The organism is Vibrio sp. VB16, assembly GCF_015594925.2.
GTDB lineage: Bacteria > Pseudomonadota > Gammaproteobacteria > Enterobacterales > Vibrionaceae > Vibrio.
This window is the reverse complement of sequence record NZ_CP087591.1, coordinates 403701-519043: the sequence shown is the minus strand read 5'-3', so window position 1 is coordinate 519043 and position 115343 is coordinate 403701. Positions and strand designations below refer to the sequence as shown.

88 protein-coding genes, 1 tRNA gene and 1 riboswitch (2 of these 90 cut by a window edge) are annotated in these 115343 nt (G+C 41.6%); of the genes, 64 read left to right on the top strand and 25 right to left on the bottom strand.

The genetic code is table 11. The annotated features are described in order from the left end of the window. On the top strand, positions 1-370 hold the 3' end of the coding sequence (locus IUZ65_RS18850) for an alanine/glycine:cation symporter family protein (RefSeq protein WP_195705567.1). The gene continues 989 nt to the left of window position 1, outside the view; the window shows 370 of its 1359 coding nt (coding positions 990-1359); the start codon falls outside the window, past its left edge; it ends in the stop codon at positions 368-370. A 50-nt stretch (positions 371-420) separates the two neighbouring features. On the opposite strand, the gene IUZ65_RS18845 is transcribed toward IUZ65_RS18850, so the two are convergent. Beyond that, complete coding sequence (locus tag IUZ65_RS18845; protein WP_195705566.1) at positions 421-1575, bottom strand: benzoate/H(+) symporter BenE family transporter; 1155 nt, start codon at positions 1573-1575, stop codon at positions 421-423. A 100-nt stretch (positions 1576-1675) separates the two neighbouring features. Between IUZ65_RS18845 and IUZ65_RS18840 the strand changes: the two genes are divergently transcribed. Genes IUZ65_RS18840 through IUZ65_RS18830 form a run of 3 tightly spaced genes read left to right on the top strand, consistent with a single transcriptional unit; the run spans position 1676 to position 3447 of the window. After that, positions 1676-2212 (top strand): helix-turn-helix domain-containing protein, encoded by a 537-nt coding sequence (locus IUZ65_RS18840; protein WP_195705565.1) that lies wholly within the window; start codon positions 1676-1678, stop codon positions 2210-2212. A gap of 1 nt (position 2213) precedes the next feature. Continuing rightward, the gene (locus tag IUZ65_RS18835; RefSeq protein WP_229638247.1) at positions 2214-3182 is read left to right on the top strand and encodes a hypothetical protein; all 969 of its coding nucleotides are present in this window, start codon (positions 2214-2216) and stop codon (positions 3180-3182) included. A gap of 37 nt (positions 3183-3219) precedes the next feature. Continuing rightward, positions 3220-3447, top strand: coding sequence for a DUF3820 family protein (locus tag IUZ65_RS18830; RefSeq protein ID WP_195705564.1), 228 nt, complete (start codon positions 3220-3222; stop codon positions 3445-3447). 35 nt (positions 3448-3482) lie between these two features. Here the strand turns inward: IUZ65_RS18830 and IUZ65_RS18825 are convergent, their stop codons facing one another. Beyond that, positions 3483-3842, bottom strand: a complete 360-nt coding sequence (locus IUZ65_RS18825; RefSeq protein ID WP_443083756.1) for a rhodanese-like domain-containing protein — start codon at positions 3840-3842, stop codon at positions 3483-3485. 102 nt (positions 3843-3944) lie between these two features. Continuing rightward, on the bottom strand, positions 3945-6002 hold the full coding sequence (locus IUZ65_RS18820) for an alpha-amylase (protein ID WP_195705562.1): 2058 nt from the start codon (positions 6000-6002) through the stop codon (positions 3945-3947). 428 nt (positions 6003-6430) lie between these two features. Here IUZ65_RS18820 and IUZ65_RS18815 point away from each other — a divergent pair, with 428 nt between their 5' ends. Further along, the gene (locus IUZ65_RS18815; RefSeq protein WP_195705561.1) at positions 6431-7264 is read left to right on the top strand and encodes a winged helix-turn-helix domain-containing protein; all 834 of its coding nucleotides are present in this window, start codon (positions 6431-6433) and stop codon (positions 7262-7264) included. Next, positions 7254-7781 (top strand): regulatory protein ToxS, encoded by a 528-nt coding sequence (locus IUZ65_RS18810; protein WP_195705560.1) that lies wholly within the window; start codon positions 7254-7256, stop codon positions 7779-7781. Before IUZ65_RS18815 ends, IUZ65_RS18810 begins: the two co-directional genes overlap by 11 nt. A 521-nt stretch (positions 7782-8302) precedes the next feature. Here IUZ65_RS18810 and IUZ65_RS18805 read toward each other — a convergent pair. After that, entirely contained in the window at positions 8303-9295 is a 993-nt protein-coding gene (locus IUZ65_RS18805) for a porin (RefSeq protein ID WP_195705559.1), read from the bottom strand. Between the two features lie 443 nt (positions 9296-9738). Here IUZ65_RS18805 and IUZ65_RS18800 point away from each other — a divergent pair, with 443 nt between their 5' ends. After that, positions 9739-10311 carry a hypothetical protein gene (locus tag IUZ65_RS18800; protein ID WP_195705558.1) on the top strand — a complete coding sequence of 191 codons (573 nt, stop codon included), beginning with the start codon at positions 9739-9741 and terminating at the stop codon, positions 10309-10311. A 1-nt stretch (position 10312) separates the two neighbouring features. On the opposite strand, the gene IUZ65_RS18795 is transcribed toward IUZ65_RS18800, so the two are convergent. Next, positions 10313-10699 carry an XRE family transcriptional regulator gene (locus IUZ65_RS18795; protein WP_195706436.1) on the bottom strand — a complete coding sequence of 129 codons (387 nt, stop codon included), beginning with the start codon at positions 10697-10699 and terminating at the stop codon, positions 10313-10315. Positions 10700-10800: 101 nt separating this feature from the next. Here IUZ65_RS18795 and IUZ65_RS18790 point away from each other — a divergent pair, with 101 nt between their 5' ends. The 3 genes from IUZ65_RS18790 (at position 10801) to IUZ65_RS18780 (ending at position 16281) form a co-directional block, all read left to right on the top strand. Further along, complete coding sequence (locus tag IUZ65_RS18790) at positions 10801-11709, top strand: aldo/keto reductase (protein ID WP_195705557.1); 909 nt, start codon at positions 10801-10803, stop codon at positions 11707-11709. A gap of 277 nt (positions 11710-11986) precedes the next feature. Then, positions 11987-13129 (top strand): efflux RND transporter periplasmic adaptor subunit, encoded by a 1143-nt coding sequence (locus IUZ65_RS18785; RefSeq protein ID WP_195705556.1) that lies wholly within the window; start codon positions 11987-11989, stop codon positions 13127-13129. Positions 13130-13131: 2 nt separating this feature from the next. Beyond that, positions 13132-16281 (top strand): efflux RND transporter permease subunit, encoded by a 3150-nt coding sequence (locus IUZ65_RS18780; protein ID WP_195705555.1) that lies wholly within the window; start codon positions 13132-13134, stop codon positions 16279-16281. A gap of 114 nt (positions 16282-16395) precedes the next feature. Here IUZ65_RS18780 and IUZ65_RS18775 read toward each other — a convergent pair whose 3' ends face one another. Next, positions 16396-17304 carry a chemotaxis protein gene (locus IUZ65_RS18775; protein WP_195705554.1) on the bottom strand — a complete coding sequence of 303 codons (909 nt, stop codon included), beginning with the start codon at positions 17302-17304 and terminating at the stop codon, positions 16396-16398. Between the two features lie 161 nt (positions 17305-17465). Between IUZ65_RS18775 and ppiC the strand changes: the two genes are divergently transcribed. Next, positions 17466-17744 (top strand): peptidylprolyl isomerase PpiC, encoded by a 279-nt coding sequence (gene ppiC / locus IUZ65_RS18770; protein WP_195705553.1) that lies wholly within the window; start codon positions 17466-17468, stop codon positions 17742-17744. Between the two features lies 1 nt (position 17745). Here ppiC and IUZ65_RS18765 read toward each other — a convergent pair whose 3' ends face one another. The 4 genes from IUZ65_RS18765 to IUZ65_RS18750 all read right to left on the bottom strand — a co-directional run bounded on the left by IUZ65_RS18765 (position 17746) and on the right by IUZ65_RS18750 (position 19633). Continuing rightward, a complete protein-coding gene (locus IUZ65_RS18765; protein ID WP_195705552.1) occupies positions 17746-18309 on the bottom strand; it encodes a hypothetical protein in 564 nt (187 codons plus the stop codon). A 6-nt stretch (positions 18310-18315) separates the two neighbouring features. Continuing rightward, entirely contained in the window at positions 18316-18849 is a 534-nt protein-coding gene (locus tag IUZ65_RS18760; protein ID WP_195705551.1) for a YaeQ family protein, read from the bottom strand. 32 nt (positions 18850-18881) lie between these two features. Continuing rightward, the gene (locus tag IUZ65_RS18755; RefSeq protein ID WP_195705550.1) at positions 18882-19337 is read right to left on the bottom strand and encodes a YccF domain-containing protein; all 456 of its coding nucleotides are present in this window, start codon (positions 19335-19337) and stop codon (positions 18882-18884) included. A gap of 86 nt (positions 19338-19423) precedes the next feature. Continuing rightward, the gene (locus IUZ65_RS18750) at positions 19424-19633 is read right to left on the bottom strand and encodes a cold-shock protein (RefSeq protein ID WP_195705549.1); all 210 of its coding nucleotides are present in this window, start codon (positions 19631-19633) and stop codon (positions 19424-19426) included. A 495-nt stretch (positions 19634-20128) separates the two neighbouring features. On the opposite strand from IUZ65_RS18750, the gene IUZ65_RS18745 reads away from it, so the two are divergent. The 9 genes from IUZ65_RS18745 to IUZ65_RS18705 all read left to right on the top strand — a co-directional run bounded on the left by IUZ65_RS18745 (position 20129) and on the right by IUZ65_RS18705 (position 39519). Further along, positions 20129-21799 carry a transporter substrate-binding domain-containing protein gene (locus IUZ65_RS18745; RefSeq protein WP_229638246.1) on the top strand — a complete coding sequence of 557 codons (1671 nt, stop codon included), beginning with the start codon at positions 20129-20131 and terminating at the stop codon, positions 21797-21799. A gap of 5 nt (positions 21800-21804) precedes the next feature. Then, positions 21805-23214: a sigma-54-dependent transcriptional regulator gene (locus IUZ65_RS18740; RefSeq protein WP_195705548.1), complete on the top strand. Its 1410-nt coding sequence runs from the start codon at positions 21805-21807 to the stop codon at positions 23212-23214. Positions 23215-23492: 278 nt separating this feature from the next. After that, entirely contained in the window at positions 23493-24782 is a 1290-nt protein-coding gene (locus IUZ65_RS18735) for a dicarboxylate/amino acid:cation symporter (protein ID WP_229638245.1), read from the top strand. A gap of 250 nt (positions 24783-25032) precedes the next feature. Continuing rightward, the gene (locus IUZ65_RS18730) at positions 25033-34026 is read left to right on the top strand and encodes a CHAT domain-containing protein (protein ID WP_195705547.1); all 8994 of its coding nucleotides are present in this window, start codon (positions 25033-25035) and stop codon (positions 34024-34026) included. Positions 34027-34211: 185 nt separating this feature from the next. Further along, positions 34212-34286 (top strand) — tRNA-Gly (locus tag IUZ65_RS18725). Between the two features lie 280 nt (positions 34287-34566). Then, positions 34567-35664, top strand: a complete 1098-nt coding sequence (locus tag IUZ65_RS18720; protein ID WP_195705546.1) for a Fic family protein — start codon at positions 34567-34569, stop codon at positions 35662-35664. A gap of 105 nt (positions 35665-35769) precedes the next feature. Next, positions 35770-35985 (top strand): hypothetical protein, encoded by a 216-nt coding sequence (locus tag IUZ65_RS18715; protein ID WP_195705545.1) that lies wholly within the window; start codon positions 35770-35772, stop codon positions 35983-35985. After that, entirely contained in the window at positions 35978-37741 is a 1764-nt protein-coding gene (locus tag IUZ65_RS18710; protein WP_195705544.1) for an ABC transporter ATP-binding protein, read from the top strand. The genes IUZ65_RS18715 and IUZ65_RS18710 overlap by 8 nt, the downstream gene beginning before the upstream one ends. Further along, positions 37735-39519 carry an ABC transporter ATP-binding protein gene (locus IUZ65_RS18705; RefSeq protein WP_195705543.1) on the top strand — a complete coding sequence of 595 codons (1785 nt, stop codon included), beginning with the start codon at positions 37735-37737 and terminating at the stop codon, positions 39517-39519. The genes IUZ65_RS18710 and IUZ65_RS18705 overlap by 7 nt, the downstream gene beginning before the upstream one ends. Positions 39520-39968: 449 nt before the next feature. Here IUZ65_RS18705 and IUZ65_RS18700 read toward each other — a convergent pair whose 3' ends face one another. Further along, the gene (locus IUZ65_RS18700) at positions 39969-41522 is read right to left on the bottom strand and encodes an arylsulfatase (protein ID WP_195705542.1); all 1554 of its coding nucleotides are present in this window, start codon (positions 41520-41522) and stop codon (positions 39969-39971) included. A 346-nt stretch (positions 41523-41868) separates the two neighbouring features. Between IUZ65_RS18700 and IUZ65_RS18695 the strand changes: the two genes are divergently transcribed. The 9 genes from IUZ65_RS18695 (at position 41869) to IUZ65_RS18655 (ending at position 53785) form a co-directional block, all read left to right on the top strand. Further along, a complete protein-coding gene (locus tag IUZ65_RS18695) occupies positions 41869-43416 on the top strand; it encodes an arylsulfatase (protein ID WP_195705541.1) in 1548 nt (515 codons plus the stop codon). A gap of 193 nt (positions 43417-43609) precedes the next feature. Then, positions 43610-45928 carry a multiheme c-type cytochrome gene (locus IUZ65_RS18690; protein WP_195705540.1) on the top strand — a complete coding sequence of 773 codons (2319 nt, stop codon included), beginning with the start codon at positions 43610-43612 and terminating at the stop codon, positions 45926-45928. A gap of 95 nt (positions 45929-46023) precedes the next feature. Then, the gene (locus IUZ65_RS18685; protein WP_195705539.1) at positions 46024-47007 is read left to right on the top strand and encodes an AAA family ATPase; all 984 of its coding nucleotides are present in this window, start codon (positions 46024-46026) and stop codon (positions 47005-47007) included. Between the two features lie 11 nt (positions 47008-47018). Further along, on the top strand, positions 47019-47981 hold the full coding sequence (locus tag IUZ65_RS18680; RefSeq protein WP_195705538.1) for a DUF58 domain-containing protein: 963 nt from the start codon (positions 47019-47021) through the stop codon (positions 47979-47981). Beyond that, positions 47982-48572 carry a DUF4381 domain-containing protein gene (locus IUZ65_RS18675; RefSeq protein WP_195705537.1) on the top strand — a complete coding sequence of 197 codons (591 nt, stop codon included), beginning with the start codon at positions 47982-47984 and terminating at the stop codon, positions 48570-48572. Then, a complete protein-coding gene (locus IUZ65_RS18670; RefSeq protein WP_195705536.1) occupies positions 48565-49650 on the top strand; it encodes a vWA domain-containing protein in 1086 nt (361 codons plus the stop codon). The genes IUZ65_RS18675 and IUZ65_RS18670 overlap by 8 nt, the downstream gene beginning before the upstream one ends. Then, the gene (locus tag IUZ65_RS18665; protein WP_195705535.1) at positions 49643-51337 is read left to right on the top strand and encodes a VWA domain-containing protein; all 1695 of its coding nucleotides are present in this window, start codon (positions 49643-49645) and stop codon (positions 51335-51337) included. The genes IUZ65_RS18670 and IUZ65_RS18665 overlap by 8 nt, the downstream gene beginning before the upstream one ends. A gap of 32 nt (positions 51338-51369) precedes the next feature. Further along, the gene (locus IUZ65_RS18660) at positions 51370-52731 is read left to right on the top strand and encodes a BatD family protein (protein ID WP_195706433.1); all 1362 of its coding nucleotides are present in this window, start codon (positions 51370-51372) and stop codon (positions 52729-52731) included. A 148-nt stretch (positions 52732-52879) separates the two neighbouring features. After that, positions 52880-53785, top strand: coding sequence for a LysR family transcriptional regulator (locus tag IUZ65_RS18655; protein ID WP_195705534.1), 906 nt, complete (start codon positions 52880-52882; stop codon positions 53783-53785). Positions 53786-53877: 92 nt separating this feature from the next. Here the strand turns inward: IUZ65_RS18655 and IUZ65_RS18650 are convergent, their stop codons facing one another. Together IUZ65_RS18650 and IUZ65_RS18645 are read right to left on the bottom strand one after the other, a co-directional pair. Further along, the gene (locus IUZ65_RS18650) at positions 53878-55563 is read right to left on the bottom strand and encodes an alkaline phosphatase family protein (protein ID WP_195705533.1); all 1686 of its coding nucleotides are present in this window, start codon (positions 55561-55563) and stop codon (positions 53878-53880) included. A 62-nt stretch (positions 55564-55625) separates the two neighbouring features. Next, positions 55626-56414 carry a formylglycine-generating enzyme family protein gene (locus tag IUZ65_RS18645; protein WP_195705532.1) on the bottom strand — a complete coding sequence of 263 codons (789 nt, stop codon included), beginning with the start codon at positions 56412-56414 and terminating at the stop codon, positions 55626-55628. A gap of 137 nt (positions 56415-56551) precedes the next feature. Here IUZ65_RS18645 and IUZ65_RS18640 point away from each other — a divergent pair, with 137 nt between their 5' ends. The 3 genes from IUZ65_RS18640 to IUZ65_RS18630 all read left to right on the top strand — a co-directional run bounded on the left by IUZ65_RS18640 (position 56552) and on the right by IUZ65_RS18630 (position 61241). Further along, positions 56552-57886, top strand: a complete 1335-nt coding sequence (locus tag IUZ65_RS18640) for an anaerobic sulfatase maturase (RefSeq protein WP_195705531.1) — start codon at positions 56552-56554, stop codon at positions 57884-57886. A gap of 9 nt (positions 57887-57895) precedes the next feature. Beyond that, positions 57896-58963, top strand: coding sequence for a tetratricopeptide repeat protein (locus IUZ65_RS18635; protein ID WP_195705530.1), 1068 nt, complete (start codon positions 57896-57898; stop codon positions 58961-58963). Positions 58964-59498: 535 nt separating this feature from the next. Next, entirely contained in the window at positions 59499-61241 is a 1743-nt protein-coding gene (locus IUZ65_RS18630; RefSeq protein ID WP_229638244.1) for a methyl-accepting chemotaxis protein, read from the top strand. A gap of 560 nt (positions 61242-61801) precedes the next feature. Here IUZ65_RS18630 and IUZ65_RS18625 read toward each other — a convergent pair. After that, positions 61802-62837 (bottom strand): IS630 family transposase gene (locus IUZ65_RS18625; protein ID WP_195705529.1). Its coding sequence is split into 2 segments (ribosomal slippage): positions 61802-62377 and positions 62379-62837, totalling 1035 coding nucleotides; the frame shifts between segments, so codons are not numbered across the junction. A 277-nt stretch (positions 62838-63114) separates the two neighbouring features. On the opposite strand from IUZ65_RS18625, the gene IUZ65_RS18620 reads away from it, so the two are divergent. Next, complete coding sequence (locus tag IUZ65_RS18620) at positions 63115-65037, top strand: hypothetical protein (RefSeq protein WP_195705528.1); 1923 nt, start codon at positions 63115-63117, stop codon at positions 65035-65037. Between the two features lie 463 nt (positions 65038-65500). Here IUZ65_RS18620 and IUZ65_RS18615 read toward each other — a convergent pair whose 3' ends face one another. Next, positions 65501-67387, bottom strand: a complete 1887-nt coding sequence (locus tag IUZ65_RS18615) for a methyl-accepting chemotaxis protein (protein WP_195705527.1) — start codon at positions 67385-67387, stop codon at positions 65501-65503. Between the two features lie 547 nt (positions 67388-67934). Between IUZ65_RS18615 and IUZ65_RS18610 the strand changes: the two genes are divergently transcribed. After that, positions 67935-68864 (top strand): alpha/beta fold hydrolase, encoded by a 930-nt coding sequence (locus IUZ65_RS18610; RefSeq protein WP_195705526.1) that lies wholly within the window; start codon positions 67935-67937, stop codon positions 68862-68864. Here the strand turns inward: IUZ65_RS18610 and IUZ65_RS18605 are convergent. Beyond that, positions 68847-69902 carry an AraC family transcriptional regulator gene (locus tag IUZ65_RS18605; RefSeq protein WP_195705525.1) on the bottom strand — a complete coding sequence of 352 codons (1056 nt, stop codon included), beginning with the start codon at positions 69900-69902 and terminating at the stop codon, positions 68847-68849. The two genes, IUZ65_RS18610 and IUZ65_RS18605, sit on opposite strands and share 18 nt — an antisense overlap. Positions 69903-70189: 287 nt before the next feature. Here IUZ65_RS18605 and IUZ65_RS18600 point away from each other — a divergent pair, with 287 nt between their 5' ends. Both IUZ65_RS18600 and IUZ65_RS18595 read left to right on the top strand, forming a co-directional pair. Beyond that, positions 70190-73072, top strand: coding sequence for an ABC transporter substrate binding protein (locus IUZ65_RS18600; RefSeq protein WP_195705524.1), 2883 nt, complete (start codon positions 70190-70192; stop codon positions 73070-73072). Positions 73073-73165: 93 nt separating this feature from the next. After that, complete coding sequence (locus IUZ65_RS18595; RefSeq protein ID WP_195705523.1) at positions 73166-74692, top strand: diguanylate cyclase domain-containing protein; 1527 nt, start codon at positions 73166-73168, stop codon at positions 74690-74692. A gap of 111 nt (positions 74693-74803) precedes the next feature. On the opposite strand, the gene IUZ65_RS18590 is transcribed toward IUZ65_RS18595, so the two are convergent. Next, complete coding sequence (locus IUZ65_RS18590) at positions 74804-75841, bottom strand: AraC family transcriptional regulator (protein WP_195705522.1); 1038 nt, start codon at positions 75839-75841, stop codon at positions 74804-74806. 109 nt (positions 75842-75950) lie between these two features. Then, positions 75951-76808: an AraC family transcriptional regulator gene (locus IUZ65_RS18585; protein WP_195705521.1), complete on the bottom strand. Its 858-nt coding sequence runs from the start codon at positions 76806-76808 to the stop codon at positions 75951-75953. 374 nt (positions 76809-77182) lie between these two features. Between IUZ65_RS18585 and IUZ65_RS18580 the strand changes: the two genes are divergently transcribed. Both IUZ65_RS18580 and IUZ65_RS23525 read left to right on the top strand, forming a co-directional pair. Next, positions 77183-77497 carry a DUF1330 domain-containing protein gene (locus IUZ65_RS18580; protein ID WP_195705520.1) on the top strand — a complete coding sequence of 105 codons (315 nt, stop codon included), beginning with the start codon at positions 77183-77185 and terminating at the stop codon, positions 77495-77497. Positions 77498-77921: 424 nt separating this feature from the next. Beyond that, the gene (locus tag IUZ65_RS23525; protein ID WP_443083755.1) at positions 77922-78053 is read left to right on the top strand and encodes a zinc-binding dehydrogenase; all 132 of its coding nucleotides are present in this window, start codon (positions 77922-77924) and stop codon (positions 78051-78053) included. 11 nt (positions 78054-78064) lie between these two features. On the opposite strand, the gene IUZ65_RS18575 is transcribed toward IUZ65_RS23525, so the two are convergent. The 4 genes from IUZ65_RS18575 to IUZ65_RS18560 all read right to left on the bottom strand — a co-directional run bounded on the left by IUZ65_RS18575 (position 78065) and on the right by IUZ65_RS18560 (position 82508). Then, the gene (locus IUZ65_RS18575; RefSeq protein WP_195705518.1) at positions 78065-79234 is read right to left on the bottom strand and encodes a threonine/serine exporter family protein; all 1170 of its coding nucleotides are present in this window, start codon (positions 79232-79234) and stop codon (positions 78065-78067) included. 374 nt (positions 79235-79608) lie between these two features. Then, the gene (locus IUZ65_RS18570; RefSeq protein WP_195705517.1) at positions 79609-79947 is read right to left on the bottom strand and encodes a cupin domain-containing protein; all 339 of its coding nucleotides are present in this window, start codon (positions 79945-79947) and stop codon (positions 79609-79611) included. Between the two features lie 10 nt (positions 79948-79957). Beyond that, positions 79958-81541 (bottom strand): autoinducer-2 kinase, encoded by a 1584-nt coding sequence (gene lsrK, locus IUZ65_RS18565; RefSeq protein ID WP_229638243.1) that lies wholly within the window; start codon positions 81539-81541, stop codon positions 79958-79960. 13 nt (positions 81542-81554) lie between these two features. Next, a complete protein-coding gene (locus tag IUZ65_RS18560) occupies positions 81555-82508 on the bottom strand; it encodes a sugar-binding domain-containing protein (RefSeq protein WP_229638242.1) in 954 nt (317 codons plus the stop codon). A gap of 332 nt (positions 82509-82840) precedes the next feature. Between IUZ65_RS18560 and lsrA the strand changes: the two genes are divergently transcribed. The 22 genes from lsrA to IUZ65_RS18450 all read left to right on the top strand — a co-directional run bounded on the left by lsrA (position 82841) and on the right by IUZ65_RS18450 (position 109140). Beyond that, positions 82841-84379, top strand: coding sequence for an autoinducer 2 ABC transporter ATP-binding protein LsrA (gene lsrA / locus IUZ65_RS18555; RefSeq protein WP_195705516.1), 1539 nt, complete (start codon positions 82841-82843; stop codon positions 84377-84379). Continuing rightward, on the top strand, positions 84372-85424 hold the full coding sequence (gene lsrC / locus IUZ65_RS18550) for an autoinducer 2 ABC transporter permease LsrC (RefSeq protein WP_195705515.1): 1053 nt from the start codon (positions 84372-84374) through the stop codon (positions 85422-85424). The genes lsrA and lsrC overlap by 8 nt, the downstream gene beginning before the upstream one ends. Next, complete coding sequence (gene lsrD / locus IUZ65_RS18545) at positions 85421-86434, top strand: autoinducer 2 ABC transporter permease LsrD (RefSeq protein ID WP_195705514.1); 1014 nt, start codon at positions 85421-85423, stop codon at positions 86432-86434. Before lsrC ends, lsrD begins: the two co-directional genes overlap by 4 nt. 44 nt (positions 86435-86478) lie before the next feature. Then, on the top strand, positions 86479-87495 hold the full coding sequence (gene lsrB / locus IUZ65_RS18540; RefSeq protein ID WP_195705513.1) for an autoinducer 2 ABC transporter substrate-binding protein LsrB: 1017 nt from the start codon (positions 86479-86481) through the stop codon (positions 87493-87495). A 61-nt stretch (positions 87496-87556) separates the two neighbouring features. After that, positions 87557-88435, top strand: coding sequence for a 3-hydroxy-5-phosphonooxypentane-2,4-dione thiolase (gene lsrF / locus IUZ65_RS18535; RefSeq protein WP_195705512.1), 879 nt, complete (start codon positions 87557-87559; stop codon positions 88433-88435). 12 nt (positions 88436-88447) lie between these two features. Then, positions 88448-88744, top strand: a complete 297-nt coding sequence (lsrG, locus tag IUZ65_RS18530; RefSeq protein ID WP_195705511.1) for a (4S)-4-hydroxy-5-phosphonooxypentane-2,3-dione isomerase — start codon at positions 88448-88450, stop codon at positions 88742-88744. A gap of 8 nt (positions 88745-88752) precedes the next feature. Continuing rightward, entirely contained in the window at positions 88753-89460 is a 708-nt protein-coding gene (locus tag IUZ65_RS18525) for an epimerase (protein WP_195705510.1), read from the top strand. A gap of 771 nt (positions 89461-90231) precedes the next feature. After that, positions 90232-90321, top strand: a riboswitch (Fluoride riboswitch). 108 nt (positions 90322-90429) lie between these two features. Further along, positions 90430-91122, top strand: a complete 693-nt coding sequence (locus tag IUZ65_RS18520) for an iron-sulfur cluster assembly scaffold protein (RefSeq protein ID WP_195705509.1) — start codon at positions 90430-90432, stop codon at positions 91120-91122. A gap of 24 nt (positions 91123-91146) precedes the next feature. After that, positions 91147-92145, top strand: a complete 999-nt coding sequence (locus tag IUZ65_RS18515; protein ID WP_195705508.1) for a GGGtGRT protein — start codon at positions 91147-91149, stop codon at positions 92143-92145. A gap of 67 nt (positions 92146-92212) precedes the next feature. Further along, positions 92213-92551, top strand: a complete 339-nt coding sequence (locus tag IUZ65_RS18510; RefSeq protein ID WP_195705507.1) for a hypothetical protein — start codon at positions 92213-92215, stop codon at positions 92549-92551. 290 nt (positions 92552-92841) lie between these two features. After that, positions 92842-95691 (top strand): transporter substrate-binding domain-containing protein, encoded by a 2850-nt coding sequence (locus IUZ65_RS18505; RefSeq protein WP_195705506.1) that lies wholly within the window; start codon positions 92842-92844, stop codon positions 95689-95691. Further along, on the top strand, positions 95684-96454 hold the full coding sequence (locus IUZ65_RS18500; RefSeq protein WP_195705505.1) for a response regulator: 771 nt from the start codon (positions 95684-95686) through the stop codon (positions 96452-96454). The genes IUZ65_RS18505 and IUZ65_RS18500 overlap by 8 nt, the downstream gene beginning before the upstream one ends. Positions 96455-96966: 512 nt before the next feature. After that, a complete protein-coding gene (locus IUZ65_RS18495; RefSeq protein WP_229638241.1) occupies positions 96967-99015 on the top strand; it encodes a putative bifunctional diguanylate cyclase/phosphodiesterase in 2049 nt (682 codons plus the stop codon). Positions 99016-99032: 17 nt separating this feature from the next. Then, entirely contained in the window at positions 99033-100238 is a 1206-nt protein-coding gene (locus IUZ65_RS23440; RefSeq protein WP_195705504.1) for a methyl-accepting chemotaxis protein, read from the top strand. A gap of 191 nt (positions 100239-100429) precedes the next feature. Then, a complete protein-coding gene (locus tag IUZ65_RS18485) occupies positions 100430-100813 on the top strand; it encodes a response regulator (RefSeq protein WP_195705503.1) in 384 nt (127 codons plus the stop codon). Positions 100814-100829: 16 nt separating this feature from the next. Beyond that, positions 100830-101156 (top strand): STAS domain-containing protein, encoded by a 327-nt coding sequence (locus IUZ65_RS18480; RefSeq protein ID WP_195705502.1) that lies wholly within the window; start codon positions 100830-100832, stop codon positions 101154-101156. A gap of 2 nt (positions 101157-101158) precedes the next feature. Further along, positions 101159-103294, top strand: a complete 2136-nt coding sequence (locus tag IUZ65_RS18475; protein ID WP_195705501.1) for a chemotaxis protein CheA — start codon at positions 101159-101161, stop codon at positions 103292-103294. A gap of 39 nt (positions 103295-103333) precedes the next feature. Further along, the gene (locus IUZ65_RS18470; protein WP_195705500.1) at positions 103334-106087 is read left to right on the top strand and encodes a methyl-accepting chemotaxis protein; all 2754 of its coding nucleotides are present in this window, start codon (positions 103334-103336) and stop codon (positions 106085-106087) included. A 17-nt stretch (positions 106088-106104) separates the two neighbouring features. Further along, positions 106105-106656, top strand: a complete 552-nt coding sequence (locus IUZ65_RS18465; protein WP_195705499.1) for a chemotaxis protein CheW — start codon at positions 106105-106107, stop codon at positions 106654-106656. Between the two features lie 25 nt (positions 106657-106681). Continuing rightward, positions 106682-107467 (top strand): CheR family methyltransferase, encoded by a 786-nt coding sequence (locus tag IUZ65_RS18460; RefSeq protein WP_231363625.1) that lies wholly within the window; start codon positions 106682-106684, stop codon positions 107465-107467. A gap of 143 nt (positions 107468-107610) precedes the next feature. Then, positions 107611-108078: a chemotaxis protein CheD gene (locus IUZ65_RS18455; RefSeq protein WP_229638240.1), complete on the top strand. Its 468-nt coding sequence runs from the start codon at positions 107611-107613 to the stop codon at positions 108076-108078. A gap of 18 nt (positions 108079-108096) precedes the next feature. Continuing rightward, complete coding sequence (locus IUZ65_RS18450) at positions 108097-109140, top strand: protein-glutamate methylesterase/protein-glutamine glutaminase (protein ID WP_195705497.1); 1044 nt, start codon at positions 108097-108099, stop codon at positions 109138-109140. Positions 109141-109255: 115 nt separating this feature from the next. On the opposite strand, the gene IUZ65_RS18445 is transcribed toward IUZ65_RS18450, so the two are convergent. From IUZ65_RS18445 to IUZ65_RS18435, 3 genes are read right to left on the bottom strand one after another with little or no spacing between them, the layout of a single operon-like run. Further along, complete coding sequence (locus tag IUZ65_RS18445) at positions 109256-110107, bottom strand: PhzF family phenazine biosynthesis protein (protein ID WP_195705496.1); 852 nt, start codon at positions 110105-110107, stop codon at positions 109256-109258. Between the two features lie 59 nt (positions 110108-110166). Next, positions 110167-110655, bottom strand: a complete 489-nt coding sequence (locus IUZ65_RS18440) for an anthrone oxygenase family protein (protein ID WP_195705495.1) — start codon at positions 110653-110655, stop codon at positions 110167-110169. 15 nt (positions 110656-110670) lie between these two features. Continuing rightward, positions 110671-111495, bottom strand: a complete 825-nt coding sequence (locus tag IUZ65_RS18435; protein WP_195705494.1) for an NAD(P)H-binding protein — start codon at positions 111493-111495, stop codon at positions 110671-110673. A 111-nt stretch (positions 111496-111606) separates the two neighbouring features. Here IUZ65_RS18435 and IUZ65_RS18430 point away from each other — a divergent pair, with 111 nt between their 5' ends. The 4 genes from IUZ65_RS18430 to IUZ65_RS18415 all read left to right on the top strand — a co-directional run. Further along, entirely contained in the window at positions 111607-112602 is a 996-nt protein-coding gene (locus IUZ65_RS18430; RefSeq protein ID WP_195705493.1) for an AraC family transcriptional regulator, read from the top strand. 354 nt (positions 112603-112956) lie between these two features. Beyond that, positions 112957-113211 (top strand): OadG family protein, encoded by a 255-nt coding sequence (locus IUZ65_RS18425; RefSeq protein ID WP_195705492.1) that lies wholly within the window; start codon positions 112957-112959, stop codon positions 113209-113211. Between the two features lie 18 nt (positions 113212-113229). After that, on the top strand, positions 113230-115026 hold the full coding sequence (gene oadA / locus IUZ65_RS18420; RefSeq protein WP_195705491.1) for a sodium-extruding oxaloacetate decarboxylase subunit alpha: 1797 nt from the start codon (positions 113230-113232) through the stop codon (positions 115024-115026). A gap of 9 nt (positions 115027-115035) precedes the next feature. Continuing rightward, a protein-coding gene (locus IUZ65_RS18415; protein WP_195705490.1) for a sodium ion-translocating decarboxylase subunit beta crosses the window boundary here: on the top strand, positions 115036-115343 show its start. The gene runs 997 nt beyond the window's last position; 308 of the gene's 1305 nt are visible here — the first part of the coding sequence; the start codon lies at positions 115036-115038; its stop codon lies off the right edge, out of view.

Here is a 115343-nt window from a genome sequence, read left to right as displayed (position 1 = left end):
CGGTATCTCTGGTGCGGCTCTGACATCTGCTGCCTTTGGTCAGGTTATTCCTGGTGGTAGTTATTTGGTTGCGGTTAGCTTAGCGATTTTTGCCTTTACGACGATTGTTGGATGGTCTGTGTATGGTGAGCGTTGTGCTGAATATCTGTTTGGTCCTAAGGCCGTATTGCCATTCCGTATCATCTTTATTCTTGCTCTACCAGTTGGGGCGATGATGGAGCTGGACTTTGTGTGGCTACTTGGTGACACGTTAAACGCAATGATGGCGATACCAAACCTAATAGCACTAGCGGTATTAAGTCCGGTTGTCTTTACCCTTACTAAAAGTTATTTCAGTAAGAAAGATTCAACGGTTGCTGACTCGAAATAATACGTTGATCGCTATCTTCTTATGAGCTTCTGCTTATACAGAGGATAGCGCTACGTCTTTTGTTGGTATTTGAAGAGTGCAATACCAACCAACAGCCCCAAAATAGGTGCGTTTATACCAAACAACGTGACGCCCGAAAGTGATATCAAGAAAGTAAGTAAGGCAGGCTCCGTCGCTTTATCTTTACTAAATGACGTTTTTAGACACATGAGTAGTGTGCCGAGTAGTGCGAAACCAGCCAACATCTGCACAATGTCAGTTGGTAAAATCAGAAAAAGAGACACAACAGCACTTGCCCAACATCCCGCCAATAAATAGAAAATACCTGCCCAAATAGTTGCCTGGTATCGCTGGTTTGCGTCTAAATCTACGTCTTTATTCATGCATATTGCTGCGGATATTGCCGCGAGGTTGATGCTGAATCCACCGAAAGGTGCTGACATCATATTCGCTAATCCGGTACCAAGAAAAAGTGATTTTGTCTGAATCTTATAGCCGTAGCTATTAAGCATTGCTACACCAGGTAGGTTTTGGGATAACATCGTAATAATATAAAGCGGCAGAGCGATATTGACAGCACTGCTGTTACTAAATGTTGGTGTGACCCAAGTAGGCTTGGTTACAGTAAAGTTGATGGTGTGAAAGCTAAAGCTATAGAAATACAAAGCATTGGCGATACTTACCAATAGCAATATGAGCATCGTGTACCTAGGTACAACAGTTTTGCTTATTAGGTAGGCGATAAACATGGAAAAAAATAGGATTGGTGAATGTTCCAGTGGTGCGAAAGCTTTTAGGCAAAAAGGAAGTAAAATTGCCGCAAGCATTGCCGTGGCAACCTGAGTAGGTATGCGGTCAATTAGTTGATTAATGGGTTTGACTAATCCTGTTAATAACACAAAAAAGCCTGACAGGATAAATGCGCCAATACATTCCTGTAACGAGTAATCGGGAGCAACCGTTATTAACATAGCAGCACCTGGTGTAGACCATGCCGTCAATACAGGTACTTTGTAATACCAAGAATAGCCAATAGTCGTTACGCCTAATACAACCCCAAGGGTGAGTAGCCAACTGGCGATATGATCGGGTGTCGCGCCAGAGGAAGTGGCTGCTTGTATGACCAATATTACTGAGCTTGTATACCCAACGAGTACAGCAGTAAACCCGGCGGTTAGATGACTAAGTTGAAACGAACTAGGCATGGTAATACTCTCATTTGGGTGCTAATCTTTGTGCGTGATAACGCATACGGAAGAATAAATATAGCAGTGTGCGTAATAACGCACAATAGGATTTTTATTAATGAGTGAGAACCAATTTCGTTCACATATAGCAGAACACCTAAAATTGTTGCGGAAAAATCGAGCGTTGAGCTTGGATGCAACGGCGAAATTGACCGGGGTTTCTAAAGCGATGTTAGGTCAGATAGAAAGACAGGAGTCGAGCCCGACAATCTCTAAACTGTGGCAAATTGCGAGTGGTTTGGATACCTCTTTTTCTGCTTTTTTTGCGACGGAGCCAGAAATGCTCTTGAGTGTTAACATCTTTCCAAATGATAAAAACATGCATGTTAAAACCGTGTTTCCTTACCAATCAGACACGAAAATAGAGGTGTTCGAAATAGAACTCGTTGATCACCATCAACAGATGTCAGACGCTCATGCGGTAGGCGTAGTAGAGCATATATGCGTTCTTAGCGGCGAGTTAGAGTTATATGTCGATGCTAAGTGGAAGAAAATCAATGCAGGTGAAAGTTGCCGCTTTCACGCGGATCAAATTCATGGTTATAGGGCCAGTACGGAACGTACTGTTTTCCAAAATATAGTGTGTTATACCTGATATGAAATATTTTAAATTATGGATAATCTTACTGCTTGTTCCGTCTTCATTCGCTATGGCACAAGAAGAAGAGAGTATCGTTCAGAGTGATGACGCTGTGACCTTCAAGAGTGCTGAAGAGCACTGTTATAGTGACAATAGAGAAGTTGGTTCACTCGATAAAACCTATCATTATCTGAATACAAAATTTTGCCAACCAGCAATTTGGTTTGATAGCTTCTTTGTGGACGAACGGATTACAGACGACGCTAGAGCAGGAACGATGGTGCGGTGGTATAACGATTTTTCTTGGTCTGAATCGGATGGTTTTAAGTTTAGAACTTCATTGAAAGCGAAACTGCATTTACCAAGAGCGACCAAAAAGCTTAAGATCGTAATTGAATCGGATGCCGACGATGATTTACAAGATATATTTCCGTCGAACAGCGACGAATTGGAAAACTCGGTAGGGCTTCGATACGACTGGTACGCAAGGGAAAAAAGCAGTTTCAATATTAAGGTGACACTGAGACCAAGTATCGAAGCTCGATATCGCTATAGCTATCCTTTGTCGCAAGATACCTTGCTTAACTTTACACAACGAGTATATAGCCGCAAAAGTGTTTTGGGTGAAAGAACTCAAATCGATGTAGACCATACGCTGAATGAGCAGTTCTTAGTTCGTTGGACCAATTATGCAAAGTATGAGGATGACATCAATAGCTTCGAATTAGCCAGTGCGTTAACGTTGTATCAATCGGTCTCTGCTAAACAGGCCGTAAGCTATAACGCCAGCATAACGGGGTATGATAAACCGGATGCTTACATCAGTAATACAAATGTATCTATAACTTACAGGCACAATATCTATCGAGATTGGTTATTCTATGAAATCACGCCTGAGTACAATTGGGACAACAAAATAGAAGAAGATAAAATAGATGAAGCGACGATTACGTTTCGTTTAGAGTTTCTGTTTAACAATGTATAGTGGCAATTTTGGATTTAAAGTTAGTTGAGATGTATAAGTGCTAGAGAAAGAGAATTTGATAAAATTAGCGAGAATCAAGATGCCGTTTGGTAAATACGCGGGGCGTATCTTGATCGATCTTCCGGAAGAATATTTGCTCTGGTTTGCTCGTAAGGAATCTTTTCCTGAGGGAGAATTAGGTGATCTGATGCAACTCTGCTTAGCGCTAAAAATTGAAGGGTTAGATACGGTCGTTAAACCGCTAAAGTACCCAGAGTCGCGCTAAACGTAGAGTTGATCTCTTATGGCTGAATAAGCTGACTACTTAGAGGCAAGCATCTCGTTAAGGCCGCCACCATTGTGAACGTTAGTGAATCCATTCTTTTTTAAATAGCGTTCAGCTTGCCCTGAACGATTGCCACTGCGGCAATAAACAACAATCTGTTGATCTTTATCTACGTTATTAAACGCGACATTCACCGTCTCTAACGGGAAATTTACGGCAGACTTGATATGTTGGGTTTCAAATTCTTGTGGTGTTCTAACGTCAACGATTAGTGCGCCTTGTTCTATTTTTTGCCATGCTAATTCAGCACGGTTTTCTGCAAAGCTTGAAAAAGCGATGAGAGCCAGAGCAAGGGCGACAATTTTTTTTAAGATCACGGTTATTTCCTTTTTAATGAGCCTATATGAGAGGCGATTATATAGGCTCATTATTTCTTTTGTGAAGCGTTTGATCAATATAGACGGTAATATCTGCTCTACAAAATGTTAGGTCAGGGTTTACTTACCCACAAAAGCGACGACCACTTTGTCATCCCCAAGAACTCGAGAAAAAGCATAACCTTGCTTTTGTTTAAGCTCTTTGTGTTGCCCCGCACCAATAGAAGGATGTGATTTTCGAAACTGGCCAATCGTTTTCCAGTGTTCGAGTAGTTTTTTTCTGTTGTCATCTAATTGCCAGACCATATCGGAGCGCGTGCCTTGATGAAAGTCATCCGCATATGGGCCAATCGCCCTAGCAACTTCGTCCCCGTAATAGACTTGAATAGCCCCAGGGCTAAGCAGCAGAGCACTTGCGGCGTCTCTTTGCATATCGAATGATTTATAGCGACTAAAGAACAATTCTGTATCGTGAGATGACATGTAGCTTACCGGGTTAAAATCTTTTTCGGAGGCGATCGTGTCGGCATAAGATTGATAGGTATCGGCCATATAGCTGAAACAAGCGGCACCTTTGTCCATTTTTTTCTGCATGTCGAAGTTTATCAAGGCATCAAAACCGTCATCAAAATATGGACTTCTGTACGCTGAGTGACCCCATACTTCGCCCATCATCCAGAATGGCTGGCCCGATTGTCCGTTTTTCTTACGCCATGCCTCTAGGTTCTCGCCTGATTGTTTTTTTAGTTGTTTCCAAACATCACTTTCAACGTGCTTTACGGTATCGACGCGAAAGCCATCAATTCCAAATCGTTTAACCCAATCGGACTGCCATTCGATTAGATAATCGGAGACAGTAAAATTCTGTTTATGTTCTACACGAGTGCCTGGGTTATTGAGCAGCCAATTTGGTGGTGTAACGGCTTTTTCTGATTCGGTGATAAAGTCTGGAAGTCCCGCCAAAGACATCGTAATGTCACTATTCCCTGGTTTTTTATGACCAGGAAAACCAGCACGGATCCAATCTGGTCCCCACCAATCCTTCCATTCGTTACTTGTATAATCAATACTGTCATTGTAACTGTGCCAGTCTTCATTTTTTTCCGGTACCCAATCAGACCATTTATCCGGCCAACTTCTTTTAGGTAAGACGACATTGATGTCGTCAAATTGTAGATCGGATAGAGCAGCGTAGCCTGAATGATTCACGACCGCGTCTAACAGGATTTTTATACCCCGTTTGTGCGCTTCCGCGACGAGTCGTGTCAAATCCTCATCTTTACCGAAATTTTCGTCAATTTTGGTAAAATCTCGGGTCCAATAACCGTGATAAGCATAAAATGGGAAGGACCCTTTTTCTCCTCCCCCAACAAAGCCATGTATCTGCTCTACTATAGGGGAAAGCCATATCGCATCAGTTCCTAAACTCTGGATGTAATCTAGTTTTTTAATAATGCCTTTTAAATCACCACCATGGAAAGTCCCCACTTCATCCTTGCCATCTTTTTGTCGGCCATAACTCGTATCATTATTCAGGTCGCCATTGCTAAATCTATCAACCATGACAAAGTAGATGTTCGCGTTGCACCAGTCGAGAGGGGGAGAAAGGTGGGAACTTGGTTGCAATGCTGGTTCTAGTAAAACCATACCACCGCTATTTAGGGATGGGGTTAATGTTACGTGATGGTCAATTACCTCAGTAACTTGTCCCGTGAATCTGTCTTTCAGTTTGGTACCATCTGCGAATGTGTCGGCAACGTTTAACGTAACCTCTCCACTAATATGGGTATCGCAAGTGAGGTTGGGAACGGCTCTTTTGAATTCCTTTTTTACGGTTTTATTTTTCTGCTTTGTGAGTGTTATCGATGGCGTGGTTTTATCGAATGTAAATAGGTAGTCGCCACTAAGGCGAATCTTTAGTTCGAAAAGGGTTGGTTCTTGGCAGCTTAGTTGCGTTGGTGTATTGAATTTGAGTTTTTTAACGACATCAACAAGACATGTTCCGCCAATATCGGTCACTTTGATTGAATAATTATCTTTTTTAAGCGGAACATTCACTGGATGATCCGCGGTAAAAGAATAGTTTCGGCTGTTAGTGGACGTCGATATCGTTAGGTTAGCAGCCGACAGAGGTGTTGATGCCAAGATCAATGCAGATACTATCGTATTAAGTTTCATTGTAGGGCCATTAAAGTTCTTATTAAATTCATCTAGCTAAATGATAAATGCAAAACGACGCTTAGACATCATTCGGTTGGCTACGCCTCAAAAGTGTTAACTAGATCATGGCAGGGAGTAGAAAGATGTAAGGGTAAATATCTATATATTTGTCGCAGTAGAAAATAATTATTCACGGCCTATAGATACGATTAATTTTTCACACATAGGGTGCCTTTTTTGTGAATTTTGGCTTGATATTTATGTGGTTTTGTATGAATTTTTCTATTTAAACAAAGAGATAAGTTCTTTACAAAAATTTACTTTACGAGCGTACAATAAATGGTTGAAATGAAGGTGAATGAGGATATACTATCGTAATATATTCAGATAAAGTTTTATAAAAATGGTAGCTTTAAATGAATATTTGTGTACCTAAGGAGGTGTTTATGATAGTGGAGAATAAGTACTTTCTTAACGACAAGTATATTTTCAATGTCAACAAAAAATCATTAGCTGATCCAGATAATAGTGAAGACATAATCTGGTTAGGTAGTAATGAAAGTAATATTTTATTGGCATTTATTGAAAGGCCGAATCAGGTCTTGAGTCGAGATGAAATACACGAACTCGTGTGGACGAGCAATGGGTTTCATGTGGATGAGTCCAGTGTTATCCAAGCGATATCAACCGTTAGAAAAATACTTAAAGATTCAGCAAAAGAGCCTAAATTTATTAAGACTATCCCAAAGCATGGCTATCAGTTTATTGGTAGCAGCAAAAAGATAGAAGAAAATGCAGAAAAAAATGCAGAACAAAGCATAAGCGATGAACCACAAAGCAATGAGAAAGAAGCAACTGGTATTGAAAGTGGACGTTTTCCCATAAACAAACTGCTAGGTAAGAAATTAATTTCTTTTTCTATGGTGATGTTAATTTCTTTATTAATGTTCCAATTTATATGGCCACTAAATCTATTTTCTCCTAAGTATTCTGAGCTTAAAGAAGTAGACCGGGTAGATGGCATAGGAATCTATTTGTTAAATAAAGATACTAACGGCGCTAGCCATGCGGTAGATATCAAGTATTGTACGGATAAGTTGTTGGCCTACCACCCCAACACCGAAAATATCGATAAGATCATTGTGTCCTATACGTTCAGAAATGAGCTTATTATTAACGTAGTAGATAAATATTTAACTGAAAGCGTGAGTTATAATCTGATGCCAAAGCATATGGATATGATGTCTTTTTGTAAGATGAGGTTTGATAGTGATAAGTAAAAACTTATTGATTACATTAACTATATTGTCTATGCCACTGATGTATTTGATTGTTCATGATTCTACTTCAATTGAAAAATCAAGCTTTACCTCTAAAGCATGGCATTCCGAAATGAGGGTTCTTCTTCCAAAGAAAAATGAGAACGAAGGGAAGCTTGATATAGACAAAATGTATTCAGCCACGATAAAAAGTGACATTAAATATATGAATGACAATACATATGTTCAAAACTCTATCGTGAATTGTTTTGATGGAAATGACGACACAATATCCACTCTTGAATTATCTAATGTAGGTCAGTGGAAATACGAGCAAGGGTATATTTTCTTAGAAGCAGGTGAAATTAGAGACGTTTCTTCTGTTAGGATGAATCATATCGATGATGGAAGTTTGGAAAAAATAAAAGAAATGTTCATCATTAATATGCTACGAGTGACTGAAGTAAATCAGATCGATGAGAAAACCATGCTGATGACATCTATAGATAACTCATCTAGGTTGTGGGTGGCCAATTAATATATAAATCGTCGAATGGATTTTGTTTTTAAGGGCCTTTTGCTATTAGCAGAGGGCCTTTAATTTTTAGATCAAGTTAAATTGGTGTGGATTGTTTTTTGGGCTTTCATGCCGATTTTTAATAAGCAGTATGAATAGGTCAATGATTTAATTGGCTTATATTTGCGCATCACACTTTTAGGTTTTTACGTGGTGAGATTTCATCTGAACAGAGATGCAGCTAAACAATTATTTTCTACGATTTTTAATGTATGAATCAGGGGTGAATATCAATTTAGTCATAAGATGATGTGCTTGATTGATAGGGTTTGTAATTAATTTTTTTGGTAGTAAGTATAATATTAATAATATTGTGAAGGATATATGTTGTCTCCTTATTTGTTCAAATATATTTATTCAGATATATTTATTTCCGGGCGTTAGCGTTTATATGTTTTACTCGAGAATAATGATTAGGTTAATTATTGAGGAAAAAAGCCTACAATTAAGTAGGCATTGAAATTATCTAAACGTTACTATTCTTAGAAAGTATAGTAAACACCAGCCACCATTAGAGACAAGTCAGCGTCTTTTTCATAACCTGAGTTGTCTGCAGCGGAGTATTCAGCAAAACCTGTTAGGTTGCTTGAGAATGTGTAATCAGCACCAAATGTATAGGTTGTTACTTCATCACTATTAGCGACGTCTTGCTCTTCAGCAATGTATGTTGAAGCATATACTCGTACTGCGTTAATTGTATAGTCCGCAGCAAGGCCGATGACTTCGTACTCTTGGCTGTTGACTTGCTCAACTACGTAGTGTGATGCGATAGAGAAAACATCATTGTCATAGCCTAGTTTAAAGCCGTAAACGTCATTGTCGCCGTTATTTGTGACGGCGTAAGCGCCGCGGTTGCCACGATCTTGATAAGACGCACCGATATTAAAGTCGGCGATATCAAAAGCAGCTGAAAGACCGTATACCGAATCTTGATCTGAATCTTCGGCTAAATAGGTGTCTGCAATCAACGTCAACGTTTCTGTATTGTATCTTAGCGCAATGCCGTGACCTTTTGACTCAAATCGGTCTGCAACGTCATCAACATAACCTACGCCTTCATTGGTGTTATCTATGATAATTGCGTTCAAAGAGTCTCCGAAATCACCAACTTCACCAACGGCGAAAGCGAAATTTTCGCCAAATTTTGCACCGAAGTATTCGTCATCAGTTTCAACTTCTTTGGAATCATTGCTACCAGGGCCAAAGCCTACGCCGTTTTGTATTTCAAATGAACCAAATACGCCAACCGTGTCACTCAGTTTATGGGTAGCATCGATCTGAATCTTTGCCCATACATCAACATCTGGGTCACTTTTATAATCGTCTGCAGCGGTGCCCTTGAGTTCAGAGGTACTTAGATAAACGTCAATTTCACCTTTCAAGTTGAGAGACGTTTGGTCGTCGCTATATATGCTCGCTGCGTTTGCACCAGTAGTAACAGCGGCCACTGCTAAAGCAATAAGTTTCTTATTCATTTTTACTAATCCTATGTAATACGTGTTTTAGTTATATTGAGGTGATGTCAAAAACGAATATCTGCAACAAACGCGTCTTAATTTTCTATACAACGAAGATTGATAGATTTAGCGCTCAAATGTAGATGTCGCAATACATTGACTCACCTCATCGATTTAACGCCGATGAGGTTTTTCAGGCTAGTAAAACGAAATAAATTCGATAATAAATGTAATTTATCTTACTTTTATGTAAGTTAAGTATCTGTAAATTAAGGTTAATATTGAAAGTGTTAAATATTTTAGAAGGGTAAAAATAAAAGGTAGCACGATGGGTTATTTAGCGATTTTTTATATAAAAATGAGATGTAAATCAGGTTTTTTTAGATCTATTCTCGATTTTATTGAGTAGCGTTATTATTAATGCCTGTACAATACCTGCTGTTTGTTACGGGTTGAAAGACATGAAGAAACGATTTTATTTGTCAATGGCATTAGCGCTGTTTACCAATCAAGCCAGTGCTTTTTCTCTGGTATGGTTGCAACCAATGATTGAGCCAAACACCGCTCCTTGGCAGTTAGAACAGTTGCAAGACTCAATGGAACTCTATGATTGTGGGCTAGAAAGGGAGAATCAGGCGTTCTGTTCCGATGTAATTAAATACTATAATGTTGATGTAGAAAGTCGTCTATTGGTACAGAGTAATGTGGTGCAGCATATAGAAATCACGGCACCTTATTCGTCGATTGCCTATTCAGAGCTTCAACTTAACCTTAGAAAGGACGGTTATGTGCTCGCCAAAGCCGTCATCAACGGCCGTGAATATGATGCAATTAAGGCGCTGAAATCAAAACCCATTAAATTGGTAAATAGAGAGATGGTCATGTTTATTAATGATGGTCCTATCTCATCTTCTAGAGAGCTGACTTGGTACCCCAATTCAGAATATTATGCAGAACAGCCTAGTAGAGAGGCTACTTTTTCTAGTGATAAACAAGGCATAAAATTGACCTTCAAAATGATCAACAGACCCTAGTTTAACTTCCTCTATTTAAAAAGGCTTTCATACCTGTTTTGTCGAGATAATCGTCCGCTTTTTTGTGGGCTCGTAGATATTGATAGCCTGCAATAATACGGCGATGGATACTGCTCTCGACTAACTGGCGATCAGTGACAAATTCGTAGGCAATTTTGTAGGCCTCCATATCGACAATTTCCGCCTGGCGGTACAAATACCCACATCCAGTCGCTAGCCATTCTAAAGAACAGTTTGCTTTCATCGCAATCTGATTTGCTTTGGATAAACTTGGTTCACTGCCTTTAAGGTATTTTCTAATTAGGGCCTCGTTTAACTCGACTCGTCTAGCAAATCCACTGACACTCTCTTCGCCTATTAATTCTTGTAATCGCTCTGAAAAACTCATGATTTCGTACTCTGGTTCGAATATTCGGTGTTTTACCATTGAGTGAGTTCTTAAACAAGCCTAGGATTCGCTTATATCCAGTTAATTAAGGAGACAACCTAATGGTTGCTAAAGTTGGTATGGCGCCTCAAGGCCCAAATTTGTCTGAATTGGTTCAAGGCTATTGGCGCATGACAGAGTGGGGAATGACTCCTCAAGAAAGGCTGAGTTTTCTAAAGCAACACGTTGAACTAGGAGTGACGACGGTCGATCATGCAGATATTTATGGAAACTATCAGTGTGAGAAGCTCTTTGGTGAAGCGTTGGCGTTAGACAAATCGATGCGTGATCAGATAGAGGTTGTAACCAAGTGCGATATCCATCTGTGTGGAGACCATACACCCGAAAGAAAAATCAACCACTACGATACAAGTAAGCAACACATTTTGGCGTCAGTGAATAATTCATTGTCACATCTAAAGGTAGAAAACATTGATGTCCTGCTTATCCATAGGCCAGATGCATTAATGAATGCTGATGAAGTAGCTGAGACAATGTTGGAATTGAAAAAGGCCGGTAAGGTGTCGCATTTTGGAGTGTCAAATCACTCTCCTTTGCAGTTCGAACTGTTGCAGTCTAGACTCAACATCCCTTTAGTGACCAATCAAGTTGAAATTAATCCATTGAACTTCGAAGCCGTTGATGACGGGACTCTCGACCAGATGCAGATTAAACGCACTCGACCAATGGCTTGGTCTTGTCTTGCTGGCGGCCGCCTTTTCTTTGGGAATTCAGAGAAGGAAATCAGAGTTAGAAATGAGCTTGAAGTTATCAGGCAAGAAGTAGGGGCAGAGAGTATCGATCAGGTTATCTATGCATGGGTTCGTCGCTTACCTTCGCAACCATTACCTATTATCGGCTCTGGTAAAATAGAGCGTGTGCATGCGGCAATTGACGCACTAAGAATCGAGTTAACTCGTGAACAATGGTATCGAGTTTGGGTGGCATCAAAAGGACACGGTGTGCCATAACCAATTCTTAACGTAGCTAGTCATCATTGAAATTAATAAGAAAAGTCGTTTATATACAGCGGCTTTTTATTTATAAGTCACTGAAATATTTTCACACATATTCGACTTTAATTCTGATAAAACCCTGACATTACTCGGTTTTGTATAATCTATGTTATTGGCCTATAAGCAATTAACCTCACCTTCAAATGGGTAGTACGTAGACATAATTTATGTTTATTAACGTATTTTCCGTGAACTCAGGTTACTTACAATCCCCACAATTATTGGTCAATTAATGCGTAAAATTACACTTCTTATTCCTGTTGCTAGTGCAGTAATTCTAGTCGGCTGCGGTCAAGAACCTTCTCTATCACAAGCATCGGCACCTCTTGTAACGACAGAAAAAGTTGAGGTGATGAGTTACCACCGAAACCAAGACTATGTCGGTCGAGTAAATGCGGTGGAAGACGTTGCCATCACGGCTCAAATTTCAGGCTATTTAAAGTCCCGTCATTATACTGAAGGAGAGACAGTCGAGAAGGGACAGCTTTTATTCCAAATTGAATCTTCTTCTTATCAGGCTCAGGTAGCCAGTGCAAAAGCCGACATTGCTCAAGCCGATGCGAATGTACAAAAAGCAACGTTAGACTTTGAGCGTGGCAAAGGCTTATTGCCTAAAGGAAATATCTCTCGTTCGGAATATGATGCATTGACCAGTATTAAGTTGGGGGCAGAAGCACAACGAGAAGCGGCGAAAGCTCAATTAAATGTGGCTAACGTCAATCTCTCGTATACCAGTATTGAAGCACCAATATCGGGTCGTATTAGTGAAAGTAACGTCAGTATTGGTGACCTTGTTTCTCCTTCTTCGGGGACATTAACCAACATTGTAAGTCTGGACCCTATTCATGCAAGCTTTACGGTGAGTGAAAGAGAACGTTTGAATATGGGTATGGAAGGCGTTGATGGCGACGGTAAAGGGGCGATCGACAAGGTTGAAGTGCATGTTGTTTTAGAAAATGAAGAGATGTACAACCAGAGCGGGTATATCGATTTCATTGATAATCGTATTGATGTGACAACGGGTACCCTAGCGATGCGTGCGAGTTTTGCTAATCCAAACCAAATATTGCTGCCAGGCCAACACATAAAAGTAAACATTCAAGAAAAGAAGCCTGTTGAGGTTATTACTATTGCTCGTCGTGCCGTTCAAAGTGACTTAGAAGGTGATTTCGTGATGGTACTTAGCGAGGGGAATATTGCTGAACGACATAACGTATCTTTGGGAAAACAAGTGGAATCCGGCGTTATTATTATGAATGGATTATCCAAAGACGATACGATTATTACCAAGGGACTACAACGAGTACGTAACGGTATTGTGGTGAGAGTCGAGGACACCTTAACCGCAGAGAAAGTTCACGGAGAGGGTTCGTAACTATGCTGAGTCGTTTCTTTATTCAACGTCCTAAATTTGCGTTGGTTATTTCTATTATTCTGACATTAGCAGGCGCTATTTCTTTAACTCAACTGCCAGTGGCTGAATATCCAAAGATAAGCCCGCCTTCCGTTAGTGTAACGGCGTATTACACCGGAGCAAGCGCAGAGACAGTGGAACAAGCCATAGCGGATCCAATAGAAACCTCGGTTAATGGCGTTGAGAACATGATCTACATGTCTTCAAAAAGTGCCAACGATGGGTCGTACAATCTGAACGTTACCTTTGATGTTGGTACTGACCCTGATATGGCACAAGTTAACGTGCAGAATCGAGTGACTCAAATCGAGTCAAAACTTCCTCAAGAAGTGCGCATGGTTGGTGTGACGGTGAAAAAGAGGTCACCGGACCTGCTAATGGTTTTGAACTTTTACGCTCCAGATGGCAAATACGATGATCAGTTTCTGGTGAACTACGTAAATCTAAACGTTAAAGATCAACTCGCGCGCGTCAAGGGCATCAGTGAAGTCGGGGTGATAGGTGGTGGAGAGTTCTCAATGCGTGTCTGGTTGGACCCCGATAAGATGGCGAATCTCGGGTTAACCACCACTGATGTATATGCGGCGCTCGCAGAACAGAATGTTCAAGTAGCGGCAGGTAAAGTCGGTGCACCACCTTATGATAATGCGCAAGAGGTTCAATTTAACCTTGTCACAAAGGGCAGACTAGAGACAGTAGAAGAGTTTGAACATGTTGTGCTAAGAGCCAATAATGATGGTTCAACCATATATTTACAAGACGTTGCCAGACTAGAACTGGGTAAAAAATTCTACGATGGTAACGGAAAGTTTCGAGGGCAAGATGCCGCAATTATTACGCTGTCACTACAATCCGATGCTAACGCTTTAGAAAGCGGCGAAGCGGTGATGTCACTACTGGACAGCATGAGTGTTAATTTCCCTGAGGGTATGGCGTATGAAACAAGCTATGACACGACAGTTTTTGTTGCCGAGTCGATTAAGGGCGTCGTTAAAACACTCATCGAAGCCATACTGTTGGTCATTGCGGTTACCTACATGTTTTTGGGGAGTGCACGAGCCACATTGATACCAGTGGTTGCGATTCCGGTTTCATTAATAGGTACCTTTGCGGTGATGCTCATCACGGGCTTCACTATAAATACGGTGACGCTTTTTGGCCTAATACTCGCCATTGGTATCGTTGTAGATGATGCAATTTTGGTCATTGAAAACGTCGATACGACAATGAAAAAAGATCCTAGCTTAACGCCGGCGAAGGCGACATTGATAGCGATGAAAGAGGTAACAGGTCCCATTGTTACGTCGACGCTTGTGTTATTGGCGGTATTCTTACCCGTTGCTATGCTGCCGGGTATTACTGGCATCATGTATCGGCAGTTTGCTTTAACAATCTGTATTTCAGTTGTTATTTCCTCTATCAATGCATTGACCTTATCGCCGGCACTCTGTTCATTGGTGCTTAAGCAGGGCGGAGGTAACACCTCGAACTGGTTCAAGGCATTCAACAGGGGGTTGGAAAAAGTGACGCGGGGCTATGGTAATGTCGCTGGTTTTTTGGTGAGAAAGACAATATTACTTGGCGCATTTTTCTTAATTGCGGTCGCCGCCGTCACCTTTTTCACTAAAACAACGTCAACAGCATTTGTTCCTCAAGAAGACAAAGGCATCTTACTGGTTAATGTTCAACTACCAGATTCTGCGTCACTATCCAGAACCGAAGATACGACGGTGAAGTTGATGGAGATTGTTGAACAAGAACCGGGAATTGATGGCGTTACGGTTGCGAATGGTTATGCATTATTAACGGGTGCAGCGGCTTCTAATGGCGCGACTTTATTCGTCAAGCTTAAAGATTGGGAAGTGCGAAACAGCCTTGAGGGGGACCATTCCTCATTTGCTATTGCACAACGACTTAATATCGCCGCAGCTCAATTGCTACCTGAAGCCGTGGTGTTTTCTTTGGGTCCGCCAGCGGTTCCCGGTATGGGGTCTGCGTCTGGTTTCGAATTTGTTCTAGAGGATACGTTAGGACGAAATAGAACCGATCTTGCACAAGTAATGAATGAGGTTATTCAAGCGGCAAATCAACAGCCAGAGATACAACATACATTTAGTACGTTTAGAGCGAATGTGCCACATTTCCATGTTGATATTGACCGGGAAAAGGCGAAACAATTAGGCATTTTTTTAGGCGACATATTCCAGACATTACAAGGAAACCTAGGGTCACTTTATGTGAATGACTTTACGATGTTTGGTAAAAACTTCAGGGTCACCATGCAAGCGGATAGCGAACACAGAAGCAGCATGAACAACCTAAATCGATTCCATGTTCGTTCTTCTGAAGGCAAGATGATTCCGTTGAGCACATTGGTTTCCTATGAACAAGTATTTGAACCTGACGTGGCGTGGCGTTACAACATGTATCGTTCGGCGGTAATCCAAGGTCAGCCAGCACAGGGGTATTCAAGTGGTGATGCTATTGCTGCGATGGAACGAGTTGCCGCGGAAGTGCTGCCACATGGTTATCAGCATGAATGGACAGGGATGGCCTATCAAGAAGTGAAAGCTGGAAACCAAGCGATTTTCGCATTCGCGTTGGCACTTATCTTTATCTATCTCTTCATGGTGGCGCAATATGAGAGTTGGAGTATACCAATCGCCATTATTCTTGTTGTTCCTGTCGCCACATTGGGTTCCTTCTTGGCGATAAACTTGGCGGGATTACCACTCAATCTTTATGCTCAGATAGGCTTGGTATTATTGATCGCTTTAGCGGCCAAAAATGCCATTCTTATTGTGGAGTTTGCTAAACAAGAGCGGGAGGAAAAAGAAGTACCTATTGACGATGCGGCAGTACACGGCGGTAAATTGCGTTTTAGAGCGGTAAACATGACATCGTGGTCGTTTATTTTAGGTATCACACCCTTGATATTTGCCTCTGGAGCGGGGCATATAAGCCAAAACTCATTGGGTGTTTCTTTGGTAGGTGGGTTACTTTGCGTATTACTCGCGGGTACGTTTTTGATACCCGGTTTTTATGCTGTTATCCAACGACGAAGAGAAAAAATTCATGGTGGAAATACAAAGGTCGTTGATATTGAAGAGTAATGCTATGAAATTCAGAGACGAATCTGTATTGAATGGCTTTAGTTAATAAAAAACCGCTAGCAACAAGTTGCTAGCGGTTTTCATGTATTTATGCTCAACAATGGCTGTGGAGCCTTAACTACTCATCGCCAAGCGTTCTATTCGCTCTGCGCCACGCAACATGGCCTGTACTAACTCAGTGGCATCAAACTTACATAAGGCTTCGTGCGCACCAACTTGGTGGGCTCTATCGGCGCTCATTTCACTAGACAATGACGTGTGTAGAATACGATAAGCTTTGCTAATGTTGGGGTTATTTTGCACTTCAAATGCGAGTTCGTAGCCATCAAGGCCTGGCATTTCGATGTCACTGACGAGAAGGTCGATGGGCTTTCCTTCGTTGGCATGGCTTTTCATTAATTCAAGCGCATCTATGCCGTTTTTACAGACAAAATATGAAATGTTAATGCTGTCTAATGCGTCAGAAAGCTGCTTGCGAGCAATGCGTGAATCATCGACCAATAATATATTAAGCGGTTTTAGGCGTTCGCGTTCGACGTCGGTTAAAATCGGTATCCTCGCAGATGCATCCTGCGGATATATCTTAGACAGAAGCAGTTCTACATCGAGCATCTGGACTATCTTGTCTTCGTAGCGAGTGATGCCAGTAACAAATACGTTAGACCCTGCCGTTTCTGGTGAAGGTTCGATGGCATGCCAGTCACAATCGATGATTTTTTCTATCGTCCTAACCATAAATGCAACGATAGTTCGTAAGCAATCGGTCACAATGAGGTAGCACTCATTATATTCTTCTTTTGCTATCGGTCTAAAACCAATCGCGGCCGCCATGTCGATGACAGGGACGGTAAGACCTCGGATATTTACCGTTCCAATAACATGATGATGCGAGAAAGGGATCTGTGTCGTTGGTGAGTAAGGAACAATCTCGCGTACCTTTAATGTACCTATGGCAAAGCTCTGTTGCAGTAGAGAGAGTTTAAACAATAGCATCCCTTGGGACTGGCTCGCTTTGCTTTTCATGTTTTTATCCTACACATACGACTTATTGACAGGCTCTATAGTAACTAACTCTTAGCCACTACTCAGTATATATTTTAATAAATATGACATTATAGCGGCCTAAACATGTACATCTTGAGTGATTTAGTTAAAATCGCCTTTTATTTTCTTTGGAGCTCATCATGGCTAGAACCGCGGCAGCATTGCATATATTAGTAAAACACGAATCTTTAGCTAAAGAACTGCTAGCAGAACTTAAGAAAGGAGCCAAATTTCAAGTGTTGGCGAAAAAGCATTCGACCTGTCCATCGGCAAAGAAAGGTGGGGACCTCGGTGAATTTCGTCAAGGCGCCATGGTGCCACAATTCGATAAAGCCGTATTCAAAAATGAAGTGCTGACACCATTTATCGTCAAAACCAAGTTTGGATGGCACGTGGTTAAGGTGCTCTACAAAACATAAATTAGCTAGAGCGAGTAAACCACTTGACGATTTTATCTGACCAGAGGATAGAGGGAACGTCGACTTTTCGTTTTTCTTTACCATGGTAATAGCTGGCGAGAAGCTCGGTGCGAATTTCATCTACGCTATGAGAGTGAAGAGCCTTTGCTAGCAGCTCAGATGCATTATGTGCGTAATCATTGGCTAAACTGAAATCCATATTCAGGTAGCCTTGAACCATGAGCCATAGTTTAGTGACGAGTGATAGTTCTATAACGGAATCGGCACTAAATTTGTCAGCCTGAGATTGACCGAGAGTATCCGAAAAAATATTCTGCATCATGCCTATTTTATCGGCTTGGGTTTCTAACCTTGCTGTGGCTTCGATTTGCAGTTTGGTTAATAACCCAAGAAGAAGAAGTTTGGGGTCTTTCCCTGGGCTTTTAGAGCAGATATTTTCGTAGACAGCGGCTTTTTCCTCCACTGCACGAGCAAACAGCGACGCTTCTTTATCCGAAAGATGAAGCGTATCTATGCCAGCGACTTCCAGCTGTTGTTTAAGTTTGCTTATGATTGAGTCTGTCATAAATTGTTAAGCCTTCAGTTCTCGCCACTCTATCTCGCAATCACCATTTTCTGTTGAAACAAAAACAGTATTGCCAGAAAGCATGATAGAAAAATCCATCGTTCTTTTTACATAGGTTGCTAGGGTTTCGATCCCTTCAGCGTCAAACTTATAGACCTCTGCCTTTAACAAGTTTAGTTTATTTGCGTTTTGTTTCCACCAAACATCAGATTTTGTATTAAAACTATACACACGAACTTTACGCGCTAATCGCGTTGATTTTTTCACACGCTCAGGATCGGGTTCACCAACGTCTATCCACAATGAAATTTGGTCATCCAATGTTTTATGCCAGATATCGGGCTCTTCTATGTTTGAAAGCCCTTTAGTAAAAGAGAGGTCGGGCTGCGCATTCATAGAAAATGCGACTACACGTGCCATCATCCTTTGTAAGCTTTCCGAAGGGTGCTGCGCAATAGTTAAACTAAGCGAATCATAGTAATCGTTATTAATATCGGTTAATGCCACACGGAATTTATATATTGTCGGTTTTAAAGCCACTTTTAATTTCTCTTTGATTCGTTTTAGAAGGTCTATTTTCGGTTTTTCCGGATATAGTCTTGTGCGTTCGCCTCTCTAGCGGCGGAAGCTATCTCTTTTTCGACAACGGTTTTACCAATCGGAAATAGAGCAATAGCGGCAAGTTTGAGATGCTGAATGCTAAAGGGTATGCCGATGATGGTAATGAAACAAGCAATGGCAGAAGTAATATGACCTATCGCAAGCCAGATACCAGCAAAGAAAAACCAAAGGATGTTGCCGATAATACCAAAAGTACCAGTGCCTATGTCCCTATTATTTGTTAACTCTTCCCGATCAATCGCTTCTTTACCAAATGGGAAAAATGAGAAAGTACCCATGACAAAACAAGCGCGGCCCCATGGAATGCCAATGATACTGATGAAAGCGAGTATACCAAAAAGCCACCAAGCTAGGCCCATGATGATACCACCGAACAAGAACCAGATTATATTTCCTAATGTGCGCATGCTTTCTATCCTTATCTAGAAAAAAGACAAAAAAATAGCCAGTCGTTAGACTGGCTACAGAAATTTTAGCGATTTAACAAACCATATTAAACAGGTTTGATGTTCTCAGCTTGAGGGCCTTTTTGGCCTTGAGTTACAGTGAACTCAACTTTTTGACCTTCACCAAGAGTACGGAAACCGTCAGATTGAATAGCACTGAAATGTGCAAAAACGTCTGGGCCATTTTCTTGTTGAATGAAACCGAAACCTTTAGTTTCGTTAAACCATTTAACTGTACCAGTCACTGTGTTAGACATAGTCTTAATTCCTATAAAAATTGTGTAGGTCCCACTGGGGACATATATAGATAGCGTGGAAAAAATAGATTGCTATTTAGATACACACGGCGGGAAGTTTTGAACTAACCAACGACTTGTAAATCTTAAACAAAAGCTTTTCTTTCTAGCCGGGACAAAGCTTAAATCAACTACGTAGGAAGTCAATGAATATTACGTTAACTTTTTGGAATAACTTCAATAATTTGTGAAGAGGCACATTTTTATGTACAAAACTAACCATCATTACCAAAATTTCGTGTTACAGGTTGGCTGTATTTCCATATAACTGACTAATTTAACGATATTATTTGATTTTAATCCGTGTCAACGTTTCTGATTGATGAACCGAGTAAAAACCGCTGAAATTTAGAGCTAGAGTGGCTCTTATTACCCCTTTTCAGGTTTTACATCATAGCGATTAATGTATACTTTTCGCAAGGATGAAACGCTAACAGTAAGGAATGAAAACCAACTATGAAAGAAGTGAAATATCTGCTTATAACATTGTTTTTTTGCTGTATTGCATTCATGACTAATGCCCTAGCGAATGACAAGATTATTGTTGTCGGTGGAGACCATAATTATCCCCCCTACGAATTTATCAATAATAATGGTGAACCTGACGGATATAACACCGAGCTTACCTATGCTATTGCGCAGGTTATGGGGTTAGATGTTAACGTTGCACTATCAAGTTGGGATGAAATGAAGTGGGATCTTGAAAGTGGCAATATCGATCTACTTCAAGGGATCTCTTATTCAGAGGAAAGGGCGGAACTTCTCGATTTTTCTCCACCTCACTCCCTTATCCATCAATCTGTTTTTGCACGTGTGGGTTCTCCGTCTATCTCACAATTATCTGAGCTTGCTGGAAAGTCCGTTATTGTTCAAAGCGGCGGCATAATGGCAGAGAAAATGGAGAGCTCTGGAATTGATGTCCGACTTATTTATGTGGATACCCATGCAGCAGCGCTACGGATGCTTTCTGCAGGTAAGTATGATTATGCTTTTGTTGCCAATTTGCCCGGGCTTTATTTAGGTAAAGAATTGTCATTGTCAAATGTAGAACCTGTAGGCAAACCATTGAGCTCTCAACGCTATGGTTATGCGGTCTTAAAAGGTAATGCCGACCTACTCGCCAAATTTAATGAAGGTCTAGCGATACTAAAGAATACGGGTAAGCAGCAGGAGATCTACAATAAATGGTTTGGTTCGTATACAGAAAGTGGACTAAATTGGCAGAAAATCAGTCTGTTTATCGTAATTGCGTCTGTGTTATTTACCTCTATTTTTATTGTCGTTATTGTATGGAACAGAAGTTTGGCAAAGCAAGTCGCCAGGCGAACCAAAAAACTGGAACAGCAGCATCAACAGTTAATTCAAGCCGATAAGATGGCGTCTCTCGGTATACTTGTCTCCGGTGTTGCACATGAAATTAATAATCCAACCAGTTTGTTGTTGCTTAACCTTCCGGTTTTGAAAGAGTCGTTTGAGGATATTGAGGAAATACTTGAAGAGCACTATGAAAATCATGGTGATTTCGAGATTGCTGGCCTCAATTATACTCGCATTAGTAAAGAGATCCCTTTAATGCTTGGGGAGATGCTAGAGGGATCGAACCATATTCGTAGGATTGTGAGCGACTTGCGAGATTTTGCAAGGCAAGAACCGCAAGCTCTTTCCGATAATGTTGATTTAAACCAAGTGGTTGCCGCTGCGATTCGATTGACAGATAGGGCAATTAAATCCGCGACAGATAATTTCTCTGTGTCGTACAGCGAATCGCTGCCTTTATTCAAAGGAAATAGCCAAAGATTACAGCAGGTCGTTATCAACCTTATTGTTAACGCCTGTCAGGCATTAGATAGTACTCACCAAGTTATATCTATAAAAACAGAATACCAGATGGCTACCCGCAGAATTGAGCTGACGATAAGTGATGAAGGAAAGGGGATAGAATCTCAACACCTCTCTCGACTTACCGACCCTTTTTTCACAACGAAGCGTAAAGAAGGTGGAACAGGATTGGGCTTGTCGATATCTTCAAATATTATTGAAGAACATGGTGGCAAGCTACTATTTAAGTCTGTAGTGAGAAAAGGAACTCAAATTCTTCTCACTATTCCGTTAACTAAGGAAAACTAATTTACATGAAAGATACGCTTTACCCGAGTTTCGGTGTCTTGTTAGTTGATGATGAATCAGCATTTATACGCAGTTTGTCTCTCGTTCTTGAAAGGCGAGGGGGGATAAATCACCTGTATCAAACGAGTGATAGTCGTGAGGTGATGACATTAATCGAACAACATCCGATTGAGTTGGTGTTACTCGATCTAAACATGCCTCATTTAACGGGGGATGTACTTCTAAAGCAGATTGTGGAAAAACATCCTCAAGTTGGCGTTATTATCATTAGTGGTATGAACCAGATAGAAACAGCGGTAGATTGCATTCGTCTTGGTGCGTATGACTATTTTGTAAAAACGACAGAAGAAAGCCGCCTGTTAGAAGGGATTAAGCGCGCCGTATCGATGCAGGAAATGCGTCGAGAAAATGAAGCAATGCGCAGACGTTTTCTTTCCGATACATTAGAAGAACCAGAAGTATTTGAACAGATAATCACTCAGGATAAAAAACTGCGCTCGATATTTCAGTATTTAGAGTCGGTTTCGTCTAGTCGACAATCAGTGATGATCTGTGGTGAGAGTGGTGTAGGTAAAGAGCAGATTGCAAAAGCGGTTCATAAGTTGAGTCGCCGTCCAGGCAAGATGGTCAGTGTCAATGTTGCGGGTATTGATGATAACGTTTTTGCTGATACGTTGTTTGGCCATAGCAGAGGCGCCTTTACCGGGGCGGATAAAAAGCGAATAGGTATGGTTGAGGCTGCCGCAGATGGCACACTATTCTTAGATGAAATTGGTGATCTTAGTCATACATCGCAAACCAAATTGCTCCGGCTTCTACAAGAAGGAGAATACTACTCGTTGGGTAGTGATCGCCCTAAACGCAGCAAAGCACGTATTGTTGCTGCGACTCATCAGGATCTTAAATCTAAAGTAGAGGAAGGCAGTTTCAGAAAGGATCTCTACTTTAGACTCTGCACTCACCTTGTTGAGGTGCCCGCGTTAAGAGAACGAAAAGATGATATTCCTTTGCTTTTCAAGCATTTTTTGACGCAAGCGTCCGATGAGATGCATAAAATCGTTCCCGCTTACCCTAAAGAATTGCCAGTGCTGTTGTCTACCTACCATTTTCCGGGCAATGTACGTGAATTGCAGGCTCTGATCTATGATGCTGTCAGCCAGCATAAGAGCCACACATTGTCTATGGAGGTATTTCGAAGAGTGATAGACCACTCTTATCATGATCTTGATTCGATTGAGTTTGATAGTGGTTTATTTGAACCAACGAAACCTTTACCGACGCTGCAAGAGTTAAGTGAGATACTCATCATCGCGGCGATGGAACGCTCTAATGGGAATCAATCACTCGCCTCTCGTATGCTTGGGATTTCTCAACCTGCTTTGAGTAAACGCCTTAAAAAAGGCCAAGAAAAGTAGCCAACCAAACCCTTATAACAAAAGTTATATTATGTCTTTTGTTATAAGGGGCCATCTATTTGTTATTTTTATGATTTTTATTGAAGTTATGTTTTTTTATAACTTAAGTTATACCCTTTCCATAATTTACCTTTCTATTAATTATTTAATTATCAATAGGTTATTGTTTTAGTTAACTCTGGCATTGCGATTGCAAGCTAATGATTGGGTTACTGTATCTATTGAGATATAGAGTGCGCAGTAAACATATTTAATTAGGACAATTAAGGGAAATAATTATGGAAAGAAAGGACGCAACACCACAGGCAAGTGGTGGCTTTTGGAGTAAAATGGAACTATGGAAAAAGATCGTAATAGGCATGATTGCAGGTGTGATTGTCGGTGCGATAATGGGACCAGATGCTGAGGTATTAAAACCCATCGGGACGCTATTTATCAATGCAATCAAAATGCTGATTGTACCGTTGATTTTTTGTTCTTTGATCGTCGGTGTTACCTCAATGCAAGACTCCCGTAAAATGGGGCGAATTGGCGCTAAGGCGATTATTCTCTATTTAGGCACAACAGCAATTGCTATCACTATTGGTCTTGGACTCGCTGCAATTTTGACTCCGGGTGAAGGGCTAAATATGGTGGCACAAGATTCAACAACGATGGGCAAAGATGCGCCCCCTCTGGTACAAACTTTATTAAACATTATCCCTAAAAATCCAGTGGGAGCTTTGGCCGCCGGCAACATCCTTCAAATCATTGTATTTGCACTCGGTTTAGGCATTTCGTTAACACTCATTGGCGAAAAAGCGAAACCCGCTATCGCTGTTTTCGAAAGCTTAGCAGAAGCCATGTACAAACTGACTGAACTTGTTATGAAGCTTGCACCATATGGTGTCTTTGGCTTAATGGCTTGGGTTGCGGGTAAATATGGTATTGATATCTTGTTACCGCTTATCAAGGTTATCGCTGTCGCGTACCTAGGTAGTCTTATACACGTATTAGTGTTCTACACTGGCATAATTAGCTTTGTTGGTCGACTAAGCCCTATTCGTTACGTCAAGGCCTTGACCAATCCGGCCGCTGTTGCATTTACGACAACAAGTAGTTCAGGCACACTTCCAGCTACACTGAAAGCAAGTCGTGAAGAGCTTGGTGTTTCTAAAGGTGTTGCAAGTTTTGTATTGCCACTTGGTGCCACTATCAACATGGATGGTACGGCGCTTTATCAAGGTGTTTGTGCTCTGTTTATTGCCCAAGCATTTGGTATTGACCTTGAAATGTCTGACTACGTGTTGATTATCATGACCTCGACATTGGCCTCAATTGGTACAGCAGGTGTTCCTGGTGCCGGTCTTATCATGTTATCGCTTGTTCTAACTACCGTTGGTCTTCCTATTGAAGGATTGGCAATTGTTGCTGGTATCGACCGTATCCTAGATATGGCACGTACCACTGTGAACGTTTGTGGCGATATGATGGTATCTGTCTTGATCGCGAAAAGTGAAGGCGAGTTAGACGAATCTATCTATAATGCTGAAACGAGCAGCGTAGGCTCAGAAACAGAAACCGTGTAAACCTTTACCTATAATAGAAAGCAGATTGGTGCAGACCAATCTGCTTTTTTACGTTATACCCTCCGCCAAATCGATCTTCCAATCCAGTTTATCTTCGTGTCACTTGCGCATTTGTAATTAATTTGTATCTAAGTTGTTAATTTTGTAATGTATACTATCAGTTAGGACGACTATGGAGAGTTCGACCTATCTATTCTAGTGTTATGAATGTGATGCACTGCCAGCCTGTTTTATATGACAAGGAAAAGTTATGTCCAAACGCTTCGTTTTTCTACTGCTGCTTCTCCCGTATTTATGCCTTTCTATAGCCAATGCGAACTGGCTTGAAGATTTATATGATGGAGGTGTTTTATCTGCAGAGAAAGCCATAAAAAATGGTGCTGACGTAAACGAGTACAATGAAGAGTTTGGCGCCTATCCAATCCATGTTGCACTGTACTCTGAAAGCCTCGATGCCTTAGAGATGGTTGCGAATTATGGTGCAGATCTTGAAGCAGAGAATGAAGATGGTCAAACCGTTATGATGCTTGCGCTTGAGTTTGGTGATCTACATATCGTCAAGTTGCTGCAGAGTCTGGGGGCGAAGCTTGATGTCGATTCGGCGAGTGGTGTATCGCCACTTTATTATGCTGTGCTTTCAGGTAATGCCGAATTGGTCTCCTGGCTAATTCACCAAGGATATGATGTTAATAAAACCAGTGCATTGAACTGGAATGTATTGGATAGCCTAACCGCAATAGAAGACGAATTTCCCGATCCGCTATTGGCGGAAACATTAGTAACTGCAGGGCTGGATTCAAAACTACGTTCAAATGAGGGGTATTCACTGCTGCATTGGGCGGTTCTTTATGGACAAAATAATCTTGTTGAACAGTTGGTCGAGCAAGGCTATGACCCGTTAGAATTGACCCATGAGGATGAAACTGCCTATGAGTTTGCGCTTTACAGTGACAGCGATGAAATCAGTCTTATCCTGTATCAGGATATTCAAGCGCGTTTAAATAATGCAGAGAGCAACCTAACTCAAGATCAGATACGCACATTAAAGAACGAACGATTGAGACTTGCGATCAGCATCAACGAAGAAGAGGCATTTAGACACTATTTCACTAAAAAAGATCTTGAATATAGAAGTGCCGACAATTCAAGCCTACTTCATTATGCCGTGATTTTTCACCGTGTTGAAATTACCCAATTTTTACTTGAACAAGGGGCCGATTTACAGGCAACGAACCATTACGATGATAGCCCTTATGCCGCCTCAAGATACGATGAAGATAACCCTGTCGTGTCTGTCATAGTGAAGGCTATCGGTGAAAATGGCCCTCAAAAGCTAAGAGTACAGCTCGCGGAAGAGTATTTATACGATGGACAGGTTGAACGATTTTTAGTCTTAAGGCCGTATCTTACACCGGATGAAATGAGTCTATTGGGCTTTGAAATACTGCTCAGTGACACAGAAGAGGGCCTCAGTGTTTGGTTAGAATATGCGGTCAAAGAAGATGACGTGATGCTCTCAAAACTATACTCGCTTGTGCCAGCGACTTATCAAGATGATGAATTCCTTTCTTATCTATCTATTATCCAAGCCAACAATAAGCCTATTCCTAGCGACACTCAAATACCGATGTTGACTCGATTGCTTGAGGTGGATACAGAGCTAAATCTTGAACAGACGGCGATATATAATGCCACATTGGCAGAAGTTACAGAAAACACCCAACAACTTATTGACGATGGACATGCAGACGAAATAGTCAGTGTTTATATTCGCTATCAAGACTATAAACCCGCGTTACAATTGCTAGATCGTTTTACCTCTGTATCCCCACAGCAGCATATAGAGAGTGTATTTGATGATTTTCCAGAAGAAACAGGTGCGTTAGTCGAAGATTTGGTCTTGAAGTTGATGGGGCTTGGCGCTGATCCGACATTCAAAAATAGCCTAGGAGACCCGCTATTTTTAGATTCTGTCGGGGTTATCTCACAGCCATTATTTGATCAAATTATAAAAGGTAAAGATCTCAATGAAATAGGGTCTAATGCTGGAGTAATGCTACTCACTGCCATGATAAATAGTGCGCCTAAACGGGCTGAAGCTTTGTTAAAAAAAGGTCGGTTTCGCTACCAAAAGGAATGGAACGGATTACTTAGATTAGCCTATAACCAAGGTGACCTAGCGCTTTGTTATGCGTTGTGGTCGAAAGGGGCTTATACACAATCAATGGATAGTGAAGGGCATTTTCTTATCACTAATGTTTATCAGAGTTGGTATCAAGAACCTTATAAACAGGCCATACCATTTACGGATTGGCTATCAACGAGCCGTGAATCCATCGATGTTTTAGTCAGCCAAAAAGATATGTCTGGGAACCGCTTTCTGGATTATTTAATCGCAGAAAATGATAAAGAAAATATCTGGTGGCTGTTTGAGCATGGTTTAGCGGTTAATGACGCGACACTTTCTTCTTTCGCACTGTCGAAAAATATCGAATTAGTTGCTTCAATAACAGAAAAACTTGACGATGAGAAACAGACCTCGCTGTTTCATTTGGCGATACAGTACCGCAACGAACCTTTGACCGCTTACCTTCTAAATGCAGGATTCGACCCACTCAAGAAAAACCAAAAGAAACAAACGGGTTTTGAGGTTGCAATGTACGCGGCTGATCAACCGATTTTAGATCTCATGATGGATCACTACGCCGAGCCATCAATTAACTATTCCCTTGGCGATTCTTACTTTGACAGTGATTTAATACGGTACTGGTCATGGCTCTCAAATACGGGTCAAACGAGTACGCTACAGAGTCATCTAGAAAAGCACCTACTTAATGGTCAGCCACACCCGTTTGCCAGACACATATGGTTAACGGTTGCCACGCGCCAAAACACGCTAGATAAGGAAGGATTCACAATCTCTAACCCTCTGAAAGCCGCCATGGGTAAAGGGTTTGAAGCGGAACGCCTAGCAAATTTAGGTGAACGTGATGAGGCGATTGAACAGTATCTTTTGGTAGAACCAACGGAACAAGATCTGTGGCTTGTCCATGAAATTGCCGATCTTTATATTAACGCGGACGAGCAAAAAAAATCGTGGGATGTATTAGAAACGGGTATAAAGCTTTCACCAAATTTTTGGCAATTCAGTTGGCGTTATTTCAGTAGCAGTTGGCTCAATAATGAAACCTTTAGAGATCGAGCACAGAAATTAGTGGATAGTCCGCAGTTGAAAGGCACGCTATTTAGTCAATATGGGCAAGCTGTACTGTCTGCGAGATCGATTAATCCAATTGACCTACAAGAGCTTAAAGATAAATGGTATCAGAAAACGCACGACGCTAGGCTCCTTACTTCTATGGGGTATTTATATACTACTGGTGGTTATTTAGTGGAGGCGAAAGCGGCATTTGAACAGGCCGTGATGAGTTACCCTTTTTACAGCAACTGGGGTAAGTATGTCGAAATTATCGCAAAAACCGGGGATCACGCCTTAGTTGAAAACCAAAATGCATTGAAGGCAAATTGGTATGACGAAGAGCAAGAGAGCCGATTGGTTAGACAGCAACGCTATAATGGACAGGCCTTTTTGAACGCTGGAGATAAAGGCAAAGCGCATCAAGTTTATAATGCCTTAGTTGATGAAGATTCACTTTTTTTGGGCTATTACCTTGCCGAACTTGAACGCTCTGATGATAGACATCTTCAAGCAATTAAAGCACTAGAGCCTCTTATCGGTAATGATGATTTTGATGCAAGCGACTGGAAGAACATCGTCAAAAGTTACAGTGAAATAGGGGAAACTGCTCGTGCGATTGAACGGTTTGAACAAGCATTAGTAACAGTCCCATACCCGACTATCGCCTTATATTTAGAAGGTCTAGAACTATACAAATCCGCTCAAATGACGGCAAAGTATGATCGACTGCTCAACCAATCGCTTGAGATCTATCCTCGTTCTATTGGATTACATAAAGAAACCATTCTGGCCTTTTTAAATAAGAAGCAATATATAGAAGCGGTCTCGCAAGGTCTGAACCTGATAAATCAGTGGCCTGAAAATAGCAGTGTTATGAAGGTGTTTTATCAAGCGTTGGTGTCAGCCCATGATGCGGAAACGGCGCAGCAGCGTTTTCTTTATAGGGCGAAGGAGCAGCCATGGAACCACGCTTTGTGGCGCTTTGTCGCATCTAAGTCCGACAAACCCGATTTGGTTTGGCAACAATTACAAACAAACCCAGCTTACGCCACATCAGCCCTGCGTAAGAGGATGGATATTGCGACAGGCAATAAAGACTATGAGTTAGCTAGCCAACTTCTTGCTCAGATACCCGATGTTGAAGGGACATTGAATGAGTCGTTAGAACTGCAACTGTCTAAGATTTGGTTGGTTGCACAAAAGAGCCGAGAGACCAGATTGTCCAACGATGAACTAAATCGTTACTTGTCAGAATGGGACCAATACCGCGATAATTTTGCAAGCCTCAGTAATTACTACTATTACAAACGCGATTTACTGTATTCAATGGGCCGAATTCAAGAAGCCGCAGATGTTATGAAGCAGTACAGTGAACTGAATAAAGATAGCACCAAGATATATCATCAGCTGGTGGCTAGATATTCTGACCCACTTACCTCACAAGATGTATACGGTTATGGTTATCGTATGATCCAGCGAAACCCCTATAGTGCGTCACATATTTCATCGTTTGTTAATCGTGCGCTTTATTGGGGACAGGGTTCCGCGGTTATTGCATTGCAGGTTATTGAAGATGCGAAACAACGAGGTGTTTTTCTTAATAAAAAATGGGAAGAAAAAGCACTCAGTGATCTGGGAGATAACTTAGCTGGGTTCCTTGGTTATCGACACGACACCGCTATTTCAAATTCATTGCGCTATATTGGCTGGTTTGAAACGGCGAGGGAATCGGCATTAGAAGAAGAAGGAAATCAGGTCCGATATCTATTTGAAGGAGACCAACCGGAAGTCGAGATCATATTACCTAGTGGTGAAGTGCTTGTTCGTCGAGACGATGCAACAAAAGGCAAGATGGTTTTTCTTGGACGTGGGGCAACGTTCATCAAGGCGGAATACAACAAAAATGGTAGCCTAACCCAAGTTGAAGATTCATCTGGTGAGGCGGTAAGCCTTCATTATGATGTTCATGAAAACATAATCAAAATGATATCATCTGTTGCCTCGTTGCAGCTTCAATACAATCAACAAGGGAAGCCAATTGAAATTGAGCTATTAGGGTCAGGAAAACTGACCATTACCTATGACGATAATAATGAAATCCTGAATGTAAACAGTGTAGGTGAAGGTAATAATTTAGCCTTGAATATTACTCAATCGTTTCAAAAACTCACTTCATTAACAAAATCGCTAGGTGATGCCGCGAACAATTTTGAACTGCCTGACATTAGTGTTCAGGACGAAATGCAAGAGCAGTTGTATAACCGATACCAAGAAACGCCGAGTGATTCTGAGCAAGAAAGAAAAGCCGCACTCGACTATGCGTTGTATCTATTTGAACACAGCGATTTAAACCAAGATAATGTTGATGAAATAACGAGTTTAATGGAAGGTATCTTTCAAGCCTCCGTCGATACTGGGAATACAAACGTGGATACTGGTGAAGCGATTGTTTTATGGCATAAACTCAAGAATAAAATCCGACCATACGGTGTCCCCAAGAGTGATTATCAATTAAGTCAGCAGATGAAGCTTTGGATGCTGGCAAACCATGGCAAAGAAAGTGAGTTGGGTGGCCTTAATGAAACGCTGAGTAATATCAAGGTTACTGAACTAAAAACACAAAATTGGATGGAAGAAAACGCGCTGAGTAATTCAGGATATTGGTATCGAGAAACATTACCTAAGTTATTGAATGTACCTTCCGATGCCTCTGATATTTCCAGTATGGTTTCTCTAGAAAATGGTGACGTTCTGCTAGGCACATCTCAAGGTTTGCTGCTTCGTAGACATCATTATTGGAGTTGGTTTGTCTATGATGGCATAGCCCAAAAATTTATTCGAACAGGAGAGCAACCAGATGCCTCTCCTCGTACCCACATTAATGACCTTAAAGTGTCGGCAGATGGCGTAATTTGGGTTGCGACAAATGGCGGCTTATTTGCCGTTGAAAAAGAGGACGCGGTAAGGCGTTGGAGTGGGGTAAATGATGGTATGCCTGACGCTTCTGTCGCTCATATCCAAACAAGTGCCAATACCATTTGGGTTGCGATTAAAAATCAGATCTTCAGTATTGAACGCACCGATCACATGGCCGTTTTTGAGGCGGAATATTCATCCCAGATAGACGAATTTCAAAGGCTACCGGATGGAAACTGGTTGGTTCACTCCGCAGGCTCCCTTGCCTTGTTGCAGGGCAACAACAGTCAACCCGGAGAAGAGAAAGCAGAAAAGATGCTGGCGAATGGTGTGGAGCATTTTCTTTGGCAGCAAAATAAAGGCCAACTATGGTGGTGGAATGGCTCGGTTTTAACTCAGGCGCGATACAAACGAGGCCAGTTTGAAGAGGCGTCGATCATCGCTGACAAATCGCTACTACCAATGAGCAAAAAGATTCATGGCTTACAATGGCTTGAGATCCCAACTCTGGGTAGAAAGCCTGTGGTGTTGACCGATCAAGGAATGGCGATCTGGCATCAAGATAGTTTCAACATGTTGTCATTACCCTACGAAGAATTAAGAGGCGGATTAGATATTGGCCCATTGGCTGTGGTTTCTTCGCAGCAAGATTGGACGCTCGTTACAGAGGAAGCGGTTTATCAATTTACGCCGTCGAGAAGCCAACGATTTAACAACGTGGGAAAGGTGCGTGACTTACTCTATATTCCCGAAATGGGCAGGACTTTTGCGGCCAACGGGCGCGACATCATGGCCTTCTATGAAGGTGACGATAGTCAGCTCGAATACGACTATTTTGCCAGTTTAAATGCTCGGATTTTAAGGCGTGATAGCGCTGGCAACATGATTACTCACTCAGGAAGTAGGGTAATAAGAGTGAATAGTCTTACGGAAGAATACGAGGAGCTATTCACTGCATCAAGCGATGATGAGTCTGGTCGTATCGCCGATATTTATGTGGACAAGGACGATTCGATTTGGGTTGCGGCTGGCGCGGACCTTTTCCACTGGCAAGACGGTACATTGGCGCGATTCAATTACTATGTCGACCCTGTTGCATTCCCAGCTCGGAGCAATATGTTGGCGCGTGTATTCAGGGATGTTCGAGGTACACTTTATGTGGTCGCTTCCGATGAAGGGCATTTGAATTATAAAGGCGTTAGCTTAGCGGGTGGGCTTTTAGAGTTAACCGAATCCGGCTTTACGCGAGTGAGTCTAAAAGAGAAACCAACGTGGTTTGCAACCGCCTATACGCCGATCAGCGATAATACGGCCATCATCTCTACAACAGGCAGTTTTGCTCTGGATAGAGAAGGAGATTGGTCTTCTTACAGAAGCGCAGGTGACGTTAGCTATAAAGAAATGTCGGAACAGATCAAAATGCTCTACTTGGGCGGAGCGGGCGCCAAATTACCTAACGATAAAGCGTGGTTATTTCCTTCGGCTGCTGGTGTCGTCATTTACTATCAAGGCCAATGGCTATATCCAGATAGATTGAACCAATTGCTGCCGGATGACCAAAAATTGGGTCAGTACGGCGCACGGGTGATCCACGCCATCTCTATTGATGACAAAGGGAGAGTTTTTGTTGGAACGGACAGAGGCGTGTTGCTATACAAAGCGGGTAACTTAGCCTCGCTTCTTAGCGACCATAACCGTGGACAACAGGCTTTTGTTAGTCAAAATAATGAGATACAAGGCGAGCTGAATCACCTCTTTCTCGATAACATTCCAGAAGGCAGTGAGCAGGGCGAGTTGATTGCCGATTATCAGAAATTACAAGCTCGTCTCGAACAATTAGAGAATCAGCTAGAAGAAGATACATTGAGGGCAGAACCGACCACAACAGAGACCAAAACCGCGGACAGTGAATTTACCTCTGTTGATAAGAAAAAACTGCAAAAAAGCATCAAAAAAGAGCAACGAAAAAGGCAACGATTACTCGCAAACTTAGAGCGAGATCATCCAGCGCTTTTCCAAATGCTTCGGCTTGATCCTCGTGAAATTGGTTCAATGCATGAGCGTTTGGATGAAAACCAAGTGCTGCTTCAGTTTATACCGTCGCCGGATAAGTTGCTGACGCAAGTGGTTACACAAGAGGGTGTTCGTATCATCGAAATTGATGTGTCGGACCAAGAACTAAACCGCCATGTAGATAATGCCATTATCGGTTTGCGTCAGGGAGCCTTTACGCTTGATACGACAAATGTGGCGACCAATATTGAGGTTCTTGTTAAGCAAAGAGGCTTTATAAAATCCGCACTGAAAACGAGTACGGATGTAAATCAGAGTTTGGCTTGGCTTTACGACAAACTGTTAAGACCGGTAGAAGCCGACATGAAAGGCAAGGACCAAGTCTACGTCACGCCAGTTGGTAAGCTAAATTATCTGCCTTTTGGTTCCCTAATTAAAACTCAGGAACCTACCCTAGAGTATGCAATAGAGAAATACAATATCGGAGTACTGCCGTCACTTTATCATTTCAATCTGGTCATGAATGACGAAGCGTCGTTGAGCGATACGGCGTTATTTATTGCTGACCCAGATGGGTCTCTCCCGGGAGCGAAACAAGAGGTAGAGAACATAGCGTCACTCTACAAAGATAATGCGGTGGTGTTGCAAGGAGATGGAGCAAGCTTAGAGGGTTTAGAAGAGATATCCATGGACAGCAGAGTGATTCATTTTGCTACTCATGGGATACTGGACTCTGAAAGCGCAGCTGACAGCTACCTTATTATGGCGAATGACGAACAACTGGGTGTTATCGATATTTCTGTAATGGATTTGTCTGAAACTGACATCGTTGTATTGTCTGCATGCGAATCGGGTATTGGTACCAAAGGGCTTGAGTACGCTTCCTTGGCAAGGGCTTTTGCCCATGCCAAAGTGCCTTCTATTGTGGCGAGCTACTGGCAAGTGAACGATGAGGCAACGTCAGAATTGATGCAGATCTTCTACAAAGAAATTCAAGACCCAGAGATCAACCTGTTTGCGGCTATGGCAAATGCACAACGAGCAATGATTAGCCGTGGTGGCGCTTTAGCCAATCCGTCTGCGTGGGCAAGCTTTAGCGTGTTTGGTAAGCCTTGATACTCGAGAAAGAGACAGCCTGACGGAATGTACTACCCCAATACCAGTTGATATCATGCCCTTACATGATGCCAAATCAATCGCTTTGTTTAAAATTAAAGCAACCGATTGAGTTTTATTGAATTTATCGTGGTTTGGGCTTCCATTTTCTGTTCGCTGTGGCATTATAACCCCCTCAACGATGTGCGTGCATCGTATAATGGCTATTACCTCAGCCTTCCAAGCTGATGATGTGGGTTCGATTCCCACTGCACGCTCCAAGTTATCCCTTCTGTTATACCAATCCCAACCCTTTGAAAATTAACCACTTTGTTGTGGGTTTTTGTGTGTCTGGAAGTTAACTAATGGTCCTCCGAGAGGTACATTCAAGTTAACCAATGCTATGGCAGTATTTCTAGATGGGTCCCTTCTATAACACTTGAATTAGGGCTTTGTGATTCGAATTGAGGTCTTTTTAGATCATGTTGTGATTTGAATTACTGTTAAATACGCATCATAATGTGATTCGTATTGTGCATATTTTCAAATCAAGGAACTAACATGTGGATCTGGCAGCAGGAAAGTTGGCCCAACTTTAACTGGGATAATTCTCTCGTAGAGCCAGTGATTAGAAAGACTCGATTAAACCAAGGCATCTTATTAGGAAAAATGTCCGTTCATTCTCAAGATGAAAAAACGAGTATGCTAGACACCCTGCTGGCAAATATTGTTCACTCGAGTGCAATTGAAGGTGAAAAGCTGAATGCGTTCTCGGTACGCTCCTCATTAGCTAATAAGCTAGGGATGTCGGAAGAGCATCCTTTCACGACTACTGAGCAAACAGATGGGCTGGCTGAAATTATGCTCGATGCTGTTGAGAATTTAGACACAGATTTAAAACTTGAAAGGATTTTGCATTGGCACGATAGGCTATTTCCTGAAGGGTACACAATGTTCAACCCTGTAATTGGTGGACAACTACGGGGGGATGCACCAATGCAAGTCGTATCTGGTCGAATTGACAGGCCAATTGTTCACTTTGAGGCCCCTGGCCGTGACATACTTGATACAGAGTTGGCGTACTTTATTCAGTGGTTTAATGAATCAAAAGGTGACACGTCATTAGATCCACTGCTAAGAGCGGCAATCACCCATCTATGGTTCGTCACGCTACATCCGTTAGATGATGGAAATGGGCGTATCACTCGTTTATTGACCGATTTGGCCTTGGCGCAAGCAGAGCAGCAATCAGTACGATTCTACGCTATGTCTGTGTGTATCTTAGCGAATCGAAAGAGCTACTATGAAATACTTGAGAAAACCCAGACAGGTGATGTTGATATTACTGCTTGGCTAGTTTGGTTTTTCGAAATACTAAATAAAACATTCGATGGAGTGTTAAAGGAGATTGATCAAACAGTTTTTAAAAGTAATTTTTGGCGTAATATTGACCAAACTAAATTGGTTCAAGCGCAAGTCAAAGTGCTCAATCGAATGCTGGATGGAGATTTTGCTGACGGAATTAGCACATCCCAATACCACAAAGTTACAAAGGTGAGTAAGCCAACAGCTACACGTCATTTGACAGCACTGGTTGAGTATAACTGCCTGGTCAAATTAGGTGTGGGGCGCAGCACCCGGTATCTGCTATCGAAGTAGTGAACTAGAGTAATTTTAGAATCACTGGGGTACTGTCAAGTTAACCGATGCTATTTTATTTTGATAGGTGTACACTTATCAAAATGCAACGAATCTGGATTTAGCTTGAAAAATAACTCTGAAAAGTATCATTGCAGTAATCGAGGTGGTTTTAGGCCGGGCTGTGGTCGTAAACCAGGTGTGAAAACGCGGCCAGTGCGCCTACCTGAGTGGTTATTGGATGCATTAGAAGATATAGACGAACCTCGTCATTGTATTGTCAAAGCTTGCATCGAACAGTACGGCATTGAACCTCCCCAAAAGAAAGAGTCACATGACTAAAAAACAGTTTATCGCGCATTTCCTGCGTATGAATCGTACGTCGTATATGATTGCAATCGTATTGATTTTTCTCGTCAATTGGCTCCAAGTAGAAATTCCTCGTTATATTCAATTGGCGATTGATCTGATTGACAGTGCATCTCCGGCTGACCATCAAGAGCTTCAAACCTATGTGGGTATTGTTGTTGTGATGGCTGTGTCTATGACCGTAGTTCGAATTTTTTCACGTATCTATGCGTTAAATCCTGGTCGTATAACTGAGGCCGCACTAAAAAATATTCTGTTGAAAAAACTGAATCGTCTGCCAAATAGTTTTCATCAAAAATTTGCATCAGGCAGACTTATCTCAATCATCAACAATGACCTTAGCGGTGTTCGTCTACTGTTTGGGCTCGGTTTTCTGCAGTTTTTTAATGCTTTGCTTGCGCTTTCGTTAACACCGTTATGGATGTGGCGTATCTCACCAGAGTTAACGCTCTATTCGATTATCCCTATTGTTATTGCGTTCGTGATTTTTCGTATTGGCTTTAAACGCATGAAAGATCTTCATATGGAACATATGCGTCGCTTGCAAAATCTTTCCGCACAATTAATGAGTTATTTAACGGGTATTGATTTAATTAAGAGCGAGAAAATGTCTCCTTGGGTGAAGGATGAAATTGAAAACCTTAACCAGAATTTACTTCGCTGCCGGATTCAGATCACACGCGTTCAGGTGTTTTTTATGCCAGTGTTGGATTACGCCAATGACTTTATGAAAATTATGATTCTTGGCATTGGTGGCTATATGTTGATGAATCAGCAGCTTACTCTTGGTGAAATTACCGCTTTTCTTACCTATTCAGTGTTACTCGCTATGCCGTTAATGCAATTAGGTCGTATAGCCACTATTTATCAGCGAGGTATGGTTGCCATTCACAGTGTACAGACAATTCTAAATGCTGAAGTTCCACAAAAAGATTTGGTAGAGCTACCACTAGCGGAAGTTGAAAAATTGAAGGCTAAAACACTCTCGATTAGAAATTTGAGCTTCAGTTATCAGGGGGAGACGCGACTAATTTTAGATAACATCAGCTTCGATATTCCAGTCGGTAAAAAAATAGGCGTACTGGGCAGTATCGGGTCAGGTAAAACAACATTGGTGAACTGTCTGAACCACCATCTTGATGTGCCTGAGGGCACAGTGTTTCTTGCCGATAAGGACGTGACAACATTTTCCCGTAGCGATTTACGTCGTTATATTAAAACGGTGACCCAAGACCCATATTTATTTTCCGCAACTGTAGAAGAGAATATTCGCTTTGGTAGTCGTGATGCAGATATAGCGAAAGCTCAGGTTGATGAAGTCCTAGAACTGAGTCAGTTGGCTAATGATGTTTACCGTTTTGAAAAAGGCGACCAAACTCTGGTTGGTGAGAAGGGGATTATGCTGTCTGGCGGTCAAAAGCAACGCTTGAGTATTGCTCGTGCTCTGCTTGAACCTTGTGATGTGATTATCATGGACAATGTATTGTCTGCTGTGGATTACGAAACTGAACGAAAAATTCTAGAAGGGTTGTTTGAACGGTTGGATAACCAGTCTGTACTTGTTGTCTCTCACCGTGTTAACGCACTCGAATATATGGATGAAATTATCGTGCTCAATGAGGGTAAGATTATCGCCAAAGGTAATCACGCCGCTCTGATCCAGACTTGTCCTTATTACTTTGAAACTTGGAATCTGCAACAGAATGAAACGGAGGCGGCAGTATGTTAAAGAGCATCGATGTTCAATATTTAAAGCACTTTTTTACTTTTGCTAAAAAATATAAACGCTCCATATTGCTTGGCATTACCATGCTCCCTCTTTCTGTTATCACCAGTCTATTGTTTCCCTGGCTCATTATCCAAGTCATTGATGTTCATCTATCTCAGAGAAATATCGATGGACTGTTGTTACATACTGTTTATTTGCTTTTGGTACTAATTGCTAGCTATGTTGTTGATACAACGTATTCATACAACTTGCGTAAAGCGGGACAGTACACCATTACAGATATGCGTTCGGTGCTTGTTGATCGCGTACTTAAGTTGCCACGCCGCTATTTTGATAATACACCGATCGGAGTAACCCTCTCTCGCTTAACGAGTGATTTGGAAACTATCGGCGAGACTTTTATTCAATCCATTGTTGGGCTGGTGAAAGACACCATCAATACCATCGCTCTATTGGTGATGATGCTACTTATTGATTGGCAGTTGACACTGATTGTATTGGTCATTATGCCTCCTGTAATGTATCTAACTTTCTATGTTCGCAACCGGCTTCGAGCGCTTTATCAAGTTACACGTTCAACGTTGGCACGTAGTATCGGTTTTTTACAGGAAGTTTTACTCGGTGTGAAAACCATTCAGTTATATCGCGCCGAAGAAGAGGTAGAGGACAGGTACAAAGGTTATACCGATGAGTTGTTAAAAGCTCAAAAGAAGGTTAATAAATATGATGCTATTTTGTTTGCCTTTATTTCCGGCGTTACCTCTATCACCATAGCGCTGATGATCTGGTATGGTTCAGGGCAGGTCATTCAAGAAGCGCTCACATTGGGTGTATTGATTGCATTTATTAACACACTAGAAAAAGTATTTGTTCCAATCAGGGATTTTACATCACAAATTGCGTCTATTCAGAGCTCATTTGCCGCTTTTGACCACATTGAAGAGCTCTTTGTCGAAGCGACGGAAGAAGAAGGGCGTGATTTGCAACCGACACATAAGGTTGAAAAACAATTAACTAATTTTGTCAGTCTTGAGTTCAAAAATGTCAGTTTTCGTTACAACGACAAATTACCTTATGTGTTAAAAAATGTGTCCTTTTTATTGGAAAAGGGGCATCAGATAGCATTAGTTGGTTCAACCGGTTCAGGTAAGTCGACCATTCTACGGTTGATATCAAAAACATATCAAGATTATGACGGCAGTATTCTGTTAAATGGTATCGAGTTTTCTCAAATTTCGATTGAAGATTCTACGCATCTATTCTCGATGATGATGCAGGATGTTCACCTGTTTGAAGAGAGTGTGCATTTCAATATTGCTTTGGGGAAAAAAGAAATACAACGTGAACAAGTAGAGCAGGCGTCACGTTATGTTTATGCGGACAAATTTATTGATGAATTGCCTAACGGCTATGATTTCTGTTTGGACAAAAATGCTTCAAATCTCTCAGTCGGACAGACTCAGTTGATTTCTTTTGCTCGTTCTATTGCACAAAGTGGGCAAGTAATGATGTTGGACGAAGCGACGAGTTCTATTGATTCCATAACGGAAGATTTGATCCAGAAAGCAATGCAGCGTCTGTTTAAAGAAAAAACGGTGATCGCTATTGCGCACCGTTTAAGCACAGTGCGTCACTCCGATATGATATTAGTGCTAGAACAAGGTGAAATCGTTGAAAGGGGTAAACATCAGGAACTGGTTGCTCACAACGGTATTTACGCTGGTTTGTTAAACAAATCTATCTTGCAAGCGCCAGTGCTGAAGGTGGCCGAAAATTAATTGAATCGCAATCTAATTAATGTAGTGGCCGTTACTATAAATTTATCAATAATGTACATCCCAACGCTTTGAAAGTTAACCGATGTTGTGGCTGTATTTCCATATGAGCATATACAAAAGATATAGATTCCGCTCTGATATCATCCAATACTCTATGTGGTTGTATTAACGTTTTGGCCTGAGTTTTTGGGATGTAGAAGATCTCCTTTCGGCACGGTCAACTTAGCGCCAGTTTTATCAATTATGCAATAATCTATTGATAACCAATTGTCATATTTAAGTAAGTTATAACTCTGACTACTTCGCTCTTCTCCCCATTTACTACCGGGCAATATCACGTTTGGCGGTTATAAAAGATTCTGTCTTTACGAAAAAACCGTGAGGTTTATTTAGTACTCACGGTTTTACTATCAGTTTAGTCTTTTAGTTAACTTCATATATGAATTAGTTTACTGAGTCGCGGCTTCAAGTTGTTTAATTTTGCCTTGTAGCATGTACGAGTTCTGGTTGAAGTTACCTGGATTCAATACTTGGCTGTTTTGCATTGGGTAGTCAGGTAGGGTATTCATGAACTCTTGAACTTTACTGCCTACTGGTACGAATAACCACATGTTGTCTGCCATCCAACGTAGGTACATGCCAGATTCGTGTGGTGCTTTTTCGAACGGGTCTGCACGTAGATGAACAACTTGAGGCCAGTTTGGCTGGAAGCGAACTGCATCAACTATGTTACCATCCATTACTGCGAATGAAATCTTGAAGTCATTCCAACGAACTGCATTTAGCTCAGCATTTGCAGAGAAGTAAAGCATGCTGTCACGAGGGCTTTTTTCCTCTTTACCTTGTAAGAAAGGTAGGAAGTTATGACCATCTAGATGAACACGCCAGTTTTTCCCGTTGTAAGTTGCCCCTTTATCTGAAGCCAGTTTTTCCACGACTTTATCGTCACCAGCGGCTGCTAATAGCGTAGGGACCCAATCTTGGTGACTCATGATGTCGTTGATTTTGGTTCCTGGTTTGATAGTACCGGGCCAACGAACTAGCTGAGGAACACGCATACCACCTTCGTAAGTCGTACCTTTCTCACCATGGAAGTAAGTTGCACCACCATCAGGCCAGGATACGGTCTCTGCACCGTTATCGGTTGAGTAGATCACGATTGTGTTGTCAGAAATGCCTAAGTCATCAAGCTTGTCTAAAAGCACACCTACATGGTCGTCATGCTCTAACATGCCGTCAGCGTAGATGCTGATACCTGATTTACCTTGGTATTTTTCTTGTAACCGAGTCCAAACGTGCATACGAGTTGTGTTATGCCAGATGAAAAAAGGCTTGTCAGCTTTAACGGCTTTTTCCATGAAAGCTAGAGACTCTTCTAAGAACTCCTCATCAGCATGTTCCATACGCTTACGCGTCATAGGGCCCGTGTCTTCAATCTTGCCATCGGCAGTCGATTTGATTACACCACGAGGGCCAAAGTTCTTACGGAATTCTGGATCTTTAGGATAATAGTATGTCTCTGGTTCTTCTTCTGCATTGAGGTGGTACAGGTTACCGAAGAACTGATCAAAACCGTGGTTTGTAGGAAGGTGCTTGTCTTGATCTCCCATGTGGTTTTTACCGAATTGAGCGGTCATGTAGCCCTGCTCCTTAAGAAGATCCGCAATGGTTGGAGCCCAATCAGGGATACCGTGGTCTGAACCCGGCATGCCAATTGTCAGTAGACCTGTTCGGAATGGCTCTTGACCTGTTAGGAATGCAGCACGACCAGCAGTACACGATTGTTGACCGTAATGGTCAGTAAATAATGCCCCTTCCTTAGCGATACGGTCTATGTTTGGTGTCTGATATCCCATCATTCCGTTGTTGTATGCACTGATGTTGAATACACCTATGTCATCACCCCAGATCGCAAGAATGTTTGGTTTCTCAGCCGCGGTCACTGCCGAAGAAGCGGCTAATAAGCCAACACCTAATGCTAGTTTATTAATTTTAGTACCCATAAAGGACTCCGATTTGCTTTTAAGATTAATGTGTTAGAACAACACATCGATAAGTAAATGTTATTCTCAAATTTCGGTTACGTCCTTTTATAGTGTATATAACCAATTGTTATGAAGTTAAGTTAACGTATTGATTAAACTGAAGTTAAATTTTTCATGGAATGAAGATTTGAATAGTATGCGTGATCTTTATCATATTTTCTGTCGTAAAAATTGTTGATAAGTTCAATCTTTATACCCTGATGAAAATGACAAAAAGGTTAATAGGTTAGTGAATGTCGCGATTGTGTAAAAAATGAACTATATGTTGTAGGGCAGGATGCAAATAACTTACGGAGAGGTTTTTATGACAGCGAAATATGGTGTAAAACGTCGATTAGCGATTTTGGGTACAGCAATGATGGCTGCTTCCAGCGCTAGCCTTGCAGCAGAAAAGCCGAATATATTGGTCATTTGGGGTGATGATATTGGTCAATCCAATGTGAGTGCATACACCTTTGGTTTGATGGGTTATCGAACCCCGAATATCGATAGCATTGCGAAAGAAGGGATGATGTTTACCGATTATTACGCAGAGCAATCATGTACCGCGGGTCGCTCTACTTTTATTACGGGTCAAAGTGTATTAAGAACAGGTTTAAGTAAAGTAGGTTTGCCAGGTGCTGATATTGGCTTGCAAGCAGAAGACGCCACGATAGCAGAGATGCTAAAACCTATGGGGTATATGACAGGACAGTTTGGTAAGAACCATCTAGGTGATAAAGATGAGTTTCTACCGACGGCACACGGTTTTGACGAATTTTTTGGTAACCTTTACCACCTAAATGCAGAAGAAGAGCCTGAAAACATCGACTATCCAAAAGATCCAGAGTTTCGTAAGAAATTCGGTCCTCGTGGTGTGATTAAGTCTTTTGCTGACGGTAAGATAGAAGATACCGGTCCATTGACTCGTAAGCGTATGGAAACCGTCGATGAAGAGACACTCGATGCGGCACTTGATTTTATGGATCGCGCGGTAAAAGTCGACAAACCATTCTTCGTATGGTGGAACGCGACTCGTATGCATTTCAGAACACACGTAAAAGAAGATAATCTGGGCACAACCGGCATCAGTTATTACGCTGATGCAATGGTAGAACATGATAACCATGTTGGTGAGTTATTGAAAAAAGTCGATGACCTTGGCATTAAAGACAACACCATTGTTTTCTATTCAACGGATAACGGCCCACATATGAACTCGTGGCCAGATGCGGGTACTACACCATTTCGTGGTGAGAAGAACACAAACTGGGAAGGGGCCTATCGTGTACCAGCAATGGTTCGTTGGCCAGGGAAAATTGAAGCGGGAGCGATTTCAAATGAAATCATGCACCACATGGACTGGATGCCAACATTCGTAGCGGCAGCCGGTGATGACCAAATTAAAGAGAAACTACTTAAAGGGCATCAAGCAGGGGATACAACGTTCAAGGTACACCTAGATGGCTACAACTTCTTACCTTACCTAACGGGTGAAGAAGAGAAAGGTCGTCGCGCAGAGATCTTTTACTTTACCGATGATGGTGACTTGGCGGCTCTTCGATATAACCATTGGAAAGCCGTGTTCATGGAGCAACGTGCAACAGGGACCATGAAGATCTGGTCTGAACCGTTTGTAACTTTACGTTTACCTAAGTTATTTAACCTACGCATGGACCCATACGAGACGGCGGATATCACGTCGAACACTTATTATGATTGGCTACTCGATCATGCGTATATGTTTGTGCCAGCGCAGGCTTATGTCGGACAATTCTTAGAAACCTTTGCTGAATATCCACCCCGCCAAAAAGCAGCAAGCTTTAGCTTGGATCAGGTAATGGAGAAACTTCAGGAATCTCATAACAAATAACCGATGTAATAAATGAACGGACGTTATAAGCACTACTATGATGAACAGAGCTCTTCGGAGCTCTTTTTTTTATGAGTATATGACCGCCCTGAATATAGCTCACAAGTTCGAATGTCTGTAACTAAATAATTGTATTTTAGTTGTTTTTACGTCTACCTTATTAAGCATAAGGATGTATAAAACAAGGGATTTTATGTCTGCATTGTTGGTCTCACTGGTGAGAAAATTAAAACGGCAGAGAGTGGCAGTATTATGCGGTTTATTTTGGGGGCTGTGCTTCCACGTTCAAGCAAACGAACAAGTTTCGGATGTTGAAATCGATGCTTTTTACGTTGGATCTGAAGCGTGTATAGATTGTCACAAAGAAGAGTTCGAGGCTTGGAAAGGGTCCCATCATGATATGGCGATGAAACACGCGTCAGATGAATCTGTTTTGGGTGATTTTAATGACCAAACCGTGGGTCATAATGGGAAGCTAAACCGTTTTTTTAAGCAAGGTGATCAGTTCTGGGTCAACATTGAAGGGCCGGATGGCCAGTTTAAAGATTATAAAATCAGTTATACCTTTGCCTTTGAGCCACTCCAACAATACATGGTCGAGTTTGAAGATGGTCGTGTTCAATTGATTCCTTTTGCGTGGGACTCACGTTTAAAATCAGAAGGAGGACAACGTTGGTTCAACCTTTATCCTGACACGACTAGTTCTGACGAATTTTACTGGACAAATAGCGGTCAAAACTGGAACTTCATGTGTGCCGACTGTCATTCGACAAATCTTGAAAAAAACTATGACAGTGTTAATAACGTTTACGACACTCAATGGTCGGAGATAAACGTGGGCTGTGAAGCCTGTCATGGCCCGGCAAGTGAGCACGTTAAAATGGCAGAAAATACCAAACAAGATGCTAAAACAGTGTCTCATTTTGGTTTTGAGCGAGACCTTTCCCAATCGGTTAAAGAGTGGGTCTATCAAGAAGGGAATTCGACTCTACAACCTAAAGATATTGTTCATACGAATCAAGTTCAAACCTGTGCTCAGTGCCATAGCCGTCGAACCCAATTAAATGAAACTGGTGATCATGTGAACGGTTCGTTTTTGGATCGTTACCGATTAAGCCTCATTACACCTGAACTTTATTATCACGATGGTCAGATTTACGATGAGGACTATGTGTATGGTTCGTTTTTGCAATCAGTGATGGCAGAGAAAGGCGTCACTTGTACCAATTGTCATGATCCCCATACGGCAGAACTTAACATTGCAGAAGAGGCCGTGTGTAGCCAATGTCACAGTGGGGCCGAATACACATCTGAAAAGCATACTTTTCATGAGGCGAATACTGAGGCATCTCAGTGTACAACTTGTCACATGCCAGAAACGACTTACATGGAAGTGGATCCAAGGCGTGATCATAGTTGGCATGTGCCACGTCCGGACATCAGCCAGCACACTAAGACTCCAAATGTGTGTACCGGTTGTCATGAAGATAAAACTGACCAATGGGCCGATAAGCAAATTGGAGAGTGGTTCCCGGATTCAAAACACAGAAATCAACAGCATTTCTCGGTCGCTTTTTACGCTGATTCCATTGGGCATCGAGGTGCAGAAGATGCATTGGCCTATTCAGCGCAGGACTCAAGTTTAAGCGACATTATCCGCGCTTCTAGCCTTGAGCGATTAAGCGGTCGCTCGGGTAAGAACACCCTTATCTCACTGGCGAGAGCGGTTAAGCATGAGAACGAAATGATTCGACTTGGCGTGGTTGCGGGTTCATTCGGTTTGTCGTTCAGCGACCGTTGGCAGATACTTGAACCGTTGCTTTCAGATCCGGTGCTATCGATTCGTTCTGAAGCGGCCGGCGCTTTAGTTCGTTACTGGGGAGAAATGAACCCATTGCAAAAGGAACAAATTGAGCTGGCGTTAGAAGAATATATCGATATACAGCGCTTCAATGCTGATCGCGGCTTTGGCCGTACGAATCTAGGTAATGTGTATCGAGATCTCGGCCAACACCAGAAAGCGATTGAGTTTTATTTGGGGGCTATCGACATCGAGCCTTATTTTGAAAACAGCTATGCCAACCTAGCCGATCTATACCGCAGATTGGGCGATGAGCCAGCTGCATTTTCTACACTTCAACAGGGCATCAAAGCTCAGCCAAAATCGAGTGTTCTGTTATACAGCGCGGGTTTATCACTGCTCAGAATCAAAGACTATGAACAAGCAGGAAAGTACCTAAAGCAAGCGGCTGAAACGGCGGAAAGCAACCCTCAGTATTGGTATGTCTATGGTTTGTCCTTGGAAAAAACCGATGTCATTGCGGCGAGTCAATCGCTAAACAAAGCTTATCGTTTGAGTCGTAATCCACAACACCTGTATGCGCAGTGTGAAGTATTGGCGCGAAATCATACTCAACCGGGCGCATCCAAAGCGTTTGACCAGTGTTTTTTAAAGTTGAACAAAGTTGCCCCACCTGAGGCCGTTAACCAATTGAAAGCTTTACTTAAATAAACCAATAGAACTGATTAGGCTATGGTGTTTATAACTAATAGTTATGGGGCTTATGAGTAGGATGTACATAGCTAGATTTAATTAAGGGAAGGTCTATGAACCATGCGCAACAAGCAATTAATCAACTAATAGAACACACAGAGAAAAGTGTTATTGGCCAGAGTCACGTCGTTCGGGCTCTGGTGATAGGGTTGTTGACGAATGGGCACGTATTATTAGAAGGGCTTCCTGGTACGGCGAAAACGCGTTCAGTTAAATCGTTGGCTAATTTGCTCAATACAAGTTTCGGTCGAATCCAATTTACGCCAGACTTATTACCTTCCGACGTAACGGGAACTGAAGTGTATCAAGAGCTTGATGGCAAGCCTCAGTTACACTTTCAACCAGGACCTATTTTCAACAGTATCGTCCTTGCGGATGAAGTAAACCGTGCTCCGGCGAAGGTTCAGGCCGCTCTGCTTGAAGCGATGGGGGAAGGTACCATCACAGTTGGTGGTAAAACCCATATTCTTCCCGAATTGTTCATGGTTCTCGCGACACAAAACCCTGTGGAGCAAGAAGGAACTTACCCGTTACCAGAAGCTCAGATGGACCGTTTTATTATGAAAGTGACGGTCGACTACCCTGAAGATGAAGCGGAGCGTGACATTATTCGTTTGGTGCGCAGCGAAGAGTTAGGCAATGAAACGCGTTCTGCGCTAGTGACACCACAACATATTGAACCAGAACTTGTACTCGAAGCACGGCGCCAACTCCCCGACATCGCAGTTTCAGACCTTGTCGAAAGCTATATTGTCGCTTTGGTTATAGCGACTCGTAAGCCTGAACGTTATCCAGAATCTAGCCTGTCTAAATGGATCGAAATTGGCTCAAGCCCTCGTGCATCGATCGCGTTGGATAAGTGTGCGCGCGCTTATGCATGGTTGCAAGGACGTGACTATGTCACGTTGGATGATGTACGCGCAATGCTTCCAACTGTTTTAGGGCACCGCTTCTCTCTTTCTTATGATGCACTGGCTGACGGTATCAGTCATCAACGGGTGGTTGAAGAACTACTTGATAGTGTTGAAATAGGGTAGCAGGGGGCGCTATGGCTAAGCCAATACAGGCTCCCAAGTCACAAGGTCTCGATTCTCGTCTCTACTGTGACTACGCAGGGTTGGTGAGACTCCAGTCTCAAGCAGAATCCTTTTCTCTGCTTCCACATTTGAACGCAGGCAGCGTACTTTCGGGCAGACACAACGCCTTATTCCGTGGACGTGGTCTGAATTTCGAAGAGCTACGTCACTACCAACCCGGTGATGATATTCGTAACCTTGATTGGAAAGTGACGATGCGAACGGGCAAGCCTCATGTTCGGAGCTATACGGAAGAAAAAGATCGAAATGTTATTATATGCGTCGACCAACGTAGCTCAATGTTTTTTGCCTCTCAAACTACGATGAAATCTGTCGTGGCCGCAGAAGTGGCTGCCGTGTGCGGGTGGCGAGGGCTTAAAGACGGCGACCGGGTTGGCTTCGTGTTAGCGGCGCACCAGAAATTGTTCCACACCAAAGCTCAACGCTCTCAGTCAGATTTACTGTCGCAACTTAAGCGTTTAGCACAAGCGAATCAAAGCTTAGACGTTAATGTGATTGACAGTGAGGATGTCGGTTTCGACCAATGGATTGAGCGGATTAAGCGAATGAGGATGAAGCAATCAACACTGATTTTTATTAGTGATTGGCGCGATTGCCAAGAGCAACACCTAGACAAATTGAAACAACTTCAACAACATAACGACATTCTTGCGATTATGGTGACCGATCCTTTAGAGCAATCTTTGCCCAGAGACCTTGCTAGCGCCAACTGGGTGGTAGGGGACGGACGTTTTCAGATCAACCTTGATAGCTTAACAAAAGTGAAGATAGCGAGCGAAAGCCTTGCCCAGAAAGCAACACACCAAAAACAATCTCTTGTTAAATTGATGGCAGTGAAACATTTGCCTTATATCGAACTAGATACGTCAGGTGATCATATCGCTCAGTTACAAAAGTTAATAGGAGGACGCTAAATGTCGATTGAACATACGCCTCCTAGTACGTATATCCTACGCGAATTACACGACGTCGCTATTCCAGATAGCGTTAGCTGGATGCCTCAAACCATTGGGTGGAAGATCGTAGGCATGGCACTAGCGCTGATAGGCTTATATGTCGGTTATCGCTTAGCGCTCAGTTGGTGGCATAACCGTTATCGTAAAGAGGCTCTGAGAGCGCTGATGTTATTGGATGCGCGAGATAAAAACTCAGCAGAGCAAGCGTTTAAAATAATTAAGGTTGTGATTCGTTATTTGGACAGTCGTAATGCCAACCTATTTGGGCAAGCCTATTTAGAACGATTGAACAGTTACTGCCCAAATAGTCCAAAAACCGCAAAATTATTCAATGATGATTTAGCGAGTTTGTGGATGCAAAGTTTGATTAACCCGAGGTTGACATTGACCTTGGACCAGCGTCTGGAAGTCATTCAAAAATCGATATCGTGGTTAAAGCGGCACAAGCGACCCGCACTGGCCAATGAAGTGCAGAGCATCGAAGTGAAAACCAAAGCAATGCAGTTCAAAGTTGTGAATACGAAGCGTGGGGAGTCTAACGATGTTTGATAGCTTGTCTGTGAGCTTTGAATTTGTTCAACCGTTATGGTTTATCGCGTTACCCCTGCCTGCATTGGTTTACTTCGCAGTGCCGGCTTATCGCACCAAGCAAATGGCAATCAAGGTACCTTTCTTCCGAGATCTCGTTGAAGCGCTTGGTGAGGCGCCTTCAGAAGGTGCGAGTCAGTTGACGCCAAGTTGGTGGCAAAGAACCACGCTAATCATCACCTGGGTGATGGTGGTTTGTGCGTTGGCGAAACCGACGATATTAGGAGAACCTCAAGTTCGTGAACAATTTGGACGTGATGTGATGGTCGTTGTCGACCTGTCAGGTTCAATGGCGGAACAAGATTTTATTTCTAATCAAGGGAAAAAAATCTCACGTTTGGATGCGACCAAAGAGGTGCTCGCTGACTTTGTTAAAACCAGAAAAGGCGACCGTTTAGGGTTGATTCTGTTTGGTGATGCTGCGTTTGTTCAAACTCCTTTTACAGCCGACCAAGATGTATGGCTTGAGCTATTAAATCAAACGGATGTCGCAATGGCGGGGCAAAGCACGCATTTAGGTGATGCAATGGGTTTAGCGATAAAAGTATTCGAACAAAGCGCCAAACAAACCTTATCATCACAAAATACAGAAAATGGTTTGGGTGCGACTGAGAGAGAAAAAGTCGTAATCGTGTTGACCGATGGTAATGACACTGGGAGCTTCGTAGAGCCCGTTGATGCAGCCAAAGTGGCTAAAGCGAAAGGTGTGCGAATCCATATGATAGCGATGGGAGACCCGCAAACCATCGGCGAAGTCGCGCTTGATATAGCGACCATCAATCGAATTGCGAAGGAATCCGGTGGCGAAGCTTTTGAAGCGCTCAATCGTGACGAGTTAAATAAGGCGTATGTTCAAATTGGCAAGTTGGAACCTCAATTATATGAAAGTACCACGTATCGACCTAAACAAGGTTTACATCACTACCTGATGGCGATTGTCGTTGTGATGTATTTAACCGCTTTCAGTTTGGCGACGTTGCGCCGACGATTGTTTCTAGTGTCTTCAACTAAAAATTTGAAAGGAGAGAACGATGTTTGATTCTCTCGTATTGCAGCAGTTTGTTACTCAATTTCATTTTATTCGCCCGTTATGGTTGCTGGCATTTGTCCCAATGTATCTACTGTTATGGATTCGTTGGAGAGAAGAGACTAAACCATCATGGAAAGACATCCTTCCCGCACACTTGCGTGATGCGTTAACTATTGGGGAAACTGGTTGGAAAAAGCAATTACCGCTTAAGCTTCTGATGGTAATTGTAACCATCGCTATCATTATTTGTTCTGGGCCAACATGGCTGCGTGAAGCATCTCCATTTGGTGAGGATAAAGCCTCAATGCTGGTCGTGTTAGACAATAGTGAATCGATGCTTGAAAAGGATTTACCACCAAGCCGATTAGAACGTTCCAAGCAAAAAATTAGAGACTTATTAGCGGCTCGAAAAGGTGGGAATACGGGTTTAGTTGTGTATGCAGGAAGTGCTCATGTCGCGATGCCCTTGACTCAAGACAGTAAAGTATTCGAACCGTTCCTTGCTGCGATAACGCCAGACATTATGCCTGTATCGGGAAAAGCGGCGGAAGCGGCGTTGCCTTTGGTTAATCAACAGTTATCGGGCGAGTTAGGTTCGACGGTTTTGCTCGTCTCTGATGGGGTTAATCCAACCACGATAAAAGTGTTTGAAACCTTCTTCACCGAGAGCCCATACCAGCTGCTTATTTTGGCCGCTGGTAACAGTGATGTAGTAAGTGATAACCCAATAGACCTTAACTCTCTTCGTAGTTTAGCAAGCAAAACAGGCGGGCGTTTAATTGAAGTGACCGTCGATAGCACAGACATTCAACAGTTGAATAAATCGATTGAGAGAAATATGCAGCTCAACGGTGAATCTTCGATGCCATGGAAAGACATGGGATACAGCCTCTTACTGCCAATGGCATTCATCATGTTGTTGTGGTTCCGAAAGGGTTGGTTAGTGCAATGGTGTGTGGTCGGTATTTTGGTCACGGGCACCATGTATTCTCCAAGTACTTTGGCAAAAACGGTCAGCTTAACCGCTGAGAAGCCAGTGGTAGTAGAATCCATCACAATGTTGGATAAAACCGCTCAATGGTGGTGGGACTTGTGGTTAACGCCAGATCAGCAAGGGCAACGTTTACTCAACCAACAAGAGTATCTTGAAGCCGCCAAGCATTTTAATGATCCAATGAGAAGAGGCGCTGCTTATTATTATGCTCGTAACTTTAAGCTGGCTCACAGTGCGTTTCTACAAGCAGAATCTAACTTAGGGCTGTACAACGCAGCGAGTGCATTGGCGAGGCAGCGAGAGTATCTTGCGGCTCGAGATTTATTGGTAGGACTCAGTGAAAAGCCCGATATCTCTGCAGAACTAAGATCCGATATTGAGCACAATCTATTGGTGATTAACGGTATTGTTGAAGAAGTGAATAGAACCAGCGAGAGTCAATCTGGAACGACAGATGGCCCTGAAGAGTCGATCGAATTGGATTCAGATAAACCACAAAAGGGTGATGGCGCAGAAGAAAAAACGGTGGCGGAATTGATGTTAAAAGAGACCTTGAACGCCAACGAGATATTGGGCAGTCAAGAGCTTGCTGATAAATGGTTGAAACGAGTTGAGGCCGATCCTAAGCACTTCTTGAAGGCAAAATTTCAGATCCAATTAAGAAACCCTGTTTCTGCGGTCAAGGAAGAGGAATTACAATGATTTTATATCGTGAAGTGTTAAATTTACTACGAATGAAATGGGTTGTATCGAACGCATATAAGCAGCCAACGCATTGGTTGTTTAAGGCATTGTTATTGATAACCTGTACGTTTCCATCAATGACTTTTGCTACCGATATTTATGAACTTCGGAATAATAGAGACGTTGAAATCCTAGCATGGGTAGGGGAGAAACCTAAAGCAGGAGCCAAGGTTGAGCCGGAAAAAGTCAGTGTTAATGAACAGGTGATATTCACCATTGAAGTTGCCACTCCTCGCTGGCTCACTGGTGGTACTCGAATTGGAAGTATCGACATCCCCAATGTGATTGCAAAACAGCGTAATCAATTAGCCACTAATTACACAGAACGAGTGGGTGGAACAACCTGGTCTCGTCAACGTTGGGAAGTGACGCTCTACCCACAAACGGCAGGTAAATTTGTTATCCCTAGAATTCCAGTTGGAGTGCAAGTCTCAGCACCAGATGGCTCAAACGTAGCGGGAACCTTGTATACCCAATCTCTTCAATTCGAAGCCTTTTTACCTTCTGGGTTACTCAGTGACAAGTCACCTTGGTTTTCAGCATCGTACATTAGTATTGAACAGCAATGGCAACGATCGAATGAAGAGCTGAAGGTAGGAGATGCGATTACTCGTACCGTTATAATTAGAGCGAAAGACAGTTTGTCGGTGTTGCTACCAAATGTATTGACGAATGAATCCACTCAGCAGTACCAAGTGTACCCGCAGCCGAATCGTTTAGATGATACACAAGATCGTGGGGATTATCGTTCGAGCCGAGTGGAAGAGTCGGTGTATGTTATCCAACAAGGCGGCGAATTTGCCTTACCTGAATTTTCGTTCCAGTGGTGGAATAGTAAGAACCAACGTCTTGAAAGCATCGTCGTTGAAGGTCAGGCTTTTAAGGCAAGACACACGCTAAAATCCTTCTTAAAGGCCTACATGCATGTATTTATTTTTTCTGTTATTGGTTTAGTGATATTTATCAGTTCACTTTTCGCGATTAAGCACTACTACCGAAATCGTCCAACGCCTAGCTGGCTTGTGCTCCGTCGATTATTAAAAGCGGGTAACTGGCCTCAGCTTCGAACATTCATTTATAAGCAGCTTCGAGTAGCGACTTCTGAACTCGAGCTGAGTAAGGTAAAATCAAAACCGAACTGGCAAGACGATGCTCAGAAATTCCAAAGTGGGACTGAAGATAACGTGTTAGCGATGAAAGTGTCACGTGGTATTCGGGCGTATGCGGAATCAAAAGCTTTAGATGCTAATTTGTATTATCGCACCGCATTGCATCGGCCTTGGAACCTAAAATACCTGCGTCGATGGAGATTTCCTAAAGCGTTAGCAGGCTTGAAAGATAAATCGAAGTAAAAATGGTTGGTCGTCCGTTTTGCACTGATAAGTAGCAACTCATACTTGGATTTGACGCACCATTACGCACAACTTTTTGGTAAATCATATTGAACTTAACCAGCTAGTTATCTACCACGAAGAACCGGCTTCTTTATTTTGGAAATATATGAAAAGTACTGAACTTAATTTAATTCCTATTTTTGTCGCGATCTATGAAGAACAAAATCTATCTCGCGCCGCGATTCGCATGAATATAAGTCAGCCTGCAGTCAGTAAGGCGTTAGCGAGGCTTAGAGACGTTTACAATGAGCCTTTGTTCCACAGAACAACATCCGGCGTAGAACCGACGACATTTGCCTCAGATATTTATCCTGCAATGGCCGCGGCACTGAAGAACTTTACTTCGACATTATCGGCGTCTCGAGATTTCGATCCTAAAATATCGAGCAGAGTGTTCTCGATTGCCTGTGTTTCTACAGCAAGTTATGAATTAATGCCGAGAGCAATGAAGTTGATCAGTAAAAGTGCGCCTGGGATTGCTTTGGAAGTTCCACCGTTATTCACAGAAGATTACGAGTCAGATCTGCGCTTGCAGCGTCATGATGTCATTATCGACATGACGCCAAGAGGCCGAACCATGCTTAAGCATGAGGTTATCTCGTCAGAAGAGTTGGTGGTTGTGTGTCGTGCTGATCACCCTACCATCCATGACTCAATAGACATGATGCAATTTCTTGAGCAGGAACACGTTGTTGTGTCGCGTTGGCATGCTCGTAAAAGCTTATTAAGCTCAGAGCACTTTAGTGATTTAGAGAAGCGTAGAATCGTTTACAGAGCCGCAGGGGCGGTTGAGATGTTGCCTGTAATTGAAGGCTCTGATTACATTGGGGTGTTGCCGATTTCATCGGTTCGTTGTTTTTCTTCAAAATACAATGTGAAAACACTACCACTACCGTTCCAACTGGATAACCTAAACTTGTGTATGATCTGGCACCCAAGTAGAACGAATGAACAGAGCCACAAATGGCTGAGATCTAAGATTATAGCAGCGGCTAAAGGCTTAAGCCGTTAATGCGCTTAACTGTTTTGACTGAGTCAGTCAGAACAGATAAGCGGCTCTTTCTGTTTTTCTAATTAGTTAGCCTTCCAACTCGTTAGCTATAGCTATTCGGTAATTTCCTTAAGCACTTCACCAATGGAGCCACTTGGTTGGGTAATTCCCAACTTATTCGATAACGTTGGAGCGATATCATAAGGGGTGATTGCTCGGGTGACTTTCTGCGCATCTACATCATAACCTGCGAAAATGACCGGAACATGAGTGTCGTAACGCCATGGTGAACCATGAGTAGACGCAATCTGTAGACCGTCCATATCGTTGATGTAGCTCCGAGGCGCAAACACTACATACACGTCACCAGAACGAGCAGGGTGGTAGTTATTGGTAATCAACCGCATAACATGAGTGTTGGGGACACGGTTGGTCGCTATATCGCTACTTGATACCGCGAAAGCGACTCCTTTCACCTTAGCGATTTCCTCTGCAATGGCATTTTGGACCTTGGCTAGGTCGAGCTTCTTCTTAGCGATGACGTCATGGTTTAAATAGATATACGGTTGTGCATACAAGCGTATCGCATCTTTACTCAAGCCGAACTCATTCTTTAATCGTTGTTCTACACCTTGAGATAGAAGGGTATCTTTATTGAAGTACCGTGCTTTTTGGAAACCTAAAGCGTTTACAGCAGGTGATGACTCAGGAACCCCGTGGTCAGCAGAAAGGACAATCAATGTATTTTTTAAGCCGACTTGGTTATCGACTGTTTTCAAAAGCTTCGCAAGTGTTTTGTCGAGTCGGATCAAGTTGTCTTCTGTTTCTAGACTTTCTGGCCCGTACAGGTGAACTACATAGTCGTTAGATGAAAAGCTCACGGAAAGGTAATCAGTTACGTCGCCTTGGCCAAGCTTCTCCTGCATTAGCAATGTGCTAGCAAAATTTTCTGTGATCTCATCTCCGGCAGGGCTCACGGTCAATGTTGTACTGTAATATTTGTAACTTGAAGGTCCATAAGGATGAGGGAAGGTCCGCCGAAAACTTCCAAGCTCGACTTTATGATCGGTGTTGTACTCCTCTAACGTGTATTTATCACGTGGCAGGGATAGCGCCCATTTTTTCTTAGAGTATTGGCGAGCAATCTCTTTTTCATTCCAACGTGTAACCCAATCAGGGTACTCGTCGTAGTAATAATTACTGGTTACGAACTCCGATTGAGCTTTAGAGAACCAAAAAGCTTTGCCACTGTGACCCGCGAGCGAGATGGCACCACGGTCTTTTACTGATACACCGAATACTTTTGACTGTCCACTATTTGAGATAATCAGCTCGTCACCAAAGGTGGTCGATAGGATAGGCTCAGGAGAGCGGCCGTCTCTAAGTGCTGTCTTTTGGGTTGGATCGATCTCTGTGGATTTATCAACACCGGCTCCGGAGGTCAATATTTCATAGTTGGCATCTTCTACGTTATACACCAAACGCTCTTCGCTACGGTCGTACCAAACGTTACCTACCATTCCGTGCACACTCGGTGGCGCGCCGGTCGCAAGAGACACGTGACCGACAATAGTTTCCGTGTTGCCGTGTTGGTAATTGGCATTGGTATAGTACGTGCCATCATCCATTAAATAGCGAAAACCACCTTCACCAAAATTATGCTTATATCTTTCAATTAGATCGGCCCGTAGCCCATCTACTGTAATCTGTAGGACTAAATCTGGCTTCCCTTCGGCTGCAGAAGCAGGAAAAGCACAGAGTAACAGGAGGGTCATTCCTGAAAGCTTGGTGTATTGCATAGAGTGTCCTTATTCAATATTGCGTTAGCGTTTAGTTGGCATGTTTCCGGAATCTGTAATAATTAGTTTGCCTCTTTAACTAAGCGTAAGCCCATGTCCGACATGGTGATAGATTGGCTGGCAAAATCGCGTCGGTAGTTCTCTGACTCATCAAAATCATATGCAAAACTTCCGCCTCGAACTGACTTGTGAGAGAGGTTGATGTCGCTGTGCTTTGCGTTATTTGGATTATCAATTGGACCAAATCGATAGTAAGTGTCATCGAATGCATCGATCACAAACTCACCAACGTTTCCGGTCATGTCATATAAGCCTAGTTCATTTGGTTTCTTTAACCCGACTGGATGGGCGCTATTTTTTGAATTTGCCGAGTACCACGCAACATCGTCTATGTTGTTAGAACCACTATAGGTAAAGTTTTGGCTTTTATTGCCACCTTTGGCTGCAAATTCCCACTCAGATTCGGTTGGTAATCGGTATTCTTCGCCAGTTAGTTCATTCAATTGCTCAACAAAGTAATTGGCTTGCTGCCAACTCAGGTTGTTGACGGGGACTTGCGGGTTTTTGAAGTAGCTGAGAGATGAGCCCATCACAGATTCGAACAGCGCTTGAGTCACTTCGAATTTAGCGATGTAAAAACTGTCTACGGTCACATCGCGAGCTGGTTTCTCTGCTTTTTTGGCTAGTGGGCTGTTTGAACCCATGGTGAAAGTTCCGCCTTCGACAAACACCATATCTTGATCAATTTGCTGAGTTATGGGGTGGGTAGGCACGCTAGCACAGCCGCTGAGAGCAATCGCCATCGTTGCGCTGCTGATCGTGGCTAAATATTTGTAATTCATGAATTTCATTGCGTGCCTCAAATAGACGAAAGAGATCACAATTCTAACGTTTAAGGTCATTCCAATTGGTTATAAAGGGTATAACGAGCAGCGGATATCGATCAGATTTACTATGATAGTAAGACACTAATATAGGTACATAAATCATGCATATTACTCAAGGTCCGCAATATAACGGCAAGGCTTCGAAACGATTACATGTGATGGCTAAACCCATTGGAGCGGCGTGTAATATTGATTGCACCTACTGTTATTATCTAAGTAAGCAAGATTTATTGGAGTACAAGAAAGGTTGTACTCCAAAGATGGATGATGAAACGTTAGAAACCTACGTTCGTCAGTATATTAAAGGGCAAAACACCCCGGAGATTATATTTTCTTGGCAGGGTGGTGAGCCAACCATACTTGGTTTGGAATATTTCCAGAAAATCGTGGACTTGCAAAAAAAATATCAGCCGAGTGGTGTGATGATTTCAAACGATTTACAGACCAACGGGACATTACTCAATGACGAGTGGTGTGAATTTTTAGCAACGAATAACTTTCTTATTGGCTTGAGTATTGATGGCCCTGAATTGCTTCACAATGCCTACCGCACTAACCGAGCAGGTCGTGGAACCTTTAATCAAGTGATGGAAGCCGTTGAGCTACTGCATAAACACAAAATTAAGTTTGCTACCTTAACGTGTGTGAACAACTTAACTAGCCAGAATCCATTGGAAGTGTATCGTTTTCTACGTGATGTCGTTAAATCCCCACAAATGCAATTCATCCCAATTGTTGAGCAAAAGACATTCCGTACCGTTGCGCCACAAACCACTCAACTGAGTGAACAGTTGACACAAGGCAGCAAGAGTCTCATTCCGGGTAACAAAGATTCTATTATGGAGCCGTGGTGTGTTTCTGATCTTGCATGGGGCAACTTCTTAATAACAGTATTTGACGAATGGGCGAAAAACGACATTGGTCAGGTATTCGTTCAATATTTTGAGGCCAGTATTGAAACGTGGATGGGGCGTCCGAACCCGCTTTGTACCTTGAATCAAATCTGTGGCAAAGGTTTAGCTATGGAGCCAAATGGCGACGTATTTGCTTGTGACCATTATGTTTACCCTGAGTACAAAATAGGGAATATTCACCTTCAAAAACTCGATGACATGGCTTACAGCGCACCACAACAAGAGTTTGGTTTTGCTAAATCGCGCACATTAACAAGCCAATGCCAGCAGTGTGATTACAAGTTTGCTTGTTACGGTGAGTGCCCTAAGAATCGATTCATCAAAACTCGTTCCGGAGAGCCAGGTTTAAACTATTTGTGTGCAGGTTGGTATAAGTTCTTTTTACACGTTGATAAGTCAATGGCTTACCTATTGCGAGCAATGGGTCACCCTGTCGCACACGGTAAATTTAGCGATTCAGTAATGTTGGCACGTCGTACACAACAAACGACCTTTGAAATGTCATCGTATGAAGAGAGTTAATACAGCCATATGAAGAAAAATTTAACGGCCGCTGTTGTTGCTGTACTGATTTCAACGTCTGCAATGTCCGCCGATCCTGCTCAAGTAACACCCGCGGCGGCGCCTCATAATGTTAGCCAAGTACTGAAGACACAAGACGCCCAAACCCGTATCCAGCAGCTGTCTTATATGGCACAAGATCAGAATCAATCGATTGAAAACCGTACAGGGGCACTACAGGAACTAACCAATTACCCCAGCCAGAATGCACTAGTTGCAGTAGCTAGAGGGCTTAAAGATCGAAATCCAAATATAAGAGAAGCGGCAATCATTGGTTCGGCACCCTATCAGTTAGAGCACCGTTGGACCTTGGTTTCCCCATTGCTAAAAGATAATGACACGATGGTTCGTCATCACTCGGCTTCGAGTTTAGTACGTGATTACAATGCGCTAAACGACGTACAGAAAGTGGTTATTGAACCGGCAGTAGTGGCTCTTATTACGTATCTAGAAACTCAACAGTCTAAAAAGTACCAGTTGTTATTGGCAGACGTTTTACGTTGGCATAATGAATGGAGCAAGGCTGATACGATTTACGTCGAGTTAGCGCAATCTCATGTGGATGACGCACATGTATGGTTGAGCTACGCGGATAATTTTCGATCTCAGAACAAAGATAATGATGCGCTTACTGTGTTAGATCGTGGTATCGAACAAATCCCAAGTAATGCTGCGTTGCATTACTCCAAGTCATTGACCTTAGTTCGTTTAGAGCAGAAAAAGAGCGCAGCTCACGAAATAGAGTTAGCGGCGCGACTAGCAAAAGATAACAGTTACTACTGGTATTTGAATGGCGTTCTTCAAGAAGAATGGGACGTCGACAAATCAACGAAATCGTTTGAAAAAGCATACCTAATCACAGGCTCACCAGAACAATTATACGCTGTGTGTGATATCTACGTTCGATACGGTCATGATAAAACCGATGAGTGCTTAGGTGAGCTTGGGGAAGTGGCACCAGAGTATGTGATTGAACAGCTTAAAGAAAAGCGAGTGAACGATAATACCAAGTTAAACAATGTTGAATTTTCAAGTTAACCATCGGTATGACAGTATTTCCGAATGGGCATCTATAAACGTCATCTCCTTGTTATTCATGCATCAGTAAACATGTCATTCAAGACAAACCCCACTGCACGCTCCAAAGTTCTCCCTTCCATATCAACCATCCCAATTATTGAAAATGAAACGCTTTGGTGTGTGTTTTTATGTATATGAAATTCAATTGAAACCTCAACATAAGTATTCTTATTTTGAGGTTTATAGGAGGCAGTTTTGATTGATAAACCTAACCTTTTTGATGCTAAAGGACAGTCCTTCGATACTTTAGGACATTAACTCTTTCATTTTGAAAGGTTATTATATTGTTAACCTTTTAGTGCTCACCTAGATCCTATTGACAGAAAAAGTGTGACGATAGAAATTTCAGATCAAACGGGTATAACGTTGTAAGAACGATGGTACGTATTATTTCATTCCGCGAATTCGAATTAAAAATATCAACTTTTCTATATTAATTGCACTAAAACTCTCTATAGAGTTTTAGTCGGCTAAGAAGACGAAACTATACATTATGAAAAAAATTCCCTTTAGAGTAAAAGTACTTGCGCTACTAATATCTATTATTGCTGTGTCAGTTCTCACTTCTTTCTTAAGTGCAAATTACTATATTAGTCAGTATATTTCGTTGTCTGATACTAAGAATATTCAGAACCAGTTAACCTTGGTAAAAGATAAATTGGTGGGAGATATAGGCAATGATGTTCGACTAGCCAAGAGTTCTAATTTCAGCGTTACAGAAATTGAATCGACATTAAATACCACTGGATTTGAAGACATCATCAAACTCTCTTATGATCTTTTATTTAATAAAGACGGCAGTATTGATGACACCAATGAAATTGAGAAACATAAGTCAAAAATAATAACTGAAGGTACTGAAGCTGCTATTAGTGACATCTATTTTGAAAATGATGTCCCATATCTCACCATTGCGATGCCACGTGGTAACGCGGGAGGAGATCTGTTCATCATCAATTTAACCGAAATACAAGCACTTCTGGAATCTTCAGCAGTAGAAGGTAGCTATGTAGAATTAAAAGATTCCGCTGGGACTGTTATATTCTCGAACAAAGTAGATGGAGATTTAATCCCAGTAGTAAATACCTTCAATGTTGGCAGCAAGCAGTGGACCCTCACAGGATTCATTGACAAAAGCTTTATACAAAAGAATACAGACAGTTTAAATGGGTCTATTACTATCGCACTGCTTATCGCTGCTGCGATTATTGTTCCTTTAAGTATCGTGGCACTAAATATAGCCTTTAAGCCAATTGTGGGATTGAGAAACATCATTACCGACCTTGCTAATGGCAGTGGTGATTTAACCCATCGATTAAAAGTCGACACTCAAGATGAGTTAGGTGAAATGGCCGAGGGTATTAATCAGTTTATTGAAAACCTGCAAAATATGATGCGGGATGTTTCCTATTCAAGTGGAAATATCAATAATGAAATTTCATTGCTGAAAAGCCAAGCTGATTCCAGCCAGAATCTACTTAAAGGACATGCCGCTGAAATGGAAATGGCAGTAACGTCCATTAATGAAATGAATTCGACGGCCGATGCCGTAGCGAAAAACGCTTCAACGGCGGCAAGACAAACGCAAATCACTAATGAAGAGGCAGAACAATCTAAGATTATTGTTCAACAGGCTGTTGACAGAGTTACCGCATTAGTTGATGAAGTTGAACATACCTCTCAATCCATTATTTCGATGAGTGGCGATACAGCACAAATTGGCAAAGTATTGAATGTAATTGGTGATATAGCTGAACAAACTAACCTGTTAGCATTAAATGCTGCTATTGAAGCGGCACGAGCAGGAGAACATGGCCGTGGTTTCGCGGTGGTCGCCGATGAAGTTCGTGCGCTAGCTGAACGAACCAGGCAAAGCACGACAGAGATTAATGAAATGCTTGATAAACTTAGCTCTGGTTCTGACGCCGTTGTTGCCAGTATGAAATCAACGAAAGAAAGCTGCCAGCAAACCGTTGATACGACGTCACAGGTAATGGACTCACTTCACTCAATGACAGATTCTGTTGTCGAAATAAACGATGTCATGGCGCAGATTGCTACATCTGCCGAAGAACAGAGTTCTGTAACAGAAGAGATAAATAGAAATATGGTTGCTGTTCAGGAGATGGTAGAAATCCTGAATAATAATGGTGATGAAACAGCAAGCAGCACACATCAACTTAACAGTTCGAATCAACAATTGGTCAGCATTGTTAGCAAATTTAGACTTAACTAATCCATGATTTTTATAGAATGATGCTCTTTGAGTTAAAAAAAAGGCGTTGCATTAGACATTACCTTAAATCACTTAGTTCTATTTAGCCATCGAGTTGGTTACGCTAGGACACAAATATTCTTGACTGAGATTTGATGCATGCGACTCCAAGAATTATGTGGTAGCGGGTGTGAGTGAATGGTGAGCCATTCGAGTTAGGTAATGATAACAAACACCATAGGTTTGCCGTATTACTTTAATTTAATTTTTGATATCAGTATGGGGATACTCTCTATCAAAAAAAATAGGGTAATACGGCACATTACAACAGCACGATAATTTTTTCATATGAAAATGGCATTCGAATACTTCAACACTTAACTTTTATAAAAAAGCGCTAGCCAAACAGTACTTTACTAACTGGCATTATAACAAAATCATATTGCAACGAGCCTTTGATAAAATAAATAAACCCGCCAGGAATTCTATAAATATTACGGTGACTCTTCCTACGGAGTGAGTCAATATGACGTGTTTTAGTTACGAAGGGACATCAACAAAGTTAACACCAATCTGGAAAATTAACTGATCAGGTCTACCCAAGCCCTTGAACACATTCTTGTTACCCTTTTTCTGCTCTCTAGGAAACTATTCCATGCGGAACAAATTTGGGAAACGATATCTTCGTAATCTTCAAAACTTTGGTTTGCTAGATAACGTTGTCGTAACCAACTCCACACTTGCTCAATCGGATTGAGCTCTGGTGAATAGGGAGGTAGTTTGATGATACTCACGTTATCAAATTCGTTAGCGATGTCATCTGTATGCCAGCCAGCGCCGTCCATAACCACGACAGCATGTCTCCCTTTTTCTGTCATATCGGCTATTTGCTTTAAGTGCTCAGTCATAATGTCTTTGTTGACCCAAGGCACGACCATAGCTTCTCCAATTCCTCTGCTAGGACAAACAGAACCGAACAGATAAGCGTACTCAAATTGTTGTTGTTTTATCGCTCTTGGGCGTGTTCCTGTTTCAGCCCACAAACGAGTTGTGGTGTTCTGTTGTCCGAATCTAGCTTCGTCCTGAAACCAGATATCAACGTGCTCAAGCCCAATGTGACCGGGGATTTTAAGGATCGTTTCTATTTTGAATTTTTTTAAAATCCTCTTGGATTTCATCTGACTGTTTAGGGTGTTTCGAACGAGATGTTATCCACGAAAATCCCATATGATTTAGTAAATAATAGATAGAGTCAGGGTGGTAGTGTTGACCAAATTCCTGAACAATATATGTATGAATGTCATGGCCGACCAGTCGACCTCCAGACGGGTTTTCAGCCTCATTCTTAATGAATTGGCTTAATTGTTCTTTTTGCTTAGTAGTTAAAAATGCAGGTCTACCAGTTCGAGGTTTTTCTTGTAAACCTTCCAGTCCTTCATCGAGAAAAACTTGAACCCATTTGTTCACACTGGTTCTGCTTACTTTGAGAAACTTAGCTATCTGAGTTCTTGAGTGTCCATCTTTGAAGTGAGAAAGAGCCAATAATCGCATCTTCATTTGGATGGATTTTTGTTGGCTGGCCAGTTTTTTGAAGTCGATATTATTGAAGTTATCCATTGCGATAATAGGTTGATTTGGGAAGCCTCAATTAGATCATATTTTTACTTAGATTGGTATAACACGATCTGATACTTTTATTTTCATTCCATTCCATTCCAATCTAAGAGCTTAGCAATAGCCGCTTCTCATCAACCCAGTGTTAATTGGTTTTAGCATCCCATTTGGACATACAATCCGTGTAAATGGTGCATTAAGTCAAGTAGTCCCGATAGAAAGTAGTGGTTATTTGCGGTGAAAATATTAGGTTATATACATTGTTCCGTTGAGGCGTAAAATGCAAAAAACACCCCCTGTTCGTTGGTTTAAATTCTCTTTTCTTACGCCTTTGGCGTTTGGTTTTTTGGTAGGGTGTGGTGGTGGTGGTGAAAACGCGGCCACTTCTTCGATCTCTTCTTTTAATCTTTTAACGTTAAGTGCTTCTGACTCAAATATTAAGCAGATGATGCTGAACTGGACTTCTGCTTCAGATGATACTGGTGTGACCTACAGTGTGTGTGAAAAAAATACATCTAAGAATAACGAATGCAACGTGTTGACGACAGTGACAGATTCACTAAACGCGACAATAAGTGTGTCAAGTTTAGTGGACGCGCTTACTACTGATTATTTCGTTATGGCGTCAAATGGCTCGGGGGAAGTGGTACTGTCAAACGAAGAGAGCCTGACCGCTTCTACCGCAGTTCAAATGGTTGGTTACTTTAAGGCATCGAACACGGGAGAGGATGACGGTTTTGGCCACAGTATCGCACTTAGTGGCGATGGGTCTACCCTCGCAGTAGGGGCTAGAGATGACGACAATGGAGCCGTTGGGGTTCTCACCGATGGCTCTGAAACAACAGATGTTGCGGTAGCATCAAATGCGGGGGCCGTATATCTCTTCAGTAATATGTCGGGAAGCTGGACGCAAGTTGCTTACCTAAAAGCTTCTAATGCGGACAGTCAAGATCATTTTGGCTACAGCTTGGCACTCAATGGAGATGGCAGTACTTTAGCGGTTGGAGCCCCTACAGAAGATAATAGCGCCATTGGGGTTATCGCTGACGGCTCAGAAACGACTGATACTGGGTCAGCACCCGATTCCGGAGCGGTTTATCTTTTTGGCAATAGCGTAGGTAACTGGGTGCAAACCGCCTACGTTAAAGCGTCTAATGTTGGATCGTACGACCAGTTTGGGTTTGGTGTCGCATTAAGTAACGATGGGGCCACATTAGTAGTTGCGGCGCCAAGTGAAGACAATAGTGCGACAGGGGTCATCACTGATGGGTCAGAAACTTCGGATACGGGGACGGCAGCACACTCTGGAGCTCTCTATCTTTTCAGTAAGAGTTTGGGGAGCTGGGCACAAACGGCTTACCTGAAAGCCTCAAATACCAGCAGTGGTGATGGCTTTGGTACTAGCGTCGCGCTTAATGGTGATGGCGGTTTAATAGCGGTAGGCGCAGCGGCTGAAGACAACGCCGCGAAAGGGGTTATTGTGGATGGCTCAGAAACAGTAGATTTAGGGGTGGCGACGCAATCTGGAGCTGTCTATCTTTTTAGTAACGGTTCAGGAAACTGGTCGCAGATCGCTTACGTCAAAGCTTCTAATACGGAAAGTTTAGATGAGTTTGGCAATAGTGTGGCCTTCAGTGGAGATGGTTCAACTTTAGCCGTTGGTGCAACAAACGAAGACAATGGCGTCAGTGGGGTCATCACAGACGGTTCGGAAGTCACAGATACAGGGCTGCTACCAGATTCCGGAGCGGTTTATCTGTTTCGAAATAGCACAGGTAGTTGGGTGCAGACGGCTTACTTCAAAGCCTCTAATACTGGAAGTAGTGACTATTTTGGTAGCAGTGTATCACTAAGTGAAAATGGGTCCATTTTAGCGGTAGGTGCATACGGTGAGGACAATGGCGCTATTGGGATACTTGCTGATAGTTCCGAAACTATCGAAACTGAGTCAATAACTAATACTGGTGCGGCTTATCTGTTTAGCAACCACGAAGGTAGTTGGGAACAAACGGCTTACGTGAAAGCCTCGAATGCTGGGATAGGTGATTTTTTCGGTACCAGTGTAGGGCTCAGCAGCGATGCCAGTACTTTGGTGGTGGGTGCTAATAATGAAGACAATGGGGCTACAGGCGTTATTGTCGATAGCTCGGAAACATCTGATATTGGGTCGGCATCCAATTCAGGTGCGGTATATCTATACTAAAGGTGTAATTTTTAGAACTACATTGTTAGTCAAACAAAGTGAAAATCAGCGTTCTGTAGCGTTGATTTTTTCTCTTTAACCAAAACCAAATAATAAAAATTAAATCAGTTTACAAAGAGAAACTCGCTTATTCTAATACGGAGCGGATCTTACCTATATTCGATGAGTCTACTGCTATTATGTATGATTTAACTGAAGGTATATCGGTATACAAAAGAGAATTATTACTTATCAGTAGTGAGTGCAGCTACTTTTTTGTACGAATCTCAGCAAGACTATCGTGATCCCAAGCTCCCTGTTTGTCTTGCTTTCATCGTCGAAATATTATTCAAAATGCTCAACCGTAGTGGGCTTTATATATTGACAGCTATAAGCCCACTACTTTCTATTCTGCTTTACCATGTCAACTGCACATCAATTCAAAATTGCTGAGAAACGATGATACTAAGGTGAATGATGTTGCTCAGAGTTTAAACTCTGAAACTGCAGAGCTCAGTTTGTCGGCAGTCATAGATAATTCTGTGGCCTGTTGTGAGTTACTCATTGAATTGTCGTACGTATTTTTTGCTAAGTCATTGATATCGACGATACTAGCATTGATCTCCGCCGCCACGACAGTCTGTTCTTCAGCGGCAGTAGCAATTTGGTTATTCATATTTTCTATATGAGATACGGCCGTTTGTATTGTTAGCAAAGCCGTACTGGTTTTTTGGGCAAGTTGTATTGTATCTTTTGCTGCGTTTGCATTTTTACTCATTAAATCTACTGAAGTTTTCGATTCTTGTTGTAGCTTGACAATTAATGATTGAATTTCATCTGTGCTAGCTTGTGTGCGGTTAGCCAGATTGCGAACCTCATCAGCAACGACAGCAAACCCTCTACCTTGTTCTCCAGCGCGTGCGGCTTCTATTGCTGCGTTGAGTGCGAGTAAATTGGTCTGATCCGCAATGTCTCTAATTACATCGAGTATTTGGCCGACACTTTTAGTCTCAAGTTCTAACCTATTAACAACACTTTGCACATGGAGTATATCGGTAGAGAGGTTTTCGATACTTCGGTTCATCTCTTTAACGGTCTGAATTCCATTATCTGACTGTTGGTGTGCTTCTAATGCAGCCTCTGACGCTCCCACTGCGTTGCGTGCAACTTCATCAACGGTGACTGTCATCTCGTTCATTGCTGTAGAGGTTAGCTCTATTTGTTTCATTTGGGATTCTGAACTGAGACTAACTGACGCCGCTGATTCAGCAATTTTAGTCGATGACTCATTAAGTGATACCGTTGTGTCATTGATTTCGGTGACAGTGCCTTTAAGGTTATCTGCCATAGAGAGAATAGCGGCATATATGCCTGTTTGAACGCTGGTGCTTGTCGCCGATGAAGTAAGGTCGCCTTTAGCAATTTGTAGAACAACAGCTTCAATGATATCAGGCTCACCTCCAATTGGCCGATACATCAATCTGATCACGATTGCGTAGGTAATCGATGCTGAAAGAAAAATGAATATTGCCGCTACAATCAAATTTTGTATAAGGTTAGCATTGGAAGCCGCATTGATGTCCTCCCAGCCATTCCATGCCCACACCGTCCATCCAAGATTGGGTAGTTTTGAAGAAAGGACGAAATATGACTGGCCATCAAATGTGTAAGAATGTTGACTATTCTCATTGTTAGCATATTCACTGTAGCTTGGGCGTAATTCGAATAAGTTTTTGCCAATATATTCTGGGTATTTTGCAGCAAGAATATAGCCATCTTTTCGGCTTACAAATAGCTGATTGCTTTTAGATAAATTCTCGATGAAATGCGTGATCACATCTACTCGAATGTTCGTGCACAGTACCGCAACAACAACACCGTTCCGCTTTACTGGAACAGCAATCGACATGACAGCATCTCCCTCAGCGCTCGTATATGGGGTCGTAACGATGTTGGTATCTCCGTTGAACGCTCGTACAAACCATTCGCGTTGTTTCTGTTTAGCGTTAAACCCAGCAACTAAACCGTTACTCGACGTTGAATATGTATCCCCATTAGCAGTAGCTACATATGCGTTGAGTACATCTAACGACGTGCTAATATTCTTTAAATTAGCAATCAATTCTTGCTCATTGACATCACCACTAGAATCGATTGCCAATTGTTGCGACATGGTATTCAATACATCAAAATTTCGATTCAGTCGCTGTTCGATGCTATTGGCTATTAGAAACGCTTCTTTTTCCAAAGATTCGGTGAAATTATTTACCGATGCACCTTTAAAATTTTGGTATCCCATACCTGATAATAAGGTGATGATAGTAGATAAGACGAGTACAATAACGCCAGTTATCTTTATTTTTGCAGTCATAGATGTATTCTCTTTAATAAAATCAAAGTATTAACAATTCATTATCTAGTTTTCTATTTTTAAGTTTTTCAGATGCTGACCATGATTTGTTGTGTTGTTTGCAATGGAAATTAGGTGAAGATATTTATTTTAAAATGTCAAAATTAGAGCTGGTTATACAGAGACTATTAAATATGGTTGCTTTATATTCCTAACTTATAGATTAAATAAAAACGGAACAAAGACTAAGTTCTAATCAATAATGAAGAAAAGTAAGTTATTATTTTTGTCAAGAATAAATAAAATCCCATCGATGTGAATTGAGTTCGTTTAATTGTTCTTACATCGATTTAATACCGAAAGTAACTGAAATATGAGCATGTCTAGTCGCTAATTATAAATCTAACATTAACTGATAATCATGAAAAATTTCAATAATGTAAAGTTAAACAAATGGTTTGATAGAATATTAGGTCATCAGGACATTAATTTGTTACGAAAAGACAGAGTCACAAGGTGAATCTCATCGCTAGACTCAATCTATGACTCATATTTTAGGTAGGCGAAAATGATTAGGTGGAAGTCCATTCTATTACTTTTTATTACAGTGGCATTAATTTGTGGCGAGAATGACGATAACTCAGACTGGATTGAAAAAAAATATTCAAATGAAGCATCAGAGTTCGTATGGATTAACCGATCAAAAGTGCATTATCGAGATGAAGGTAACGGAGAGACAGTAATTTTGATTCATGGCACCTCATCTTCACTTCATGCATGGGATAAGTGGACGGAGAAGTTGAAGCAAGAATTTCGGGTTGTTCGGATGGATTTACCCGGTTCTGGATTAACTGGACATGAGACATTCAATCAGTATGAGGTGCGACACGATGTCGTTTTTTTAAATACTTTTTATAAAAAGCTTGGTATAGAGAGTGCGCATGTGGTTGGTAGTTCTCTGGGTGGAAAAATTGCATGGGAATATAGTTTACAGTACCCAGATAAAGTCAAAAGTTTAACGTTAATTAATGCACTAGGTTACCCTCAACATGAGTGGCCAATGCCAATTGAGTTAGCTCAGTTGCCTGTTCTAGACAAAATCATCGAAAATTTTGTACCTAAATTTATTGTCAAACAGAGTTTGAAAGACGTGTATTTTGATCAACGATTGATTACAGAAGAGTTAGTCAATCGTTATTATGACATGTCCTTGTTTAAAAGGAATCGAGAGGCGTTCACTCAACGAGTAAAAGCGTCATTAGATACAGGTTCAAATAGAATAACAAAAATATCAGTACCTACACTAATACTTTGGGGAAAAGAAGATATCTATTTCCCTGTGAAGAATGCTTTTCGTTTTGATAGTGATATTGCAATCTCTAAAGCCGTCATCTACGAAAATGTGGGTCACCTACCAATGGAAGAAGTACCAGAGAAATCGCTCGCAGACTTTAAACAGTTTGTAGAAGATGTACCTAAATTAGCCTATATCGATTGAATCTTGGCTTGAATACTGTTTATTACGAGAGAGGTACTCTTTCGGCGTCGTATTAAACCAACGTTTGAAAGCTTTGTAAAAGCTACTTGTGTCCTTAAAGCCTAGGTTGTAGCTTAATTCGGTAATGCTGGGTGGTTTGCTTTTACTTAAACTGGCAATGACTTGTTGTTTACGAACATCTTCAACGATAGCTTTATAGGTTGTGTTTTCTTTTTCTAATTTTCGATAAAGTGTTTGTCTGCTGATATGCAACTTACTAGCAACGATATCTATCCCAATCAAATTACTCTTGGATACACTCTCAATTATAATCTCGGTGACTAGTGTTTTGATATCACGTGTATTGTTAAGTATCTTTAATGCTTTTTCTGCGGTTTCTGCCATCACTTCTTTGACATATTGATTACTTGAAACAATTGGAAGTTTAAGAAAATCAGTTTTAAATGTCAGTCGATTTTCTTCTGATTCAAAAGTTAACTCTGACCCAAATACTGCATCGTAATGGTCTCTATATTTTGGCTGGCTAAAGGTAAATTCTGCACTTTTGATAGGAAAAGAGTGGGCGCTAAGCATTCGTGCCCATGTAACCATTGCGCTCATACTGCGCTCAATAGCAAGTATCGGATAATTTTTTTTGGGATCAACAGTTAACGTCAATGTGCAGTAGATACCGTCGTCTGAAATCGTCCAACGCTCAGACGGATTCATCAGGATGATATTTTTTTGAAAAGTATTTAATGCTTCCCCTATGGTATCCGATTGACTTACCCAACTTGCTAACACACCTTTAGACTTTGGTGTGATTCTTTGGCCGATGACGAGTCCAATATTAGAACATGGATGAAACTCACCAATTAGGTGCCATAGTTCAATAAATGTACTTTCAGGGATGCGTTCTAAGGGTGTTTTTTGATGTAGATAGCTGAGCTCTAATGCTCTGAATTTAGTTTTAGCCAAGGGAGGCAGATTGCCACAAACATCGACGACATCCAAGACTGACGCAACCGAAACGGTATCTGCACTATCTATATTAATCATTGATGGTACCAAGGGACAGTGAATTGGGACGTATAGACATATAAGTGGTGAAGAAATCTAGTTAGGATACTTGTTTGCGATAATACATGAGTTTTTGTAATTCTCAACGTAGTACTTAGAGCCATGTTCATCACAGCAAAATTGGACTGCAGATAGAACTTGCGTACGACAATTAAAAATTATAAGTCAATTCATAAAGGGACGGAGTGTTACCTATAGTTTAACGATGTAATTCTCTCTAGATGACATGAGCGGCGTGATTTGACGTCAAGCTTACAAGGATGGACATGAGTTTTCTAAGAAAAGAATATCCCCTAATATATCTCGTGTTTCTGTCAGGATTGTTATTGCTTTTAACTATTTCCAAGGTTCACGCATCTGAAGCAATCAAGAAACACCTGCTGCTTATCTATTCCTATCATCCTACTTTTGCAACGACGGATAAGGTTCTTGAAGGTTTGCGAACAGGATTAGGGGATTTGGACGTGAATATTGACGTTGAATTCATGGATAGCAAATCTACCAATAATGACATATCCCAAAAGAACTTCTATACGTCTCTAAAGTATAAGTTATCGACTAAAATTGAGTACGACGCGGTTGTCGTGTCGGATGATAATGCATTGTTGTTCGCCCTTAAACATCAACAAGAACTGTTTTTGAATATGCCGATCGTTTTTTTGGGGATTAATGACGTCGATGTTGCCAAAGCTCAAAATGAAAATCCTTTCGTAACAGGAGTCGTCGAAGCGGTATCTATTAGTGAAAATATTGAAGCAATTCTCAATATGCTACCTAGTCACAAAAAAATAGCGGTAGTAAGTGATGGGACTACGTCAGGTAAAGCTGATATGAATAATTGGAAAAAACTTAAGAATGATTACCCTGATATTTCTTGGATACCACTTTCGTTAAGTAATCTTACGTGGCAAGAATACAAAACCGAGCTTAACAACCTTAATCCAAACACTTGCGTCTTGTTATTGCTATCAGCCTATCGTGATACAGAGAAAGTGAGTATGTCGTTTAAGGAGTCGTTGTACTTTTCTATTGAAAACACAACGGTTCCAATCGTTCATCCTTATGTTCATGGACTAGGTGATGGCGTTTTGGGTGGAGTAGTTATTAGTCACACCCAACAAGCTTATGAAGCAGGTTTGATGGTCAGAAAATACTTTAGGGGAGTAAAAATACAAGATATTCCAGTGCTTGAAAATAGCCCTAATATTCCAATGTTTGATGAACGGCAATTGTTGAAATATGATATAGAGCCTTCTCGTTTGCCTAACAATACAACTATCCTTTTTCAAAAAAAACGTATTTTGGATACGTACAGTTTAGAAATTATTTTTTCATTGTTAATGGTAACGGTTGTACTTATTGCCCATTCTTTTATCAAAAGTAATAAAGCGAGACTAGTAAAGGGCAATGAGAGAAAGCTTCAGACGATTCTCGATAGCATTGATATCTACATATATTTAAAAGATGTGGATGGGCGTTATTTATTTGCTAACCGGGCAACTCGAGATCAATTTGGATTGTCGCTTAAGAAAATAAAAGGCAAAAACGATTTTGATTTGTATGATGAAAGCATTGCGCAAAGTGCTAAAAAAATTGACAAACTCGTGCTTCAAGGCAAAGAGCAATACTCTCAAGACGAAAAATTGTGGCGAGAAGATCTTCAGGAACACCAATTTTTTAGGACAACAAAAGTTGCGCTACTCGATGAAAAATCAAATTCTTATGCCCTTTGTTGTACCTCTTTCGATATCACGGCGCAGAAACGACAAGAGAAATTACTCGAACAAACAGCCTACTACGACGTTCTTACCGGCATAGCAAACAGAGTGCTTTTTATGGACCGTTTGAAGTTAGCAATGAGTCAAAGTAGAGAAAGCGGTAAAACTCTGTTTGTTGCTTTTTTCGACATAGACGATTTTAAACGCATTAACGAACAATATGGGCATGAATTGGGTGATGCCGTTATAAAAAAATTGGCAAGCCGAATTCAAAAAGCTATTGCTACAGATAGTGTCTTAGCTAGGTTGGGAGGGGATGAATTTCACTTTTTATTTGAGTCGAAGCTTAACGGGCATGAGGAAGTTGAACTGGTCTTATCTTGTATTTCGTCACCTTTCTATATCGAAGGCATTCAAATTAACGTTACTGCGTCTGTAGGAATTACTCGCTGTTCCCAACATCACGCAGATGCGGAGCCTGAACATTTGATTCGCCAAGCTGAGCAAGCGTTATACATTGCCAAAACCAACGGAAAAAATCAGGTGCAGCATTTCTCGAGTAATGAATTTCATCACTACGACTCTCAAAGACTGAAGTCTTTGCTTTGCGCATTTACCGCTCAAGAATTTGTTTTGCATTATCAGCCCAAAGTCAGTTTAATGAGTGGAAAAGTAGTTGGTGTTGAGGCATTAATACGTTGGAACCACCCAACCAAAGGGCTGTTAAGTCCTGCTGAGTTTTTGGACGATATAGAAAAGTATGATTTGATCAAAGCACTAGATGATTGGGTTTTTGACGAAGCGATAAGTCAGGCCAACCAATGGCACAAAAAAGGGATAGAGCTCCCAGTGAGTATTAATGCAAGTCACGCGTACTTCAGGCAAAAAAACATTGCGGATATATTAAAAAGTAAGCTTCAGCTATACCCAGGGTTTCTCTCATCGCTCATAGAAATTGAGATAGTTGAAAGTAATGCGCTAGAAAATTTAGTCGATGTTGCAAATACTATTCGTTCTTGCAGTGAGTTGGATATCTTATTCTCGTTGGATGATTTTGGTACAGGGTACTCATCGTTAACGTATCTACAGCAGCTGCCAGTGAGTACGTTAAAGGTAGACCGGAGTTTTGTTATCGATATGCTTGTTAATGCGACTGATCGAAGTATTCTAGAGGGCATTTTGGGATTCTGTCGAGCATTTAGTTTAACTGCCGTGGCTGAAGGTGTTGAATCTATAGAACATGGACGAGTGCTAAAAGAGATAGGTTATGACATTGCCCAAGGTTATGGAATTGCTAGACCAATGCATCACAATCAACTCTTAGAATGGCTAGGCACCTGGGCTCCACCAGAAGAATGGAATTTGTCACCTGACCAATTCTTCCTAAAAGAACCGACTCACTTAACTGACTTAGAAACTAATTTTACGTAGACTTGTTTAAATGGGGAGCCTCGTTGGAATGAAGGCCAAATTTTTGAACAGATAAATAGAAATTAAGATATATAATTAATAAAAGGATACTAAATGCTGGCCTTGGATAGTCGAACTCTACTTGTGGTCACTACCTTGATATCTATTGGTTCCGCTATGGCGTTGATTTCTTTGTGGCGAGCTAACTCTCAACGAGATGGTGTGGGATTTTGGGCATTAGGTATGTCCGCCGTTGCTATTGCAAGTTTGTTAATCTCAGGGCGTGGCAATTTTCCCGTTTTTATTTCTCTCATAGTTGCTAATTCACTCTATGTGATCGGTTTTCTGCTCTTACTCCGTGGAATTAGAGTGTTTATTGCTCGTCCCCCTTTGCTGCTACTCGATATTTGTCTTTTTCCTTTATCTGCTGTTCTGTTCTACTATTTTTACTATATCGATCAAAATCTTGCAATTAGGATAGCAGTGCTTTCTAGCGCGTTTGTCATAACATGCGGTGCGATAGTCTATTCTTTGTTAAGTGAAAGAACGGCACCTTGGAGGTCGGCCGCTTATATGGTCGCCTCTGTTTTTGCCCTATTTGGCGTTTCACATGGGGCCCGAGCAATTATAGCCCTACTTTCTCATTCAGATAATAGTTTTTTGACCTCAAGCACTTCATCGTCGTTGGTATTTCTAAGTGGCATTTTCTTCATAGGCGGAATAGCAATAACACTTATTTTGTTGATGCACGCCGTACTTAATTCAGAGTTACAAATCTTTTCTCATGCAGTTGAGCAATGCGCCTCATCAATTATTATCACCAATATTGAAGGTTCAATATGTTATGCCAATCCTGCCGCCTCAAACAAAACAGGCTATTCCCGGAAAGAACTAGTAGGTCAAAATCCAAGGATTTTGCAATCTGGTAAGATGTTAGAAAATGAATACGCGACGCTTTGGCAAACAATTGTTGCAGGAGGCACATGGCGTGGAGAGTTTCATAATCGCAAGAAGAATGGCGATCTATTTTGGGAAATTGCGTCCATAGCACCCGTTAAACAACAAACAGGAAAGATTAGTCATTTTGTTGCTGTGAAGGAGGACATTACTGCATTAAAACAGGCCAAGGAACAGATTAGTCATCTTGCTAACCATGATACATTAACTGGGCTTCCCACACGTTCGCTTTTTACTGAAAGGCTGCTTGAAGCGCTTATTGACGCTAAGCATTTTGACACTAAAGTTGCTGTTTTTTTTGTCGATCTAGATGGCTTTAAAGCGATTAACGACAACTATGGGCATGATTTTGGTGACCGAATTTTAAAAGAGATGGCTAGTCGAGTGCGTGACTGTGTTGGTGTGGGCAATACGTTAGCCAGAATTGGGGGGGATGAGTTCTTAGTTTTACTTTCCAATGTTGTAGATCAAAATGCGATTACATTGATTGCAGGTAGAATCCTTCAATCTGTAGCGAAACCATATGAAGTAGAAAAAGAGCAAGCATATATTAGTGCGAGTATTGGTATCGCTATTTACCCCGAAGATGGATTACTACCTCAGAACCTGATCAGCAAAGCAGATGAAGCGATGTACAAAATAAAACGTCAAGGTAAAAATAATTACACTTTTTGTCGGCATTAGCTTTTAATAGATCGAAGGTTAGCTAGACTTTCGACCTTCTGCTTATTCTAATTTCAGGGCTTTTGGCCACTAAATATGAGTTTAATGTTGACCTAGATGCTTTGATAAGAACTAACGCAGGTCTAAAGACAATGCCAAGTTACTATTCAGTGAATATTTTCTTGGAGAAACCCCATACCAACGTTTAAATGCTTTGTAAAAACTACTGCTGTCTTTAAAACCAAGTAAATAACTTATCTCTATTAAGCTATTCCTCCCTGCTTGTATTTCTTCTAATGCTCGTTGTTGTCGTACATCATTTAGGATCGATTTGAAGCTCGTGTTTTCTAACTGTAAACGTCGAGCGAGAGTTTGCCTGCTCATAAATAATTTGGAGCTTACCTCGTCAACGGAAGGCACTTCTCCCGATTCTATACCGTTTAGAATGGTCTTTCGTACCAATTGGTAAATGTCGGAGCAAGCCAATGAGTTCAATGTCAACATAGCTTGGTGTGCTATGATTTCTTTTAGTAGGCGACTGCTTGTTGGTATGGGCAGTTTCAAATATTTAGTCGGGAAAACGAGACAATGATTCTCACTAGAAAATTTTATATTACGACCGAATACGTGGGTATAATGACTACAGTGCGTCGGCTTTTTATAGGAAAAATAAGCGCCATGCAGTGAAAATGTGTGATTGCTAAGGGCTCGAAGCGAAGATAGTACCGCACTCATACTCCTTTCTATTGCCATTGCCGGGTAACCTTTGTTTTGGTCAATATTGCATATTAGGGTGCATGTCTGACCTTCAATATGCATTTCCCAAACTTCAGAAGCGTTTATCAATGAAATATTAGTTGTAAAGATCTCCAGTGCTTCACCAATCGACGCCGCCTGACTCATCCAACTGGTCAGTAATCCTCTTGAATTTGGATTTATCTGTTGTCCTAAAGTGATTCCTATATGTTTATCAGTGTGATAACGATCTAATAATTGCCATAATGAAATTATTGTCGATTCGGGAACGTATGAATTTGGTGATTGTTGATTTAGTTCTGTCAGCCTATCAAAGTCAATGTTATTGACTTTATTGAAAGGTAAATGACGGCACGCGTCGAGTAAGTCTATTACGCCACCTATGGAAACAAGTTGAGTCATTTTTATCTTCATTATATATCGTTCCAATCGATTTTTCCGTGCAAGTCATCCTGACGAAGTATATTTGTGGTTGTCGTCCAGCTTTAAAAAGTGGTGTGTTAAATAAAAATACTAAAATGGTCTAATACGACTTATTCATTAGCGGTAGGTATATGTCTGACACAATTTCCGCTTCTGGGACATCAGGCATAAGGCTTACTCGTTTAATGAACAATGGAGAGTCACGCAATATCTCGTCACTATTTTGAAGCCAATGGGTATACAGATAAGAAATAGTGTTACTCATCGATTCATCCGAGCCTATATGCCTTATCAGCGCACAACGGCCACCAGGAATGATCTTTTCGGTAACACCATAGGAGTTGTGGTCTACACGGTTACTAATTGATATGCAGATTTCGCAATAGAATTCATCCGGTTCGCTTACGTTAACAATATTGAAAAAATTCCCCCCTTCAAAAGAGATTCCGTTCTCTGCGCACCATGAAAAAAGTTTATTGATGGTATTTCCTATTAGATTTAGAGACCCAAAATGATCTATTGCTGCAACCTTCACATCACTGAATTTGATAATTTTAACATCGCGTGGTAGTACTTCGATGTCAGTATGCTGTTGTTTTAACTTCTTGTGTTTTTCATCCCAAAGAGTCCAGTTAGGTTGATCCCTGAACTGTGAAGGGCTTTGGCCAATGGTTTGACTGAATGCGCGAGAAAATGCCTCAGGGCTTTGATAGCCACTAGAGAATGCAATGTCTATAATTCGCTCATCCTTTTTAAATGCCAGTTGATATGATGCGCGTTTCATTCTTGCTTGCTTGATATAAGTAAATGCCGTAATACCGAATAGAGAAGAGAACTGACGGTGAAAATGATGCTTCGATAAACATGCAAATTCACTTAATTTTTCAATCGTTAGATCTTCCTCTAGATTAGCGTCTATGTACTCAATCAATTTGTATAGGCGATCTCTATAATTCATCTTTGGCTGGTAACCTCATATATAGCAGCAACCTTTAATCTTAGGTTATCATTCAAATATTGCATGATTAAAGTTGCTGTTTTTGACCCAATAACAAAAATATGTGATAACGTTTTCATTATCGGATTCTATTGTCGTTTATCTCCCTTAACCCATCATCGTAGCTCATGGTGTATAGGAATTAACACGTTTTCCTATCTGACCAATAACAGTATAGTGGTAGATTATATAAGGTATAAACGTAAACACTTATTTTTTGCTGCTAGCTTGAGAGTCGTTTTTACTGAGATTCTAGAAAATGTTGTTTAAGTACTTCAAAGATTCGAGGTTTTGCAGTACGGTGAGCTGAAAATTAAACGTAGAGTAAAGTATGTATGTATGAAATTCTTGTTGGATTAGAGGTCTCAAATAATGAAGTTTATGCTCAATACCGTGAATCGATGAAACCTATATTAGTCACGTATGGTGGAAGTTTTGGTTTCGATTTTGTCGTTTCTAAGGTGCTACTGTCGGAAGTCACTGAGCCAATAAATAGAGTGTTTACAATTAGATTCCCTAGCGAGAGGACAGCCGATGAGTTCTTTTCAGACCGCAGTTACTTGAAGGTCAAGGATCAGTTCTTTGTAAAGTCAGTTCTTAATACCACTATTATTGCGAGCTACGAAAAGGTACTTAACAAGAACATATAGCGACCATAGCTATTCGAACACCTTTTTCATTCTGCATACAACTGTCTACTTATCGTGCGCAGTAATCATTAGTGTTTTAGAGTGGGTCGACAATTGGCCAGAACCAAAGTTCGATTCTGATTCGTTACTCATTAAAGTTGCGGCTAGTAATTAACCTGAAAGATGCGTTGTTGCGTGAGGGCAAATTTAGAAGAACACTCGCACGAGAGTCACTACCATGATTAACAGGTATGGATATCTCAGGCACCGATAATGTGGACTTTATTTCGTCATTAGGTGCACATTATGTGTACGATTACACTAAATCTAAACCTTCAGAAATTGGTCATCACTACGAAACTGTCTTTGGCGCAGCTGGTAGGTGTGAAAGACACTATTTTTCAAAACAACTCAAAAAGGAAGAGACTTACGGCATCTAGCGAGCTTGGTAGATAACGGTAAATTGTTTCCCTATATACAAGAAATTTATAGAAAAGAGCATATTATCGAAGCGCACACTCATATTCAGAGTGGCCATTCTAGAGGGAAGATTATATTGTCTATGTCTGCTCACTGAGTTTTATAACGTTATTCGATGGAGCTGAAATTCCGATTGAAAAACGAGTAGACCATAATCTGGCCAGCAACAATGGCGCAAAACATCAGTAGTGCTGACATACCAATATTTGGAATGGGCAAGATAGCAGTGGCAAAAAAGGATTCACTTGCCCCGACAATAATTCTACTGCCGGGAACCAAAATAATAATGCCTTGGATAATGTAAACCAAAGGGGGTACCTCTCGTACTTTACCCGCAGCTAGTCCATATAACGTGATCAGCATGGTACTAATCCAGGTACCCACAACCCAATCAGAAGTAAACCAGTGTGGTCCCCACATCCCAATCGCGGCGGCAGGTAAACCGATAATGATATCTTTCATGCTCGCGTTAAAAACAATACCGATGGCAACCGATATACCGATAAGAGCCATTACATGCAGAAATAGAGGGATTTCGTTGGCAAATTCTACCACCGCTGTGTTGTGAGTGATTAGACTGGACAAACTTAAACCTAGTACAATACCGATGAATACTTTAATGACCACAAGCGTGCTTTGTGCGAGCAATTCAATGCCTGATCGGAAATCGTTTAGCGCTAAGCTCCCTAAGGCATTGGTTACAGTAAGGCCGGGGATAAAAAGCACAATGGATGAGATACATAACGCAAGGGTAGGCAACTGAGGATAATGGGCCGCCATTAATCCGACCAAGAAACTGGCAATAAGCGCAACTAAAAACTCGATGAGCAGTGCTTTCTCTCCCTTTAGCGTAACCTGTGCAAGCCAAGCAATTAACCCCAAAATCGCCGAGATTACGACAGCGAAATATGTGGTTCCTACCAACATCAAATAGCAAGGCGGTAGCATTATATTGGCGATACACAACATTCGGTTTGAGTATTTCTCTGCGGGCCTAAACTTTTTTTTAGTAGAGAATGCTTCTAACGTTGCGACCAAATTGCGCAGGTTAACAGAAGGTGGTTTTTTGGTTTCTATCACTACGTTTTGAATAGGTTTTTCGAAGACAGTGATGACCTTAGTTGGCGTTACGTCGATTGAAATATCGACATTACGATTCTTGGCATACAATTTCGTATATTCAGATACTGAATACGGAGCACAACCTGACTGGTGTAATCTATCTGAAAACCCCAATATCTCATCATGGGTACGTTCTAACTCATTCTTATTCTTCATAACTACTCTATTTTTGATTAGTGTTATACATTACCACTAGGTTAAATTCCACCCTAGATTCAAGAGTGGAAGTAACGAATAAAGTAATCGTATTGAGAGGAGCTTACCCTACTAGAGCGCGCTATAGTTTTATAATATGCTCAATGCCGAATATTAGTCTCATTAGGAGGTGCTGGTGTGGTGTGTTTTAGTTAAAACTTATAAGCATAGCGGTAGCAATAGAAATCAAACGCATCCGTTTTTCTGATAATAAATCTGTACTCTGATTTTTAATTATCGGGTAGATTAACCCGGAAAATGGTTAGGGCTTTCCATTCAATACCCGTAAATATTTTGAATGGAAAGTTTGATTGACCAAAACTTATCGGATTTAATCAGTCCGGATAGACACTATCGCCGTTAATTGGAGGAGACTTAATAAATATAGCTTTCCAGTCTTCCGTCCCCTTATTTACAACATAATGATTTTCTTTTGGGTCACATCTGAGTATGTCTCCTTGAGCCAAAACTTGTAGATCATCATCGATATAGAGGTGTATCTCTCCTGAGAGGGTATAAAATGTCTCTGACGCATGAGCGTGGTGGTGTTTTTTAAACTCCTGATTCGGTTTTAGAACAACGAGGCCTAGGTCATATTCCTCTGTCCGCATCAAGTATTTTGGGCCGTGATCGTCGAAGCGGAAACTGTGGTCTCGTTCATTAGTCTTGTGCATAATGTGCTCCTTATAGACCGGTTGCTTTCCAAAGTGAGGTAGTAAGGCCATCATCTACAAGGTGCAACTGCTCTTTGTAGATACTCAACCACTTAGATTTTAGTTCCTGATAGATTTCAGTATTCTCTGTGTTAGGGTAGTAACTCGTTTCCCATTCTACTAGTTTTTCGCCTGCCGAAATTAAATCAGAATAGATGCCTGTGCCAACTCCGGCTGCAATTGCGCAGCCAAGGGCTGTTGCTTCTTTTACTACTGGAACACGAACTTCCATCCCTGTTACATCCGCAAGAATTTGGCTCCATAGAGTGCCTTTAGAAGCACCACCAGCGAATACGATGTGATCTGGGTGGGCTTTGGAAAACTCGAATACTTGTTCAAGGTTGCATGAGGAAACTATCGAAGCATTTTCTTCCAAAGAACGGAATAACGTTGGTTTGTTACATTTTTCCGGATCGATTGAAAGGTTGATGAATGAAGGCGCAGCGTGATACCAGGTTTTAAAATGCATAGCATCTGAGAAAATAGGCATGACACCGTGAGAGCCACAAGGAACGTTTCTTGCCATATCTTCGAGCAAGGTGTACACGTCTTTCCCTAGTCGCTCAGCAACAAGCTTCTCTTCACCACAAAAGGCGTCTCGAAACCATCGCATCGTTAGGCCAGTAAAAAAACTGATAGACTCTGCTTGAACCATTCCGGGGATAACGTGAGGATTGATTCGAACATTCATGTCAGGGTCCGTCATTGCTTCGGGGAGATTTACTACCTGCTGCCAGAACGTTCCACCAAGAATAGCCGTCTGGTGAGGCCGTACGATACCAAGCCCTAAGCACCCTAATTGGACATCACCACCGCCCATAACAAAAGGTGTTCCTTCGCATAGACCGGACTCTATCGCTGCTTTGGCGGTGATTTTTCCTAATACACTACCGGTTTCTAAAACGGGAGGTAGAATATCCGAGTTAAGCCCGGCTTCCGATAAAATATTAGAATCCCATTGTCGAGAGTGCAAATTTAACATGCCTGTTGTACCTGCATTGGATGGGTCAACGGCAATTTTGTCGCATAGTTTGTAACCTACCCAGTCACTTATCATGCTTATAGAATCGATATTGTTATAGATATCGTATCGATTGTCCTTTAACCATGTAAGGCGGGCCAAAGCACCGAGGGCTAGAGTTTGCCCCGTTAAGTGGTATATATTTTCTTCAAAGGCACCATCTTGTAGGGATTTTAAGTGAACGACTTGTTTACCTGCTCTCGCATCTACATTGGCACAAGCCCAGATTGGTTTTTTTTCTTTATCATAAACAACGATACCTTCTCGCATAGAACAACTGGAAACGCCAACTATTGAATCAACAGGGATTTGAGCTTGGGAGATCGCTTGCTGTGTACACTGACATATCAACTCCCAATTGTTCTCTAGGTCAAAGTCCATCGAACCCTCTGAACCGGAAACCGGTTGATGAGTCCACTCCCTTTGACCAACTGAAATCTGCTCCCCTTTTATGTTAAAAATCACGGCACGAACCGAACCTGTGCCAGCATCAATAGCCATCAAGTGTTGATGGTCCTCCCTGTTCTTTTGCATAGCGTCCCCAACTTTAAATCACAATCAATTTAAGAATTTCTCTCGCTGTCGATTCATTAGTAACCAAGACATTGATATAACTGCCTTTTAACGCAGCTAAAATAGCCTCGGATTTCACTTTCCCGCCAGCAACCCCTATTACTAATGGAATATCTCTTAATTTTTCTGGTCGCATTGAAATTAACTCTTCGTGCAGGTTTACATCTTCAAGAACGTCTCCATTTTTGTCGATGAAATATCCTAGAATGTCGCCTTTAGCTCCTTTGCGTTGAAGCATTTTCTGTTCTCCAAGGGAGATATAACCCGTTTGATACATGGTTGCTTTCTCGACTTGTGCTATAGATCCTATGGATATAACGGCTACATCCGCTGAGCATGAAGCCATGAGAACATCGTTGACACTGGATTCTTTGTACAGAACATCTGCGACGTTTTTTGATGACACCCGTAATGGCGCTGGAACAAGATTTACTTTGCAACTCGCGTCTAGGTGGGAAATACCCTTCATGTAATTTCCAACCCCACCAGCTAATGAAACTACAGAGACCTGTTTTGTTTGGATGAAACTACCAAGGTTTTTTAATGTAGCCATAATAGTTTCACCAAAGCCAACAGCGAGTAGGTCATCGGGACTAACCTTGTCTGCAATGACACTTGCCGCGCCAATACTTACCCTATGATTTATATCTTGATCCATTGGGTCGGTATCTGGGATAACTCGAACATCGGTTAAGTTAAAGTGGGATTTTAGTTGCTGTTCTAAGTCTAGACACCCTTCAAAACGAGAGTGGATACGAACGTGTATTAACCCCTGTTTTCTCCCCTTTTCGAGCAATCGCGACACTTTTAATCTAGGAATACCTAGCATATTACCTATCTCTGTTTGAGTCAGGTTGTCGTTATAGTAAAACCAAGCAATCCTTGCTACTTGCTCTTCTTCACTCATCATATCAATTAGCTCCAACATGTACTCTCCAGATTGAAATAATAAAAAATAAATTATCATTTGTTCATTGTTAATGATCTAAAAATTATAAAACACTATGTGTGAAATGTAACTGATAATTTACTTACTATATGAAAGTTAATGATTGTTAAATTCGATTTCAATCGGAGTATTCCTATAATTGACCATAAAATAAAGAATAATTGTGATCTAAATCTACTTTCAAATTAAATCATAAGAGTAATAACAATTTGTGATCTGTGGTTAAGTTTTAACCTATCCTTAGGTCTATGCTTTGAACAAATGAGTATAAATAAAACATATGTTCAATTTGTGCGATGTTTGGAGGCAAGATGGATGTTTTTGACCGTACCGCAACGGGTTCGTTAAAAGAGCTGGTTCGTGTGAGTGGTGTTTCAAAGCAATTCTCTGGAATTGAGGTTCTAAAAGACATCAATTTTTCGCTTAAAGAAGGACAAATTCATGCCTTGCTTGGTGGTAATGGCGCGGGGAAGTCAACGTTAATGAAAATCATTGCTGGGTTGCTTCAACCGGATAGCGGCGAGATTATTATTTGTGGGGACAAAGTAGACCAGTTTTCCCCAAAAACAGCACATAAAATGGGTATTTATCTTGTTCCTCAAGAACCTCTGCTATTTCCAAATCTGTCGGTTAGAGAAAACATCCTGTTTCAGTTACCAAAAACCTCTGAAATGCAAACTAAGCTAGAAAAAACGCTTAAGGCACTCAACTGCATACTTGACCTAGATGCTGAAGCAAACACGCTTGAAGTTGCTGATCAACAGATCGTCGAAATTATGCGTGGCTTGATTAGAGATTCAAAAATATTGATCTTAGATGAGCCTACTGCATCGTTAACACCAAAGGAAACGCAACACCTGTTCTCTCAAATGCGTGATCTAAAGGAATCTGGCGTAGGGCTAGTATTTATATCTCATAAGATTCCTGAAATATTTGAAATTTCTGACGATGTAACGGTCATGAGAGATGGCGGTATTGCTCTGTGTTGTTCTACAAAGGATGCGACTTCGGATGATGTCATCAATGCTATCGCACCACATTGCAAAATTGATAAGACCAAAGAGGCAGGGGCACATGGTTATGATTTTGAACTGACCACAAATAGTGAGAGTGGTGAAGTGGTGCTGTCTGTCGATAGTCTTACGGGTGAAGGATTTAAAAATATCACGTTTGATGTGAAGGCTGGTGAAATTATCGGTTTAGCGGGTGTTGTGGGTGCGGGTCGTACAGAGTTAGCTGAAACAATTTGCGGAATAAGAGAACCATATAATGGAAATGTAAATTTTTCAAATAAAAATATTGCTTCTCTTTCTTTTTCAGAACGTTTAGCAAATGGCATCGTTTATCTGCCAGAGGACCGCCAGGCTTCTGGATTGTTTTTGGATGCGCCACTTAGTTGGAATGTCCGCGCTATGGTTCATAACCGTTTTGGTTTCTGGTTACAAACACCCACGGAAAAAAACCGTTTAACCAGCTACATTGACGCGATGTCCATCCGGACGACCGATGATGATCAAGCGGTCTGCACACTTTCGGGTGGAAACCAACAGAAAGTTCTAATAGCAAAATGCTTAGAGGCGAATCCCAAATTATTCATAATTGACGAACCTACCCGCGGTGTAGATGTTTCCGCTCGTTATGATATCTATGAAATTATTCGTTATATAGCGTCAAAAAATGTTGCTGTTGTCGTGATCTCTTCTGATTTGGATGAAATTGAACTCCTATCTGACACTGTATTTGTTTTGCATCAGGGGGAACAAAGCGGACGGCTAAATGGTGACCAGATTACGGTCGACAACATTATGAAGATAGCGTTTAGCGCGGTAGAGGAAAACCATCATGCTTAAATTCATTAAGAATAATCGGGAGTCAACAGTACTGATTGCTATCTTAATTTTATTCATTTCCATAAGCATTGCAGATAGTAGTTATTTAGAAATTCAGACATTAACCATGGTGTTCTCCAGCGCGCAGGTGCTCACGCTTTTAGCGATAGGCGCCTCTATGGTACTGCTTACCAGAAATATTGATGTTTCGGTTGGCTCGACCATGGGATTGTCTGCTGTTGCCGTCGCAACTGCACTTAATGCAGGTTTTCCTTTGCCTATAGCCGTGCTCATGGCGCTTTTTGTGGGCGCGCTATGCGGTTTCTTAAATGGTGTACTCGTCGCGATAGGAAAGATTCCTGCGATAGTTGCAACGCTAGGAACGTTAGGGTTGTTCAGGGGACTGATGTTGCTGTGGACGGGAGGTAAGTGGATTGAAGGGCTACCAAATTCAATCAAAGAACTCTCTTCATCTGACTTTCTTGGGGTTTCCTATTTTGGTTGGATCATCTTGTTTATTACTGCCATCTTCGCCTATGTACTTTCACATACTCAACTTGGTCGTAATTTTTATGCGGTAGGTGACAACCTGCAAGGGGCTCGCCAACTAGGAGTAAATGTAGATACGACAAGAATCATCGCATTTACTCTCAATGGGACCATGGCCGCTATGGCGGGTGTCGTATTTACTTCTCAGATCGGTTTTGTTCCAAACACCACTGGTAACGGCTTGGAAATGAAAGCTATCGCCGCTTGTGTACTCGGAGGTGTCAGTCTTCTTGGCGGTGTAGGGAAGGTAATAGGGGCAATATTAGGTGCATTTTTCCTTACTCAAATAGACAGTGTTTTGGTCTTACTTCGCCTTCCTGCTTGGTGGAATGATTTTATCGCTGGGTTAGTTCTTATCTCAGTATTGGTTTTTGATGGCCGCCTTAGAGTGTCGATTGAGAAAGCAACTAAGGCTCAACGCTACGCACGGTTCCGTGTCGACGACAAAGAAAGATCCGATGGTGAACAGACAATATCAAGTATCAGCACGAAGGTTAAAAAGGAGAACCTGTCATGAAAGTTCATCAAATTGCGAGCTGGGAAGGTGCTCTGGCTATATTAATCGTTGCTGAAATATTGGTGTTTGGTGCAATCAACCCCAATATGCTGAGTCTCAATGTCCTGCTATACAGTACCAGTGACTTTATCTATATCGGTATTGTGGCGCTGCCGTTGACACTTGTTATCGTCAGTGGTGGCATCGATATTTCACTAGGCTCTACGATCGGGTTGAGTGCTATCGCCATGGGCGTTTTATTTAAACTGGGACTACCAGTTGAAATGTGCATGTTGCTTACAGTTATTTTAGGTGCGCTATGCGGAGTGGTTAATGCACTTCTTATTTTGTATACCGGTGTTAACCCGTTAGTGATTACCCTAGGCACTATGTATTTGTATGGTGGAAGCGCTTTACTGCTTTCAGGGATGTCCGGGGCTACTGGATATGAAGGTATTGGTGGGTTTCCAGACAGGTTCACCGATATTGCAAACGCTATGGTTTTGGGTATGCCATTTCCGTTGTTTGTTTTCGTCATCGCTATTTTCTTTGTCGCTGTGATTTTGCATAAATCCAAGATTGGGCGAAACCTATTTCTCATCGGCCAAAATGACAGGGTAGCAAGATATAGCGGTATTCCTGTTGCATCATCTTTATGTTTTGCCTATAGCCTAGTTGGCATTTGTGCTGCAATTTCCGGCATCTTACTCGTCTCCTATTTTGGTTCAGCTCGCTCTGACCTCGGTACCTCCTTTCTTATGCCCGCTATTACGGCAGTGGTACTTGGTGGCGCCAATATTTATGGTGGTTCGGGCTCGATATTGGGTACGGCTCTTGCCGCGTTACTCGTTGGCTATATGCAACAGGGGTTGCAGATGGCAGGTGTTCCTAACCAAATCTCAAGCGCCTTATCCGGTGGTTTGTTAATCATCGTTGTTGTTGGGCGATCAATTGTTGGTCACTGGGACCTTATTCTCGATAAGTGGAATCGAACGTTTTCTGCTTATCAAGCTACAAAAGAAGCAAAGTAAAAAAACATAACTCTACATTGAAATGGAAATCCCTCGGAGGATGTATGAATAAGTCTGTAAAAGCACTAGCGTTAACAATTTCTATGGGAATAGCGATGACCTCTGTCGCTCAGGCGACTGAAAAAATTGCGTTTATTCCCAAATTGACTGGCGTTGGTTTTTTCACGAGCGGTGGTCAGGGCGCTGTTGCAGCAGGTAAGGAGCTTGGTGTTGATGTCACTTATGATGGTCCAACGGAACCTAGTGTGCCAAATCAGGTTCAGTTGATTAATAATTTTATAAACCGCGGATACAATGCTGTCGTAGTGTCTGCCGTGTCCCCAGAAGGTCTCTGTCCTTCTCTAAAGCGTGCCATGAAACGTGGTGTAAAGGTTTTAACATGGGACTCCGATACTAAACCTGAATGTCGTAGTATCTACATAAGCCAGGGCACACCCGACCAACTTGGCGGCATGTTAATAGACATGGCTTCTAACCAGATTACTAAAAAGAAAGCGAAGGTTGCTTTTTTCTACTCAAGTCCTACGGTAACAGACCAGAATCAATGGGTGGCAGCAGCGAAAGAAAAAATTGCTAATGAACATCCTGGTTGGGAGGTCGTCACGACACAATTTGGTTACAACGATGCGACCAAATCGCTCCAGACCGCGGAAAATATCCTCAAAGCCTATCCAGATCTAGACGCAATCATTGCGCCTGACGCCAACGCTTTACCTGCTGCTGCGCAGGCAAAAGAAAACCTAAAGGTTAATGACGTCGCTATTGTAGGGTTCAGTACGCCAAATGTTATGCGTCCATACGTAAAACGTGGAACGGTAAAACAGTTTGGTCTTTGGGATGTCGTCAATCAGGGCAAAATTTCAATTTACGTCGCAAATCACCTCTTGAAAGAAGGCGATATGAATGTCGGCGATACACTAGATATTCCGGGCGTGGGTTCTATAAAAGTATCTAAGAATGCTGTCCAGAAATATGACTATGAAGCGGATGGCAACGGAATTGTCGTCATGCCTGAACGTACTGTTTTCACAAAAGAGAATATCGATAATTTTGATTTTTAAGCTTGGGTAACAGAGCCGGTCTTGTTATCGGCTCTTACCCCTATAATTTGGAGTAAGACAGATGGCTGATTTAGATGATATTAAAGACGGTAAAGATTTTGGATTAGATAGACCGCAGGTAAATCCTACTTTTGATATTAAGGGTTGCGGTGCACTTGATTGGGGTATGCAGTCTCGTTTATCTCAAATATTTAATCCGAAAACGGGTAAAACAGTCATGTTGGCGTTTGACCACGGTTATTTTCAAGGAGCAACGACAGGTCTTGAGCGAATTGATTTGAACATTAAACCGTTGTTTGAGCATACGGATGTGCTAATGGCAACACGTGGTGCTGTTCGTTCCATGGTGCCTGCAAATACCAACAAACCTGTTGTTCTTCGTTGCTCAGGTGCTAATTCAATTCTGACAGATTTGGAGAATGAAGCGGTTGCTGTAAATATTGAGGATGCTATACGCCTAAATGTTTCAGCCATGGCAGCACAAATTTATATCGGTTCGAAGTTCGAGCACAAATCGATTAATAATATTATTAAATTGATTGATGATGGTAACCGATACGGCATTCCTACTATGGCGGTTACGGGAGTGGGCAAAGATATGGCTCGCGACCAACGATATTTCACTTTAGCAACTCGAATTGCGGCAGAAATCGGCTCTCATTTTGTCAAAACTTACTTCGTTGAAAAAGGCTTTGAAAAAATAGTGGCTGGGTGTCCTGTACCCATTGTGATTGCCGGCGGTAAAAAGTTACCAGAGCCTGACGCGCTCGATATGTGCTATAGGGCGATAGATCAAGGCGCTTCAGGTGTTGATATGGGACGAAACATTTTTCAATCAGAAAACCCAATTGCAATGATCAAGGCTGTTCGTGAGGTTGTTCATAACAAGATGTCGGCACAACATGCACATGAGCTGTATTTGTCAGAAAAAAATAGATAAGAGGGACGGGGAATGAACGTTACGCTGGTAGAAATTAATGTAAAGTCGGATCAAGTTGAACGTTTCAAGCAAGTGTTTTTGCCTAACCACCTTGGCTCACTTAAGGAAGAGGGCAATGTTCGCTTTGATGTTTTGCAAGACCCCAAAGTACCTACGCGTTTTATTATTTATGAGGCGTATAGGGATGATGAGGCGGTTTTAGCTCATAAAAAAACACCCCATTACTTACGGTGTGTGAAAGATCTTGAAGGAATAATGACTGGAGATCGTACAAAACAAGAATTTTATGGCTTGATGATAGGTGAGTAGAAAATATTATGAGTGATAGAAACTGGATTCTTCCAACACATGAGCGACGAATGAGTGTAGGGGTTACTGCCGCTGAATGGCGTCACATAGATGCGGCACTATCACCGTTACAACCGAAAACAGAGTGGCTTCATTTGGATGTGATGGACGGTGTATTTTGCCCCAAGTTGACATTTGGAGCATGGTTAGTGCCTGCTTTACCTGAAACGTTTGTGCTCGATGTTCATATTATGACCGCTAATCCATTACAACAAGCGAAAGCATTTGTTGCTGCGGGTGCTCATGTAGTAACCATGCAATATGAAGCTCTAGACAATGCTATTGCAGTGATGCAAGAGCTGGAAGACTTAAACGTGATATATCGAGGTCGAGAGCGACCTATAATTAGAGGGATAAGTCTTTGTCCTACCACTAATCTGGATGTTCTTGATGATTTATTGCCTCATGTAGAAATCGTACAGCTGCTCACTTTAGACCCTCGTGATGGAAGTAAAATGGAACCACAGTTTTTTGCTGATAGATTGAGTCTACTGAATAAGAAAATTGATCGGTTTGGAGGTAAGTTGTTAATCAGTGTTGACGGTTCTATGACGCTTGATATTGCGGTTAACTCGGCAAATCAAGGCGCGAATTTGATCGTTTCGGGTAGCGCTCTATTCAAAAATAGTCAGCTTGAAGAGAACCTCAGTATTTGGAGGAGCAAATTGGATATATGAAACACCTTTAAATAAAAATCACTTATGAGGGAAATAAGATTACGATAACAACCATAAAAAGTACTGCCATGTTAGATCGCTATGTGGCAGTACTTTTTATGGTTGTTATCGTTACTACGACGTTTTTTTCCTACTCTCATTACCGTTTCGGTTGTACGATTACAATGATTAGGAATCTCTCTGTAATAGGAATCCAAGTTGCGGCTGTGTTACTCGTCTTCAGGCCGTTAGCCAGACAAGAACCGATATTCTTGATTTAATGGAGTGACGTAAAATTTGTTCAACAATTCCTATCAAATTGTTTTATAAGAAAAAATATTGGTTGGTCTGGTCATTACTTGAATGAAATGTATTGTTTGATTTTTAGGAGCCTAGCAACTTAACATTCGTCCCTTTCCCTTTCCCTTTCCCTTTGCGATAATTTTCCGATGAATAATGCCATTATTTACGTAAGTAATCGTTATCGTGCTCAAGTTATTAGTTATTAGTTATTAGTTATGTAATTTGGCGTTGTCACTGTTTAATCTGATTCACCAGTTACTAAAATCCAAATATATTTTAGTAACTGGTTTCTTATTTTATGGGAATAGGGTTAATGGTATTTTAAATATCAACTTGATTGAGCTTAATCACCTTAGTTGGATGAGTTGACGGCCCTATAGCGTATAAAACTGGACGTAATGATTAAAACCCAACCTATTTAATAACTTAACTACATTACGATAAAACGTGTCTATTAAGGTGTTTACAGCACGGTAAATAAGAGTAATATATGCAAAAGGCGATGATGTTCCGCCATGTATACTTTAATCCCCCACGTATACAAAACCGCCCTAAAAAGCTGATGACGTCTGCTAATACACGCAAGAGCAATAGGATTATTCCTAGGCTTGTGTATTGACAGAACGTCGATATCCAACCTTTCCTATGCTTATTGCTTTTCTAATATATTGATTTAGTGAGTAAGCAATGAATTATTCTACCGAAGTTCAATCTATGTGCTCCGTTTCACGCGGGCCAAGGCATATGTCGTCTCCTATTCCTGTCGAAGGGCGCTGGATTTCACCAAAAGATGTTATCGCCTTATCCGGGGTTAGTCATGGCGTTGGAACTTGCGCACCACAGCAAGGCGCCGCAAAACTCACATTGAATACCAAAAACGGCATCATTGAGGAAGCGTTGATTGAAACGATCGGCTGTTCTGGAATGACGCACTCTGCTGCAATGGCTTCGGAAATTCTAACTGGGAAGACGCTTCTAGAGGCAATGAATACTGACTTAGTATGCGATGCCATCAACGTTGCAATGCGAGAAATTTTTCTTCAGTTTGCTTACGGTCGAACTCAAACCGCATTTTCTGAAGGAGGATTGCCGATAGGTGCAGGTCTTGAAGACTTAGGAAAAGGATTACGTAGCTCTATCGGTACGCATTACGGAACCAAGATTAAGGGCGCGCGTTATCTAGAAATGGCGGAAGGTTATGTCCAGTCTATGGCATTGGATGATAATGATGAAATTATTGGTTATCAGTACGTCAATGTAGGCCAAATGATGGGTCTGATCAGTGAAGGGTGTTCAGCAAACGAAGCGGTTGTTAAAGCAACCGGTACCTATGGTAGGTACTCAGAAGCCACAAAAACTATCAATCCTCGACACCAATAACAAGACCTACCAAAGGAATATATTATGCCAAAGTTTGAAAATTATGAACGAAGAGAAAAACAAATTCTTACCGCATTGCAGGCTAATGACTTTGATAGTTTGGAGCATGCTGAAGAATACTGCCTAGAAAAAAATATTGACCCAAGAAAAATCGTTAAGGAAACCCAGAAAATCGCCTTCGATAATGCAGGGTGGGCATACGTCTTAGGTGCTGCTATTGCGCTGAAACAGCGGTCTAAGACCGCACCGGATGCTGCAAATCATATCGGCGAAGGTCTGCAAGCTTTCTGTATTCCTGGCTCAGTTGCTGAACAGCGAAAAGTTGGCTTGGGACATGGCCATTTGGCCGCGCGTTTGCTTAGTGAAACGACAGAATGTTTCTGCTTTCTTGCCGGTCATGAGTCATTTGCCGCGGCGGAAGGTGCGATAAAAATAGCACTCAATGCGAACAAGGTCAGAGATCGAAAGCTGAAGGTTATTCTTATTGGTTTAGGTAAAGACGCGGCGTATTTAATTTCTCGTCTCAATGGTTTTACCTGTGTGGAAACCAAATTTAACTACGACACCAGTGAACTTGTTGAACTGTCTCGTCGCTCCTTTTCTAAAGGTTCTAATGGAGAAATTTTATGTTATGGAGCGGATGATGTCAGAGAAGGTGTTGCAATGATGCATAAAGAAAATGTTCAGGTGTCTATTACAGGCAACTCAACCAACCCAACTCGATTCCAACATCCGGTGGCTGGTACGTATAAAAAAGAACGCTTAGAACAGGGGCAACCTTTCTTTTCTGTTGCCTCTGGTGGTGGTACAGGACGTACTCTGCACCCAGATAATGTGGCGGCGGGGCCTGCCTCTTATGGAATGACAGATACGATGGGGCGAATGCACTGTGACGCGCAATTTGCCGGCTCTTCATCTGTACCAGCTCATGTAGAAATGATGGGACTAATAGGCATGGGGAATAACCCAATGGTAGGTGCTACCGTAGCAACAGCTGTTGCTATTGAACAAGCCATAAAATAATTCATAGATAAGAGATAAGGAAGTCGTCACTGGCCTCCTTATCTTGTACAAATTGAAGGAGTACCGTATGTTTTTTTGCCATGAGCACCTACCAGAACAGTTCGATGATATTTTATTTTACATTGAGGAGCCTTTTCAGATGCCAAGTGAAAAAGCCTTTAGTGCCTCTGTTAAGTACCGACTCAACGATGAAGAGAGACTTTGGAAACGTGTTTGGTATGTCTCTGAATTAGAAACCAAGTTAATGGAGGTTGAACTAGAGGACACCCCTAAAGAGACGATAAAACTCATTGCTAAGGAGCATAAACATGATTTCAAATGTGATATCAGTAAATACCTCAAGCACAATGACCTTAATTCGGAAATTAACGATGGTGTTTTGGTATTAACTAAGAAAATGTTGTGAAAATAAAGTTGAAATCTCGGTGATTTTTCATTCAGTTAATTACGCAGATTACTGTTAGCCAAATTAAATTATCCGTCAATGGATGAAGTATTTGTCTCTGCGAGTGGAGTATTTTATTCATTCAACCCCGGTTACTCTACATCGTATTTTTGTAATAAAAATGCGCATTAATACATATAAAAATAGGAAAAAGAGAAAAGGAGAGGGTAAACTAATTACTTATTGCCTCACTCTGCATGTGAATAAAGCATGTTTCTATTTTTATCTTTAATAAATCACGATCGGAATCCATGGATAAGTGCAACCAAAAGCGAACGTTACACTACCAACTTCGGCTCCAACTTTCTGTAGTTGGAAGGCTCATACTGATCTTTTTTTCTTCTATATTATTTGCGCACACTTCTCATGAGTCATCACCAGTAACAATTAACTCAAAGTTAACTTTAACAGCGAATGAACAGGCTTGGCTGGCTGAGCATCCAATTATCACCATGGGTGGCGGTATATTTCCTCCTTTGAATTTTATAGACGATGATGGTGAATCAGTAGGGTTAGCGCCTGACTATTTAGATCTTGTTGCTCAACGCCTAGGGATAAAAATAGATATGGTTTCGGGCTCCTGGACCGAAATGCAATGGTTGGCGAAGGAGCATAAGGTCGATGGCATTAGTATTCTGTTGAAAAATACTGAGAGAAAAGAGTACCTCGATTTTGTCGGTCCTTATAGCCAACTTCAATCGGCGATATTGGTGAACAAAGATATTCAGAACATAACTACACTGGATGACTTATTTAATAAGCGGGTTGGAATTATGGCCGGAGCTTACTCTGAGAACTTCTTAAAGGAAAACCATCCCGATATTGAGTTAGTTTTATACAAGACTTATGACGAAGCCGTGAATGCATTGCTAAATAGAGAAATTAAGGCTGTGGTTGGAGGATTGCCAACACTTACCTATGCTATTGATAAGCAATTAATTACGGGGCTTAAAGTGGCAGGGCTTCCTGAAACGATGGCGGCTGGATTATATACAGGGGTTCGAAAAGATTGGCCGCAGTTTACGGTCTTATTGAGTAAGGCTCTTGCGTCTATTTCAGAAGAGGAGCATCAAAAAATCAGAAGTAGGTGGACTGAACTTTTCCCAATGGCGGACAGAGTGCCAAGATTGGCGTTAACCATGAAACAAAGAGAATGGCTTGAAAAGAAACATAAGGTACAGGTAATGGTAGTCGATTTGCCGCCTTATATGATAGTGAAAGCGGGTAAACCCCCTGAAGGTCTAGCCATTGATTACCTGAACATAATTGCCCAGCGTACGGGTATTGAATTTAATTATGAGGTATCAGAGCAACCTTTTAGTGACTTCCTTGAGGGAATGAAGCGTGGGGAAGGCCCAGATATGATTCCTGTCATAGTGAATCGCCGTGAACGACAAGAATATATGTTATTTAGCGACAATTACATTGAGTCGTCAACGGTGATAGCTACTCGTAATAAAAGTGTTTTTATAACTGACGTTCAAAGCCTTACCGGCAAATCAGTAGCCGTATTAAAAGCGGGAAATGTACAAAAACTGTTGTTAGAAAACTATCCAGATATAAGGCTGGCTTTGTACGACTCAAATGAAATGGCGCTTGAAGCGCTTGCTAATGGTCACATTGACGCTTTTGTCGGAAGTTTGACTAATACGGCTTACATTATTCAGAAACGTGGTTTTTCCAATATTAAGATTATAGCTACCAGCTCGCTAGGAACTGAATATTTTTCGATGGGAAACCGTAAAGATGGGCCTGAGTTGAACTCCCTAATAAATCTCGCTCTGTCTAGTATTAACGAAAGAGAAAGAACAGCAATCCGAAGCAAATATGTGACTTTGAAATACGAGGTGCGGGGCATTGCTTATGCTGAGTTACTGATATGGATAATTTCTATTCTTTGTATTGCGCTGCTTATTGTATTAGGTTTTATCACTTGGAATAGCAGCTTGCGTAGGTTAGTCAATTCTCGCACTGTAGATTTACAGCAGGAAATAGCGGAACGAGAACAGGTTAATAACGCTTTACTTAAAAGTCAAAAGGAATCGCTTAAAGCACAAAACATTGCTCGACTAGGCTATTGGGAATGGGATCTTAGCAATGACATTCTTACTTGGTCTGAAGAAATTTATCGGATATTCGGATTCTCGAGCGATACAGAGCTTACTTATCAAAAAATAATGCTGTCGGTACACCCAGATGATCATCAAGCCATTGAAGAAAATAATGCTAAATGGTTGCGATCTCATCAAGGAGGGATGTACGAATACAGAGTGATTAAGGTAGATGGTTCATTGTGCAATGTTCATGCAATTGCGGAGGTTGTATGCAATGCCAAGGGCGAGGTCAGTCGCTTATTTGGTACCATGCAGGATGTTAGCGAGCGGAAAGAAATTGAACATAAGTTGATTAGCTATCAGCAGCGGTTGAAATCATTAGCATTACAATTAGCCCTAGTAGAAGGACAAGAACGTCGTCGAATTGCTGCAGATTTACATGATAATGTTGGTCAATCATTAGCGTTAACACGGTTGCAGTTGGCTGCGGTACTAAAACATTTACCGGACAAAGAGAAAGCTGCAGAACTCATTCGTAGTAGCTCTCAGTCGCTATTGACTGCGATTCAGGAAACCCGTCATCTTATTTTCGAAATCAGCTCTCCATCACTGAATGAACTTGGTTTAGCAGCGGCTATCACTGAATGGAAAGATCAGGCTTGCGAGAAAAAACATGGACTTAAGGTAGAGGTGATCGATCGCTTACAACAAGATCGCATGGGTCTTGACCTCAGAGCTATTTTGTTTAGAAACGTCCGCGAATTACTAGTCAATGTAATTAAACACGCTGAGGCGACAGCAGTTGTGGTGACCATCGAAGAGAAGGCGGGAAGCTATATAATCACAGTCGAAGATGATGGAATTGGATTTATGAAAGAGCAACTACCTGAAAACGTCAGTTCAAATGGCCACTTTGGTTTATTCAGCATCCAGGAGAGGATGATTGATCTCGGTGGAGAGCTGCTAGTCAGTTCGGAACTCCGGAAAGGTTGTACTGTGGTGATGAAACTCCCAACTACAGAGATGGATAGCGTAAGTTATGAATAATGATAATAAATTGATTAAAATCTTGTTGGTTGATGACCACGCTTTATTACGTAAAGGCGTCGCGCTTCTATTACAAGATGAAAATGAGATACTCGTGGTAGGAGAAGCAAGTAATGGCGAAGAAGCGCTGATGCAAGTGGAGGTATTACAACCCGATGTAGTAGTGATGGATATTAGTATGCCTAAGCTAAATGGTATTGACGCAACCAAACAGATCGTCGCGGTATCTCCTGAAAGTAAGGTGATCGCGCTATCAATCCATTCAGGTAAGTATTTTGTTGAAGGTATGCTTGATGCGGGTGCGGCGGGATACTTACTTAAGGAAAGCTTACCCGAAGAGCTCGTCCTATCAATACGTGCAGTAACGAATGGGCAAATATACCTGAGTAGTGCGGTTACCGATATCGTCGTTTCAGGCTTTCTTAAACGACAGCAAGAAAGGCCTAATACTGAATTAATCCAAGATAAAGAGATAGCCTTTGCGCAAGCAACATTGGATGGCAATGTTGCAGCTTCAAATCAATATGATCAGATCATCAAAGGTTCAGAACAAAAATCAAACAATCATCATTTACTTAATACGCTGACTAACCGTGAGTATACCGTTCTAAAATTATTGGTGGGTCGAATGCAAAATAAGGCCATTGCAAATGAATTGTTTATTTCCACTGAAACAGTGAAAAGTCATCTGAAAAACATCTATCAGAAGCTGAATGTGAGTAACCGACGAGAGGCGGCTATTAAAGTACAAGAACTATTTTAACCATCTGGTCTAGATGTCTAAGCGATCTGATTGACGCCTTTAAAATCCACCGGCCTAAGTGAATGAATGTCACCCATTAACCCTAAAACCAACAAAATTCTACTCGTTGGTTTTTTTGTTAACAAAATCGGTTGAGTTTATTAACAACATAGAATGAGTCCAATTTTATCGCTAATTTTTACTTTTACAACTGACTTTTTTATCTACCTTTAACCAAAAATTCCTGCAATAACAATAGCTCCCATGTTCTAGGCCTCATTCATAAGGGCTGTCATGGTATGGCTGGTGATTTCCCTCTCTCTCTCCCCCATTTTCCACTCCCCCATTTCTCCCCCATTTCCCCCCCCGCGGGTCGCTCTATGAGGGTAGGAGGTTGGCTTTACAATTGTTATCTTGGCCTAAGAAACTGGTTGTACCACAAACTTCGAATTCGAGGCGGAATAAATATCATAACTATAAATCTGTCATTCATAGCAGCGAATGGTCTTGGCATGTGGGACTGGGATCTACTGATGCAAAAAAACACATCAGGTTATTCAATATTTGCATCTGACCCTAATCGTAACGACAGCTTCTCTCGCGTTGTAATCTCCTGCGAAAACACTCTACACCCTGCTGATATTGAGCGCGTAAATCGCGAAATTCAAGCTTTATTTTATGCCGATAAACCGTCTGAAATAGATTTTCGAATGTATCGAGAAAACGGTGATGTCATACACATGAAAAGTATGGTTACCGTAATCCGAGGTAATGAAGGTCAGCTAGTTAGAATACACGGTGCAAACATTGATGTTACTGAATTTGAACTGTCGAAAGAAAAATTAAAACTCGCAGCCACTGTATTTACCCATACCAGAGAGGGCATTACCATTACCGACCCCGCTGGCAATATTATGAATGTCAATGATGCGTTTACCACCACTACTGGCTACAGCCGTCAAGAAGTGTTGGGTAAAAATCCTCGTATGCTTAAATCAGGTAGGCACTCGCCAGCATTTTATGCTGAGCTCTGGGAAACGCTGGCAAAAGCAGATCATTGGCGGGGTGAAATCTGGAATTGTCGCAAAAATGGTGAGATCTATCCTGAAATGCTTTCAATCAGCGCCGTGAGAGATAACACGAACGTAATAACGCACTACGTTGCGTTATTTACCGATATTTCACATATCAAAGAGGAGCAGGCGAAACTTGAAAGAATCGCCCATTACGATGCGCTAACGCATTTACCTAATAGAATCTTATTAAGGGAGTATCTGTCTGCAGCCATGCAACAATGCCAAAGGGATAAGCAGTCATTAGCAGTAGTATTCATTGATTTGGATGAATTCAAAGCCATTAATGATAAGTATGGACATCATGTAGGGGATGAACTCTTAGTTGCGGTATCGCATCGCATGAAAGGAATGTTACGTGCAGACGATACGCTTGCTCGAATAGGGGGGGATGAGTTTGTCGCCATTCTAACGGGGTTAGAATGTAACCATAGTTGTAAATCAACATTATCACGGCTACTAGACGCTATATCTGGTTCAGTTACTGTCGGGGAAATTGAGTTAAATACCTCCGCCAGTATGGGGGTTACATTTTATCCGCAAGACAATTCCGATTCGGACTTGCTTGTACGTCATGCTGATTTTTCCATGTATGAAGCTAAGAAAGCAGGTAAAAACCGTTATCACGTTTTTGACTTTGTACATGACAAGGTTGTGGATGCTCGGCGTGAGAATATTGAGCGTATCCGTGTCGCTTTGAACCAAAGTGAATTTGTTTTGTATTACCAACCCAAGGTCAACATCAATAAAGGAACGGTGATTGGAGCAGAAGCGTTAATTCGTTGGCAACACCCCGAGCGGGGCCTGCTAGCCCCCGCTGAGTTCCTGCCTCTGGTTAAAAATCATCCCATCAGTATCGAATTGGGTGAATGGGTGATTACAACTGCTTTTAATCAAATTACTGCCTGGCAAGCGTTGGGATACGATATACCTGTCAGCGTCAATATTTGCGCCTCACAACTTCAACAAGCTGATTTTGCTAAACGTCTCGACGTTCTTTTGTCAGCGACGCCTCAGACCGACCCATGTTATTTGCAGTTAGAGGTGCTTGAGACAAGTGCGATTGATGACCTATTGCATGTTTCAACAATCATGAACGATTGTATCAAATTAGGTGTCAGCTTTGCACTAGATGACTTTGGCACCGGTTATTCTTCACTTACTTACCTCAAACACTTACCCATCAACCTTATTAAAATAGATCAGAGTTTTATACAGGATATGTTAACTAACCCAGATGATTTGATGATTGTAGAAAGTGTGATTGGTTTAGCGAAGTCATTCAAAAGGGAGGTTATTGCTGAAGGGGTCGAAACTATCGCACACAGCGTAGCATTGTTAAAGCTAGGTTGTGACTTGGTACAGGGGTATAGCGTAGCAAAACCCATGCAAGCAGATTGCATCCCCAAGTGGGTAGATGACTGGCCATCTAATTCGGTTTTTTATGCAAGCATTTTAGCCAATAAAAGATTAAAGAATGGTAATACATCGTTGAATATTACTCAATAACGCTTTAGGTGTTAAGTATGACTAAAGAGAAAAAAATGAAAGTAAAAAAAGCATCTTTTATAAATCAATCTACATTAGTGGTTATTTTGCTTGGTATGATTTCGGCGGTAATCCTTTTATCTCAAGCCGAGTTCTCGATAACAGCAATTTTTTCAGCGGTGCTTATTCTCTTGATATCTTTGGTAGGGGCAAGGCTAGTAAATACCAATATAACGATATTAATTCGGGAAGTTCAACATACCAAAGAAAGCTGGGTTGAACAGCAAATAGAAGATGCTGAAAAATTCAATAAACTGACGGATCTTTGTCAAGCTATTTTACCGCTTTGGCAAGGACAAATCGATGATGTCATAAAGCAATCTACAGAAGCAATTGATACGCTTGCTATGCGTTTTACTCAAATAGAGGAAGCCCTCAGAAAGACGTTAAATGACGTCCAGGCGCTGGAGTCTGATCATTCTGGAGGTAGTATCGCGGAGGTGATTACGAATAGTGAAGCTGAGCTCAACTCATTAAACAGTAATTTTCTAATGATTATATCTTCGAAAGTACAACTGCTGAGTGAAATAACACAGTTACAAAGCTTTGCGGATGAATTGCAAACCATGGCAATTGATGTGCAAGGCATTGCCGGACAAACGAATTTATTGGCGCTAAATGCGGCAATTGAAGCGGCTCGAGCCGGCGATAGTGGTCGGGGTTTTGCTGTTGTGGCTGATGAAGTCCGATCATTATCAAAACGGTCAAATGATACAGGGCAAAATATGACGGACAAAGTCGATGGTATTTGTTGTGCGATGAGTACTGCGGTTCAGAATACTGAAAGGCAACTTAAAGAGGAGGAATTAAAATCGAACGCATCACAACAGCTTATTCAAGATGTTGTCTTAAGGTTAAATCTGCTAATTAACCAATTTTCTAATTCATCGGAGTTATTAAAAAATCATGGTGAAGAAATAACGACTGAGATCAACGATATTTTAGTTTCGTTACAATTTCAAGACCGTGTGGGGCAAATACTCGAACATACCAAAGGTGAAATTGCCCGTTTCTCTTTATTACTCGCTCGTCCGACTGAACTTGTCAAAATGGATAAAAATAATTGGTTGAAAGAGATGAGTCAAGGCTATACCACCTCAGAGCAAAGAGTTTTACATGATCTCAATACGTCAGGTGATGCGCCTTCATTAGAAGAAAATAATGATGGTATTGAGTTTTTCTAGAAGCTCGACAGGTTAAACAATATATTTAACGGTGATCGTTTTTTGATTTGTATTAAAAAATAAAATTGCCAACGTCTGCATTTACAAAATAATAGACTGATATTAATAAGATTACTTTTAATGAAATAACATTGGCACCTTCTGGGCAGTTATTTTTCTTATTAGTCTTGGTGTATCCGTAGGAGGATAAAATGGCAAAAACAATACTGGTTGTTGATGATTCAGCATCTATGCGTCAAGTGATAACACTAACCTTAACAAAATCGGGATTTGAAGTGGTAACCGCAGTAAATGGTAAGGATGCGCTAGCCAAATTGGTTGAACTTCAGGCCAGTAAAACGAGAATAAACCTTATAATTACCGATGTTAATATGCCCCAGATGGATGGTATTACGCTTGTCAAAGAAGCAAAGAAAATGCCCTCTTATAAATTTACCCCGATGATGATGCTCACCACAGAAGTATCCGACGCTAAAAAACAGGAGGGGAGGGCCGCTGGTGCAAAAGCGTGGTTAGTGAAGCCTTTCCAACCCCCTGTTTTATTAAATGCCGTAGCCAAATTAATGCTGCCTTAACGACCGGGAGAGCGTCATGTCGATCACTGTTTCAACATCAGAGAATAAAGAAGTCGTTATACATATTAGCGATGAAATGACCATTTATACGGTACTTGAGCAGAAAAACAGTCTTTTACCCTACCTAAAAACAGGGCATACCATTCATGTCGATTTAAGCGATGTATCTGAGCTCGATAGCGCTGGTATACAGCTACTTATCTTCCTTAAAAAACAAGCATTAGAAATAGGTGCCGAATTTAAATTGCAGCATCACAGCCAAGCCGTATTTGAAGTGATTGAATTATTTAAACTAACCGAGTTTTTTACTGATCCTGTGGTCATCTCTGCAGAGTGGAATTAATCATGAATGATATGGAAAGTGTCCTAATTACCTTTTCTCAAGAAGCACAAGAGTTACTTGATGAGATGGAAAACTCACTGCTTCTATTAGAAGTTAACCCGGATGATAGGGAAGTGATCAACTCTATTTTCAGAGCTATGCATACGATTAAAGGTTCAGCTGGACTGTTTTCATTTACACCTGTCGTGAGTTTTGCCCACGAAGCTGAAACAGTGTTAGACAGTGTACGTGAAGAAAAGCGACAAATAGATGATGAACTTATCTCGGTATTATTGGCATGTCGAGATCATACTGAAAATCTCATTAAATATTGCATCAGTTTTCCCGAGAATACACTTTCCGATGAGTTACAAGTTACGAGTGATGCGTTAACACTTGCATTAAATCGAAATCATACCGTCTTGCAAGAAAGTGCTACGGATGTGCTACAAAACTTAGGTGAAGTTGATGTCGATTTGAATGGTAATTGGCTCATCAGTTTATGTTTCAAAATAGATGCATTTCGTATGGGTATTGACCCTCTCTCTTTTGTACGTTACTTGAGTACTATTGGGGAGATTCAAGCGTTTATTTTGCTAAACCAATCGGTTCCTAATGATGACAATTTTGACCCGGAAAGTTGTTACTTGCAGTTTAAGATGGCACTAAAAAGTGATGCAACTAAGCAAACGATTGAAGATGTGTTTGAATTCGCTGCTGATGATTGTGACATTAATATATTGCCCCCAAGTAGCCAGATTGAACAATATTTATCATTGTTAGAAGATTTAAGTGATGATGAAACCGCGTTGTTAGGCGAAATGCTAGTGAGTGTTGGTGTCTTAACTGAAAACGATATTTTTCGTGCCATGCAGACCCAAAACCAGGCAACACAAAGCAAGCCGATTGGTGAAATCCTTATTGATCAGAATGTAGTGCAAGCTGAGGTTGTTGAGAAAGCACTGACTAAGCAACAACAAGTAAAGAATAAGCTATCGTCAGAGTCCAGCATTATTCGTGTTGACTCACAGAAGCTTGGGCAACTTATCAATCTAGTTGGCGAGCTTGTGATCTCGGGTGCCGCCATGGGGCTCATGATTGAAAAACATGGAATTCAAGAGGCAGAAGAGGTGTCTGCAACGATGTCTTCTTTAGTCGGTAATATTCGAGACACGGCATTGGCATTACGTATGGTCCCAATTGGTGAAACGTTTTCTCGCTTTAGACGCGTAGTGCGTGATGTAAGTAAAGAACTGAACAAAGAAATTGAACTAGAGATCAGCGGCAGTGAAACTGAACTAGATAAAACAGTCGTTGAAAAAATTAATGATCCCCTTACACATCTTATTCGAAATTCGTTGGATCATGGTATCGAATCGCCACAAGCACGGCTTGACTCAGGTAAGTCTGCACAAGGAAAAATCACACTCAATGCCTACCATGACTCAGGGCATATTGTTATTCAAATTATTGATGATGGCGCTGGCCTTAATAAGCAAAAAATACTCGACAAAGCGATTGAAAAAGGATTGGTAAGCCGTGATGCAAAACTCTCAGATCAAGAGATCTACAATCTAATTTTTGAAGCAGGTTTAAGTACCAAGCAGCAAGCCAGCGACCTTTCTGGTCGTGGTGTGGGTATGGATGTCGTCCGCCGGAATATAGAAGCATTACGAGGGAATGTCAGTATCGATAGCATCGACGGAAAAGGGACAACCATTACCGTTCACTTGCCGTTAACACTAGCGATTATTGATGGTTTTATGGTTGAAGCGGATAAGGAACGTTACATCATTCCTCTGGATATGGTGGAAGAATGTGTAGAGATGAACAGCAGTGAATGGAAAATAGATGAAGTCCAGCACTACGTCAACCTGCGTGGCGTGGCAATGCCCTACCTAAAACTTGCTGAATACTTTAACCCCAACAAGCAGATAACTAAAAATAGCCGACAAAGTTTGGTCGTTGTCCGTACTGGTGACGAACGCGCTGGATTTGTCGTCGATGAGCTACATGGTGAGCAGCAAACGGTTATTAAACCATTGGGTAAGATTTTTGAAAACTTAGAAGGGTTAACAGGGGCGACGGTGTTAGGTGACGGTAACGTTGCGCTTATCTTAGATGTAAAAAACCTCATGAAGCAAGTCCATAATTGCTAACCGCTTTATTTAATTATTACTAACGACTGGAAGGTCATTATGAATTTAAAAAATACACCCATGAAAATAAAATTAATTGGTTTAATGCTATTAATCAGTTTAATTCCTTTGGCCATAGTGGCTTATTTTTCAGCACAAACGGCTTCAGATGCATTAATTAAAGGATCATTTAGTCAACTAGATGCAATGCGTATAGTAAAAAAATCACAATTGGCTCGTTTTTTTGAAGAGCGAGAAGGGGATTTAGGCGTACTGGTAGAGACAACATCGGCCTTATTAGCGGCACAAGAGGCAAAGATAGAAGCGATTCAAAATATCAAAAAAGCAAATATTGAGCAGCTATTTTCATTGACGGAATCGAGTGTTCACATTGCTAAAGATGACCCTTTTCTTGGTGAGATGTATCAAGCAATCGATGCGGTTTATTTTAACGGTGTAGAGTCTAATCAGTGGACTCAGGCTGTTGAAAAATACGATTTTCGTATCAAAGATATTATGAATGATACTGGTTGGCATGATCTGTTTTTAATCAGCCCTGAAGGTGACATTATCTATAGTGCAGCACAGGAATCTGATTTAGGTAAAAATGTGCTTAATGACAATTTGGTAAAAGAGAGTTCATTAGCGGCCGCATTTCGCAATATCAAGTCAAATAGCAGCACTGGGCTCGCGATTGGTGATTTCCAATCTTATGCCCCCTCAGGTGGAAAACAAGCCGCTTTTATCATTGGAGCAATGAGTTTTTCTGAAGGCTATATTGCGATGCAGCTAGACAAAACGTCAGTCAATAAAGTGGTCCAACAACGCACTGGTATGGGCGTTACGGCTGAGACTTATCTCGTGGGTAAATCGAATGATGAGATTAGCTACCGTAGTGATCGTGTTGTTAAGAAGGGAAATATTGGAGAAGAAAAATCGAATCATTTGATTAAAAAAGCATTAACAGGCGAATCAGATGTAGAGATTATGATTGGTAGTTCCGGAGAGGTTGAGCTCGTTGCTGTTGCACCTTTAAAGATTGATGGTTTAAATTGGGCAACAGTCACATCCGGTAGTTTAGAGGAGATTCTCGCGGCGAAAGGAGCCAATGAGGACCAAGATTATTTTACTAAATATATTGAAGCATATGGTTATTACGATCTCTTTTTGATTCATCCTGATGGTCAGGTTTTCTACAGTGTGTCAAAAGAAGCGGATTATCAAACCAACATTGTAAATGGAAAATATAAAGACTCGGGCTTAGGTAAATTAGTGCGAAAAGTGATCAAATCAGGTGAATATGGAATTGCTGATTTTGAACCTTATGCAGCTAGCAATGGTGCTCCCTCGGCTTTCATTGCGCAACCCTATATTAAAAATGGCAAAGTAGAGATGGTTGTTGCATTGCAATTATCACTTGATGCAATTAATACCATCATGAACCAACGTGATGGTATGGGAGAGAGCGGTGAAACGTATCTTGTCGGTAGCGATAAACTGATGCGCTCAGATTCATTTCTCGATCCTAAAGAACACTCTGTTTTTGCCTCTTTTGCTGGTAACTTAAAAAATAACGGTGTCGATACGGAAGCGGTAAAAGAGGCCTTAAATGGGGCTTCAGAAAGTAAAATAATCTTAGATTATAATGGTAACTCAGTTCTCTCTTCATACGCGCCATTAAAGGTGGGAGATACTCATTGGGTGGTTATTGCCGAGATTGATGAAGCGGAGGTAATGGAGCCTGTAAATTCATTAATACAAAGTATCATCATTATTTCAGGAATATTTTTAGTCGTCATTATTGTTATCGCTTACCTATTTGCATTAAGTATTACTAAACCGGTTACCAAAGGTGTGATTTTTGCGCAGGCGCTTGCCAAAGGAAATTTAATCGCTGACCTTGAAGTTGACCAAAATGATGAGATTGGCCAATTAAGTAAAGCACTCGTGATGATGCGAGATCAAATTAAGGGTGTGATTGAAACAGTGCGTAGCGGGGCGGACAACTTAGCCAGCGCATCTCAAGAAGTAAGCGCGACGGCACAAACGATTAGTCAGGGAGCGGTTGAGCAATCTAGTAGCGTTGAGTCAACCAGTGCATCCGTTGAGCAACTTAATTCTTCTGTACAGCAGAATGCAGAAAATGCCAGTGTGACTGAAAAAATGGCAACCTCATCATCTGAAGATGCTAAACAGGGCGCAATGGCAGTAACAGAAACAGTGAAGGCGATGAAACATATCGCTAAAAAAATTCGTTTGATTGAAGACATTGCTTACAAAACCAATCTACTTTCGTTAAATGCCGCCATTGAAGCCGCTTCCGCAGGGGAACATGGTAAGGGTTTTGCTGTGGTAGCCGCAGAAGTACGAAAACTAGCGGAAAGTAGCCGTGTGACGGCCGAGGAGATCAGCGAACTTGCAAGTGACAGTGTGGATATTGCAGAAAAAGCTGGCGTACTCATCACCGAGGTTGTACCTGATATTGTGAAAACCTCTGATTTAGTACAAGAGATAAGTGCTTCATCAGGTGAGCAGGCAACGGGCATTCGTCAAATCAGCGAAGCAATGGGGCAGCTTGACAAAGCAACACAGCAAAATGCTGCCGCTTCAGAAGAACTAGCAGCGACTTCTGAGGAGTTAAGTGGTCAAGCAGAGCAATTACAACAAGCCGTGGCGTATTTCAAATTGGTAGAAGGTTCCGCTGTTGTGGCGAGTCCAACGCGGATTAATGTGGTGTCTAACAAGACCGTTGCGACTCAATATGCTGATCGTAATGAGCTCAATATTAACGAGCAAGATTTTGAGAAATTTTAAGCTGATGAGGAGATGTTATGAATAGTTTAGCCATCAGCGAAAAAGGTGCGGTTGACAGTGGGATAGGTGAAGCACCATCAAGTGGACAATACCTGACTTTCTCAGTGTCAGGAGATGATCTAGGAGTTGATATTGGCGATGTCAAAGAAATTATTGAGATCACCAATATCACCCGTGTGCCGATGACTCCCGATTACATTAGAGGTGTGATCAACTTAAGGGGCAATGTTGTCCCTGTGGTTGACCTTTCAGCACGACTGGGCCACGGCGTGAATGAAATCAGTAAACGCAGCTGTATTATTTTGGTTGAAGTCTCTTGTGGTGATGAAAAACAGAGCTTAGGAATGCTGGTGGATCAAGTACAGGAGATCATCAATATCCCTATCGAAAATAGGCAACCAGCCCCTACTTTTGGTACCGATGTACGGGTTGAGTTTATTCAAGCAATGGGGCGAATTGAGGATAAGTTTGTTATTTTATTGGATATCACTCGTGTTCTTTCGGTTGAAGAGCTTGCTGAACTAAGTGAGAGCGCTAGGAGTAGCGAATCACTTTTATTAACAGAGTAGGGAGAACATAATTATCCAGATAACAGTGGCGGAATTTGAATTATTCCGCCAATTTATCCATCAACATGCAGGGATTGCACTTTCACCAGAAAAAAAAGTAATGGTGGGAAGTCGTTTATTAAGTCGCGTGAATTACTATAACTTTGATAGTTATCAACAATATTTTCAATTGGCTACTCACCCTGAAAATACTGAAGAGCTTCTTCTACTAGTTGATATATTAACCACTAATGAAACCTATTTTTTTAGAGAACCGAAACACTTTGAGTATTTTAATAATGAAATACTGACTGACTGGAAAAAGGGGCATTTTAGAGTTTGGAGTGCCGCTAGTTCATCAGGTGAAGAAGCCTACTCGTTGGCGATGTTATTGGCTGAACAATCAGCTGGAAAATCGTGGGATATTTTAGGCACAGATCTTAACCGGAAGGTATTAAGTAAAGCGAGTAAAGGGGTCTACTTTATGGAGCGCTTAGAGCTATTAGAATCATACTTGATGAAAAAATATTGTTTGAAGGGAGTACGCACACAGCAAGGCCAGTTTTGTATTAATGCGGCATTACGTAACAAGGTGAGTTTTCATCGATTAAATTTAATGCAAAATATCCCTCAAAAAGTCGGTAAATTTGATGTCATTTTTTTAAGAAATGTATTGATCTATTTTGATAACAAGACCAAAAAAGAGGTGGTTGAGCGTTTGATTCACAACCTAAAACCAGGCGGACACTTTTTTATAAGCCATTCAGAAACTTTGACTAGAGTCACGGATAAACTTGAAATGATCCAACCCTCTATTTATATAAAAAAATGATTATTCAACCTTTTAAACATACTCGGCGTATCATTATTTCACCGGGTGAGTTTTATATTAGTACTGAACAAGAGGTGATCTCAACATTATTAGGTTCTTGTGTTGCGACTTGTCTATATGACCCTGTCAATAAGGTGATTGGCATGAATCATTTTTTGCTTGCCTATAGGCATAACCAATTTCAACATGTAGTCATTAACTCACAAGCTGGCCGCTATGGGATACATGCGATGGAGTTATTGATAAACGGTATGTTAATGAAAGGTGCGGAAAAAAAACATCTCAAAGCAAAGTGCTTTGGTGGTGGTGATGTTTTACAGTTCAAGGAAGAAGGGTCAGGAATAAAAAGTGTCGGCGCGGTAAATGTAGAGTTTATCCATGAATTTTTACTGTGTGAAAATATTCCATTGGTGAGTTCATCTTTGGGTGGAAAACATGGGATGAATATCCATTTCTTCGGAGACGATTATGCCGTGTATATGAAGAAAATCACCTATTTATCTGAACTTGCTCTACAAAAAGAAGAAGAAGATTATTGGCATAAAAGTATCTCAGAACATGAGCAAGAGAGTCAGCAACTTGCTCATCATAAATGTGAGTTTTGGACATAAAGATGGGAGAGACAAACAATGGATAATATCAATATATTCATCATTGATGACTCTGCTGTCGTTCGGCAAGTATTAACACATGTGCTCACTAATATTAACGGTTTTAATGTGATTGGCTCTGCATCTGACCCTATATTTGCACAAAAAAAACTACCGCTACATTGGCCCGATGTGATTGTATTGGATATCGAGATGCCACGTATGGATGGCATCACTTTTCTAAAAAAATTGATGCATGAAAGGCCCACACCTGTTGTTATTTGTTCAACACTGACCACTAAAGGGGCAAGTGTAGTAATGGACGCGATGAGTGCAGGCGCCGTGGATATAATCACTAAGCCCACCGTGAACTTGAAAGGTTTTTTGGAAGATTCTGCTATCTTAATGCGCGACGCAATTCAAGGTGCTGCTCAAGCAAATATTGGGAGAATAGAAAGCAACTATAGCGCCGTACAGTTAGTGAGTGCGCCGTTACACGAGACAACGGATCGAGTTGTCGCCATTGGTGCATCCACGGGAGGTACACAAGCGATTGAGCATGTTGTTACGCGTTTACCCAAAACATCACCAGGAATTGTGATTGTGCAACATATGCCCGAGGCATTTACCGCTTCGTTTGCACAGCGCCTTAATAGTTTATGTCAGGTCACGGTGTGTGAAGCCAAAAATAATGACCGTGTAATACCTGGTTTGGTATTAATTGCCCCTGGAGGAAAGCATCTGTTATTAAGACGCAATGGCGCACAATATCGTGTCGAGGTGAAAGGTGGCCCTTTAGTGAGTCGTCACCGACCCTCGGTGAATGTTCTGTTTCGTTCGGTAGCCACAGCTGCAGGGCGTAATGCGACAGGTATTATAATGACAGGAATGGGTGATGATGGTGCAAAGGGATTAAAAGAATTACGCGATGCAGGTGGATATACAGCAGCCCAAGATGAACAATCAAGCATTGTGTATGGCATGCCCAAAGAAGCGATAAAGTTGGGTGCTGCGGAGCAAGAGATCGGGTTAGATAAAATTGCGGGGTTTATTGTTAACCCCCACATGGGCATCTCAATGTAAAGTGTCAAACCAGTGAGCAGGGCAAGGTGATAAGTGTGCTGCGTTAGATTATCGTTAGAAGTCTGCAACCCTACAAAAATGCTAGATCAACGAGTAACGTTGATCGTTTCTCTTATTAAACAAACTCAATATTAGCAATTTTACAGACTTGCCCATGGACCAGTATATTACTAATGGTGTCGCTATCTATTATCAAGTTGATCCCTATCTTGCTTGGGCGTTCTAAAAATCGGCCCTGAGATAACGTGAATGATTGTTTACCTGATACCAGTTTGTGTTTAAAGAGAAAAGCTGCGGAAGGACCGGCGGCGCTGCCAGTAGCGATGTCTTCAACATTGCCTTGGTTATCCCAAGTCCGCCCTTCAAAATTATTTATATCAAGAATATAGGCAAACTTTGCACCATGTTTTTCTAACAGTGCTTCAAAATTATTAACCACAATACGAGCATCCTCTATTCCACGGACTATCGGTACGACTAGGTAAGGCAAGCCTGTTGAAATGACTTCGAGAGGATAGGGCGCGATATCCGCCTGTCTTAAACTCATCGCCGTAATAATCTCGTCGAGTTCATCGTTCCTATATTCTTGAATAAAAAAAGGCTTACCTTGATCCATGGTCACTTGATAATAGTCAGCATAGGGTTTTGAAGTCAGTTCCACATGCTGTTGGTTTAATTCTATGTCCCACGTATGAAGGTTATTTGTACCGTACTCTTCATGTAAATGAGCGCCCAACCCGATTAATGGGTGCCCGGCAAAATCGAGCTCCTCATCTACAGTGAAAATATGTGCACGAAAAGACCCATCTTTCGCTCTTTTCGATAGGAATATAGATTCAAATTGCTTCATCTCGCGTGTAAGAACCAACATTTCATGTTTAGTCAATGAGTCAAAATCATAGAAAATAGTGAGACCATTTCCTGTGAGCTTTTTGTGTGCAAAGACATCAACAAGTTTGCATTTCATGAGTCAAACATTCCTTTTTTGAATTGGGGAAAAGGGAGTTATATAATGAGCTTCCAGTGTTAGAACGCTAACCGTGCGAGTTCAAGAGAATAGAGAATGGTTGCAATAGAACTCAACAATGCGCGCAAGTGATTCCACTTTATCCATTTACTGAGGTAATGCAACCATGTCTTGTCTAATGAAATAGAGTGCAAGCTGGTGCCTTCGAGTAAGTTGTTTAGGGGAACATTGCCCCCGATAGTGGAGAAAAAAGTAGTCATAGTCAGCCCTGCTGCAAATATACCCAAGGTACTGTCTGGTAATCCTAAACCAAATAAACTTAAGCCAATGAGCAGCAAGCTTGTGAATGCGGAGCCCATGAATAAGACCAAAAAAGGCGGATTCAAAATGAGGCGGTTTATGCGTTGCATGACTTCAGCAGCTGAAGTTGTCGCCATGCCCGCTAATGCGGGCATTACGGTATTTGAAAAAATAAAGTAAATACCTGCCAACAACCCTGTCGATACCGCTGAAAAAATATAGAGAGCAATGACCAGATGATGTGACATGTTCTGTCTCCGTGTTTAGATATGGCCTGTTTTTGGCAGATTGGCGGCATACACTGAGAAATCGGTCGCAGGTCTTCCAAGAGCTCGTTCAACACCGTCGCATACCGTCGCGTTGCGACCATCGAGTACTTCTTTAAACAAAAAGAGCAACATACCGATCGTCTCTTTTGGAACCTGTTGTAGGGTCAACTGTTCGGTAAAGGTTTCTGTTGATATAGCAAGAAACCGCACTTTTTTGCCAGTAGCTTGTGTTAACTCGTCTGCGACATCAGCAAAGGTCAGCAAGCGTGGACCCGTTACTTCGTATAATTGACCTCTATGCTTGGGATCAGTTAAGGCACTTAAAGCAACATCAGCAATATCATTAGCATCAATAAAGGGTTCGCCAATATTATCTATAGGCAGCGCCATTACACCCGCCTCAACCATGCTATTAAATGCACCTTCATTAAAGTTTTGATTAAACCAACTAGCCCGAATTATCGTCCAATCCATTCCTGAGTCTTGGACAATTTGCTCGCAATGTTGTGCGGCAGGTTCGCCTCTACCAGACAACAAAACGATATGTTCAGTACCTGCGCTTTTTGCTATTTTGCAGAAACGGCGAATGGCTGATGGTGCTTGAGATACCGCAAGGTCTGGGAAATAAGTTAAATAGACAGCCTTGACACCGTGTAGAGCCGCTTCCCACGTCTCTGTGTCGTCCCAGTCAAATGCAGGATGCCCTGAGCGAGAGCCCACTCGTACATTGAGTCTTTTTTCGTGTAAACCTTGTACAACTCGTTTACCTGTCTTACCCGTGCCACCGATGACTAGGATTGGTGCGTTAGATTCATTCATGTTTCTTGCCTCGTTATTTAATTGACGAGTTCAGTGTAATGGAATGAATAGGATGAATGATTGCAATTAATACGCTATTGTTGATTAATCGTACGGAATGAGTGTTTGACTATGGCGGACAACTTAGAATCATTTGCAATACAGAAGGTTAGAAATTCTCAACGGTCTGTAGATAGAAGGACGGGTGACCCACTAGGAGATATCTTTCACCTGCTTAAAATGAATAGCGTATTTTATACCCGTTCAGAGCTCACGGCGCCTTGGGGGATGGAAATGCCGGCGATAGACCAATCGCTCATGTTTCATATTGTAGTCCACGGACATTGCTACGTTGAAGTAGAGGGAGAAAAGACGTCTCTTTCAGAAGGCGATTTCGTTATGGTACCTCATGGTTTGGGTCACTGTATTTTCGACCATGCCACATCCTGTCGTGTTCCCTTATTAGAGTTACCAATAGAATCGTTAAGCGACCACTATGAGGTTCTGTCGTACGGTGGGAAAGGCGAGCAAACCGTGCTGATTTGTGGCGCAGTCAGTTTTGATCATCCAATTGCCTGCAGGTTATTAGCGTTGATGCCCCATTTTATTAAGATTGATACTGGTCAAAGTGACTATCATCACGTTATTCACAGCACCATGTCTATGCTCGCGGAAGAAGCAAAACATGCGAATGTTGGTGGGGAAGCTGTGATTACACGTTTAGCCGACATATTGGTCATACAATCTATTCGAGCGTGGTTAGCGCTATTTGAATCCGATCAGAACAGCTGGTTAGCGGCGCTTCGAGATAAAAGGTTAAGTAAGGCAATGTTAGGTATTCATCATCAACCAGAGGTGAACTGGACTGTTGAATCGCTAGCAAACGAAGCAGGTATGTCGCGCACTACATTTGCGGAACATTTCAAACGGATGGTGGGCGATTCGCCCCTCAATTATCTCACACAATATCGGATGACTTTAGCGAGCCGTCGGCTAATAGGCAGTCGAGAAAGTGTATTAGACATCGCCTTGAGCTTAGGTTATCAATCAGAGGCGGCCTTCAGCAGAGCGTATAAAAAACAGATAGGCGTGCCCCCAAGCACGACTCGAAAATGCGGTAAACCTTAGCCAGATATCATTCAATTAGGTCAACAGCACCCCATGTCAGTTTGCAGGTATCATCACAGATGCCTACTAAGAATACCCCTTCATTTTCCCTCCGCTAGACGTTTTGTCTGGCCTTTTTTATCTTTGGCGCTGAAATCACGAAACGGATGTCGCTTCACAAAATTTCGTGACGTTTGAGCTTTATATGATGTTAATGAATTCAACGGTAAATCAAAGAGATACGAATTTGTATTTAGGTTATTAACGCCATATTAGTTGTTTAGTAGTCCCAATTGAATGAGCTAACTCACGGAGTTGAATTCGCAGTCTCAGCTAGACTTCTCGGACACTTTTATCAACAGGTTTGGAATTTTCATGAATGAAGGTCCGATAATTCTCGAAGGCGTAACATTAATGGCTCTTGGCATGGGTTTCGTTTTCTGCTTCTTAGCCTTATTAGTAGGGGCAACGCGCCTGCTATCTTTCGTTGCTATCAAGCTCCAACCTCCTGCTGCTCCAAACGTCGCGTCGGGAACACGATCTGCGGTCACAACTTCCGATGACACTATGGTTGCTGCTATTACTGCAGCACTTCATCACCATAAGAAAAAAATCAGTCAACAGCTGTAAGAATACAGGGAACTTCTAATGTCCAAAATAGTTAAGCCACTAGGTATTACCGACGTCGTTCTGCGCGATGCACACCAATCACTTTTTGCTACCCGCCTTCGTTTAGACGACATGCTACCCATTGCTTCAAAACTCGATGAGATCGGATATTGGTCTTTAGAATCTTGGGGAGGAGCAACGTTCGACTCATGTATCCGATTCTTAGGGGAAGACCCATGGGAGCGTTTGCGTGAACTTAAAAAAGTGATGCCGAATACCAAACAACAGATGCTTTTCCGAGGGCAGAATATTCTTGGCTATCGTCACTACGCTGATGATGTTGTCGATAAGTTTGTAGAACGTGCCGTGGTTAACGGTATGGATGTTTTTCGTGTATTCGATGCATTGAATGATGTTCGTAATATGCAACAAGCGATTAAAGCGGTGAATCGTCAGGGAGCCCATGCTCAAGGGACTATCTGCTATACAACAAGCCCTGTGCATACAATGCAATCGTGGATAGATGTCGCCGAACAATTGGTTGAGTGTGGTGTTGATTCTATTGCGATTAAAGATATGTCCGGAGTGATGTCGCCTTATGAGGCGTATGAGCTGGTCTCTACTCTGAAGAAGCAGTTGGATGTTGAATTACACCTCCATTGCCATTCAACCGCAGGTATTGCCGATATGACAATGCTTAAGGCTATTGAAGCTGGTGTAGACCGTGTGGATACGGCGATCTCTTCGATGAGTGGTACCTATGGGCATCCAGCAACAGAATCTATCGTTGCGGCACTGAAAGGCACCGAGCGTGATACGGGTCTTGATATCGAAAAACTAGAGAATATTGCGGCTTATTTCCGTGAGGTTCGTAAGAAATACCACGCGTTTGAAGGCCAGATGAAAGGGGCTGATTCTCGTATTCTGGTTGCACAGGTTCCGGGTGGCATGCTCACCAACATGGAAGGGCAACTTAAGCAACAAAACGCGCTTGACCGTATTGATGAAGTGCTAGAAGAGATCCCTCGTGTTCGTAAAGACCTTGGTTATATACCACTGGTTACTCCAACGTCTCAAATTGTCGGTACTCAGGCCGTGATCAACGTGATGATGGGTGAACGCTATAAAAACATCACAAAAGAAACGGCAGGTGTATTAAAAGGTGAGTATGGCCAGACACCAGCACCGATGGATGCATCACTTCAAGCACGAGTGTTAGATGGTGCGAAACCGATAACCTGCCGTCCGGCCGACCTTATAGAACCGGAAGTGTCCACCCTAACAGAATCGGTAAAAGCAAAAGCGAAGGAAAAAGGCATCACACTGGCTGAAAGTGAAATTGATGACGTGTTAACGGTTGCTCTATTTGACCAAGTGGCGTGGAAATTCCTTGAGAATCGTCATAATCCAGAGGCATTTGAACCAGTTCCGACGGTTGCTGATCCAGTACCCAAAGCGGCAACAAAATCGACCACAGATGAAAGTGCAGTATATACCGTTAACGTAAACAACCAAGCTTACGTGGTTCAAATCAACGAAGGGGCAGATCCTGATGTGTTAGCCGTTGCCAACACCGCACCTGTCGCTGGACTCACACCAACCCCTGCTGCACCTTCTGGCAACGCTGAAACAGTATCAGCTCCGCTAGCAGGTAATATCTGGAAGATCCACGTCAAGGTAGGCGAAACGGTAAAAGAAGGTGACGTTATTTTGATTCTAGAAGCGATGAAAATGGAAACGGAAATTAGAGCCGCACGCGGCGGTATCATCGAAAGTGTCACCGTTTCTGAAGGTGATTCCGTTCAGGTTGGCGATGCACTCGTTGCACTAGCATAAGGGCAGGAAATGGACAGCGTTTTAGCTCTAGTAAGAGACTTTGGTTTCCTTCACCTCACTTGGGGTCAGGCAACCATGATTATAGTGGGACTGATACTTCTTTATCTAGCGATAGTTAAGAACTTCGAACCATTGCTTCTTGTGCCAATTGGTATCGGTGGGATTCTTGCAAACCTACCTGAAGCAAACCTTGCCATTAGTGGTATTGAAGCCGCGTTACATGCAGGCAATGCGGAAGTGATGCAGGCGTTTGCTAATATTCTTGGTATGTCTGATACACAACCAAATGTGATCAAAGGCGCATTAGCGATGGCAAC

What these genes read in the sequence shown, in the direction of transcription:
- IUZ65_RS18680 (WP_195705538.1), top strand. Translation starts at nt 47,019, where the DNA reads ATGGCTAAGCCAATACAGGCTCCCAAGTCACAAGGTCTCGATTCTCGT.
- IUZ65_RS18500 (WP_195705505.1), top strand. Translation starts at nt 95,684, where the DNA reads ATGAATAATGATAATAAATTGATTAAAATCTTGTTGGTTGATGACCAC.
- IUZ65_RS18775 (WP_195705554.1), bottom strand. Translation starts at nt 17,304, where the DNA reads ATGAAAAGCAAAGCGAGCCAGTCCCAAGGGATGCTATTGTTTAAACTC.
- IUZ65_RS18440 (WP_195705495.1), bottom strand. Translation starts at nt 110,655, where the DNA reads ATGTCACATCATCTGGTCATTGCTCTCTATATTTTTTCAGCGGTATCG.
- IUZ65_RS18835 (WP_229638247.1), top strand. Translation starts at nt 2,214, where the DNA reads ATGAAATATTTTAAATTATGGATAATCTTACTGCTTGTTCCGTCTTCA.
- IUZ65_RS18765 (WP_195705552.1), bottom strand. Translation starts at nt 18,309, where the DNA reads ATGACAGACTCAATCATAAGCAAACTTAAACAACAGCTGGAAGTCGCT.
- IUZ65_RS18475 (WP_195705501.1), top strand. Translation starts at nt 101,159, where the DNA reads ATGAATGATATGGAAAGTGTCCTAATTACCTTTTCTCAAGAAGCACAA.
- IUZ65_RS18690 (WP_195705540.1), top strand. Translation starts at nt 43,610, where the DNA reads ATGTCTGCATTGTTGGTCTCACTGGTGAGAAAATTAAAACGGCAGAGA.
- IUZ65_RS18515 (WP_195705508.1), top strand. Translation starts at nt 91,147, where the DNA reads ATGCCAAAGTTTGAAAATTATGAACGAAGAGAAAAACAAATTCTTACC.
- IUZ65_RS18450 (WP_195705497.1), top strand. Translation starts at nt 108,097, where the DNA reads ATGGATAATATCAATATATTCATCATTGATGACTCTGCTGTCGTTCGG.
- IUZ65_RS18670 (WP_195705536.1), top strand. Translation starts at nt 48,565, where the DNA reads ATGTTTGATAGCTTGTCTGTGAGCTTTGAATTTGTTCAACCGTTATGG.
- IUZ65_RS18425 (WP_195705492.1), top strand. Translation starts at nt 112,957, where the DNA reads ATGAATGAAGGTCCGATAATTCTCGAAGGCGTAACATTAATGGCTCTT.
- IUZ65_RS18800 (WP_195705558.1), top strand. Translation starts at nt 9,739, where the DNA reads ATGAAGAAACGATTTTATTTGTCAATGGCATTAGCGCTGTTTACCAAT.
- IUZ65_RS18640 (WP_195705531.1), top strand. Translation starts at nt 56,552, where the DNA reads ATGCATATTACTCAAGGTCCGCAATATAACGGCAAGGCTTCGAAACGA.
- IUZ65_RS18705 (WP_195705543.1), top strand. Translation starts at nt 37,735, where the DNA reads ATGTTAAAGAGCATCGATGTTCAATATTTAAAGCACTTTTTTACTTTT.
- IUZ65_RS18510 (WP_195705507.1), top strand. Translation starts at nt 92,213, where the DNA reads ATGTTTTTTTGCCATGAGCACCTACCAGAACAGTTCGATGATATTTTA.
- IUZ65_RS18745 (WP_229638246.1), top strand. Translation starts at nt 20,129, where the DNA reads ATGAAAGAAGTGAAATATCTGCTTATAACATTGTTTTTTTGCTGTATT.
- IUZ65_RS18485 (WP_195705503.1), top strand. Translation starts at nt 100,430, where the DNA reads ATGGCAAAAACAATACTGGTTGTTGATGATTCAGCATCTATGCGTCAA.
- IUZ65_RS18600 (WP_195705524.1), top strand. Translation starts at nt 70,190, where the DNA reads ATGAGTTTTCTAAGAAAAGAATATCCCCTAATATATCTCGTGTTTCTG.
- lsrA (WP_195705516.1), top strand. Translation starts at nt 82,841, where the DNA reads ATGGATGTTTTTGACCGTACCGCAACGGGTTCGTTAAAAGAGCTGGTT.
- IUZ65_RS18580 (WP_195705520.1), top strand. Translation starts at nt 77,183, where the DNA reads ATGTATGAAATTCTTGTTGGATTAGAGGTCTCAAATAATGAAGTTTAT.
- lsrD (WP_195705514.1), top strand. Translation starts at nt 85,421, where the DNA reads ATGAAAGTTCATCAAATTGCGAGCTGGGAAGGTGCTCTGGCTATATTA.
- IUZ65_RS18615 (WP_195705527.1), bottom strand. Translation starts at nt 67,387, where the DNA reads ATGACTGCAAAAATAAAGATAACTGGCGTTATTGTACTCGTCTTATCT.
- IUZ65_RS18455 (WP_229638240.1), top strand. Translation starts at nt 107,611, where the DNA reads ATGAATCATTTTTTGCTTGCCTATAGGCATAACCAATTTCAACATGTA.
- IUZ65_RS18570 (WP_195705517.1), bottom strand. Translation starts at nt 79,947, where the DNA reads ATGCACAAGACTAATGAACGAGACCACAGTTTCCGCTTCGACGATCAC.
- IUZ65_RS18525 (WP_195705510.1), top strand. Translation starts at nt 88,753, where the DNA reads ATGAGTGATAGAAACTGGATTCTTCCAACACATGAGCGACGAATGAGT.
- IUZ65_RS18710 (WP_195705544.1), top strand. Translation starts at nt 35,978, where the DNA reads ATGACTAAAAAACAGTTTATCGCGCATTTCCTGCGTATGAATCGTACG.
- IUZ65_RS18820 (WP_195705562.1), bottom strand. Translation starts at nt 6,002, where the DNA reads ATGAAACTTAATACGATAGTATCTGCATTGATCTTGGCATCAACACCT.
- IUZ65_RS18805 (WP_195705559.1), bottom strand. Translation starts at nt 9,295, where the DNA reads ATGAATAAGAAACTTATTGCTTTAGCAGTGGCCGCTGTTACTACTGGT.
- IUZ65_RS18590 (WP_195705522.1), bottom strand. Translation starts at nt 75,841, where the DNA reads ATGAAGATAAAAATGACTCAACTTGTTTCCATAGGTGGCGTAATAGAC.
- lsrF (WP_195705512.1), top strand. Translation starts at nt 87,557, where the DNA reads ATGGCTGATTTAGATGATATTAAAGACGGTAAAGATTTTGGATTAGAT.
- IUZ65_RS18795 (WP_195706436.1), bottom strand. Translation starts at nt 10,699, where the DNA reads ATGAGTTTTTCAGAGCGATTACAAGAATTAATAGGCGAAGAGAGTGTC.
- IUZ65_RS18785 (WP_195705556.1), top strand. Translation starts at nt 11,987, where the DNA reads ATGCGTAAAATTACACTTCTTATTCCTGTTGCTAGTGCAGTAATTCTA.
- IUZ65_RS18700 (WP_195705542.1), bottom strand. Translation starts at nt 41,522, where the DNA reads ATGGGTACTAAAATTAATAAACTAGCATTAGGTGTTGGCTTATTAGCC.
- IUZ65_RS18435 (WP_195705494.1), bottom strand. Translation starts at nt 111,495, where the DNA reads ATGAATGAATCTAACGCACCAATCCTAGTCATCGGTGGCACGGGTAAG.
- IUZ65_RS18665 (WP_195705535.1), top strand. Translation starts at nt 49,643, where the DNA reads ATGTTTGATTCTCTCGTATTGCAGCAGTTTGTTACTCAATTTCATTTT.
- IUZ65_RS18695 (WP_195705541.1), top strand. Translation starts at nt 41,869, where the DNA reads ATGACAGCGAAATATGGTGTAAAACGTCGATTAGCGATTTTGGGTACA.
- IUZ65_RS18815 (WP_195705561.1), top strand. Translation starts at nt 6,431, where the DNA reads ATGATAGTGGAGAATAAGTACTTTCTTAACGACAAGTATATTTTCAAT.
- IUZ65_RS18635 (WP_195705530.1), top strand. Translation starts at nt 57,896, where the DNA reads ATGAAGAAAAATTTAACGGCCGCTGTTGTTGCTGTACTGATTTCAACG.
- IUZ65_RS18730 (WP_195705547.1), top strand. Translation starts at nt 25,033, where the DNA reads ATGTCCAAACGCTTCGTTTTTCTACTGCTGCTTCTCCCGTATTTATGC.
- IUZ65_RS18630 (WP_229638244.1), top strand. Translation starts at nt 59,499, where the DNA reads ATGAAAAAAATTCCCTTTAGAGTAAAAGTACTTGCGCTACTAATATCT.
- IUZ65_RS18840 (WP_195705565.1), top strand. Translation starts at nt 1,676, where the DNA reads ATGAGTGAGAACCAATTTCGTTCACATATAGCAGAACACCTAAAATTG.
- IUZ65_RS18520 (WP_195705509.1), top strand. Translation starts at nt 90,430, where the DNA reads ATGAATTATTCTACCGAAGTTCAATCTATGTGCTCCGTTTCACGCGGG.
- IUZ65_RS18740 (WP_195705548.1), top strand. Translation starts at nt 21,805, where the DNA reads ATGAAAGATACGCTTTACCCGAGTTTCGGTGTCTTGTTAGTTGATGAT.
- IUZ65_RS18465 (WP_195705499.1), top strand. Translation starts at nt 106,105, where the DNA reads ATGAATAGTTTAGCCATCAGCGAAAAAGGTGCGGTTGACAGTGGGATA.
- lsrG (WP_195705511.1), top strand. Translation starts at nt 88,448, where the DNA reads ATGAACGTTACGCTGGTAGAAATTAATGTAAAGTCGGATCAAGTTGAA.
- IUZ65_RS18755 (WP_195705550.1), bottom strand. Translation starts at nt 19,337, where the DNA reads ATGCGCACATTAGGAAATATAATCTGGTTCTTGTTCGGTGGTATCATC.
- lsrB (WP_195705513.1), top strand. Translation starts at nt 86,479, where the DNA reads ATGAATAAGTCTGTAAAAGCACTAGCGTTAACAATTTCTATGGGAATA.
- IUZ65_RS18620 (WP_195705528.1), top strand. Translation starts at nt 63,115, where the DNA reads ATGCAAAAAACACCCCCTGTTCGTTGGTTTAAATTCTCTTTTCTTACG.
- IUZ65_RS18585 (WP_195705521.1), bottom strand. Translation starts at nt 76,808, where the DNA reads ATGAATTATAGAGATCGCCTATACAAATTGATTGAGTACATAGACGCT.
- IUZ65_RS18610 (WP_195705526.1), top strand. Translation starts at nt 67,935, where the DNA reads ATGATTAGGTGGAAGTCCATTCTATTACTTTTTATTACAGTGGCATTA.
- IUZ65_RS18595 (WP_195705523.1), top strand. Translation starts at nt 73,166, where the DNA reads ATGCTGGCCTTGGATAGTCGAACTCTACTTGTGGTCACTACCTTGATA.
- ppiC (WP_195705553.1), top strand. Translation starts at nt 17,466, where the DNA reads ATGGCTAGAACCGCGGCAGCATTGCATATATTAGTAAAACACGAATCT.
- IUZ65_RS18430 (WP_195705493.1), top strand. Translation starts at nt 111,607, where the DNA reads ATGGCGGACAACTTAGAATCATTTGCAATACAGAAGGTTAGAAATTCT.
- IUZ65_RS18495 (WP_229638241.1), top strand. Translation starts at nt 96,967, where the DNA reads ATGCAAAAAAACACATCAGGTTATTCAATATTTGCATCTGACCCTAAT.
- IUZ65_RS18445 (WP_195705496.1), bottom strand. Translation starts at nt 110,107, where the DNA reads ATGAAATGCAAACTTGTTGATGTCTTTGCACACAAAAAGCTCACAGGA.
- oadA (WP_195705491.1), top strand. Translation starts at nt 113,230, where the DNA reads ATGTCCAAAATAGTTAAGCCACTAGGTATTACCGACGTCGTTCTGCGC.
- IUZ65_RS18470 (WP_195705500.1), top strand. Translation starts at nt 103,334, where the DNA reads ATGAATTTAAAAAATACACCCATGAAAATAAAATTAATTGGTTTAATG.
- IUZ65_RS23440 (WP_195705504.1), top strand. Translation starts at nt 99,033, where the DNA reads ATGACTAAAGAGAAAAAAATGAAAGTAAAAAAAGCATCTTTTATAAAT.
- IUZ65_RS18560 (WP_229638242.1), bottom strand. Translation starts at nt 82,508, where the DNA reads ATGTTGGAGCTAATTGATATGATGAGTGAAGAAGAGCAAGTAGCAAGG.
- lsrC (WP_195705515.1), top strand. Translation starts at nt 84,372, where the DNA reads ATGCTTAAATTCATTAAGAATAATCGGGAGTCAACAGTACTGATTGCT.
- IUZ65_RS18750 (WP_195705549.1), bottom strand. Translation starts at nt 19,633, where the DNA reads ATGTCTAACACAGTGACTGGTACAGTTAAATGGTTTAACGAAACTAAA.
- IUZ65_RS18605 (WP_195705525.1), bottom strand. Translation starts at nt 69,902, where the DNA reads ATGATTAATATAGATAGTGCAGATACCGTTTCGGTTGCGTCAGTCTTG.
- IUZ65_RS18685 (WP_195705539.1), top strand. Translation starts at nt 46,024, where the DNA reads ATGAACCATGCGCAACAAGCAATTAATCAACTAATAGAACACACAGAG.
- IUZ65_RS18790 (WP_195705557.1), top strand. Translation starts at nt 10,801, where the DNA reads ATGGTTGCTAAAGTTGGTATGGCGCCTCAAGGCCCAAATTTGTCTGAA.
- lsrK (WP_229638243.1), bottom strand. Translation starts at nt 81,541, where the DNA reads ATGCAAAAGAACAGGGAGGACCATCAACACTTGATGGCTATTGATGCT.
- IUZ65_RS18660 (WP_195706433.1), top strand. Translation starts at nt 51,370, where the DNA reads ATGAAATGGGTTGTATCGAACGCATATAAGCAGCCAACGCATTGGTTG.
- IUZ65_RS18655 (WP_195705534.1), top strand. Translation starts at nt 52,880, where the DNA reads ATGAAAAGTACTGAACTTAATTTAATTCCTATTTTTGTCGCGATCTAT.
- IUZ65_RS18720 (WP_195705546.1), top strand. Translation starts at nt 34,567, where the DNA reads ATGTGGATCTGGCAGCAGGAAAGTTGGCCCAACTTTAACTGGGATAAT.
- IUZ65_RS18675 (WP_195705537.1), top strand. Translation starts at nt 47,982, where the DNA reads ATGTCGATTGAACATACGCCTCCTAGTACGTATATCCTACGCGAATTA.
- IUZ65_RS18505 (WP_195705506.1), top strand. Translation starts at nt 92,842, where the DNA reads ATGGATAAGTGCAACCAAAAGCGAACGTTACACTACCAACTTCGGCTC.
- IUZ65_RS18735 (WP_229638245.1), top strand. Translation starts at nt 23,493, where the DNA reads ATGGAAAGAAAGGACGCAACACCACAGGCAAGTGGTGGCTTTTGGAGT.
- IUZ65_RS18480 (WP_195705502.1), top strand. Translation starts at nt 100,830, where the DNA reads ATGTCGATCACTGTTTCAACATCAGAGAATAAAGAAGTCGTTATACAT.
- IUZ65_RS18845 (WP_195705566.1), bottom strand. Translation starts at nt 1,575, where the DNA reads ATGCCTAGTTCGTTTCAACTTAGTCATCTAACCGCCGGGTTTACTGCT.
- IUZ65_RS18575 (WP_195705518.1), bottom strand. Translation starts at nt 79,234, where the DNA reads ATGAAGAATAAGAATGAGTTAGAACGTACCCATGATGAGATATTGGGG.
- IUZ65_RS18645 (WP_195705532.1), bottom strand. Translation starts at nt 56,414, where the DNA reads ATGAAATTCATGAATTACAAATATTTAGCCACGATCAGCAGCGCAACG.
- IUZ65_RS18780 (WP_195705555.1), top strand. Translation starts at nt 13,132, where the DNA reads ATGCTGAGTCGTTTCTTTATTCAACGTCCTAAATTTGCGTTGGTTATT.
- IUZ65_RS18650 (WP_195705533.1), bottom strand. Translation starts at nt 55,563, where the DNA reads ATGCAATACACCAAGCTTTCAGGAATGACCCTCCTGTTACTCTGTGCT.